Genomic DNA, 115,343 nt, shown 5'->3' on the forward strand with positions numbered 1-115,343 from the left:
ATTCTATGCTGAAAACACGTTTGCCAATCACCGTTCATTATGCTGATTTAAGTTCAACCTTTCATAATCGAGGGTTGATCCATCCACGTTCAGTCCATGAACAAGCGTTGCCGTTTGTGTGAGGGATAAGTATTCATTGTTTTATACGGTTGGTTCATTTTATTTGAAATGGATATATTCTCACAAAAGTGAAGTTTGCTAAATACATGAAGAAAAATGAGTTAACTGCATGTATGTCTAAATTTAAATCAGTGAAGGATGAGAAGAACATGAGGATTGTACCGAAGCACTTAGTGGCTGTCTCTGGTTATATTGTAAATGACCATGGGGAAGTATTGCTTGTAAAAACACATTACCGTTCCGATACATGGGAACTTCCTGGTGGACAAGTAGAAGAAGGGGAATCTTTGCATCACGCATTGGTAAGGGAAGTATATGAAGAAACAGGATTAAAAATAGTACCACTAGGAGTAACGGGAGTATATTACAATGCTACGGACCATATATTAGTTGTTGTATTTCGTGCGAAGTATGAAGAAGGTGAATTGGACATTCAGCCTCAAGAAATAAAGGAGGCAAATTTTTTTCTGCTAAATAATAAAAACATTTCAAAATATATAACGAGACCTCATATCGCTTCACGAGTACAGGATGCAATGAAATGTAATTGTTTAGTACCATATGAAGCATGGGAAGTTTCACCATTTCGAATGTTAGGAAGGATTGGGGGATAACCGAACTTCTTTATCTAAAATATATCAACTTTAAGGTATTTCAAGAGGATGCTGGGTTGGGATTCACCCTTGACTAACACTCTCCAAAGATTTGTATCGGCGACGACGGTGCCAACGGCTCAAAATCAAAGAGAAACTCGCAATAAATATATCGAACTTTAAAGGCATGTGGCGCGTGTTGAAAATTTTCTTTTCCGGAAGTGTCATCCGTCGCAAGTTCTAGAATAAGTAGTTAGGCGGTGTACGCTCACACCGCCTACTTTTGCCTAACAATCGCTTTCGTAAACTCCGTGAAGTCTGTTAAATGGTTGTCGAGTATTTTTTGTAAAATGGTCAAGTTCAGTTCTTGACAGTCATGCACGGCGATATTGCGGAATCCGACCATTGCTTTCATTTTTTGCGATAGGGATGAAGAGATGATGCCGTGTTGTTCTAAAAGAGCGAAAGCGTCTCGGCTTGTTTGTGGAAGTCCGAGCTTTTTTTGCGCGACGACGTGCATCGCTAAGTCAATGCTCGCTTCACACGCTCGTTGAAGATTGAGGACAATGGAATCTTGCTTTGTGTAATTCTCCAAATGTTTTGGATTGTTTTCGTATTCTTCATGAATACGTTTCATACAACGTTCAATGACACTTACTTTATTTAGGATCACATCATTCATTATAAACCGACCCACTTTCAACAATGTTTCGTAAAATTTCCGCTCGTTCTTCGTTTAGTTTCGCATACATTTTCAATGCTCGCCATTCGAACTCCGTTTTTTTATGTTCGTCCGCACAATAGATGACTTTACCGCTACTGACGATTTGTGCTTGAAAAACGGTGCTCGCTTGCTTTAAATCGATGAGATCGACGTCTCGTTGTAACTGCTCTGCCAATTGTTGCGCAAGTATAAAGCGTTCATAGTGGTCTAATGATCGTTCATCGCTCAAAAAAGCAATGTCAATATCGCTATCGTGGCGAATATGTCCTGTTGCTGTTGATCCGAACAAATAAATGACAGAAGGGGAGACCGCATTCTTTAATGTTTCAACAATGATTTGTTCCATCTGGTCACCGTCCTATTTTACTATTTCCATGCTATTACAATTATATTATTTTCGATTGTATGTGTCACGTTCCGAGAGAAAACGGGTTTTTCATGGGTTGTTACTATAATGAACAAACGCTAAACTTTGCTGAAAGAAAACACTAGTTTTTCATTCCCAAAGAAGGATCACCACCATTTTTATCGAAAATACACAACAAAACTGAAAGCGAGGTGCATATATGGCCATTGATCATGATCGATTGTTTAAAGAGTTGATTACGACGTTTTTTGAAGAGTTTCTTCTTCTCTTTTTCCCGCATGTGCATGAGCATATCGACTTTCAGCACGTGTCGTTTTTGTCGGAAGAGCTGTTTACCGATGTGACAGCGGGGGAGAAGTATCGCGTGGATTTGCTTGTTCAGACGAAGTTGAAAGGGGAGGATAGCCTCATTATCGTCCATATCGAAAATCAAAGTTACGTGCAGCCATCGTTTCCAGAGCGAATATTTATTTACTTTAGCCGCTTGTTTGAGAAATACCGAAAGCGAATGTTGCCAATTGCCGTATTTAGCTATGATTCTCTCCGACATGAACCTTCATCGTTTACGCTCCAATTTCCGTTTTTTGATGTACTCCAATTCCGATTTCTTACTGTTGAGTTACGCAAACAAAATTGGCGTGATTACATTCGCCATGACAACCCAATCGCCGCTGCGTTGTTAAGCAAAATGGGGTATACTGAAAGTGAACGAGTAGAACTAAAAAAGCAGTTTTTACGAATGATTGTGCGCATGGAATTAGACGAAGCAAAGCAACGATTATTAATCGGCTTTTTTGAAACATATGTGAAACTATCGGAGGAAGAAGAACAACAATTGAGAAACGAGGTGAATGAGATGGAAACGAAAGAAAAGGAAAAAGTGCTTGAATTGTTAATCTCGTATGAACAAAAGGGAATACAAAAAGGAATACAAAAGGGAAAAAAGGAAGGATTTAAGCAAGGAATGAAACATCTTGTTTGCAATATGTCGAAAAAAGGAATGACACCAAAAGAAATTGCAGCCCTTGTGGATCTTACGGAAGAAGAAGTACATCATTTGCTTGAAAGTTGAGAAAAATTTGGTGTGATACCACACCTCGAAGCATGTAGAAACAACAATTGCGAAACGAGGTGAATGAAATGGAAACGAAAGAAAAAGAACAAGTGTTAGAGTTAATCATTTCGTACGAGAAAAAAGCGTTAGAAAAAGGCTTGAAAGAAGGCGTAGAACGAGGGTTACAACAAGGGCTGCAACAAGAAAAACGCAAGATTGCGAAAAAGATGCTAGCAAAAGGCTACGATGTACAGACGATTCACGAACTGACGGAGTTGTCTTTGGAGGAAATTGAGATGTTGAAATGATATTTTGTGTTGTACCTGTTGCCTGTAGAAGGACGGGCACAATTGTAGGGACGAAGAAATACCAGTGAACATAGTTGGAAAAGAGATATAGGAGAATTAGATAATCGAAACGAAAAAATGGAGAAACAATAATTTAAGAAAACGCTCAGGTGTGTCTTGAGCGTTTTTTATTTGAGCCGAAATGTTTTTTACTATAAGTATTTTAAATTTTTGAATTTAAAGATAATTTTATTGATTTTCCTTTTATATGAAATATAATTACTTTAAATACGAAAAATTCGGAATATTAATTCCGTTATTCGGAACAAAGGGAGGTGCTTTATGAACAAAACAGTGATCAAAACACTTGAACTATTGCGGTTGTTTATGACATATGAACGGTTGACACTACAAGAAATGGTGAAGTTGACGAAACTGCCAAAAACAACGGTTTTTCGAATGGTTCAGTCGTTGGAGATAAGCGGCTTTCTAAAAAAAGATGAGGAAGCGTATGAGCTTGGATTGTCCTTGTTACAATTGGGTTGTTTAGTTGCAGAGCGATTAGATGTTCGAAAAGTAGCACTGCCGATTATGAAGAAATTAAAAGAAGAAACGAATGAAGCGGTGAACTTAGTTGTTAAAGATGGTGATGAGGCGATTTATGTAGAAAAAGTAGAAACGTCAGAGCCGATTCGAGTGTATACACGGGTAGGGAGAAGGGCACCTCTTTATGCTGGAGCTTGTCCGCGCGTGTTACTTGCCTTCATGCCAAGCGAAGAGCAAAAGAAATATATTGATCGCGTCAAGTTAATTCCAATTGCCTCAAAAACAATTGTTGAGCGAGAACAATTAAAAACGGTGATCAACGAAGCAAAGGGAAAAGGGTATACAGTCAGTTACTCCGAATTAGCCGACTATTCTTCTGCTGTGGCTGTTCCGATTTTTAATCACGAAGGTAAAGTTGTGGCGGGGCTAAGTGTCGTTGGACCAGAAAATCGCTTTCAGCCTTCTTACATTAAACAATTAGTTCCAAAATTAAGGTATGCTGCAGAACAAATTTCAAAAGCACTTGGTTTTATTGGGGGAAAAAATGTTGAATTATGAGTTTATACCGCTTAGTGAGCATGCCCTAATTGTTAAGTTTGGCGAACAAATTAATCATGACATTCATCGACGAGTTCGTCAATTTACAAATTATTTTACAGATCATCATATAGAAGGAATTATTGAAGTTGTTCCTGCTTATACAACTGTTACCGTCTACTATCATCCGATACAGTTTGTAAAGAATCTAAACCGAAAATCCCATATCGAGGTTCTCCCTTTTGAAAGAATTTGTACTGTATTAAAAAATATTCTTTCATCGTTAGAGTCTGTCAACATTTCTCACGGAAATGAAGTCGTGATTCCTGTTTGTTATGGAGGGGAGTTTGGGCCGGATTTAGAAGAAGTGGCTAAAAAAAATGAATTGACAATTGAAGAAGTAGTGAATATTCATACGAACGGCCATTACGTTGTGTATATGATTGGATTTGCGCCTGGATTTGCTTATTTAGGTGGCATGTCAGAAAGAATTGCTACGCCGCGAAAACACTCGCCACGATTACACATTCCAGCAGGTTCTGTTGGCATTGGCGGTATGCAAACAGGAATATATCCGATTGAAAGCCCAGGGGGATGGCAACTCATCGGGAGAACACCGATCCAATTATTCCGTCCCCACCATCCTCAACCGAGTTTACTACAAGTTGGAGACTGTGTTCGCTTTCAAGCGATAACGAGGGAAGAATATAAGCAGCTTCAGGAGGAGAACAATGAGTATTCGTGTGATTCGTAGTGGTTTACTAACGACGATTCAAGATTTAGGTCGATTCGGTTTTCAAAAGGATGGCGTCATTGTGGGCGGGGCAATGGATCAATTTGCACATCGCATCGCCAACATTCTTGTCGGAAATGAACAATCGGAAGGTACGCTGGAGATGACGTTCATTGGTCCAACGCTTGCTTTTGAGGAAGATGCATTAGTTGCGATATGTGGCGGGGAGTTTGAAGCAATGATCGACGGGAAAAAAGTGCCGTTGTGGCGCCCTGTTTTCGCTAAGCAAGGAAGTGTACTTACGATCGGGCATTGTCGTGTAGGATGTCGGGCTTATTTAGCTGTGTCAGGGGGATTTCATATTCCTAAGGTAATGAACAGCCAATCAACGTATTTACTTGCACGTATCGGAGGTTTTCAAGGAAGAGCTTTGCAAAAAGGAGATGTGCTTTTCCTTCGAGAATCAAGAAAAAAATCGGCGTTGTTTCAATTCTATAACAAGAAAACATCTCTTCCTTTTATAGCTATGAGCTGGGGGATTTCATTTGAGCTTCGTGCATATTTTTACGAATCGCCGAAAACGATTCGCGTCATGCGCGGCGCACAATTTGCTGATTTTACAATGCAAAGTCAACAATATTTTTTTGAATGAACGATATGAAGTCACTTCTCAATCGAATCGAATGGGCTATCGTTTAGACGGACCTTTGCTTCAAAGAAAACATTCAGTAGAAATGGTTTCGGAAACGGTTACGTTCGGCACAATTCAAGTGCCGAACGAAGGAAAGCCAATTATATTAATGGCAGATCGTCAAACGACAGGAGGGTATCCGAAAATCGCGCAAGTCATTGCCGTTGATTTACCCATTTTAGCACAAACCAAACCAGGAGAGCAGATTGTATTTCACGACATTTCATTTGAGGAAGCGCAACGATTATATATTCAACATGAGCTTAGCATGAAGCAATGCGAAAAAGTAATGATGTCGAAAATGGGAGGATAAAGATGTACCGCATCGATCTGAATTGTGATATGGGAGAAAGTTTTGGAATATATCAATTAGGGAACGATGAGGAGATTTTGAATTACGTGACATCAGCAAATATTGCTTGCGGGTTTCATGCGGGTGACCCATCTACGATGCGAAAGACGGTTCAGTTGGCGCTTGAAAAGGGGGTGAGTATTGGTGCACACCCGGGGTTGCCTGATTTAATTGGATTTGGAAGAAGAAATATGGCAATTACTCCGGAAGAAGTGTATGATCTCGTCGTTTATCAAGTGGGGGCGTTATATGGTTTTGTAAAGGCTGCTGGTGGAAAGATGCAACATGTGAAACCGCACGGAGCTTTGTACAACATGGCTGCAAAAGACTGTGCACTTTCAGAAGCGATTGCAAAAGCAGTGTATGACATTGATCCATCATTAGTATTGTTTGGATTAGCAGGAAGTGAACTAATTAAGGCGGGAGATCGTATAGGCTTAAAAACAGCAAATGAAGTGTTTGCTGATCGGACATATGAGCAGGATGGTTCGTTAACACCACGACATAAACCTAACGCCTTAATTCATGACGAACAAGAAGCTATACAGCAAGTGATTCGAATGGTAAAAGAGGGAAAAGTGCGGTCACAACAAGGAACTGATGTGGAAATCAAGGCAGATACGATTTGTATTCACGGTGATGGGGTACACGCGTTAACATTTGCTAAAAAAATTTTTGAAGCGTTAAAAAAAGAAGGCATTGTCATTAAATCTTTATTTTAAATCGAGGTAACGCGTTTTCCACTCCTTCCTTTGTTTCAAATCATTGTGTACACTGTTACGTCGATTATCTTGTCAACAGTGAAGATGGTAAGTTTTTTATGGTCATGTGCATGAAAAGAGGAAAGGTATATATTTATAATATCGTCGAATGTTAGGAGGAGAAAACGTGACGTTATTTCAAGTGTTCGTGTACGGGACATTGCTTCAAGGAGAGCAAAATCATCATGTTGTTGCTCCGTACGTCACACATATAGAAACAGGTGCTGTATGCGGTTGGCTTCATAGCGTTGCCGACTTGTATCCAGCTTTAGTGCTCGATTCATCTGCCCCTCCAGTAGAAGGCGAATGGTTGACGGTAAACGAAAAAGGACTACAGGCGATGGATCGGCTTGAAGGATATTATGGGGAGGGAAAACGTAATGATTATGAGCGAGTATTTGTGACAGATGTAGACGGAAAAAAGGCAGGATTTGTGTACGTATACTCAAGCGAACGGGCAAAACATTTACCACAAATAGGCACTTCGTGGAGAGCATACAAGCAGTCATATGAGCGTGGCTTCAAGTGATCATGTTTTAAGTCCAGTGTTTTTTATCGCGACGCAGCTCGATTGCGTTAACGGCGCGTGCAGTTTTTGTTCTAGAAGCTTATATGTTTCTTGTTCTCTAATTCGATTGTTCACTTGCGCAATTTGTTGTAAATGTTTTTTCAATGCTTTTACAAAATCATGAGCGAATTTCGTTTTATCATAAAAAAGAAAGAACTCTACACGATCATTTGTAACATTTACAGCTTCAATTTTGATTTCGCGTCCTTTCACAATGAAAAAGTAATCATAGGCAGAACCAAAGCCGGAGATACGGAATGTTTTATTCTCTTTATTAGCGATCATATCTATCACACTAGCAGCTATACTTAACAAAGCTGTGCCGTAAAGCGTTGCAATATTGATCGTCATTTGCTCAATACCGTTATGAACAATCATATACATTTCGCAACTAAAAAAGCTATTGAGGTTCTCACTTTTGAGCGTCTCTTTCCAGTCATCTTCCCAGTCTTCTAATAAAATTTTGATAGACATGTGTACCCTCCGTAACTCTTTTTACTTTTTCGCTACTACCCTATCTGTAGAGTTTAACTACCACTATATTTTCTATTATTGGAACAATTTTTTTACTTATGCGCTGATTATTCAGAGTTAAATCAGTAAAATAGAAAGAAGTTTTGTACACCTAAAGGTTATCGAATTTTCACCAAAACAGAGAGCCACGCCTCTCTGTTTTTTTCATTCCTAAAGCAGGAATCTCCTCGTTTTTATCGAAAATACACAACAAAACAGAAAGCGAGGTGTATATATGGCGGTTGATCATGATCGGTTGTTTAAAGAGCTGATTACGACATTTTTTGAAGAGTTTCTTCTTCTCTTTTTCCCGCATGTGCATGAGCATATCGACTTTCAGCACGTGTCGTTTTTGTCCGAGGAACTGTTCACCGATGTGACGGCGGGGGGGGAGTATCGCGTCGGTTTGCTGGTTGAGACGAAGTTGAAAGGGGAGGATAGCCTCATTATCGTCCATATCGAAAATCAAAGCTACGTGCAGCCATCGTTTCCCGAACGAATGTTTATTTACTTTAGCCGCTTGTTTGAAAAATACCGAAAGCGCATGTTGCCGATTGCGGTATTTAGCTATGATTACCTTCGAAATGAACCTTCATCGTTTACTCTCCAATTTCCTTTTTTCGATGTGCTTCAATTCCGCTTTCTTACTGTTGAATTACGCAAACAAAACTGGCGCGATTACATTCGCCACGACAACCCAATCGCCGCTGCGTTGTTAAGCAAAATGGGGTATACTGAAAGTGAACGAATAGAGTTAAAGAAGCAGTTTTTACGAATGATTGTGCGCATGGAATTAGACGAAGCAAAGCAACGATTATTAATCGGCTTTTTTGAAACATATGTGAAGCTGTCGGATGAGGAAGAACAACAATTGCGAAACGAGGTGAATGAAATGGAAACGAAAGAAAAGGAGAAAGTGCTGGAGTTAATTATTTCATATGAGAAAAAAGCGTTAGAAAAAGGCTTGAAAGAAGGCGTAGAACGAGGGTTGCAACAAGAAAAACGCCAGATTGCAAAAAAGATGCTAGCGAAAGGCTACGATGTACAGACGATTCATGAACTGACGGAGTTGTCTTTGGAGGAGATTGAGAAGCTGAAGTGATATGCTGTTTTAAATTTTTACCATTTCTCATCCACAGCGCATTTCTGTTTTTTTAGACGAGTGGAAAGAAGATTAGGAGAGATGAAAAAGCTTGAGGAATAGCTTAGGCGGTGCATGTTCGCACCGCCTATTTGTCAATTGTTGCGCGAGCATAAATTATAGTCTAATAATCGTTCATCCCTCGAGAAAGCAATGTCAATGTCGAGATCGTGGGGAGTGTGTTTTGTTGTTGGTGGTTCGAACAAATAAATCAAAGAGCGTTTGCCGACGGAGAGTTAGAGGCGTTTAAAGTTTTACATCCAGAAGATCGTTCAACATTTCAGAAAATGAAGTATTGCCGCCAATGTCGAAAAGCATATCGGCGTATACATTAATTATGGATTTACTGCGTAACAAAAATAAAAAGGAGAAACATGATGCGAATACGCAAATACGCTAGAGCAGTAATTGTTAATGAATGTCATGAAATTCTTCTTCAAAAATTTGAATTTTCGGATGTCGTAGGAAACGTCGTGTTATGGGTAACGCCTGGCGGTGGCGTCAAGGAAAATGAAGCTCCAATCGAAGCTTTAAAAAGAGAATTGCGTGAAGAACTTAACATTGCTGTTGACATTCATGGTGAGCCATTATTTGGAATTGATATACTCATTGAAGGAAAAAACGGTTCTTTTATAAGCCGTGAGATTTACTATAAGATAACGATTCAATCTAATACTGTATTTTCTATGGAGAAAATGACTGAAAAAGAGAAAAATACGTTTATGGATTTAAAGTGGTGGAGTAAAGAACAGTTGAAGAAACTCGAAAACTTTGCGCCACGTGAAATATTGAACTATTTTTAAGTTTATTATTAGTAGCTACCTCTTGTAAAAAAGTAACGAACTTTACCTTTCAATAATGTGGAGGAAAAATTGCATGTATCAGAATTATCGAATTTCTGTTGAAGTCATTGTATGGCACGATGAAAAAGTCCTTTTAACGAAACGCGCAGAGCATTGTAAGGTAGCTCCGAATGTATGGAACGTTCCGGCAGGAAAAATTAAATATGAAGAAATTCCTTTGCAAGGTTTGTTTCGAGAAGCGAAAGAGGAAATTAATTTAGATGTAGAATTGTTAGAAGAGCTGTCTGTTCGGAACTTAAAAAGCAAAAGTGGGGATGAAGATATATATCGCGTTGTTTTTACGTATCTCGTCAAACCAAAAAATGATGATATTTCTTCTCTCGCATTAAACGATGAACATTCCGAGTTCGCTTGGGTCGCGAAAGAAGATTTGAACGATCCAAAGTATGAAACGCTTCATGATGACATACGATACATTCTTTTAGAAAAAGTGTTCAACGAAAACAAGCGCTAGCGTAGAAAGCATATCGTAATCATTGTTATTGCGATCGTTCGTGGAAGGCACATGTATTTTTGAACATGTATCGGCAAGGGGGATGGGGATGATTCGTAAATTGGGCGAAGCAGATCATGATGTTGTGTTTTCTTTTTTAAAGCAGGAGCCTTCATTGAATCTTTTTATTATTGGTGATATTGAAGCGTTCGGTTACGAGCAGGAATTTCAAGAGCTGTGGGGCGATTTTGATGAGAATGGTAGACTGAGAGCCGTATTGTTGCGATTTTATGATTCGTATATTCCTTATGCTCCGGGGGATTTTGATATTGACGGATTTGCGGAAGTGATGCGAAACGCTTCTCATCCTGTTCGTCTTTCGGGGAAAACGGAGCTTGTCGCAAAATTTGAACCTCTCTTACTGCTTAGAAAAAAGCGAGTCACGTATTTTTGTGAATGTAACGAAATCACATTTCCAGAAGAGCAAAGTCGCTATGAAATTAAGCAAGCAACGATCGATGATGTCGATCGCATACTTGAACTGCGTAGTCGCATCACGGAGTTTTCGGTACTGCCGTCATCGCGAGATATGCTTGTCAAATCGTTAGAAACGAATACAGGGCGTGTGTACTATATCGAGGAAGATGGTCGCATGGTGTCGTCTGTTGCAACAACTGCGGAAGATACGCTATCTGCGATGGTTGTCGGCGTGTGTACAGATCCGAATCGTCGCCACAAAGGATATGCAAGCGAAATCTTGAAGCGTGTCATTCAAGATTACGTTCGCGCTGGAAAAACGTTATGCTTGTTTTATGACAATCCGAATGCGGGCCGTATTTATAAAAAACTTGGTTTTTATGATATCGGGATGTGGACGATGTACGGATAATTTCTGGATAGATGTAGAAAACGTGAAGTTGACGGGCTTCACGTTTTTCTTTTGTTGCATAGGTGACCTATAATGAAGAGGTCAGATGAACCGAAGGAGAAGGATTGGTCGGTCATGCACATCATGATTAGAATCGCATTCCTCCCCCCGAATGTATTCGTGGGGAGGAATGCGATGTTTCTTTATTTTTCACTAAAAATAAGATAAAATAAAATTAGTGAAAGGTGGTGAATGTATGAAACTGACTTTGACAGCGAAAATAAAAATTATGCCAACAACAGAACAAGGGCAATTACTTCGAAAAACGATGCAAACGTACCGTGATGCGTGTAACGCTGTGTCGGAAGTAATATTCAAAGAAAACACCCTTGTGCAAGCCAAACTTCACAAGATGATGTATCGAGAACTCCGCTCTACATTTGGCTTAAAATCCCAAATGGCACAATCTGTTTTAAAAACCGTCATTGCAAAATATAAAACGAACCAAACAAATGGACATGAGCGGTGTCAGATTGCGTTTAAAAAACCGCAAATCGACCTCGTGTTTAACCGAGATTACAGCATCACCAAAGGCTTATTTTCTATCAACACATTAGAAGGTCGAATCAAAGTTCCTTTTCAAACGAAAGGACTTGAAACGTATTTCGACGGAACATGGACGTTTGGAACAGCCAAGTTAGTGAACAAGCACAATAAGTGGTTTCTCCATATTCCTGTATCCAGAGAAATGGAAGAAGCTAGCCTTCATCAGATTCGCCAAGTGGTTGGCGTAGATATGGGTGTGAATTTCATTGCGACCGTTTATGATTCAAACGGACAGACGCTATTTTTCAAAGGTAGACAAATCAAACACAAACGGGCAAAGTATAAACAACTCCGCAGACAACTACAAAAAAAGCAAACCCCCTCTGCCCGCAGAAGATTAAAGAAAATCGGTCAACGAGAAAACCGTTGGATGCAAGATGTCAACCATTGCATCAGTAAGGCACTCGTTGAGCGTTATGGCAAGAACACGCTGTTTGTGTTAGAGGATTTAACAGGCATTCGCCAAGCAACAGAAAAAGTGTCCGTCAACCATCGGTATGAAATGGTGTCTTGGGCGTTTTATGATTTAAGGCAAAAAATCGAGTACAAAGCACGAAAACACCAAGCCAAAGTGATTGCGGTAGACCCAACATATACTTCCCAAACTTGCCCAAAATGCGGGCATACAGAGAAAGCAAACCGCAACAAGAAAACGCACACATTCTGTTGCCAAACATGCCAATACACATCAAATGATGACCGAGTAGGCGCAATGAATCTTCAACGAAAAGGAATCGAGTACATCGTTGAAGTAACCACGAACGCATGACGTTGGTGGTTGGGTAGCTGTCAACCTGCCCTGATGCAACCTCAAATGAAGGAAGGAGGACATCGTCCGCTTGCACTTCTGGAGAGTTGCAAGCCCACGACTTTAGTCGTTGGGTCGTTGACATCAGGTGAAAGGGTATGTTTTAATGTATTGATCATATTTGTTTGTGTATGTTTTGGTTGGTTTCCGTACTCTAGAATGAAATTGAGGACGATGCCGATGAGTTTTGTATCGCTATATTCTTTTGAACTCGATTGAAATCTTTCGTTTAATTCATCTACTTTATTTTTAATTGCTGAAATGCCATATGAAGAGAGACGATCAGGAATCGCGGGAATTAAATAGTAATTGCTTGCGTACAAGGCATTTTGCGTAATGTAATTTAAATTTGGTGGGCAATCGATAAAAATAAAATCGTACTCATCATTAGAAGTGACAGCGCAGGAATCTCGTGGCTTCAGCCATAGGAGGCTCAATTGTATGAGAAAGAGGGAAAGGTTATGACGGATTTTTTCTATAGCAATGTCATGATGATTGATAGGTTGGGATGGAAGTGCGTGCTGTTGATGGAAAATTTGTATATTGTCCAACTCGTTTGAACGATTGTTTTATGTTATAATTGTTATAACAATTATAACGAAGAGGTGAGCCATATGCTACATGCCGATCGGAAAGTGTTGAAAATAGGAAACTCACTAGGAGTTACTTTTCCTGTGGAATTCCTTCAAAAGCTTGATATCCATCAAGGTGACGAAGTACAGATGGAGTTTAAAGATAACCAAATTGTGATAAAGAAAAGTAACAAGGTGAACTTGCCAGAAGGCATTTCGAAAGACTTTTTTGACGTGTTAAATGAAACGCTCGAGGAGTATGACGAAACGATTAAGGGGCTTGTTGATCGGTGAGGTATTTAACAGTGGAGGAAATCATTGCGATGAACTTCTTCATTATTGAGAAATACTCGCCTCGTGAAATGAAAGGTGTAAAAGAACAATCATTATTGGAATCTGCCGTGTATCGTCCACAACAAAGTGTGTTTGGTGAAGATGCTTACCCCACTATTTTTGAAAAAGCAGCCGCATTGTTCGAGTCTTTGGCAAAAAACCATTGTTTCCATAACGCAAACAAACGAACAGCTTTTGTTGCTCTTATTCAATTTTTGAAATACAACGACTATCGACTTGTGATGCCACAAGATGAGGCAATTGAATTTGTTGTCGATGTAGTGAACCATCGATATTCCTTTAACGAAATTGTTGCTACAATTAAAGAATACACATTGAAGTGCTAGTTTTGGTATTCTGCGAAGTGAAATGAATGAGTTTTTATCTTCACAACATATAAGATTTTTAAAGTATTATTACCGCTAGCAGAAAATCATCACACATTTTAAAGCATTTAGGAGACACATAGGGCTATTTCGGAAGTTTTTTTGCTCGATTGAATAACGGAATCTTCTAACGACTAAAGTCGTGTCTTGCATACAAAAGGATTTCTCGTGCACCTTCGCGCCAAAGTAATGGAAATAAGCATTTCTCAAAAAGAGGAATGCTTTTTATGTTTTAAAACAAAAAAATAAACTAAAACAATAATTATTTATTGCAAAACGATAAACAATGTATTAAAATGGAATGGAAATGATCGAAGTGAGGTGCTTGTTGTGAAACGAGAGACACTTTTTTTAAAAAGCGCTATTTTTATTATCGGTGCTCCTGTTGTTATGTTATGTGTATTTGTTTTACCAAAGTTTCCTAACTTTTATGCCGAGTGGTTGCCGGAATTAGCGTATTTGCGCTATCCGATCACGATCTTTTTTTATGTTACCGCGATTCCGTTTTTCTTTGCGTTGTATCAAGCGTTCAACATTTTAACTTATATTGACAAAAACGAAGCGTTTTCCGATTTATCAGTAAGAGCGTTAAAGTATATAAAAAATTGTGCAACTGCCATTAGTTTGTTGTATATCGCAGGTATGCCGTTTTTTTATCTTACTGCTGATTTAGATGACGCCCCAGGGATGATCATCATCGGATTGATGGTTGTGTTTGGGGCGATGGTCGTCGCAGTGTTTGCCGCAGTGCTGCAGAAGCTTTTACAGAAGGCAATCGAGATCAAGTCGGAAAATGACTTAACCGTTTGAGGTGAATTACATGGCGATTATTGTGAATCTAGATGTCATGTTGGCGAAAAGGAAAATGAGCGTGACCGAGCTGTCAGAAAAAGTAGGAATAACAATGGCGAATTTATCAATCTTAAAAAACGGCAAAGCAAAAGCGATTCGGTTGTCGACGTTAGATGCCATTTGTAAAGCATTAGAATGCCAACCGGGAGATATTTTAGAATATCGAAGCGATGACGAAGCATAATGGGAGGCAAAAGAGATGAGAGCGTTCATTCAACTCGTTCATTTTGGTTGGGAACAAGCGTTATCTTGCTTGTTTCCCGTTGTCATTTTTGCCGCGTTAGCCGTAACGAAAATGGTGTCGCTTCCTTTCTTACCGCGATATGATTGGCTGCTCATTATTTGCCTTTTGATGCAATGGTGGATGGTGCGTACGGGGCTAGAAACGCGAGATGAACTAAAAGTGATTACGATGTTTCACCTTATTGGGCTTGCGCTTGAATTGTTTAAAGTGCACATGGGGTCTTGGGCTTACCCAGAAGAAGGGTATTCTAAAATTTTTGGTGTGCCTTTATATAGCGGTTTTATGTATGCAAGTGTCGCCAGCTATCTTTGTCAAGCGTGGCGGCGGTTAAAGGTGGAACTCGTGAAATGGCCGCCATTTTCAGTCGTTGTTCCATTGGCTGCGGCGATTTATTTCAATTTTTTTACCCATCATTATTGGTTTGATGTTCGTTGGTGGTTAATCGGGCTTGTCACGATCGTCTTTTGGTCGTCATCCGTCACATACGAGGTGAATGGAACGCGTTATCGCATGCCGCTTGTGCTTTCATTTTTTCTCATCGGGTTTTTTATTTGGATTGCGGAAAATATTGCTACGTTCTTTGGGGCTTGGCAATACCCGAACCAAGCCAAGGCTTGGAGTATCGTTCACTTAGGAAAAGTAAGTTCATGATTAGAATCGCAGGAAACCCCCGAATGTATTCGTGGGGAGGAATGCGATGTTTCTTTATTTTTCACTAAAAATAAGATAAAATAAAATTAGTGAAAGGTGGTGAATGTATGAAACTGACTTTGACAGCGAAAATAAAAATTATGCCAACAACAGAACAAGAGCAATTACTTCGAAAAACGATGCAAACGTACCGTGATGCGTGTAACGCTGTGTCGGAAGTAATATTCAAAGAAAAGGGCAAAGTATAAACAACTCCGCAGACAATTGCAGAAAAAACAAACTCCATCTGCCCGCAGAAGATTAAAGAAAATCGGTCAACGAGAAAACCGTTGGATGCAAGATGTCAACCATTGCATCAGTAAGGCACTCGTTGAGCGTTATGGCAAGAACACGCTGTTTGTGTTAGAGGATTTAACAGGCGTTCGCCAAGCAACAGAAAAAGTGTCCGTCAACCATCGGTATGAAATGGTGTCTTGGGCGTTTTATGATTTAAGGCAAAAAATCGAGTACAAAGCACGTAAACACCAAGCCAAAGTGATTGCGGTAGACCCAACATATACTTCCCAAACTTGCCCAAAATGCGGACATACAGAGAAGGCAAACCGCAACAAGAAAACGCACACATTCTGTTGCAAAACGTGCCAATACACAACAAACGATGACCGAGTAGGTGCGATGAATCTTCAACAAAAAGGAATCGAGTACATCGTTGAAGTAACCACGAACGCATGACGTTGGTGGTTGGGTAGCTGTCAACCTGCCCTGATGCAACCTCAAATGAAGGAAGGAGGACACCGTCCGCTTGCACTTCTGGGGAGTTGCAAGCCCACGACTTTAGTCGTTGGGTCGTTGACGGTTTTTATTAGTCATTGTCAGCTTTCTCATCGTTGCGACGTTAAAGCAGATGAAACAAAAAAACCCAAAGATGACGATTTCATCGGTTAGGGCGCAATAGAATATATGATTTTAGCGAACAGCAATCGTCACTGTTCGCTCACCTTTTTTATCCGATATTCTTCAATCACTGAACGGACGATATGAGAAGAGCTCCATTCACCGAAGGAAAGATAGGTGATTGGATATTTCTTTGGGAAAAGAATGGACTGGATTTGTTTTTGTTGTGCACCTTGTTCATACAAATCAATAATTTTTCCTTGAAGTTCTTGTAAATAGTTAAGCTTTCGTTGCAAAGCAGTGCGTCCGTCTTTTATATAGCCAGCGTGGGCACAAAACATTTCGTTAAAATCGTACGTTAACACTTTTCTTAATGATTCAATCAATGTAGGAACGCTTTCTTCGCGCAAAACGACTTTTGTTTTTTCTAGACAGTATAAATCCCCTGTAAAAAGTTGTCCTGTTTCGCGATTAAGAAATGCGAGATGATCAACCGCATGACCTGGTGTATGAATGACATCCCATGTCGCGTGATGAGAAGAAAATGTTTTTCCAATCGGTTTGGCTTCGAAAGGAGGGCGTTTTCCCCAAAAAAACTTGCGATATATCGGATAATCTGCTTGTTTCCGACAATAATCAATCATGAGCTCATTCATATAAATGGGTAGTTGTCGTTTGTTTTGTAAACATGCTGCACAACCTGTATGGTCTTCATGAAAATGAGTAATGACAACTTGGTCAATTTGTAATTGGTTGAAAAACTGTGTAAATTCTCGTGCTAACGATTGTGCTCCGGTGTCAATCAATACACCATCAATCGAGAAACAATGAACGGTTAAGCGAACTCCTTGAAATGTGAGAGTACCTTTGGCAACGTGGACATCGCCAACCGTTTCTTGTTCAAATTTTTTCTTTAGTAACATCCCCACTCCCCCTTAATCCCATTATACTATATCAAAATGAATAGTCATTCATTATTTTTGGTTTTATGAAAATCATCGTTTTTTTGTTTCATTCATAAAAAATGAGCTGCCCTAAAGCAACTCATCATATCATTTCAAAAAGGCAGCGCTTTCGAGACGCTGCCTTGACGATTAAAAAAATCCAAGTTTTTTCGGTGAGTAGCTAACAAGTAAGTTTTTCGTTTGTTGATAATGTTCGAGCATCATTTTGTGCGTTTCACGTCCGATTCCTGACATTTTATATCCACCAAATGCCGCATGCGCAGGATATGCGTGATAACAATTTGTCCATACACGTCCAGCTTGAATGCCACGTCCAAAGCGATACGCTGTATTGATATCGCGCGTCCATACTCCAGCACCTAGTCCGTATAATGCACCTTATTTGTATATAATGCTTTTCCTTGTTCGACAAACTGTTTTGCCTTCTCCTTCATTCCTTCGTGTTGTAAAGTTTTTTGCAATTGATGTGAGATGTTCATTGAGCAAAATTTTGGCCCGCACATTGAACAAAAGTGGGCAAGTTTTGCTCCTTCAGCTGGTAACGTCTCATCATGATACTCACGCGCACGTTCAGGATCCAAAGACAAGTTGAATTGATCATGCCATCGGAATTCGAACCGTGCTTTTGACAAGGCGTCGTCTCTTTTTTGTGCACTAGGATGCCCTTTTGCTAAATCGGCAGCATGAGCAGCGATTTTATAAGCGATAACACCTTGACGGACATCGTCTCTATTTGGCAATCCGAGATGTTCTTTCGGAGTAACATAACAAAGCATCGCCGTGCCGTACCACCCAATGATTGCTGCACCGATAGCTGAGGTGATATGGTCATAACCTGGTGCAATGTCAGTAGTTATTGGACCTAATGTATAAAAAGGTGCCCCGTGACAAATTTCTATTTGTTTGTCGACATTTTCTTTAATTTTATGCATTGGAATATGTCCCGGACCTTCAATCATGACTTGAACATCATGCTCCCAAGCAATTTTTGTCAATTCTCCAAGTGTTTGCAGCTCGGCAAATTGAGCTTCGTCGTTTGCATCCGCAATCGAACCAGGGCGCAATCCGTCCCCAAGTGAAATAGCGATATCGTAAGTTTTTAAAATCTCACAAATCTCCTCAAAATGAGTGTATAAAAAGTTTTCTTCGTGATGTGCTAAGCACCATTGCGCCATAATGGAACCACCGCGAGAAACGATCCCCGTCGTGCGATTGACTGTTAAAGGAATGTAACGAAGTAATACGCCAGCATGAATAGTAAAATAGTCGACCCCTTGTTCTGCTTGTTCGATTAATGTTTCACGATAAACGTCCCATGATAAATGTTCGACAACTCCATTGACTTTTTCTAATGCTTGATAAATAGGGACAGTACCAATTGGAACAGGAGAATTGCGAATAATATATTCTCGAGTCTCGTGTATATGTTTTCCTGTTGATAAATCCATGACAGTATCAGCGCCCCAGCGGATCGCCCAAAGCATTTTTTCAACTTCTTCTTCTAAGGAAGAGGTGACAGCTGAATTTCCGATATTTGCGTTAATTTTCACGTGGAATTTACTTCCTATAATCATCGGTTCACTTTCAGGGTGGTTAATATTAGCTGGGATAATTGCTCTTCCTGCCGCCACCTCTTGACGAACAAATTCGGGATCCATTTGTTCGCGAATTGCGACAAACTCCATTTCAGGTGTAATGATCCCTCGTTTTGCATAGTGCATTTGTGTAACCGTTTTTCCTTTTTTCGCGCGCATCGGTTTGCGTTGAAAAGGTAAGTTCGCATTAGGAAACCTTCCTTCATACTTTTCGACATCGCCGCGTTCGACTATCCATTCTTCTCTTAACGTTGGCAATCCTTTATGAATATTCGGTTCAAAAAGTGGATCGGTGTACGGTCCGCTTGTATCATAAACGCGAATCGCCCCATTTTCTAATATTGTTGTTTCTGTTTTTGTTGGCGACAGTTGAATTTCACGCATCGGAACACAAACATCTTTTCGACTTCCTTGCACGTACACTTTTTTACTTGAGGGAAATAACATGTTGGAAAATAAATTGTTCATTCTTATTCGCTCCTTTTCATTTTTTAATAGGAGCAATGCCAACACGTAAAAAAATCAGGTTCCATAAAAAGAACCTGATTTTGTCCGCAAATAGTACAAGCGAATGACACTCGCACCATCTACTTCCCTACGCTGGCATCACCCAGATCAGGTTCAAAGGGTCAAAGAACTTTTGCGCGTCCTTCTCTCAGTCCAAGCTATTGGACACCCCTAGTAGATGCAAAATTATGAACTTTAAAAATAATCTAGCATATGATAAAAATATTGTAAAGTATATATATTCGAAAATATACTTGATGGTGTTTGTATTTTAGAAGTAGCGGTAATGGAGGCATTGAAGGAGAGGGGATAAGAAACATGGAAAACGTACTTTCTGAACGGGCCGTGTTGATGTGGCGAATGTATGAAGTTATTCGTTTATTTATTTTTCTTCTCTTATACGTGATTGTTCATTTTTTCGTTCCTATGTGGGTTGTTTTGGGACTCGTTTGCTTATGGATTGCTGATGCGATTTTGTTTGTTTTTTTCGTTCCGCGCTGGAAATGGGAACGCTGGCGATATATCATTCGTGATCGAGAAATTGAACTCGAGCACGGGGTATGGATTCGAAAGCGTACGCTTATTCCCATCCATCGCGTTCAACATGTTGATGTAAAGCAAGGTCCGTTAGCACGAAGGCAAAAACTGGCTTCACTTTACATTTATACAGCGGCAACTGCGCACGAAATTCCATTTCTTGATGAACAAGAAGCAGAGAAGTTGCGTTACTACATTTCCTCTTTAGTGAAGGAAGATGAAAATGATGCATGAAAAGAAACGGTTGCATCCGATTGCGATTGTTATTTATATAGTTAAGCGGTTAAAGCAAGGACCGTTTTTGGCGCTTGCGTTACTTCTAGCAATAAAAAAGAAAACAGGTGATCCTTTCGTTGATTGGATGCCTTTGTTTTTATTTCTTTTTTATGCTATGCTCGCTGGGTATATGTCGTGGCGGCGATTTACATATCGTTTACAAGAAAATGACATGTATATTGAACAAGGGATATTTGTAAAAAAGAAACGGTATATTCCATTTGATCGTATTCAAGGTATTTCACATTCGTCAGGGGTGTTACAGCGGCTTGTAGGTGTTGTGCAAGTACATATTGAAACAGCTGGCAGGCAAATGGATGAACCAGAAGTAATACTTTCAGCGGTTTCCATAGAAGAAGCAAAGCAAATAGAGCGAGCGGTGCATCACAAAAAACGAGAAAACATATTTATAGAAATAGAAGATAAGACGGATGCCATATTTACACTTCGTTTTCGCGACGTATTGTTTTTATCTATCACAAGTGGTGGTGCTTTTGGAGTCATTGCAGCGATTGGTGCATTTTTTTCTGAGTTTGATGATTTCATTCCGTTTGAACGGCTAAACATATTTTTTCGCGCTGACGATACAGCTTCTACACTTGTCTTTTTGCTTGTCGTTTTTATGATCGCTTACGTGTTGTCTGTGATCGGTCATCTTTTTCGCTATATGAATTTTACGGTTGTCAAACAAAACAAAACGATAACGATAACAACAGGATTGCTGCAAAAAAAGAGCATTTCTACATCGATTGAGCGCGTTCAAGCCATTGCAGTGAAGGAAAGTCCGATTCGGTACTTGTTCGGTTATGTTTCTGTTCACCTTATTCATGCCGGAGGGGCACTTGATGATGGAAAACATGGCAGTCTCGTGTTGTTTCCGCTTGTTCGTCAAAATGAAGTCGTGTCTCTCGTTGCGACGTGCTTTCCTAAATATCGTTTGCACAATTCGTTCCGGTCGCTATGTACACGTGCCCGTTGGCGCTATATGTTGAGGTCGCTCTATATGGTTATGCTCATTCCGATCATCACAATCGTATTTTTTCAGCGATTTGAAACGCTCCTTCTCCTTTTGCCCGCAGTATATGTCGGCTATCGAAGTTATAAGCGAGCGGGAGTAACGATTAAGAGTGAGCAGCTAGCATTGAGAAGTGGATGGCTGACGATAAAAACGGTATATATGTTAAAACATCGTATTCAGTCATTAACGATCTCGCAAAGTCGTATGCAACAACGACTCGGATTATGTACAGTACGTGCGACTGTCATGCCAGGCATACGCACAAAAGTCGTTGATGTGGACGAACATAAGGCACAAGCAATATACGAATGGTTTTTGGGAAATAAGGCATGAAAAAGAAATATTTCAAGTGTCCCAAAAGAGCACGCTTTTGGGACACACTTATTTTTTAAAGTAATTCGTCAATTTCCTGTAACACTTCTCCAATTTTACGACCATGTATAAGCAAATCCGCCCAATCATCTAATGGCGTCGGTTCCATGTTCACAATCACTAATTTGCCCCCGCTTCGTTTTGCGATGACAGGAAGTTCGTTAGCTGGTGACACTTGTAAAGAAGAGCCGAGCACAATCCATAAGTCTGCTCGTTCGGCTGCTGTCCATGCTTGTTCAAACGCATTATACGGCAATGATTCGCCAAATAAAACGACGGAAGGACGTAAAAAGCCGCCGCATGTGCACGTAAACTGTTCGTCTACATACCGTTTTGCGTCGTATGTTCGCCTGCAACGCGAGCAATGCACTGTTCGCAACGTTCCGTGTAATTCAATGACATTTGTACTGCCTGCTTGTTGGTGAAAGCCGTCGACATTTTGCGTGATGATTTGATGAATAAGCCCCCGCTTTTGCCAATCGGCCAAAATCATATGCCCGACATGTGGCTTACATTTAAGCAACGTACGAATACGATATTGATAAAATGCAATAAACTCGTCTCGGTTATGTTGCATCGCATACGTACTTGCTAATTGTTGTGGATTTTTCGTGCGCCAAAGCCCTGATTTTGCCGAACGAAAATCGGGAAGCCCGCTTTCTGTAGACATTCCTGCTCCAGTAAATACAATTGTATACGAAGACTCTTTCAACCATTTTTCTAACATTCCGTACCCCTCCTTTTTATCTACCAATAACTACTTCTTTCTTCGCCCTTTTCTTCCTTTATTTTCACATATGTTTATAAGGAAAATAAGGACTTTTGATTCATGCCCATGAAAATAGGCAAAGTATAATAAGAAGTAAAGGCACAGCTAAGGAAACTTAGCGTCGCAAAGCTATAGGGGCTAACGGGATACCTATGCCAGCCAGCTGCCATTACCAAAAAAATATACATATGAAATGGAGGAAAGGGTAATGTTTAAAAAAGGATTACCAATTTTACTAGCATCGATGCTCGTTGCTTCCCCAGCTTTTGCAGCGAAGCATGATGGAGCAAAATATGTACAGAAAAGTCAGCTTGTCGTGAAAAAGGAAGAAGCGAAGAAAAAACAAGAGTTAGCTAAGCAGAAAAAAGAAGAGGCAAAAAAGAAAAAAGAACAACAAATGTTAAAAAACAAATTGGCAGAACTAAATAAAAAGTTAAGCAAGATTGAAGTGCGTGTAAACGAGGTGACAATAGCGCTTGAAGCGTTTAGCACGCCGAAAGAACAACCAACTGAACAACCAACACAACCACAAAGTGAACAAACAACAGAGGAAACGACACAAGTAGTCAATGAACAAGATAGCGCTACTGTGACTACGACTGAACAATCACCTGTCGTGCAATCGGATGAAGACGACGAAGCGGAAAAACAAGAAGAGTTAGATCAATGGTTTGGGAAGCTTATTGCTGCTTCTAATCAATTAAAAGCAGTAAAAAATGAAATTCGTGCGTTAGAAAAGAAAGTATCTAAGAATGATGTCAACGTACAAGCGTTGAAAGAAAAAGTAAAGGCGTTAGAAGAAAACGTACAACAAAATAAAAAGAAGTTGCTTGAACTGTTATAAGAGTGCCTGTTGGCGCTCTTTTTTTGCATATTTTCGCGTGAAACACAAATGATAATAATCGTTCGAAAGGAGGGAAGCGAATGAACATCACACGTGCGCAACAAATTGCTCAGTCACCCGATATGAAAAATATAACGTATAACGGAAAAGCCGTGTATATTGAACATGTCGATGTACAAACGGAAATGGCAACGATTCATTTTTTAAGCAACCGAGAAAAACAACAGCGCGTTCCGATTTCACAGTTAGAGGAGCATTAAGTGATGGGGATGTGACAAAGCAACTTGTTTGTCACATCCTTTTTTGTTGGAGTAAATCAATCAGTAAGTGTACAAGTTTGTTGTTTTTCATTGTCGGCGAATAAAGATAAGAAAATGTTCGATAAAAAGGAGAATGTTTAACGTAAACAATCGATAAGTTTTTATGATTCAACTCCTGTTCAATGACATGACGTGAAAGGAGGGCTAAACCGTTTCCGTGCATTAACGTTTCTTTTATTCCTTGATTGCTGCTAATAATTATCAGTGATTTTACTTTTAGCCCATTTGAACGAATAAAATGGTTAAAATATTCACGTGTGCCAGACCCTAATTCGCGTGTAATCCATAGTTGGTTTTGTAAATCGTTTATCGATACTTCCTGTTTGTGAGCGAGAGGATGATCGTTAGACGCAACGATGACTAGCTCATCTTGCATAAATGGGTACACCACAAGCTCTTTTTCATTTGTTTGACCTTCAATTAAACCGATATGTGTTTGATACGTACGAACGAGCTCTACAATTTCTTTTGTATTGCCGATGATCACTTCCAATTGTAATTCTGGATAATCGTTTTGTAAGGCGCATAAAAAGGTAGGTAGCACGTATTCCCCGATCGTAAAACTAGCCCCAATTTTTAATGTTCCTTTCACACAGTCGTGATGTTCCAAAATATCTTGTTTCGTTTGTTCGTATAACGTGATCATTTTTTTTGCTCGATCATAAAGCAATTCTCCCGTTGGCGTCATTTGTAGCTCTTTTGGTGAACGAATAAATAGTTTTGTTTGAAACTCTTTTTCTAAATTTTTAATGTGCAAGCTTACACTTGGTTGAGATAAATGAAGAATTTCTGCTGTTTTTGTGAAATTTTTCACCTCAGCTAATGTAATAAATGTTTTTAATTGTTCGTACATATCGCTCGCTCCTTAGTTATTAAAAAAATAAATAGTTCTGATAATTTATATTTATTTTACTAATTTTATTTTTTACGGTAAAGTCAAATAAAACATACTTGATTTATAGGAATAGTAGAAAAATGAGAGGTGAAACATGTTGCCATTTCAAGTGACAAACAGTCCATTTAATGAAGAACAAGTCGAGCTCCTCAATCGGCTTTGGCCAACGTTAAATTCCGCACAAAAACTTTGGCTAAGTGGGTATTTAGCTGCAACCGAGTCGGTCGGAGCGCTTCAACAAGAAGCATCTGCAACGAAGGAAGTGACCGTTCTTTACGGGTCGCAAACAGGAAACGCGCAAAAACTAGCGGAAAAAGTAGGAGAAACGCTTAAACATCGCGGGTTTCATGTCACCGTTTCCTCGATGCTTGATTTTAAGCCAAACGAGTTGAAAAAAATAAATACGTTGCTCCTTGTTGTTAGCACATACGGAGAAGGGGAACCACCAGATAACGCCTTGTCATTTTACGAATTTCTTCATAGCAAGCGCGCACCAAAACTCGATCATCTTCGTTTCTCTGTATTGGCGCTTGGCGATACGTCGTATGAACATTTTTGTAAAACGGGAAAAGATTTTGATAAACGGCTAGAAGAGCTAGGCGGAAAGCGGTTATACGAACGCGTCGATTGTGACGTCGATTATGAAGAAAAAGCAGCGAAATGGCTAGAGGGAGTGCTTGGCGAGTTAGATAAGCAAGGAGCCATTTCCGTAGCAACAACTTCATCTGCACAAGCGAAGCCAACGACCATTTATTCACGAAAACATCCGTTTCAAGCGGAAGTATTAGAAAATATCAATTTAAATGGACGCGGCTCAAACAAAGAAACACGTCATATTGAATTATCTCTCGAGGGTTCTGGGCTTGTGTTTGAACCAGGCGATGCGCTCGGTGTTTTTCCAAAAAACGATCCAGAACTTGTCGACGCCATGATTGAAAAAATGAAATGGAATCCAGACATACTCGTTTCTATTGAAGAAAAGGAAGAGCCGTTACGAGAAGCGTTGTTGTCGCGGTTAGAAATTACCGTATTAACCGAGCAATTATTGCAAGCATTCGCTACGTTTTCGGGTGACCCAGACTTCCATGCGCTCCTTTCTTCTGAGCAAGAAGCGAAAAGAAAAGAATATATGAAAGGACGCGATGTGCTCGATGTTCTCTGTGACTTCGGTTCGTGGGAGATGACACCACAGCAGTTCGTCTCTTCATTACGAAAGTTGCAACCGCGCTTTTATTCAATCGCAAGTAGCTTGCTAGCTTATCCAGATGAAGTGCATATCACCGTTGGCGCGGTTCGTTATGAAGCACATGGGCGCTTACGGAAAGGAGTGTGCTCAACGTTTTGTGCCGAACGTTTACACATTGGCGATAAACTTCCTGTGTTCGTTCATCAAAATCCGAATTTTAAACTCCCGAAAGACACACATACGCCAATTATTATGATTGGACCAGGTACGGGGGTTGCGCCGTTCCGAGCTTTTATGCAAGAGCGTGAGGCGATTGGCGCGAAAGGGAAATCGTGGCTGTTCTTTGGCGATCAACATTTCGTGACCGATTTCCTTTATCAAACGGAATGGCAAACGTGGCTAAAAAACGGTGTGTTGACGAAGATGGATGTTGCCTTTTCACGCGATACGAAAGAAAAAGTATACGTGCAACACCGAATGATTGAACAGAGCAAAGAACTGTTCCGATGGTTAGAAGAAGGAGCAGCTGTTTATGTTTGTGGCGACAAACAACGCATGGCACGCGACGTTCATGAAACGCTTATCCATATTATTGCGAAAGAAGGAAAGATGACGAGTGAACGAGCGGAAGCGTATGTTGCCGACATGCAAAAACAAAAACGTTACCAACGTGACGTATATTAGGGGGGATGATTGTGGAAAAGTTTGTATTAACACCGCCAGATGGACCACCAAGCGATGTTGAACGCATTAAACGAGAAAGCAACTATTTGCGCGGCACGTTGAAAGAAACGATGGAAGATCGCATCACTGCCGGCATTCCAGAAGATGATAACCGATTGATGAAATTTCATGGCAGCTATTTGCAAGATGATCGCGACTTGCGAGCCGAGCGACAAAAACAAAAATTAGAGCCAGCGTATCAATTTATGATTCGCGTTCGTACCCCAGGTGGCGTAGCAACACCAGAGCAGTGGCTGGCGATGGACGAATTGGCGAGGACGTATGCGAACGGGACGTTGAAACTTACGACACGACAAGCGTTTCAGTTTCACGGCGTATTGAAATGGAACATGAAAAAAACGCTCCAAGCCATTAACGAGGCACTGCTTACGACGTTAGCGGCATGCGGTGACGTCAACCGAAACGTCATGTGCAATCCGAATCCTTACCAATCGGAAGTGCATGCAGAAGTGTATGAATGGGCGAAAAAATTAAGCGATTATTTATTGCCACAAACAAGGGCGTATTACGAAATTTGGTTAGATGAAGAAAAAGTCGCTGGAACACCAGAAGTAGAACAGGAACCGATTTATGGGCCGCTTTACTTGCCACGAAAATTTAAAATTGGTATCGCTGTTCCACCGTCAAACGATGTCGATGTATTTTCGCAAGACCTTGGATTTATTGCGATTGTTGAACATGGAAAGCTTACGGGATTTAATGTAGCGATCGGTGGCGGCATGGGAATGACGCACGGCGATCGCACGACATATCCGCAGCTCGCAAAAGTGATCGGTTTTTGTAAACCAGAACAAGTGATTGATGTGGCAGAAAAAATCGTTACCATTCAGCGTGATTACGGCAATCGCTCGGTACGGAAACACGCCCGCTTTAAATATACAATTGATCGGCTTGGTTTGGATGCAGTAAAAACAGAACTAGAACGTCGGCTTGGATGGAATTTAGAAGAAGCGCGCCCTTACTATTTCGAGCATAATGGCGACCGCTACGGTTGGGTTGAAGGTGTGAACGGAACGTGGCATTTTACGTTATTTGTCGAGGGCGGACGGGTGAAAGATACCGATGATTATCCACTTATGACAGGCTTGCGAGAAATTGCAAAAGTGCATACGGGCGATTTCCGTCTCACCGCTAACCAAAACTTAGTCATCGCCAATGTGCCAAGTGAGAAAAAAGAAGAAATTGATACGCTTATTAAGCAATACAAATTAACAGATGGGAAACATTATAGTGCCCTTCGCCGCAATTCGTTAGCCTGTGTGGCTTTGCCAACGTGCGGATTAGCGATGGCAGAAGCGGAGAGATATTTGCCGACACTCATTGATAAAATTGAAGAAATTGTCGAGGAAAACGGGCTTCGTGACGAGGAAATAACGATTCGCATGACCGGCTGTCCGAACGGATGTGCTCGTCATGTGCTTGGAGAAATTGCATTTATCGGTAAATCCGTCGGCAAATATAATATGTATCTCGGGGCTGCATTTGATGGCAGCCGTCTCGGTAAATTGTATCGGGAAAATATCGGAGAAAAAGAAATTTTATCTGAACTTCGTACGCTCCTTTCTCGGTATGCGAAAGAACGACTTCGTGGCGAACGTTTTGGTGACTTCGTTATTCGTGCGGGCGTTGTGAAAGAGACGACAGATGGAATGAACTTTCATGACTAAACAAATCGGCTTCCTGTTTGGGAGCCGATTTGTTTTTATAATTTACAAAATATTTACACAGAAATGACGATTAATTAAAAAAAATAGATTAGAATAAAGATCAGAAAAATGAATAAAAGAGGTGGAGAAAAGGAGAAACCGTAACGACAGTGTAGATGTACAACATTCTACGTTGTTTTCGGTTTCTTTTTGTTTGGAGGGAGACAATGTTTTTACAAGAAAAGTTTATTGCAACGATTAAACATCCGAAGCATATCGAACAGTTTTTAAAAACAAACTGGAAAACAGTACTGTTACAAACCGGTACGATTAGTGTGATAAAAAGATATGTTGAACTGTTAAAAGCACACGATCGTTATGTATTTGTGCATGTTGAGAAAATTCCAGGCATTAGTTATGACAAAGAAGGGCTTCAATTTTTATCGAAATTTGTTCAACCACATGGTATTGTCTCGACAAAAAGTACGCTAATTCAGTTGGCAAAAAAGGAAAAGTTATGGACGATTCAACGTTTATTTTTAGTAGATACAGACGCAGTAGAAACTGGATTACAGGTCGTTCAACAAGTTACACCTGACGCGCTTGAGGTGATGCCTGGAATTGTGCCTGATATGATTGAGCGATTAGCTCAACAGGTCAATATTCCAATTATTACAGGAGGATTAATTCAAAATCGAGATCAAATGGTTCAAGCTTTAAAGAAGGGGGCACAAGCGGTATCTACAGGAAACCCATTATTATGGAAAATTGCTGAAAGGGAGGGGCTACAATGATAGAATTTGTTCATATTAGTAAGACGTATGATGGGAAAACATTTGTTATCAATGACATAAGCGTCCAAGTGAAAGAAGGGGAGTTTTTTGTGCTAGTAGGTCCTTCTGGTTGTGGAAAAAGTACGTTACTTCGAATGATCGCAGGACTAGAGTCGATTACGAGTGGACAGTTGAAAATAGCAGGGAGAGAAATGAATAATGTGCAACCAAGCGAGCGTCATTTATCTATGGTATTTCAAAACTATGCGTTATATCCCCATTTGACAGTTCAAGATAACATATTGCTAGGGTTATACAAGGCTAAAATATCGAAAGCGGAAAAAAGAAAACGTTGTAGCGAAGTCGCAGAGCTACTTAATCTAACCCCTTGTCTTCACAAAAAGCCTAGACAGCTGTCTGGGGGGCAAAGGCAACGTGTGGCATTGGCACGAGCTATCGTTTCTCAAAAACCTATTTGTTTAATGGACGAGCCGCTGTCGAACTTAGATGCAAAATTGCGTACGCATATGCGTTCATATATCCGTCAGCTACAACGTCAACTTGGTATGACAATCATCTACGTAACACACGACCAAGTAGAAGCGATGACGATGGCAGACCGAATGATGGTATTACATGAAGGAAAAATTCAACAAATTGGCGATCCTCTATATGTATATAACAATCCGAACAATACATTTGTTGCTTCGTTTATTGGTTCTCCGCCAATAAATATGGCTAAAGTACATAAGTTAAACGACTTATTTTTGCTACAAAAAGAATGGATTGTAAAAGTAGCTCATCATGTACAAGCGGACAATAAGTATGGAACAATTGCAGTTCGACCAGAACACATTCGATTAGCAAATGAAAATGAACCACATATATGGTTAGCAGTAACACATGTTGAGCGGCTAGGTACAGAAACGCTTGTCACATTAAAACTGACAGAACAAGATGAGTGGGTTGCACGTTGGCATGGACAACATCCGATAGAAATAGGGCAACAAGTACGCATTTCAATTAATGATGAACATGTTTTATTTTTTGATGAAGAAGGAAAAAGAATAGCGAAAGAGGGAGAGGAGCATGCTGCATACGGTAAAACGAACGATTGAAGGTATTTTATATATATTCCCTTCGTTTCTCTTATTTTCTGTTTTCGTTTTTTATCCAATGGTTCGTACAGGATATTTAAGCTTTTACATGACTGATTTTCAAGGAAATCCAACGACATATGTAGGATTAGAAAATTTCCTTTATTTACTAGAAGATCGGAATTTTAAGGAGAGCATGAGAGCGACATTTTTGTTTGTTTTATACACCGTTCCGACGACGGTAATTATCTCTTTAGTCTTAGCTCTTTTAGCGAATGAAAAACTGCGAGGGATACAGCTGTTTCGCACCATCTTTTCTTCAACGCTAGGAATGAGTGTTGCTGCTTCTTCTGTTATCTGGATGTTTATGTACAATCCTTCAGTAGGAATAATTAACAAACTTATTTTGGCGCTTGGTGGGGAAGATCGCCAATGGTTATTAAATCCTGATACAGCTTTAGTTGCTGTTGCTATTGCAACAGTTTGGATGAACATTGGATTTTCTTTTTTAATTTTACTTGGGGGTTTACAAAACATCGATATCACATTATATGAAAGTGCAAAAGTTCTAGGATTGAGTCGCATGTATCAGCTGTGGCGCATTACGATTCCGTTATTGTCACCGACTTTATTTTTTATTGTCACCGTTTCGCTTATCCACGCTTTTCAAACGTTTGGTCAAATCGACATTTTGACAAAGGGTGGACCTATGAATGCAACAACCGTACTTGTTTACTCTATTTACCGTGAAGCGTTTATTAACTATAATTTTGGATTCGCAAGTGCTCAAGCGGTTGTATTGTTTTTGATCGTATTAGTAGTGACGTTTTTACAATTTGTACTTGTTGAGAGGAAGGTGCATTACCAATGAGCCTTCTGAAAAAAATGATCTTGTATGCGGTGTTAGTTATTAGTTCCATTATTTTGATGTTTCCGATTGTGTATGCGTTTCTGATTAGCTTTTTAAGTGGTGCTGAACTTTTACAAGGAAAGTGGTGGCCAAGCGATTGGTCTCTTCGGAATTATATAGTTGCATTTGAAAAAGTTCCACTGGCGAGATATTTATGGAATAGCTTTTTTGTTTCATTCATTGTGATGATCGGACAGCTAGTTGTATCTAGTTTAGCAGCATATGCTTTCGTTTTTCTGCGCTTTCCATTTAGAAATATATTATTTTTTTTAACAATTACTACAATGCTTATCCCTTGGGAGGCAACGGTTATTCCAAACTATTTGACCGTGCAAGCTCTAGGATGGACAAATAATTACTTTGGTTTAACGATTCCGTTTTTCGCTTTAGCTTTTGGCATATTTTTGTTGCGCCAACATTTTAAAACGATTCCATTTGAGTTGTATGAAGCTGCGCAAGTATCAGGAATAAAACATTTTCGTTTTTTCTGGTATGTCGTTTTGCCTCTTTCGAAAACAAGTTTATCTACCTTAGGTATTTATAGCTTTTTGACAACATGGAACATGTATTTATGGCCGCTTCTTGTGACGAATGACGAACGTGTACGAACTGTCCAAATTGGCTTGAAACAAATGCAAACGCAAGAAATGGCAACCGAATGGGGGGTGGTAATGGCTGCAGTAATCATTGTTATTTTACCAACTTTACTTTTATTGTTTGTCGGGCAAAAGCAATTACAACAGGGTTTGATGCAAGGATCAATTAAATAGTGAGGGGGAAAACATTGTGAAAAAATGGATATATGCATTTGTGTTAGCATCGACTCTAGTAGGATGCAATGATAGCAATGAAGAAACTGCATCGAAAGTGAAAGAGGAAAAATCATCACCAAAAACAGAAGTGATTTTTTGGCATGCGATGAGCGGAGATTTAGAAAAAGCGTTAAATGAGATTGTGAATGATTTCAATGCCTCACAAAAAGAGATTGAGGTTAAACCAGTATTTCAAGGAACTTATGAGGAAGCATTGACAAAATTTAATGCCGTAGCTGGCACAAAGGACTCGCCGACGATTATGCAAACTTTCGAAGTTGGAACAAAATATATGATTGAGAGCGGAAAAGTCGAACCTGTCCAAACGTTTATTGATCAAGAAGGATACGATGTATCGCAGTGGGAAAAAAATATCGTAAACTATTATACAGTAAATGGAACGATATATTCCATGCCATTTAATTCGTCCACCCCAGTGCTTATTTATAATAAAGATGCTTTTAAAGAAGTGGGGCTAGATCCTGAAAAGCCACCTATGACATATAGTGAGCTGAAAAAAGTAGCTAAATTATTAACAAAAGAAGGGAAATATGGTTTTTCAATACTGAATTACGGTTGGTTTTTTGAACAAATGCTTGCTGTACAGGGTGGTCTTTATGTGAATGAAGAGAATGGGAGAAAGGGGGAAGCTACATCAGTTAAATTCAATGGTGAAGAAGGGTTAAGTGTATTCCAACTCATTTATGATATGTATAAAGAGGGGACATTTTATAATGTTGGTCAAAACTGGGATGAAATGAGGGCGGCTTTTCAATCTGGAAAAATAGCTATGTATTTAGACTCCTCAGCAGGAGTGAGAACGATTGTTGACAATGCACCGTTCGAAGTAGGGGTATCTTATTTGCCAGTTCCAGATGGTGTTGAAAGGCAAGGAGTCGTTATTGGAGGAGCATCTTTATGGTTAATGAAAGATGTAGATGATGAGAAGAAAAAAGCAGCGTGGGAGTTTATGAAATACGTCACAACCCCAGAAGTACAGGCAAAATGGCATGTAAATACAGGATATTTTGCAATAAATCCAACAGCTTATGAGTTGTCTCTTGTAAAAGAACAATGGGAAAAATATCCTCAGCTTCAGGTTACAGTGAATCAATTGAAAGAAACGAAGCCGACATCAGCAACTCAAGGAGCATTAATCTCTGTCTTTCCACAAGCACGTCAGCGAATTGTTAATGCCATGGAAAGTTTATATCAAGGTGTTGATCCGAAGAAAGCGCTTGAACAAGCTGCAAATGAAGTGAATCGAGAACTGAAAATAGCAAATAAAAGATAGGGTGTCCGTTTGGACATCCTTTCATCATAGGAGGAGTAAGAGAGACATGTATATTTATGCTCATCGAGGATTTAGTGGGGAGTATCCTGAAAATACAATGACTGCTTTTCAACGTGCATATGAACTAGGAGTAGATGGTATAGAATTAGACGTCCAAATGACAAAAGACGGAGAATTAGTTGTTATTCATGATGAGCGTATTGACCGAACAACAGATGGTGTTGGGTATGTAAAGGATTTTTCTTACCGTCAACTTCGACTTTTTGATGCAGGTGGGTGGTTTCACACACGGTTTGTGGGAGAAAGAATCCCCACTTTAGTAGAAGTCTTTGATTGGTTGTCCGATCAAAAAAGACCCATCATTTTGAATATTGAGTTGAAAAATGGTATAATTCGGTATGATAACATGGAAGAGAAATTATTAACTTTGTTGTATTCGTATCACTCTTGGTCGCATCGAGTTGTATGTTCTTCCTTTTCGGTTCAGAGTTTATGTTTGTTACATCAACTTGATCCAAATGTCGACAAGGCGATGTTAGTGGAAGGTTCCCAACGTCATGTATTAAATGCCATTCGTGCATTCCGTGCGCAAGAAGTTCATTGTGATTGGAATTTTTTAATTTCACAGGAAGGAGAGAAAGTCGGTAAAGAGGTAGATATTTGTGTGTATACAGTGAATGATCCATTTTTGCTTACTGAATTGGTGAAACGAGATGTAAAGGCAGTTATGACTGATTTTCCTAATCGCATGTTTAGGAGATGAAGAAAAAGATGTATTGGTTATATTTGTCCGTAGCAATTATTTTTGAAGTAATCGGAACGACTGCGATGAAATGGTCAAACGGACTGACAAACACATGGGCGACAATTGTTATGTTTATTTGTTACGCAGTAAGCTTTACATCGCTCGCCATGGCTTTAAAAGGAATTGATGTTTCTATTGCATATGCTATTTGGTCAGGACTAGGTATAGTGTGCATTACATTCATTGGTCTATTTTTGTTTCATGAAATGATGAGTTTTAAAAAGATCATAGGAATTGCATTTGTTATTATAGGTGTTGTTTTATTGAAATTGAATTAAATTTAAAATATGGGAGGCATCTATACATGATCGTCACAACAACAAACAGCGTCGAAGGAAAACAAATTGAACAATATCTCGGGTTAGTGTCTGGTGAAGTTATTTTAGGGGCGAATGTCGTTCGTGATTTTTTAGCGAGCATTACCGATATTATCGGTGGCCGAAGTGGAACATACGAAAGCAAGTTAGCTGAAGGTCGAGACATGGCTGTAGAAGAAATGGTGAAAAAAGCACGCAATATGGGGGCAAACGCAGTAATTGGCGTCGATCTCGATTTTGAAACGTTGCGCGATGGAATGATGATGTGCATCGCGACAGGTACAGCAGTGAAGTTGAAGGAATAGGGAATATGAGAAGAAGCTGAATCGGCTTCTTCTTTTTGTTTTACACGAAAGATATTCAAACTTTTGCCGAAAAAACCGACATGTAATGTTCAACGATGATGAATAAAGGGATGTAACACATTTTTACAATAGAGGTTGTGATTCATGTAATAGAACAGAAGGGGGAATCAAGGTTTCTTTTGTTTTATTGACTTACGTATAAAAATGGGATATGATGTAATTAGAAATTTATCTAAATGTCTATTTTTTTGATTAATATTTAGAAATTTGTCTAAATATCTAAAAGAAAGCGGGTGAAAAAGATGTCGTTTAACGAGGCATTTAAAGCGATTGCTGATCCAAACCGCCGAAAAATTCTTTCTTTGTTAAAAAAAGGAGATTTAACAGCGGGGGAAATTGCTGAACATTTTGATATGCAAAAGCCGAGTGTGTCTCATCATTTAAAAATATTAAAACAAGCCGATTTAGTGGAAGATCGGCGCGTTGGACAACATATTTATTACTCATTAAACACAACGGTGTTCCAAGATTTAATGAGCTGGTTTTATGACATATTACAAAAAGAAGGTGATGAATCATGAAAAAGCACTTATTTATTATCATTCTCATTGCAAGTAGCTATGTATTGAGTTTATTAGCCATCCCTTTTTTGCCGGATGAAGTGGCGATTCATTGGAATGTGGCTGGGGAAGCTGACGGCTTTACGAGCAAATGGTGGGGCGCATTACTTTTTCCGATCTTTTTAACAGGAATTGTCTCCCTTATTCTTTTCTTGCCGAAGGTGGATCCACGCAAAGAAAACTACGAGAAATTTGAAAAAGTATATCGCATTTTTTTACATGTATTTGTTTTATTTTTATTTAGCATACATGTGGTGACGCTTGCGTATAATATCGGAATTCCTGTGCAAGTCGATGTCGTTGTGCCGATTGGAGTTGGAGTGTTGTTCATTGCCCTTGGAAATTATATGCCGAAAATTAAACCGAATTATTTTTTCGGTATTCGTACCCCTTGGACGCTAGAAAATGAAGAAGTTTGGCAAAAAACGCATCGTGTCGGAGGAAAAGTGTTTGTTATGATGGGTGTATTCATTATGCTTACGGTATTTGCAACAAGTGTATGGCGCTTTATTTTTCTGATGATCATTGTATTTGGTGGCACGATGTATTTGTTTATCCAGTCGTATTTATTTTCGCGTAAATGAAAGGAGAGATCGATTTGGTTGGGATGTTTGTTCAATTGTTTCTTTCTTTGATTGTTCCTTTCGCACTTATCATATATGGGCGAAAAAAAGGATGGCTCTCATGGAAAGCGTTCGGTGTTGGCTTGCTTGTTTTTGTTTTATTTTCACAAGTGTTAGAGAAAGTTATGCATATGCTTGTAATAGATCCGAGTGGCACATCGTTAAAAGGAATAAGTAGCGTTTGGGCGTTTGTCGCTTACGGCGCTTTAGCAGCTGGAGTGTTTGAAGAGATAGGAAGATATGTCGGGTTTCGTTTCATGTTAAAAAACAATCGGGCATACGGGGATGGATTATCATTCGGTTTAGGACATGGAGGAATGGAAGCTGTGCTTATTGGTGCTTTTAGCGCCGTGAATATGATGGTCATTTCTCATCTCGTGCAAACAGGTCAGTTTGAGCAAATTGCTTCCTCTCTCCCTGCTACACAAGTGGAGATGCTCAAAACCATGTTAAATCAGCCTGATTGGATGTATGTATTAGGTGGTATCGAGCGAACATTTGCGATAGCGATCCATGTTGCGCTTTCTCTTCTTGTTTTATATGGGGTTCGGAAAGGACAATTTCGTTACGTGGTGTATGCCATTTTGATTCATGCGTTAATTGATGTGGTCCCTGCGCTATATCAAGTGAAAGTCATTTCAAATGTTTGGATTGTAGAAACGATTCTTGCTTTCATTGCAATCGCTTCGCTCGTCTTCATTCGACGTATAGCAGAAAAGTTTTAAAAAACATATTGCATCGAAACGCGTTTCATACCTTATGCTCGTGTCAAAGGCATGAGGGAGGGAGAAACGATGGGAATCTTTTTTATTTTCATGTTGTGCGCTGTTGAGTTAATCGGGGCGCAGTTCGCCATAGAAGCAGCTTCAAAACGAAAGTATAATAGAGAGTAAAGAAGGGGTGATGTCGTGAGAGTTGTTAACCAACGTTGGATGTCATTAGAGGAGTATGATGAATTAAGAGAAACAACGGATAAGCCATTGGAATATATGAATGGGGTTGTATGTATGGTTCCTTCACCGTCTACAAAGCATCAGCGAATATCTGGACGCATGTATGTTGAACTTTTTCACTTTTTTGAGAAAACGGATTGTGAAGTGTTCCATGCCCCTTTTGATGTGGAGTTATATAGCAATGAGATTGATGAAAAATATATCGTCGTTCCTGATTTATGCGTCATTTGTGACAAAGAAGGGTTACAGGATCAAAAATACGTTGGTGTACCTACGTGGATTATAGAAATTTTAAGCCCATCGAACCAAGCGCATGATTTAGTTTTTAAATTGAACATTTATATGCGCTATCAAGTAAAAGAATATTGGATTGTCAATCCGATGCTAAATAGCATACAAGTGTATGCGCTGAACGAACGGAAGCAATACGACCAGGTGGAAGTGATTAAGGAAAAGGGAAGTGTACGTTCATCTATTTTTCCAGCGTTTTCGCTTGATGTAGCAAAGATTTTTAGTTAATTGAAACATACAAGGGCTTTGTCGAAAAGCCCTTGTATGTTTGATTTCTCTATTTAGAATAAAAGTGAGGGAAAATAGCTGTGTTTTTTGAATATTTTGGGCACATTCATCGGTTGCTTACTATAGTAGAACAAAAAGAAAAAGAAAAGGTTTTACTCGCAGCGGAAAAAGTTGCGGAATGTATGCGACAAAACGGACTCGTCCATATTTTCGGCTGTGGGCATTCCCATCTACTAGCGGAGGAAGTTTTTTATCGTGCCGGTGGGCTTGTGCCCGTGAAACCGATACTGATAGAACCGTTAATGCTTCATGAAGGGGCGATCCGATCCTCGCAATTAGAAAAGAAAGAGGGATACGTGCAAATGTTTTTAGCAAAAGAAACGTTTGCGCCAAACGATGTTGCTTTTGTTGTTTCCACTTCAGGATGCAATCCAGTGCCAATTGATGTTGCGCTATGGGCGAAAGAGAAAGGGGCTTACGTGATTGGCGTAACGTCATTGGCATATTCGCAGTCTCTTCCAGCGCTACACTCAAGCGGAAAGCGGCTAGCGGAATGTGTTGATCTTGTGATTGATAACCATTCGGTAGAAGGGGATGCGATTTTAACTCACCCCGCGATTCCTGTTTCGTTTGCCCCGACGTCCACGGTTATTGGTGCAGCTATTTTACACACTATTTTCGCAGAAGCAACGATCCGATTGGCTGAGGAAGGAGTTACCCCGCCTATTTTTCTTAGCAACCATCTCCCTGGTGGAAAAGAGCATAACGAAAAATGGATTCGACAATATCGGGACCGAATTTCATTTTAAAAATAAAATAAGTGGTATAGACAACTAGATAATATAATATTAATATATATAAAGAGAAGGATGGTGTAAAAGGTGAACCGATTTCTTTTAAAAAATGCAGCCGTTTATGCAGAAGAAGGATGGATAGAAAATGGGTGCGTATTGGTAGAAGAGGAGAAAATTGCTTATGTTGGTTCAAATACATTTTTTCCAGATGTGCCAACGATCGAATTGGCTCCTCGCGACTCCCTTGTTCCAGGGTTCATTGATCTTCATATTCACGGTGCTTTCGGTGCGGATGTGATGGATGCATCGATGGAGGCACTGCAAACGATTGTCTCCCGTTTGCCGGAGGAAGGGACGACTAGTTTTCTAGCAACAACGATGACGGCGCCCGCCGAACAGATTGAACAAGCAGTAGAAAACGTTGCACGTTACATGCGATATAACGTTCCCGGTCAGTCGGAAGTGCTAGGCATTCATTTAGAAGGACCGTTCCTTTCGCCTAAACGGGCAGGAGCGCAGCATCCGCGCGATATTATCGAACCAAACGTTGCGTTGTTTCAGCATTGGCAACAAAAAGCAAACGGAAACATTCGGCTCGTTACGCTTGCACCAGAAGAGAACAATGGCATAGCGCTTGTTTCGTATTTAAAAGAAAACGGTGTTATTGCATCCATTGGCCATTCTGATGCGGGGTATGAACAAGTAAAAAAAGCAATTCAGGCAGGGGTCACGCATGTCACACACTTGTTTAATGGCATGAGCGGTATTCATCATCGAACACCAGGGGTTGCTTTAGCTGCACTTATGCATGAGGAAGTAATGTGCGAGTTAATTGCGGATGGGATTCATGTTGCACCAGAAATGGTTTGGTTTGCTTATAAGAACAAAGGAAAAGAAGGATTGGTCATCATTACTGATTCAATGCGAGCGAAATGCCTTGGAGAAGGAGAGTATGAACTAGGAGGACAACGGGTCGTTGTTCGTAACGGAAAAGCAATGTTAGTAGACGGAACGTTAGCAGGGAGCGTGCTGACGTTGAAACAAGCGGTGCAAAATGTGATCGCATTTGCAAAGTGTTCGCTCGAAGATGCCATTCATATGGCGAGTTGGAACCCAGCAAAACAACTCGGTGTACTTGATCGCAAAGGGAGCATTCGTACAGGAAAAGATGCCGATCTTGTTGTACTAAACGAAACCTATGAGGTTGTCATGACATTTTGCCGTGGAAAATTGGCATATGACAGGAGGGGAAATAGATGCGAGTGATACAAGTGAACGATTATGCCGAAATGAGCCAAAAGGCGGCGGAGATGATTAGCGAACAAGTCAGAAAAAAGCCCGATTCTGTACTAGGATTGGCAACAGGAGAAACGATGCTTGGAACGTATGCTGCGCTTGTAAATGAGCATCAACAACACAACACGTCTTATCGAGATGTTCGGACGTTTAATTTAGACGAATATATTGGATTAGACGCTACTCATCCAAATAGTTATCGCTATTATATGAATGAGAGACTGTTTCGTTTTCTCGATATCCCTTTAGCACAAACCTATATTCCGAATGGATGTGCTCCCCTTCTAGAAGAGGAATGCGCCCGCTACGAGCGATTGATTGAGCAATGTGGAGGAATTGATCTGCAGCTGTTAGGAATCGGACAAAATGGGCACATCGGGTTTAACGAACCAAACACGTCTTTTGCTTCCACGACACATGTTGTTCAACTTTCAGAGTCGACAAGAAAAGCAAACGCCCGTTTTTTTCCTTCTGCAGATGCAGTACCAACGCATGCGATTACAATGGGAATTGCGACGATTATGAAAAGCAAGCAAATCATTTTATTAGTGTCAGGAAAAAGAAAAGCATGGGCGGTTTCTCACCTTCTTGAAGGGGAAGTCACGCCAGCTGTTCCTGCTTCTATTTTAAAAGCGCATCCAAACGTCATTGTGATTGCCGATACGGAAGCATTGTCGCATGTAAGCCAAGAGAAAAGAAAGGTGCATCGTCCATGATTAATAAACATTCACCGCTACCAATTTACTATCAACTGGAACAAGGAATTAAAGAAATGATTGAGAAAGGACAGCTTCAACCTGGGGAAATGATTCCGTCGGAAAGGGAATGGGCGGAAATGTATGAAATTAGCCGGATGACCGTTCGCCAAGCGATTAACAACTTAGTCAATGACGGCTATTTAGTAAGAAAACGAGGAAAAGGAACGTTTGTCGCAACGAAAAAAATTGAACAACCGTTAAAAGGGCTAACAAGTTTTTCAGAAGATATGCGAGCGCGAGGAATGGTACCGGGAACAACCCTATTAGCTTTTCACACCATTCCTGCCTCTCCATCTTTCGCTAGCCAACTTGGAATTGGTGAAGGAGAGGACGTTTATGAAATCCGCCGTATCCGCCTCGCTGACGGATTGCCGATGGCGCTTGAAACAGCGTATGTCCCTTGTTCGCTTGTTCCTGGGCTCACGGAGCAAAATGTAAGCGGTTCTATTTATGAATTTATTGAAAATAAACTAGGATTAACCATTCGCTCCGCAACACAAGTACTAGAAGCATCCGTCGCACGGAAGCTGGAGGCAGAGTTGCTGCAAATTAAAGAAGGAGCCCCAGTGCTGCTTATTCAACGCAACAGCTATTTACAAACTGGCCAGCCGCTTGAAATCGTTAAATCCGTGTATCGCGCGGATCGCTACAAATTTATGATTGAAATGGAACGTTAATGCGGGAGAAAGGCAACTCATTTGCTTTTCTATACATGAAAAAGGGGGAATTTGTATGTTAGGATTTTTACAACGAATTGGGAAAGCGCTCATGCTTCCGATTGCTGTATTGCCAGCAGCGGCGCTATTGCTCCGGTTAGGCCAACCAGATTTACTGAACATCCCGTTTATCGCTGCTGCAGGAGATGCTGTTTTCTCTAACTTAGCACTTTTATTTGCTATTGGTGTAGCGGTAGGATTAGCGAAAGACGGCAACGGTGCAGCAGCATTAGCAGGGGCAGTTGGGTATTTCGTGTTGACGAAAGGAACTGCTGCAATCAATGAAGAAGTGAATATGGCTGTATTAGGTGGAATTATTTCTGGTGCCGTCGCAGGGGTGCTGTATAATCGCTATCACGATAAAAAGCTCCCAGATTGGCTCGGATTTTTTGGCGGCAAGCGGTTTGTACCGATTGTTACGTCGTTTGCAATGCTTGTGCTCGCGCTAATATTTGGGTATATATGGCCACCAATTCAGCACGGTATTAATGCAGTAGGGGAGTGGATTGTTGGAGCAGGGGCGATTGGAGTCGGCATCTTTGGTTTCTTGAATCGCTTGTTAATTCCTGCTGGTCTGCATCATGTTCTTAATAGTTTAGTTTGGTTTGTCTTTGGTGAGTTCCATGGAAAAACAGGTGATTTAAACCGTTTCTTCGCAGGAGATCCTGATGCAGGGATTTTTATGGCGGGCTTTTTCCCAGTGATGATGTTTGGTCTTCCAGCCGCTGCGTTTGCGATGATTGCCGCAGCGAAAAAAGAACGGCGAAAAGCAGTAGCTGGCGCACTTCTCGGGGTTGCTTTTACATCGTTTTTAACAGGGATTACAGAACCGATTGAGTTTTTATTTATGTTTTTATCACCATTACTTTATTTCGTTCACGCTGCACTAACGGGGCTATCGCTATCAATTGCTACGCTATTAGGCATTCATCACGGGTTTGGGTTTTCCGCTGGTGCAATCGATTATTTCTTAAACTACGGAATCGCTCAAAAACCGCTACTATTATTTGTGCAAGGGATTGTTTATGGCGCCATTTATTTTGTCGTATTTTATTTCCTAATCAAAAAGCTAGATTTAAAGACACCGGGCCGAGAAGACGAAGTGGAGGGAGAATTTGCGGAAAGTGGGATTCCGTCGGGTACGAAGTACGAAGAATTGGCGCAACAATATATGAAGGCGTTAGGCGGAAAAGAGAACATTGCCCATCTTGATAATTGCGTCACACGTTTGCGGTTAAAAATAAATGATATGTCAAAAGTAAACGAGGCAGAGTTAAAGCGTTTAGGGGCAAAAGGCGTCGTTCGTCTCAACCAGTCAGATTTGCAAGTAGTCGTTGGAACAGACGTTGAATTTTTAGCAAATGAAATGCGAAAAATATGATTCTTATATTTTAAGGATATAGGAAACAGTTTATGATACCTTGGCATTTTAATATGGAGGATGGACAAATGAAACGAATAAACATTGGTAACTCTGGCCTAATCGCCTCAGAAATTGTGTTAGGATGCATGCGAATTTCGGAAATGTCTGTTTCCGAGCTATCAAGGTATATAGACGAAGCGCTTGGAGCAGGAATTACGATGTTTGACCATGCAGATATTTATGGGAAAGGGCGTTGTGAAGAGCTGTTTGGAGAAGTGCTTGCTTCTCGTCCGCATTTGCGCGAACGCATTCACATTCAAAGCAAATGTTCGATTCGTGATGGCTATTATGACTTATCAAAAGAGCATATTTTAACATCCGTCGACGGCATATTGAAGCGACTTCAAACTGATTATTTAGATATGTTGCTTTTACACCGACCGGATACGCTTATGGAACTAGAAGAAGTAGCAGAGGCGTTTGATTGTCTACATGCAAGCGGAAAAGTCCGTCATTTCGGGGTGAGCAACTTCAATAGTATGCAAATCGAGCTATTGCAAGCATACGTTAAACAGCCGATCATCGCGAATCAAATGCAGTTCAGTATTATGCATGCGAATTTAGTGACGAGCGGCATTCAAGCGAATACGCTATTTGACGGGGCGCCGAATCGCGACGGACATATTTTAGAATATTGCCGTCTTAAACATATTACGATACAGGCGTGGTCTCCGTTCCAATACGGCTTTTTTGAAGGAGTGTTCATTGACAACGAGCAATTTCCGGAAGTTAATGAAGTACTCGGACGGCTAGCGGAGGAAAAAGGAGTAAGCAAGTCAGCGATTGCTGTCGCTTGGATTTTGCGTCATCCAGCGAACATGCAAGTGATTGTTGGCACAACAAACTCTGCTCGTTTAAAAGACATTTGCCAAGCAAGCCATGTGCAACTCTCCCGGCAAGAATGGTACGAAATCTACCGTGCGGCAGGTCATCGGTTGCCGTAATTGACGAAAACACTTTTTTGGCGATTGCTGAAAAAGTGTTTTTTCATTGCTCAAGCTCTGTCGTATTTTCATGATTAATCACGCAGGAAACCCCTGCTTTCAAGCATGGGAGGAATGCGTTTTTTTGTTTACTTTTCACTAAAAAAATATAAAATAAAATTAGTGAAAGGTGGTGAGAACATGAAATTGACTTTAACAGCAAAAATTAAAATTTTACCGACATCTGAACAAGAACAACTTCTTCAAAAAACGATGCAAGCATATCGTGATGCGTGCAATGCGGTGTCGGAAGTGATATACAAAGAAAACACCCTTGTGCAAGCCAAACTTCACAAGATGACGTACCGCAAACTTCGCTCTACATTTGGCTTAAAATCTCAAATGGCACAGTCTGTGTTAAAAACGGTGATTGCAAAATATAAAACGAACCAAACCAATGGACACAAGTGGTGTCAGATTGCGTTTAAAAAACCGCAAATAGACCTCGTTTTTAATCGAGATTACAGCCTAACCAAAGGGTTGTTTTCCATCAACACATTAGAAGGTCGAATCAAAGTTCCTTTTCAAACGAAAGGACTTGAAACGTATTTCGACGGAACATGGACGTTTGGAACAGCCAAGTTAGTGAACAAACATCAAAAGTGGTTTCTCCATATTCCTGTATCCAAAGAAATGGAAGAAGCAAACCTTCATCATATTCGCCAAGTGGTTGGCGTAGATATGGGCGTAAATTTTCTTGCGACTGTTTATGATTCAAACGGACAGACGCTATTTTTCAAAGGTAGACACATCAAACACAAACGAGCAAAGTATAAACAACTCCGCAGACAACTACAAAAAAAGCAAACTCCGTCTGCTCGCAGAAGATTAAAGAAAATCGGTCAACGAGAAAACCGTTGGATGCAAGATGTCAACCATTGCATCAGTAAGGCACTCGTTGAGCGTTATGGCAAGAACACGCTGTTTGTGTTAGAGGATTTAACAGGCGTTCGCCAAAGAGCAGAAAAAGTATCCGTCAACCATCGGTATGAACTTGTGTCTTGGGCGTTTTGTGATTTAAGACAAAAAATCGAGTACAAAGCACGCAAACACCAAGCCAAAGTGATTGCGGTAGACCCAACATACACATCCCAAACATGTCCAAAATGCGGACATACAGCAAAGGCGAATCGAAATAAGAAAACGCACACGTTCTGTTGCCAAACATGCCAATATACATCAAACGACGACCGAGTTGGTGCGATGAATCTTCAACGAAAAGGAATCGAGTACATCGTTGAAGAAACAACAAAAGCATGACTTTTGTTGTTGGGTAGTTGTCAACCTGCCCTGATGCAACCCCAAGTGAAGGAAGGAGGATAACATCCGCTTGCACTTCTGGGGAGTTGCAAGCCCACGACTTTAGTCGTTGGGTAGTTGACGTCATCGTGCTAAAATAAGGGGGGATTATTTTTATACTGGGGGACTGAACAATGACAACGACGACGAAGATCAAAACGGACATTGAAATTGCCCAAGAAACAAAATTAAAGCGCATTCAAGACACTGCAAGTGAACTGGATTTGTTAGAAGAAGAGCTTGAACCGTATGGGCATTATAAAGCGAAAATTTCTCTTCATGCACTGAAGCGGTTAGCGACGAAACAAGACGGCCATGTCATTTTAGTGACGTCAATTAATCCAACGCCAGCGGGAGAAGGAAAATCGACAGTTACTGTTGGGCTTGGCCAGGCGTTACATAAACTCGGTAAAAAAGTGATGATTGCGATGCGGGAACCTTCCCTTGGCCCGACGATGGGCATAAAAGGCGGGGCGACAGGTGGAGGGTATTCACAAGTGTTGCCGATGGAAGACATTAATTTGCACTTTACTGGCAATTTGCATGCGATTACGACCGCGAATAACGCCTTAGCTGCGCTCATTGACAACCATATTCATCAAGGAAATGAATTACGAATCGATACGCGTCGCATCGTTTGGAAGCGAGCAGTGGACTTAAATGACCGTGCGCTACGTAAAGTCGTGGTCGGATTAGGTGGGCCGACGCAAGGCGTGCCACGCGAGGACGGATTCGATATTACCGTTGCCTCTGAAATCATGGCGGTGTTTTGCTTAGCAACCGATCTGCAAGATTTAAAGCGACGTTTAGCAAACATGGTGGTAGCATATAATGTGGATCGTCAACCTGTTACAGTAGCTGATCTTGGCGTCGAAGGAGCGCTCACGCTTTTACTAAAAGATGCGCTAAAGCCGAATTTAGTCCAAACGGTAGAACATGTACCTGCACTTGTGCACGGTGGCCCGTTTGCCAATATTGCTCACGGATGCAATAGCGTCATTGCCACAAAAATGGCACAAAAGCTCGGAGACTATGTTGTGACAGAGGCGGGATTTGGTGCGGATTTAGGTGCGGAGAAATTTTTACATATCAAAGCACGTATGGGAGGAATTGAACCGAAAGCTGTTGTCATCGTCGCAACGATTCGAGCGTTAAAAATGCACGGCGGGGTAGGGAAACAACAGTTAGCGAGCGAAAATGTCGAAGCATTAAAAAAAGGACTAGCCAATTTAGAGAAACATATTGAAACGATTCAAGCGTTTGGCTTGCCGTTTGTCGTTGCCATTAACCGTTTTATCACGGACACAGATAAAGAAATTCACGCATTAACGGCATTTTGTGAAGAAAAAGGATATCCTGTATCGTTAACGGAAGTGTGGGAAAAAGGCGGAGATGGCGGAATTGATTTAGCTCGTAAAGTATTGGAAGCAATCGAAAATACAAAAAGCACGTACACTCCGTTATACGAATTAGACGAACCGATTACGGATAAAATTCAAAAAATCGCGCGCATTGTTTATGGCGCAAGCGACGTTTCTTTTTCTGACAAGGCGAAAAAGCAAATCGAACAATTTACATCGTTTGGGTGGGACAAGTTCCCCATTTGCATGGCAAAGACGCAATATTCGCTTTCCGACGACCCAACAAAACTTGGCCGCCCGACCGATTTCACTATTACAGTGCGCGAATTAAAACCGTCGATTGGTGCTGGTTTTCTCGTTGCCTTAACAGGAGATGTAATGACGATGCCAGGGCTGCCGAAACAACCAGCAGCGCTTCAGATGGATGTCGACGAACATGGAAACGCGCGTGGACTTTTCTAAATGATTAATCAGGAGAACAGGCGCCTTATCAGTAAGATAGGGCGCTTTTTTTATAAACAGGCAAAAAAATTGAAAGATTGAAAAAAGGTATTATAATGTAAATATTCAATTTGTTTTCTAGGGAGAGAGGAAAATGCAAGCAAGTGTTGAACAACGTACAAATATGCAAACAGTCGTTTATCCGATTTTAATTGCCATTAGTATTGGTCATTTATTGAATGACGCGATGCAAGCTGTTGTACCGGCGTTGTTTCCGATTTTAGAATCATCAATGCACTTATCTTATACACAAATCGGTTGGATTGCGTTTACGCTTAATATGACTTCGTCTATCCTACAGCCGGTTGTCGGATTGTTTTCCGATCGGTATCCATCACCGAGCTTTTTGCCGTTGGGTATGGGAGCGAGCTTGTTAGGGATGGTTGGATTAGCGTTTGCACCTAATTTTTTCTTTGTGTTATTGTCCGTTTTATTCATTGGACTTGGTTCAGCTATCTTTCATCCAGAAGGTTCGCGTGTCGTTTATTTTGCTGCGCAGGCGAGAAGGGGATTCGCTCAATCCATTTACCAACTTGGTGGCAATACAGGTAACGCCCTTGCCCCATTGTTTACAGCGCTCATTTTTGTTCCGTTTGGTCAAAAGGGAGCAGGTTGGTTTGTCATTGTTGCGGCGTTAGGAATGGCTGTTTTATTTTGGGTGTCAAAATGGTACGCTCTTCAGTTACATCAACTGAAAAATCGTTCGAACAGAACAATAGAAGGAAAGACACATACAAGCAAACGAATTATATTTGCCCTCGTTTTTCTCGTGTTGCTAGTATTTGCACGTTCGTGGTATTATGCAGGGATTGCAAATTATTATCAATTTTATTTAATGGAATATTACGACATTTCTATTCGTAAGGCGCAGCTGTATTTGTTTGTTTTTATGATTGCAGGAGCGATCGGTACCGTTTTTGGCGGTCCGCTTGCTGATCGATTTGGGAGACGAAATTTAATTTTTGCATCCACGCTTGGTACGGCACCGTTTGCACTCATTTTGCCATATGTGTCACTTCATTTTGTTTTGCCAATTGTTTTTGTCACAGGCTTTATTTTATCGTCTAGTTTCGCTACTTTTGTTGTTTATGCACAAGAATTGCTTCCAGGAAATGTAGGGATGGCTTCTGGATTAATTGTTGGTCTCGCATTTGGAATGGGGGCGCTTGGAGCGGTTGCACTTGGCAAAATCGCAGACGTGTATACGCTAAAAACACTTATGGTTATGTGTAGCTTTCTTCCTTTGTTTGGCGTGTTGACATTTTGGCTGCCAAAAGAAGCATAGTGGCAAGCTCGTCGTTTGCCACTATACAGATGCCCGTTCGATCAAGCGGACGGGTAGTTTTTCTTTTGTTGGTTGAGTCTTATCATTCGTAAAATAATCGTATATCATCTGGAAAGCTTTTTTTCCGATAAGCGAAAGAGGTAGCTCAATTGTCGTGATATGCAACGCTTCTGAAATAGGATGATTATCAAAACTAACGATGGCTAAATCGTTTGGAACATGTAATCCATATGTTTTTCCCCACAAAACGATCCCTGCAGCAACTTGATCGCTAGCAACGAGCAAGGCGGTCGGTTTTTCTTTGAGAGAGAGAATGGTAGATGCAATTCGTTTTCCGTCGCTCATATGTAAACAATGATGGAACATCCAATCAGGACGAATCGGAGCATGTATGCTTTGAAGAGCATCTTTATAAGCTGCTTTCCGTTTTTGGCTATTGATGCTCGTTGGTCGACTGAGACAATATCCGATTTTGCAATGTCCCTTTTTTATTAAGTAATCCATTCCAAGCGCAAAGGCGTGGTAATGGTCGATATACACGGAAAACAGATGCGGCTCTGATGTATCTTCACATAAAACGATTGGACCGTCGTTTGTATAGGATGCAATTGTTTCGAGACGAATGGTATGCGAACAAATAATGAGGCCATCTATTTGCTTGACACGCAACATTTCAAGTGCTTCTTGTTCTTTATGTATATCATAGTTTGTTTGAAAAAAGAGAAGATGGTATCCGTATCGCAATGCTTCTTCGGAAATTCCCTCTACAATCATGCTGAAATATGGATGGTTGATAGTCGGTAACATCACTCCAATAATATTTGTTCTTCCTTTCGACAAGTGAACGGCGTTAATGTTTTTTTTATAGTTTAATTGATGGATCACATCCCATACGGCTCTTCGTTTTTCTTCTTTGACATATGGATACCCATTGAGCACACGTGAGACAGTTGAAACAGAAACGCCTGCACGTTTTGCGATTTCACGAATATTTGCCATATTTTCACCTGCTTTTGACAACGTATAGTTATATTTTACTTCTTTTTTGATGGAGGTGTAAAAGGTTTCATATTTCAGGAGGATTTTAGTCAGAACGATATTGGATTGACAGAAATCGAGCGGCATAATGATGAAAAAAGTCTTTTCCAAAAGAAGATCAGCTTGCCCGTTTTCATGGGCAAGCTGGCAATTACGGTAAGTCAATGAGCATAAAACGGCTGTCTATGTTCGCTGTTATGTGCAATTGTGTGACATCTGTGATACGAGCGGCATCACGACGTTGTAAAATTGTATCATCATTCAACACAAGTTCTCCCTCAATAACAAACACATACATTCGACGTCCTTCTTGTTGGTGGAATGTAAGTTGTTGGTTATTTTCTAAATCGGATAAATACATGGTTAGATCTTGGTGAATGTAGGCAACTTGCTCACCGGCTTGTTTTTTTGAAACAATGGGCAATAAGCGATTTTTCATGTTTTCAACATCGTATGAAATTTGTTCATATGACGGAGCAAGACCGTACGTTTCAGGTAAAAACCAAAGCTGTAGAAGATTGACTTCTTCCGTAGTAGACGGATTCATTTCTGAATGTACAATACCTGTTCCAGCTGTCATTCGTTGTACTTCACCAAATGAGATGATGCGATGATTGCCAAGATTATCGCGATGTTCAAGTTTTCCTTTTAAGACGACTGTAACGATTTCCATTTCTTGATGAGGATGTGCGCCAAATCCGCGTTGTGGAGCAATGATATCGTCATTAAATACGCGCAATGGGCCAAAGTGCATATTTTTTCGATCAAAATATTCAGCAAATGAAAAACTAAAATAACTTTGCAACCAACCGTGGTTTGATTCAAATCGTTCATGTGCGGGATATACGTGAATCATGGTGTGCCTCCTTATTTGATAAGTGCATCAAGTGAATAGTCGCCTGCGCCAATAAGTGCAACGCCAATGACAACAACAATTAAAATGAGATTGTATTCAAATCCATTTTGTGTGATCCAAAATCCATTTGGTGCGTGTACTTTTACAATGGCGACGAACATCGTTGCAGCAATTAACAAAGCTGCAAATGGGGTGAACAGCCCAAGCGCAAACAATAACCCTCCAACGAACTCAGCCAGGCCAGCAATGAGAGCCATTGTCATCCCCGGCTTTAGTCCAATAGATTCAAGCCATCCTCCCGTTCCTTTTAAGCCATATCCTCCAAACCATCCGAATAATTTTTGAGCACCGTGACCCATGAAAGTTAAACCGACAGCTAGACGAATAAGTAAAATACCGATGTGCATCATAATCATTTCTCCTTTCATATATCTTGATTTCAAGATAAAAGTTGTGCGATAGGCCTTTAAAAAGGCGCTAATGAAAGACCTATCTTTTTGAGCAAGTGAATCGCCATTTCTTTTTCATCTGTGGATAAAGATTGGAAAATTTCCGACATTTTTTGTGCATGCTGTGGGAAAATGTGATCCATTAGTGTCCTTCCTTCTTCTGTAATGACAGCGTACGTAATTCGGCGGTCCTTTTCACAACGTTGCCGGACGATATATCCTTTTTCTTCGAGTTTGTCGATAACGTATGTCATGCTTCCACTTGTAAGCAAAATTTTATCACCGATTTGCTGAATCGGCTGTGCTCCTTTATGATACAACAAATCGAGAACACCAAACTCCGTTGGATTTAGTCCGTAACGCTGAATGTCATGTTTTACATGTTCCGACACCGCCTTATGTGCTCTAGAAAGGACAATGAATAGTTTTAATGATAATGTTTCATCGTTTTGGCTCATATGCATCAACCTTTATCTTGATTTCAAGATAATTATAAACTTACGAAAAGTAAGTTGTCAATATATATAATTTTTATTTGTTTGTTGTGATGATCGTCACATGATCATTGTGATTTTGAAAAAGCTGTGACAAACAGTAAGAGGATATTGAGTGTGAATGAATCATTTTCCATATATCTTTTGGAATGTTGAGCGTCATATCGTTTGAGAGATTTTCCAACAATTAGATAATGATAGATTAATAAATCTCTGCTAGTCTTGTAAGCGAGCAACAGACTAGGAGGGATAACATGGGGAAATTACTAGCACTTGCTTCTCTGTTTGTAGCTACCATCTTTGTCTCAACAACTGAAACTTTTGCGCAAACGACAGTTCATTATGTCAAGCAAGGGGAGACGTTTTGGACGATCGCAAAACATTACAATGTTCCATTGCTAGAGTTACAACGAATCAATCAAAAACAAACAGATGTTTTATTTGTTGGGGAAACGTTGCGCATCCCACAACCTATTTCTCAGGCTGATAAAGATTTATTAGCTCGTCTCGTTCATGCAGAAGCAAAAGGAGAGCCGTTTGCAGGAAAAGTAGCGGTAGCAACCGTGGCATTGAATCGTGTTGATCATCCGAATTTTCCAAACACTATTCGCCAAGTCATTTATGATCGTTCCGGAGGATATTACGCATTTACTCCTGTACAAAATGGTGAAATTAATAAGCCGGCAGATCGTGAAGCATATCGAGCGGTCGAAGAAGCCATTGCTTTTCGCGGTTTAGGAAGCGGGTCGCTGTATTTTTATAATCCAAAAACGGCGAAAAGCGAATGGATCCGCTCACGACAAGTAACTGTGATCATTGGAAACCATGTGTTTGCGAAATAAAAATGTGTTTTTGTATATATTTGCATATATGATTGTATGATAATAGAAAAAGGTGTCCAGAACAGTTAATGGGACACCTTTTTATTTTTATTCTCTTTCAAACGTCCTTCGCGTTTAGCCGCTTCACGCAGTAAAAACTCGATATGGGCATTTACGCTTCGAAATTCATCTTGCGCCCATCGTTCGATGATTTCGTACAATTTTGGATCAATTCGAAGTGGGAAATTTTTCTTCTTTGTCATTTTATGTTCACCGTTAGTATAGCGTTCCAGCATTGATGACAGGTTGTGCTCCGCGGTCAGAAATGATTGCTACCATCAAATTATTAACCATATTTGCCTTTCTTTCTTCATCTAATTGTAAATGAGCCTCTTTGTCAAGTTGTTCAATAGCCATTTTTGCCATTGAAACAGCACCTTCGACAATTTTTTTCCTTGCCGCTAAAATGGCGGTAGCTTGTTGGCGTTGTAACATAGCGCTTGCAATTTCAGTCGAGTACGCTAAATGTGTTAAACGCGCTTCAATGACTTCAACACCTGCAACATTCAATCGTTCTTGTAGCTCTTTTGCTAATACTTTTGAGACAATATCAGCGTTTCCGCGTAGTGAAATGTCTTCGTTTTCAAATGTGTCATATGGATATTTTGTTGCAACGTGACGAATGGCTGTTTCACTCTGAATTTCAACAAATTGCTCGTAGTTATCTACATCAAATATTGCTTTGGCTGAATCAATTACTTTGAAAACAACGACAGCTGCAATTTCGATTGGATTTCCTTCGACGTCATTCACCTTTAGTTTTGCGCTATTAAAGTTGCGAACACGTAATGAAACCGTTTTGCGAACGCTGAGGGGAACAGTTAGAAATAAACCGCTATCGCGAATAGTCCCGATATATTTCCCGAAAAAGACGACGACTTTTGCTTGATTAGGTTGAACCATTGTCATCCCTGTTGATAATAGGAAAGCGAGAAAAACAAACGAAATCGGAAGGACAAGTTCCATCTCCATAAAAAATCGCCAAACAGCTCCTGCAAGTAACGCGATAATGAAAAATAAAGCGAGAAAACCATTTACATACCATGCTTTTGTTTCTTTCACGTTTTTCCCTCCTAACATCATAAAGATATTTTTATGATATCATATTTTCTATTATATGTAAATTAATTTTAATTGACTAACCAGTCAAAATTCTATATAATGGAATTGACTTGTTAGTCAATAAATGAATGATGCCGGGGAGGCGGAATAATGGGCATTGTTGATGTTAAACAGTTAACGAAAATGTATAAAAACAATCGAGGAATTGAACATGTTACATTTTCGATTGAGGAAGGAGAAATTTTTGGGTTTATCGGGCCGAATGGGGCGGGAAAAAGCACAACGATTCGTACATTGCTGAATTTCATTTATCCAACGGGCGGTAGTGCTACAATTTTCGGAAAAGATATTGTGAAAGATGCAAAAGAAATTCGGAGGCATGTAGGCTACTTACCTTCTGAAGTGCATTACTATGATGATATGAAAGTAATTGACTTATTGACGTATTCGGCATCATTTTACAAAGTGTCGGATCGACGATTGAAACAGTTAGCTGAACGACTTGATTTAGATATCTATAAAAAAATTGAAGATTTATCATTTGGAAATCGAAAAAAAGTCGGTATCGTTCAGGCGCTTTTACATGAGCCGAAATTGTTAATTTTAGATGAACCAACCGGTGGATTAGATCCGCTCATGCAGCATACATTTTTTGAACTGATTTTGGAAGAACGGAAAAAAGGAGTGACGATTTTCTTCTCCTCGCACATTCTTTATGAGGTACAAAAACTTTGCGATCGTGTAGCGATTATTAAAGAAGGAAAATTAATTCAAGTGGAAACGATTGAACATTTAACGAAAAACCATTTAAAACATGTGACGGTCGTGTTCGAAGAAGGTCAATATACTTCATTTGATTTAGCAGGTGTTGTAAAAAAAGAAATGAACGGCAATGAAATGACGATGCTATATAAAGGAGATATGAATGAACTGATAGCCCTATTGCACAGCTTGCGCATAAAAGATGTGTCGATTAGCGAGCCATCTTTAGAAGATGTGTTTATGCACTATTACGAAAAGTGAACATTTCTAGAGGGAGGGATGGACGATGTTTAAACGTGAATGGAAGAGAAATGCAAAATCTTTAATGATTTGGAGTATCGTACTTGGTGGTCTTGTGTTTTTGACATTAAGCATTTTCCCACAGTTTGCGGAGCAGCAAAAAGAAGTAACAAAACTTCTTCAATCATTGCCGCCAGCGATGATTAAGGCGTTTGGGATGGATCAACTAAGCATTGGCGATTTAACAGGGTATTACGGTGTTCGTATATATATGATGACAACTTTACTTGGCAGCGTTTATGCAGCGATGTTAGCTGCAAACATCGTCGCAAAAGAGGAAAACGATAAAACGATTGAATTTTTACTTGCTAAACCAGTAACGAGGGGAGAAATTTTAACGAATAAATGGCTTGTTGTGGTGGTGAATATCCTTATTTTAAATGCGGTTTCTTTGCTTGTTAGTTTTATTGGTTTTCAAATGGCTAAAGAATACGATGTTTCATTTAAAGCCATTTATTTATTGACGTTGGCAACTGTATTCCTTCACTTTACGTTTGCGTCCATAGCATTTTTCTTATCAACGATGATGCGCAAAACGAGAAACGCATCATCATTTGCCCTTGGACTTGTCTTTGTTACTTATTTTATGAATATGATGTCAAGTATTTCTGAAGATTTATCGTTTTTAAAATATGTGAGTCCGTTTAAATATGTCGATGCGGCACCGATTATTTATGATTTACAAATAGATCCATTGTATACAAGTTTAATGATTGTGATCATTATTTCAAGTATTGTTGCAGCATACGTCGTTTATCAAAAGAAAGACATTGTCACATGAGGGTGGTTTGATTGTACGAAACGTTTGAAAGGCAACCAGAAGAAAAAAAGAAACTCATTATTCAAACCGTGATCGAAGAGTTTGTACAAAACGGATACGAAAACGCATCGACGGATGTGATGACGAGTCGCGCTGGCATTTCAAAGGGATTGTTGTTTCACTATTTTAAAAGCAAAAAAAATTTATATTTGTATGTCGTTCATTATGCAAAACGGTTATTGACTGAAAAAACGATGGAAGCAGTAAATGAACTGAGATGTAGTGACTTTTTTGAACGAATAAAACAAATTGTGCTTATCAAGCAACGAGTATTTATGAAATATCCGAATGAAACACAACTAGTCATCGATGCAGTCGCTAATCCACCAAAAGCGGTGAAAAAAGAAATAGAACAACTGCTTGCGAAACATTACGAAACATATGCTGAAGATTTTCAATTGCAACATATTTTTTTAAAAGATCTTCTCCAGAAAGAAACATTGCGTGATGATGTATGTGCTGAAACTGTCGTGCGCATGACGATGTTGATCGTTGAACAATTATCGAATAAGTACATGCAACTGTATAGAAATCAAAAATATAATCCGATTCAACAAGGGGATTTGCTTGTACAAGAGTTAGATGAATATGTGAATATTATAAAATATGGGATTTACAAGTAAGGCGGGACTTTTCCCGTCTTTATTCATTATAAGAAAATTGTTGAAATTTTCTGTTTTTATGTGGTATGATATTTTCGAGAAATTTGAAACGATGTTTCATAATACGCAACAAAAAGGGGAAGGGGAATGATGATGGGAGAATATGTACAAGTTGGACGTTTGCAAGTAGCCAGCATTTTTTATGATTTTATAACAAATGAAGTATTACCAAATAGCGGGGTAGATGCAAGCAAGTTTTGGAGCGATTTTGAGCAGCTGATTGAAGAACTCACACCGAAAAATAAAGCGTTGCTTGCGAAGCGTGATGAACTGCAAGAAAAGATTAATGAGTGGCATAAGCAACATCGTGGGCAGTTCGATTTTGAAAAATACCGATCGTTTTTGCAAGAAATTGGATATTTAGAGCCAGAAGTTGATGACTTTGAAATTACAACAGAAAATGTGGATGATGAAATTGCTAAGCAAGCAGGTCCGCAGCTCGTTGTTCCAATTACAAACGCACGTTATGCCCTTAATGCAGCCAATGCTCGTTGGGGAAGTTTGTACGATGCGCTATATGGGACAGATGTGATTAGTGAAGAAGATGGTGCACAGCGAGGAAAAGGATACAATCCGGTGCGCGGTGAGAAAGTCATTGCTTACGTCCGTGCCTTTTTAGATGAAGCGGTACCGCTTCGTGAATATTCGCATAAAGACGCTGTTCAATATGCTGTTGTAGACGGTACATTAACTGTCACAGTAAAAAATGGACAAACGACAACATTACAAGATGAAGAGAAGTTTGTCGGGTATCAAGGCTCACCAGAGCAACCGTCTGCTATTTTGTTAAAAAATAACGGCTTGCATATTGAAATACAAATTGATCGAACTCATCCGATCGGGCAGACAGATGCAGCTGGGATTAAAGATGTTTATTTAGAGTCAGCTTTAACAACGATTATGGATTGTGAAGATTCCGTTGCAGCGGTGGATGCGGAAGATAAAGTGCTTGTTTATCGTAATTTGCTCGGCTTAGTTCGGGGGGATTTAACAGCGAACTTTACAAAAGGGAATAAAATAGTGACTCGTGCCCTTCAACCGGATCGCGTGTATACGACACCAAATGGCGAAACGCTCACATTGCCAGGCCGTTCACTTATGTTTGTGCGAAACGTTGGGCATTTAATGACAAACAATACGATTTTGCTTGAAAATGGGGAAGAAGTGTATGAGGGCATTTTAGATGCTGTTGTGACAACTTTAATTATGAAACATTCGCTTCTCGGTAATGGAAAATATGTGAACTCAAGAAAAGGTTCCATTTACATCGTAAAGCCGAAAATGCACGGTTCAGAAGAAGTGGCATTTGCGAACGAATTGTTTGATCGGGTTGAAGACATGCTCGGTCTTGAGCGAAATACAATTAAAATTGGCGTGATGGATGAAGAGCGTCGGACAACGTTGAATTTAAAAAATTGCATTTATGAAGTAAGAGATCGAATTATTTTCATTAACACAGGCTTTTTAGATCGTACAGGCGATGAAATTCATACGTCAATGGAAGCCGGTCCGATGATTCGGAAAAACGAAATGAAGTCATCCACATGGTTACAAAGCTATGAAAAGTCGAACGTGGCGATTGGGTTAGCAACAGGTTTTCAAGGACGGGCTCAAATTGGCAAAGGGATGTGGGCGATGCCTGATATGATGGCGGAGATGATCAAGCAAAAAATTGCTCATCCGCAAGCAGGGGCAAACACAGCATGGGTGCCATCACCGACTGCAGCAACTTTACATGCGCTCCATTATCATAAAGTTGACGTATTTGCGGTGCAAGATGAGTTGAAGAAAAATGTGAAAAACTATCGTGATGACATATTACAAATTCCTGTCGCGATCCATCCAACATGGACGCCTGAGGAAATTCAACAAGAACTAGATAACAATGCCCAAGGTATTCTTGGCTACGTTGTTCGTTGGATTGACCAAGGTGTTGGTTGTTCAAAAGTTCCTGATATTCATAATGTTGGTTTGATGGAAGATCGAGCAACGTTGCGTATTTCAAGTCAACATATTGCGAACTGGTTGCATCATGGGATTTGTACGAAAGAACAAGTGCTTGAAACATTGAAGCGAATGGCCAAAGTGGTAGATGAACAAAATGCTGATGATCCGTTATATCGACCAATGTCAGCGGATTATGACAACTCAGTTGCTTTCCAAGCTGCGTGCGATCTCGTTTTCAAAGGATATGAACAGCCGAACGGCTACACAGAACCGATTTTGCATCGCCGCCGTTTAGAAGCAAAAGCAAAATTTGCGCATGTAAAACAATAATGTGATGAGGGCATTCCATGTGAATGCCCTCGTTATGTGCTAAAGGTGGGAAACAGCATGGAAAAAGATTCGTTTGTGAAATCAGTAGGTAGAGCATTGCAAATTATGGATATTTTAAGCGCTGAACGTCATGGAATGGGTGTAACTGAAATCGCAAAACAAATAGGTATTCATAAAAGCTCGGTGTACCGGTTATTGTCGACACTTGTTGAGTATGGGTATGTCGAACAAGACGAAGAAACAGAGCGCTATAAACTTGGCTACAAGCTACTAGAAATGAGCTCAAAGTTGTTAGAATCGATCGATTTGCGAAAAGAAGCGAAACCGTATTTGCGTGAGCTGGAAAAATTGACAAATGAAGTCGTGCATCTTGTCGTGTACGATCAAGGAGAAGTCATTTATATTGAAAAGTTAGATGGCAATGAAACGTTGCGCATGCATTCGAAAGTTGGAAAGCGAGCACCAATGCATTGTACAGCTGTTGGAAAAGCGATTTTAGCACATTTGCCTAAGCATGTTGTTGCAGATATTTTAGATCGAAAAGGATTGCCGCCACATACTGATTATACGATTACAGATCGTCAAATGTTGTTTCAAGAGCTAGAACGTGTTCGGCAACGCGGTTATGCGCTCGACTTAGAAGAAAATGAATACGGTATACGATGTGTCGCTGTTCCAATTTTTGATCATACGAAACAAGTTATTGCCGCAGTAAGTGTTTCCGGACCGACCATTCGTATGACAAATGAGCGGATTGAACAACTTCACGCACAAATGAAAAAGATAGGTGAACAAATTTCGGAGCGGCTTGGATATCGATGAATGATGTATACGTTTGGCCTCTAGTCATAGTATAATGATAAAAAGGATGTTTAAGGAGGCCACTTTATGGCACAACGTGTTGTGAAAACAACATATTTGTTAGGGCTTTTGTTTTTGGTCGCAGCGCTCGTTTATTTTTTTGCTTCTAATTGGCCTGAACTTGGGCGCTTGATGAAAGTCGGGATTAGTGCTGGGTTTATGATTTTGTTTTATGGCATGAGCGCCACTGTTTTTCGCCATCATTTTTTAAGTAAATGGTTGCTTATTTTTGGAGCGATAACATTTGGAATTTGTGTCGCATTAATTGGTCAAGTATATAACTCGCATGCGGATAGCTTTTTATTGTTTTTCATTTGGTTTATCCCTACGGCTATGTTTGCCATGTTTACTCGCATTCGATTTCTCGCTATATTCAGTTTCGGACTGCTACAGCTTACATTTTGGTTTTACTACTTTCCGTCTTCGTATCAAATTGAACGAGGGGAATGGCCATCGTTTTTTATTTTATTGCTTTTTGCCTTGATCAACGGGATCATTTCATTTCTTGGACGTCCATCAATTGTTTCTGTTCTGGCTTATATGGCGATGCACAGTTGGCTATTCGTCATATTTATACAAGGGATTTCCATAGACCAGTTTCATTTTTGGCCATACGTATATGCTTTTATCTTTGTGTTGTTTTTAATATATGTAAGAAAACAACCGTATTTTATATGTACGGTGTTGTTTACAGGTATGTTTTGGGTTGTGCAATATTTTCGTTTTGTTGAACGGCATTTTAGTGGTAATTGGTATATATTTGGGCTTGTATTGGCTGCCGTTATCGTTTATATAGGGATTTATGCGCTTCGTTGGATGAAAAAGCGAAGCAACGGAAAAGTAGAGAAAATATTTTTTGTTGCTTTTCAAGTGATTGTCACAGGGGTTGCTTCCATTATTGTAGTTGGAAGTATATTGCAATTATTATCGTTTTGGTTTGATGTGTTTTCTCCTTATTGGTTGTTTAGTATATCTGTTTTTTTATTTGTTGTTCCGGGATTGTTATGGAAAAGATGGAACGATGTTGTTCGTTACACATTGCTTGCGATTGGATATATCCTCGGTGCATTTAGCGTAACAGAGGTTTCCTTTATCATAATCAGTGTATATATCGCTGTATTATTTATTGTTTCATGGCGAATGTCGGCGGGTGTACGAACGATGACGAATATGGCTGTTTCTCTTTATTTCGTCATGATGATGCTCGATGAGTGGAGCGACATTCGTTTCACGTTATTTACCGTATTTGTTTTTTACGGCATCATTTATTGGATGACAAAACATACGTATGAGCGACTCGTTTTCCTCGTTTTTTCATTCGCTACGCTTCTTTTATTGACGAGTGCTGATTTAGTTGTGGTGGATTGGGCGTATGTTGTATGGAATATACTGTTTCTTAGCTTTGTTGCTTTTGTTCTCTTTTTCCGTACGAATGAAAAAGAACAAGCAATTGCTTGGTTATATATCTTTTTGTTTTTAGCGTTAAAGTATTATGAATGGGTATGGAATTTATTGCATAAATCCATGACATTAGCTATTGTTGGAGTATGTTTATTGATCGTTGCTTCGGTCGTACAAAAAAGAAAGTCGATTTCATTATCTTTCCATGAGAAAAAATGGTTACCGCTTTTCGTCATCATCATGCTGCAAGTTGCTTTTATCACCTATGTGACGTTTGATAAAGAACAACATCTTCAATATGGTCAACAAATGAAATTGCAACTTGAACCAGTCGATCCACGTTCGCTCATTCAAGGAGATTATGTCCGTCTTCAATACGAAATTTCAACAATTGAGGGAATGAATGAGTGGGGAAAAGCCCAAGTCATTTTACGGAAAGATGAAACAGGCGTTCATCGGTTCGTTGGTGTGTATTCGTTAAATGGAAAACAACGCGATTCGGATATGTATCGAGAAGGCGATGTATTAGTAAACGGAAATATATACGGAAATACAATCATTTATGGAATTGAAACGTATTTTGTTCCAGAAAAAACAGGAGGAGATATCCAACGCCATGCTCGTTTTGCGTATGTACGTGTAAGTAAGACAGGAGATGCGTTATTAGAAAAAGTGTCTGAACGGTAAGATAGGGAACCGCCGCCTCGTATGGAGACGGCGGCTTTTTATGATGTTGCTTAGCTTCAACTGCCATTTCCTTTGACAGTGGTGAAGGAGACTTTACTTTCCAATAAACATTTGTGTCCAATAGTTTCCGTTTCCGTCAAATCCAACACCAATATGCGTAAAGTTCCGATTTAAAATGTTGGCTCGGTGTCCGGCGCTATTCATCCACGCATTCACTACTTCTTGAGGTGTTCGCTGCCCTTTCGCGATGTTTTCCCCAGCTGTTCGATAAGAAACGCCGAAATCGCGCATCATATCAAAAGGAGAGCCGTATGTTGGGCTTGTATGCGAGAAATAATTATTTTTTCGCATATCTTCCGATTTTTTCTGAGCGACCGAGCTGAGCTGCGCATCAGCACGTAAAGCTGGAAGCCCTGCTCGAGCACGTTCTCTGTTTGTCAAATCGATGACTTGTTGTGCATATTGACTAATACTTGTCGTCGGTGTTGTTTGTCTTGGTTGCTGCTGAGTCGGTTGTTGTGTTTGTCTGTTCGGTTGTGTCGGCGTCACCTGATTTGGACGTTGATACGCATTTGGTGAAGGTGTGTAAGGTCTTGGTTGCACATACATTCTTTGTTGTTCCGTTAACGATCGTTCGATTTGTGTGCGTACATTTGCAGCGTCTTTCGGATCGATCGGAACAAATTTATAGCGCGCTTCTTGAATCAATATCGCTTTTGTATGAGGATATTGATCGCTTGATAGCGTCGTATGCAAAGCAGAAATGTTTGAACGGTTGTTCATATCCATTGCGTTGTTACAGCCAACAATGGCAAGTAAACTTAAGGCGACAATGGATTTCGTTAGTTTTGTTATCATTTGTGCATCCCTCCTTGGCAGTTTAATCGTTATGCATCATTAGTTTTTGCCGTTACGAAGCAAACTAATGATGGGAATGGTTGAGAAATGTTTTTTCCTCTTTTTGTTTTTAAAAAATGACAAGATTGTGACAGACAAAATGATATTTACTTTACATTGAATGTGACCTGTAAGCGCTTTAATATGAAGCTATAGCAAGACCAAATAAAAAAGAGGAGGAAAAAACATGGAAAATCAAACAGGTTTTCGTGTAAAAGTGCAACGATTTGGCAGTTATTTAAGCGGAATGATTATGCCAAACATCGGAGCATTTATTGCGTGGGGAATTATTACTGCATTATTTATCCCGACAGGTTGGTTGCCAAACGAAACATTCGCTAAATTAGTTGGCCCAATGATTACGTATTTATTGCCATTATTAATTGGTTATACAGGGGGAAAAATGATTTATGACGTTCGTGGTGGTGTCGTCGGTGCAACCGCAACCATGGGGGTTATTGTCGGTTCAGACATTCCGATGTTTTTAGGTGCCATGATCATGGGTCCGCTTGGCGGATATGCCATTAAACAGTTTGACAAACTTGTTCATGGAAAAGTCAAACAAGGTTTTGAAATGTTAGTAAACAACTTTTCGGCAGGTATTATTGGTGGGTTACTCACATTAGTCGCTTTCAAAGGAATTGGTCCAGTTGTTTTAGGATTGAACAAAACATTAGCAGCAGGCGTAGAAGCAATCGTTAACGCGAAATTGTTACCTTTAGCAAACATCTTTATTGAACCAGCAAAAGTATTATTTTTAAACAATGCCATTAACCATGGTATTTTAAGCCCGCTTGGTATTGAGCAAGCAGCAAAAACAGGAAAATCTATTTTATTCTTGCTTGAAACAAACCCAGGTCCAGGTCTTGGTATTTTACTTGCTTATTGGTTATTCGGAAAAGGGATGGCAAAACAATCAGCGCCAGGTGCGGTGATCATCCATTTCCTCGGAGGAATTCACGAAATTTACTTCCCTTACATTTTAATGCGCCCAGTACTCATCTTAGCTGCAATTGCCGGTGGTGTGAGCGGGGTGTTTACATTCACATTATTTAATGCAGGTCTTGTTGCAGTTCCATCGCCAGGAAGTATTTTTGCGCTACTTGCTATGACGCCGCGCGGTCATTACTTAGGAGTTCTTGCTGGTGTAATCGTTGCTGCTACCGTTTCTTTCTTAGTGGCATCATTCTTCTTAAAAACATCAAAACAAGAAGAAGGCAATTTAGAACAAGCGACAGAACAAATGCAGCAATTAAAAGGAAAGAAAAGCAGCGTGGCTTCAGCTTTAAGCACTGCGGCGCCAAAACAAGTGAGAAAAATTGTTTTTGCTTGTGATGCAGGAATGGGATCAAGTGCGATGGGTGCTTCCATTATGAGAAACAAAGTGCAAAAAGCTGGACTTGATATTGAAGTAACAAATACAGCGATTAATCAATTGCCAGCGGATGCAGATGTGGTTATTACTCATCAAAATTTAACAGATCGTGCGAAAGAAAAATTACCAAATGCATACCACATATCTGTGGAAAATTTCTTAAATAGTCCAAAATATGATGAATTAATCGAGATGTTAAAAAAAGGTGAATAACGAATAAACAAACAAAAAGGTAAGTGAACAGCTTACCTTTTTGCTTCTTCATTTAAAAAATGTCAACATGTAAAGTGACGAAAAAGCGCTTTCTATTTGTTGTTATTCGAGAAAAGTGACGGTAAAATTTTTCTTGAAAAGCAAACATGTTTTAAAAAAATGTCAACAATCGTTGCTAGATGGGAGGTGAGTGTGTGTATATATCAGCGAGAGAAAGAAAAATATTAGATCTTTTATTAGCGAACCCAAAAGGAATTACAGTAGGAGATGTCGCGAAGCAATTAGATGTAAGCGAACGAACGGTTCACCGTGATTTAAAAGGTGTTGAACAAGTTGTTGAATCGTATGATTTACAACTCATAAAAAAAGCAGGTGTTGGTATTCAAATCGTCGGAGAAGAAGAAAAAAAGCGACAGCTACAAATGCATGTATTTCGTTTATCACATACGGAATATACACCTGAAGAGCGGCAAACGATGATTTTAATTGCTTTATTAGAATCAGGGGAACCGGTGAAGTTAGTCTCTCTTGCGAATGATTTAAACGTAACAGTCGCCACGATCAGCAACGATTTAGACAAGATGGAAGAAAAGGTAGAAAAACATGGCCTTTCCCTCATTCGAAAAAGGGGATATGGGGTCGAAATATGTGGCTCCGAAGCAGCAAAACGTAAAATGATGAGCGAACTGTTATTTGATCATTTTGATGAATCACAATTTCTCTCTTTAATGAAAGAGTCTATTCAAAAAAAGTCAACAGATTTAGTAAATACGGTAACAGAGAAGTTGCTTGGGCTTGTTGATAAAGAAAAATTGTTTATGATCGAACAACAAATTGAAGCGATGAAAGAAAATCTTCCGTTTACGATTGCCGATAGTTCGTATATCGCTCTCGTTATTCATCTGGCGTTAGCCATTGAGCGCATTGTGCAAGGAGAGGCTATCCATTTTGATGCCCAACATTTACAAGCGATTCGTGCAACGAAAGAATATGAAACAGCAGAAAAAATCGCAAAAAAATTAGAAGAAGTTTTTCATGTTGTGATTCCCGAAGAAGAAATTGGTTACATCACGATGCATTTAATGGGTGCAAAGTTAAGAACTCGGCGTGGCTATATGTTAGAAGAGGCGAGTTTAGCAATCGCGATGAAAGCGCAAGAGCTCATTCGTTTTGTGAGCGATAAAATAGGGATTGATTTAACGGACGACTATCCGTTGTACGAAGATTTAATCGTCCATTTAAAACCGGCTTTATATCGTATACAACATCATATGGGCATTACTAATCCGTTGCTTCATAAAATTATGCAGGACTATAGCGAATTGTTTCATATTGTGCAACAAGGTGTACAGCATGTATTTTCAGATATAACGGTGCCGAAAGAAGAAGTTGGCTACTTAGTTCTTCATTTTGCTTCAGCGTTATTGCGCGAAAAGAAAGGGTTACGTGCACTCGTTATTTGTTCAAGCGGAATTGGGACGGCAAAAATATTAGCTACACGTCTCAAACAAGAAATTCCAGATATTTCCTATATTGAACAAAAGTCGTTTTTTGACGTTCGACATATGGATGTGCACGAATACGATTTGATCGTATCAACGATTCCACTTCATACGTCGCAACCATATTTTCTTGTGAATCCGATGTTGCCGGAAGAGGAAGTTGTTGCAATTCGACAATTTTTAAAAACGAAAACGTTTTCTATGCGTTTTCGAAAAACGAATCCATCGAAAAAAGGGATTGAAAAAATTCGTTCGATTCACTTGGTAAGTGAGACAATCGTTCAACTGTTAAACAGTTTTTCGTTGCTCGAATTATCGTCTCATTCCATGAATGATGCATTAATGTATGCTTGCACACATCTTGAACGACATGGAGCCATTCGAACGAAAGAAATCGTCGTGAAGGAGTTGTTGCGACGGGAGCAAATCGGTGGATTAGGAATCCCGAATACTACTTTAGCGTTGTACCACGCGCGAAGCGAGGCTGTTTTGCGACCATCTTTTACGATGTATACACTAACACAACCAAAAACGATCGTCGGTATGGATCAGCAACCGATGCAAGTGAATCGTCTTTTGTTGTTGCTTGCACCTCAAGATGCGCAAGACGATATGTTGCAAGTGCTTAGTCATGTCAGTTCGCTCATTATTAAAGATGAAGAAAGTATAGAGTTATTTTCAAAAGGTAATAAAGAACAAATTTATGCGTTTTTAAGCACACAATTAGAAAAGTTTTTTTACGAACAACTTCAACATCATAAGGAGTGAATCACAGTGGCAGTGTTAGCAAAAGAAAATATTGTACTAGATGCAGATGTAAAAACGAAAGAACAAGCGATTCAATTAGCAGGACGTATTTTAGTTGAACGAGGGTACGTAGAGGAGTCTTATATCGACAAAATGTTTGAGAGAGAAGCATTAACTTCAACATATATGGGGAATTTTGTAGCAATTCCGCACGGCACGGAAGAAGCAAAAAAACTTGTGAAACAAGCAGGTTTATCCATTGTTCAAGTGCCGAATGGCGTTGATTTTGGAGGAGGAAATATCGTCAAAGTTTTAATCGGTATTGCAGGTAAAGATAATGAGCATTTAGAAATTCTTTCAAAAGTTGCGATTGTATGTTCAGAAGAAGAAAACATTCAAAAAATGATTAAAGCAACGACTGAAGATGAGATTTTAGCACTATTAAATGAGGTGGAATAATATGTTAGCTGTCCATTTTGGAGCAGGAAATATAGGAAGAGGATTTATCGGAAGTTTATTATCTCAGTCAGGGTACGATGTTGTGTTTGTTGATGTAAACGATAAAGTTGTACAAGCGCTTCAACAAAGAGGGCAATATGAAGTGATCATCGCGGGAGAGACGACAGAAGCACAAGTTGTTCGCAATGTATCAGCATTGCATAGTCAACATCAAAGACATGAAATTATCGATCAAATTGCGCGTGCTGACTTAGTGACAACAGCTGTTGGACCAAATGTGTTATCGCTTATTTCACAGACAATTGCAGAAGGATTGCAAAAAAGAATAACGGTATGTTCTCAGCCTATACATGTTATTGCTTGCGAAAACATGATTGGTGGTAGTGAGCATTTAAAGAAATATGTATGGGAACATTTATCAGAACAAGAACAAACATCTTTAAAAGATAAATGTGCATTTTTAAACTGTGCAGTCGATCGTATCGTCCCAAATCAAAGTCACGACGATCCGTTAACCGTTGTCGTTGAGCCGTTTTTTGAATGGGTCATTGAAACGAAAGAAGTGATTGGAGATATTCCACACATAATTGGAGCCCATTTTGTTGATGATTTACAACCATACATCGAAAGAAAATTGTTTACTGTGAATACAGGTCATGCGATCGTTGCTTATTTAGGATATCGTAAAAAATATGAGACGATCCATCAAGCGATGGCAGACGGTGATATTTTATCGAATGTGACAAACGCTTTACGTGAATCAGGGCGAGTACTTGTTCATCAATACGGTTGGGATGAAGCTGAACATCAAGCGTATATTGAAAAAATTGTTCAACGATTTGTCAATCCTTCTATGACAGATGAAGTGACACGGGTAGCTCGTTCGCCAATTCGCAAACTCGGACCAAACGATCGGCTCATTCGTCCAGCGATGAAATATTATGAATGCTTTGGAGAAGTTCCTACATCTTTAGCCAAAGGAATCGCAGCATTGTTGTTATTTGATTATGAAGGGGATGCAGAAGCAGTACAACTTCAAAAAACGATAAAAGAAAGCGGAGTAGAAGGAGCACTTGAAACGTATGCGAAGCTCCCGTCTGATCATCCGCTTGCGGGCGAAATCAAAAAACAAATGCTTTATATGTAGGGGGCCATCTTTATAGATGGCTCTTTTTACTTGGGTTTCTTTTTCAAAAAAGTGCGAATGATTTCGGCAATAACTCCGATAACAACGCCAAACAATGAAATAGTGAGAAAAGAAATGATGCTTGTTATATCGCTCCAGCCATCGTGCAAATCGGTAACAGAAATAAACAACATATAAATCATTCCAATGATGAAAAAAGCAAAAGATATGATAACAAACGTCGTTTTACCAAAAAAACCACCTATTCCGATGATGCATGATAAAATGAGGGATATGATCGCAAAACCAACGAGTTGCTTAAAGTCCATATCCATGTTAAGCAATAAACGAGATGCGAGCAGCGCACAAAGAAAGAGAAAAAACAAAAAAATGCTAACCACATACCATTGTTTCGATCGACTTTTAGGAAGTTTGATCATCGCTGTCACCCCTTGATTATTTTCTTATATTATATCGCACCGTGAATTGGGCTGAACAGAACAATGAAGAAAATTGTCTTGTTGCTTATTTTTTTGTTTTAAAATAGAATGATAGAGTCAATTTTACATCATGGGTGAATGTAATGAAACGATTATTTGCGATATATGTGACGCTCATCTCGTTGCTTGGATGTGCATTATTTTTATATACATGGCCGTTTTCAGACGTGAACGTACAAAACGAATGGTTTTTGTTATTGTTGTTTGCTGGGGCTGTGGCATTGCTAGATCGGTATTTAATATGTTTGCCACCTAGCGGTAATTCATTTACATTAGAATCATCCATTTATTTGTCTTTACTTTTTGTTTTTGGATTGAACTATACACTAACCGTCTTAATACTAGGGGGCTTTATTGTATATTTTACTCATTTTCGCAAAATGGTTTGGTGGAAACATGTATTTAATTTTTCCGTCTATACGATTATGATATGTAGCGCTTATTATGTTTACATTGTATTTGGAGGGATAGTTGGAGATATATCTTCCAGTTATTTGTTTGCTTATGTATTTTGTTTCCTTACCTACTTTATTTTAAATGCCATACTTATGTCTATATATTTTTCCCTTCATTCATCTGCGAATTTTATTGTTGTATTAATTAATACGGTAAAAGAGGTTGTATATATTTATGCTGTTACAATGATAGTATCTCTCATATTATCTATTTTATTTTATTTTGATCCATTATTTGGTCTATTTTTATATACATTTATTATGTTGCTGCTTTCTTCAACTTTTCATCAGTATTCTCGACTATATGAGAAATTAGAAGACGATAAAGTATACATTGAACAATTACTCAATTCATTGCCTGTTGGTCTGATCACAATCGATAATTCAAAGTCGAACAGTTTTATTAATAACTCTGCAACTACATTACTTGGTTTAGATAAGAAAGAAATTAAACAATTAGTTGAACAAGAAAGGAAAAGTGAGAAAAATCCTTATTTTTGGGGTATTATGACTCGTTGTGATCCGTTTCAACAAGTCAAAGTATCATATGAAAGAGATGGAGAGGAAAAAATATTTCTAGTGTCGCAATCGAATTTGCATAATTTATATGGTGAAATAATAGGTAGAACGATTTTCTTCCTCGACATCACCGAAATGGAACAACTAACGAAGCGAATACATCAATCGGAAAAGTTGGCGTTAATGGGGGAAATGGCGGCGAAGGCAGCGCATGAAATTCGCAATCCGCTTGCGGTTATTCACGGTTTTTTAGCGTTTATGAACGAAAATTTACATGAACGCGATCGCGAACAATATCATATTCCACTTTTATTAAAAGAAATTGATCGCATCAACGCAATTGTCGAAGATATGCTTCTGATCGCAAAACCGAGCGCCCCAGTGATGAAAGAAACGTATATCGAAACGATCGTTCAAGACGTTCTTTCTCTTTTTCAACAAACATTAGAAGCAAAACGTATACGCGTGCACGTGCGCCTTGAGCGCGTGCCGTTACAGCTTGATTCGAAACAAATGATGCAAGTGTTATACAATTTGCTTCACAACAGCATCGAAGCGATGGAAGAAGGCGGAACGATTTGCATATATTCCGATGTCGATGAGACGTACAACATGTACATGTACGACTCTGGAAGCGGCATTCCGACACATATGCAGGAGACGATTTTTGAACCATTTATCACAACGAAGTCGTCAGGTACAGGATTAGGATTAACGATCGTCAAACGAATTATTGAAAACCATGGCGGAACGATTGCGCTTCACGACAGCTCGGAACAAGGAACGACGTTTGTCATTAAGCTACCCATTCGACGGTAAAAAGAGTAAAGAAAAAGAGGTGTCCGTTACGGGCACCTTTGCTATATATTTTTTATTTCCATATAGAAGGCAGTTAAAAATTTTTTTACGTTAATTCGGCATTTTGTTGCTTTTTCCCCAGCTTCTAACTCTTGCATGCGCAGGCGAATTTCTTCAAAATCAAACAAGCGTGGGGCAAAATGCTCAAATGTCGGATTTGTGTAATCGGCTAACCCGAGTGACGATAAGTGTGTAAACGCTTGTAGCACCATGCGGCGGATGCGTTGTTCCATCGCACGTATTTCTTTTTGCACAAGTTGCTCTTCTTTATACACACGTTGCACCATTTGGGCGTATAGCTCTTTCAATGGCGGCAAGTCGTGAATCGATCGCCCTTGTTGTTCTTGTTCCGAAAGCCAACGCATAATAGCTAATAAATCGGCTGCCCCCGCTTCGCCAGCGATGCCTAAGATGAGAAGAAGCTGTCGTGCCTTTTGTTCAGTCGTCGCTTCATGGGTGGCGAGTGGTTGTTTCGTTTTTTCTAGCGTTTGCAATAGGCGGCGGATGGAGTCAAGCGATGAAGCGACAGAAAGGTAGTCGGCGACTCGTTTTAAAACCGAGACGACTTCGTAACGGTTAATCGGTTTATGGATATATGTATCGATGCCGTGAAGATACGCTTGCCCAATCATTTCTTTATTTTCTACTTGGGAAATCATGATAAATGGGCCGGTAAACCCTTGCGCGCGCAGCTTTTTCATCGTTTGAATGCCATCAAGCCCCGGCATAAGCAAATCGATAAGCACGACATCGACAGCATATAGCTGGTCGATTGATACATCTAGCCCGTCCTCCGCTTGCCCCACGACTTCCCCAAGTCCGCTTTCATGAATCACTTTCTCTAACATTTTTCTTACAACCGCGTCATCTTCAATTAGAAAAAAGCGCATGGCATCCTCCCCTTATAGTTGTTTGCTAGGAATGTTTATTTGAAATTGCGTTTGCCCATTTTCGTCGGTTGTTAATCGTATATTTCCATTGAAACTATGAACAATTTCTTTCGCGTGCGTTAGCCCGATGCCAGTGGATGGGTTGCCGTGTTCATCATATTTGGTTGTAAACCCAAGCTCAAACACCCAATCGCGCTCGTCTTCTGGAATTCCAGGACCGGAATCAGTGACGGTAAAGACGAGGTCGCTGTCATCAAGTTCAGCGCGAAGCTGAATCCATCCGGATAAGGGGATTGCCTCTACCGCATTGGCGACTAAATTATTCAAGACAGAAAGAAGGGCGTAGACGTGCCTAGTCGATAAGTCGAGATCGCACGTGAATTGAAAAGCAATTTCTTTTTTTAACAATTCCGCATATTTTTGATTCGCACGAATGACCATGCCGCAAAGCTCAGCAATCGACAGGCGCAAATCGCGCTGTTCTTGGTTCATTAATTCTGACAGGCCAGCTAAAATGCGCTGCGAATCTTTTTTTACTTCGTGGACATGTTCTGCGATATAAAGCGCGGTGCGCGGTTCAATCCTTTTCCCATCCATTAACATTGTGTATAGCTCGTAGCTTTTGCGTGTAATGTCCTCCATATGGCTCATTGATTTGCGCAAATAAAACGCTTCTTCATAGAGGCTGGCGTTCATCATCACGAGCCGTTCGAGCTCTTGTCGTCTGGCTTCTCCTAACGTTTGCATTTGTTGAATCATCAAAATGTTATATAGTCCAACAACACAAAAACTTCGCAAAATTCCGAACAAAAGCAGCATAAAAATCGTTTCATGCGTGACAGCAATCGTTTCGCCCATTAGATGACGGACAAACAGTTCGATAATATTAGAGGCGAAATCAATGCTTGCCCCGAGCAACGCAACATGAATAGGAAGCTCCATATAATTACGAAGTCGAAGCACGTGAACAAATAGGGCAAAAGCGAGATAATAGCACGCAGCCGGAAGATGAGAAAGAAAATGATCGCTAAAAGATTTGTCGTTCATCAGTAGGTCGATGCTTGTCCGAAATAGAGAAATAAAAAGCCCTGTGAACAAACCAGTCCATACAACCGGCACGGTGCGAAACCAAATAAGCCCAAAAAAGAAAACGGCGCTTCCGAGCGAAAAGCGAAACGAACTTCCAAATGGATTCACTTTCATTTCTCCGAAAAAAGCGGTTGCTATGATGAGAAGCAAGATTGGTAGCATCCGTTCGCGCATACATATCTCCTTTATCTTGGAAATAATAATCTCCATTTCCTATTATACAGGAAACGGAGATTCATTGTTACGTATGTTTATGCTCAAGTCTTCGCGAAACGAGCGAAAGGGAGTAGTTGACGACAAAGTACATGACGGCAACTAATAGGAAAATAGGAATGACATAGTTGACGTTTTGGCCGTTAATAATTTGCGCATGGTTCATTAATTCTGGCAAGGCGATGACGACAGCAAGCGACGTATCTTTCAAAAGCGAAATAAACTGCCCGACAATTGGGGGAACCATGCGGCGCAATGCCTGCGGCAAAACGATATGCCATAACGTTTGCGTATAGGTGAGACCTGATGAGCGTGCCGCTTCTATTTGCCCTTTTTCAATTGAATTCAGCCCGCTCCGCACAATTTCTGATAGCATCGCCGATTCGAAAATGACAAGCGCTAAAATCGCAGCATAAAACTTATCAAGTTTGAATCCGACTTCAGGGAGCGCAAAATACGTAAAGAAAATAATTAATAACAGCGGCAAGTTCCGAATCGTCTCCACCCCGACGGCAAGCACTGGAGAAAGAAAAGGAATACGGCTATACCGTAGCACGCCAATAATAATCCCAATGAGAAAACTAAAAAAAATGGAGAGAAAGGCAACTTCAAGAGTAACAACAAATCCTTCCAATAAAAACTTCAAATGCGCAGGAGCATAGGCACCGACAAAATCCATCTCTCACTCCACCTTTACCGACTTTTTGCTAGGCGGCGTTCTAATGCGCCAACCCCTAAACTTAATGGAATTGTTAAAAGTAAATAAAATAATGCAACGAAAATATACACATCAAATGTTACAAACGTCTCTGACGAAATTAAGTCACCGAAATACATCAAATCAAGCCCGGCGATGACCCCGAGAACCGATGAGTTTTTTACAAGGTTAATAAATTGGTTGCCCATTGGCGGGATGACGATTTTTACTGCTTGTGGTAAAATCACATGCCACATCGCCTGCAAATACGTTAGTCCCGATGAGCGAGCAGCTTCCATTTGTCCTTTCGGAACGGCAAGAATGCCGGCGCGGATGACTTCGGCAATAAACGCTGCCGTGTAAACAGTTAAGCCTAACGTGCCGGCAGTGAATGAATCAAAGCGAATGCCGATGGCAGGCAACCCGACAAAAAAGACGAAAACGATTAAAATGAGCGGGATGTTGCGAATAAATTCGACATAGGCAGCGCCAATCCAGTTTAATGGACGAATGGGCGCGATGCGAAAAACGGCCATTACCGTTCCGATCGCTAAACTGCCAATTAACGCGAGGACACTTGCCTTTAATGTATTGGAAAACCCTTGCATATACATATCCCAATGTTCGATCAGAATCGAGTAGTCAAGCACCTTGTAGCCTCCTTTCCAAATGAACAAGAGATGAGCGGATATATTTCCGCTCATCGTCATGTCATTATTGTTTTGGCTTTTCGCCAATCCATTTTTCGTAAATTTTATCGTATTCGCCGTTTGCCTTGATTTCTTTTAAGTATTCGTTAATGACGTCTAATAATTCTTTATCGCCTTTGCGAACCGCAATTCCATACGGCTCTTCCGAGAACGTTTCATCGACGACGCGGAAGTTTGGATCTTGTTTTGCCATTCCAAACAACAACGCATTGTCTGTCGTGAGCGCATCGCCTTGTCCTGCTTTTAGTGCTGTAAATGCTTCGGCGTAGTTTTCAAATTCTAGCACAGTTGCTTCTGGTGCTTTTGCCCGAATGTTTTGCGCGGAAGTCGAGCCTTTTGCCGTTAATACCGTCACGCCTTTTTTGTTTACATCAGCAATCCCGTTAATGTTGCTGTCTTTTTTGACGAGCAACGATTGGCCTGCCATAAAATAAACGTCGGAGAAGTCAACTTCTTTTTTCCGCTCTTCGGTGATCGTCATTGTCGCGATAATTGCATCAATTTCGCCGTTGTTTAGCATCGGAATGCGCGTTTTGGATGTTACTTCTTTTAGCTCAATTTTGTTTTCATCGCCAAGAATTTTTTTCGCTAATCCTTTCGCGATGTCGATATCAAAGCCTTCTACTTCACCCGTTTGCGGATTTTTTAAGCCGAAAAGGTTCAGATCATATTTCACGCCGACGACCAATTTGCCGCGTTCTTTAATTTTGTCTAACGTCGTTTCTGCTGCTTGTTCTTTTTTGTTGTCCGTTTTGTTTTCTGTCGTTGTTTCGCTGCTGCAGCCGACTAAGGCAGTGGCGCTGAGCATGGCGACAAGCCCAAGCCCAATCATTTTTTTCCAAACCGTTTTGAACATGAAAAATTTCCCCCTTTAAAATTAATGATTTAAAATCCGGCTAAGAAACAGGCGCGCCCGTTCTTCACGCGGATTGGCAAAAAACTGTTCTGGTGGTGCTTCTTCTAAAATTCTCCCTTGATCCATAAAGACGATGCGGTCAGCGACTTCCCGCGCAAATCCCATTTCGTGGGTGACGACAACCATCGTCATCCCTTCTCTTGCAAGTGTTTTCATGACATCAAGCACCTCGCCAATCGTTTCTGGGTCAAGGGCGGAAGTCGGTTCGTCAAACAACATAATTTTCGGTTTCATCGCTAGTCCTCTAGCGATGGCGACGCGCTGCTGCTGGCCTCCGGAAAGTGCTGTCGGGTAGGCGTTCGCCTTATCGGGAATACCGACTTTTTCTAAATAATACATCGCTGTTTCTTTCGCTTCTTGTTCTGGCACGCCGAGCACTTTCATCGGTGCTAATGTAATATTTTGTAAGACGGTTTTATGTGGATATAAGTTAAAATGTTGAAAAACCATGCCGATATTGCGGCGCAGTTTGTTAATATCGGTGTTTTTATCGTTTACTTTCACGCCATCGACAATCAGTTCGCCGCTTGTAATTGTTTCTAGGCGGTTAATGCAGCGGACTAACGTACTTTTTCCAGAACCGGACGGCCCGATAATCACGACGACTTCACCTTGTTGGATAGTGAGATTAATATCTTTTAAGACGTGAAAGTCTCCGTAATGTTTATTCACTTGATGAAAATAGATCAATACGCCCCCTCCTTTCTATTTTTCTACTATTTTTTCTTTTCTGAATTAAATGTAAAATAAACCTACGGAAATCTACAAAAAACAACAAGAAAACAGCGAAAAAATTTTTCCGTGGGGGTAATTTTTTACGATAATATGAAAATGATAATTTTTATCATCACGAAGAGAGGTTTGCACCATAACAAAAGGAACGCAAAAAAATATTCAGCTCACTTTATGATGTGGGTGAATAGTTACATATACATTTTTGCAGCGGACGTATAAAAATAGTGAAACGAAAAGGTTGTTTAGGGAAATGCAAACCGTGTAAAAAAGGATCGTTTGTACTCATCGATGGAGAAATGGTGAAAGGCAATACAGTCGATGAGCTGTTTTGTGAAGCAACCCATCGCCTAATGAAAGACTGGTGGGAATTTCGTGGGAAGTAGGGGGCTTTGGTTCGATGATGGCAGTGGTGTTATTCATTTTAGCAGGGCTTGCGGAAATTGGCGGCGGCTATTTAATCTGGCTTTCGTTGCGTGAATCCAAGCCTGTTTGGTACGGATTAGTTGGGGGAGTGATTTTTTATCGTTTTATCATTATTGTGGGGATGGCGGGTAGATAAAAAACGCCAGATATAGATGATTGGCTCGAAGGAATGATTTGCTTAACAGGTGCCGGTGTCATGTTATTGAGATCGCGAAGTTAAACTTTAGTTTAGTAATAAGGCACTATATTAATTTGTTAAAAAGTGGTAAAAAATAATTGACAGTTCGTGAAAGGACCTTTACAATGATGATAGATCATTAGTTTTTTAGAAAATTTAAAAAATAGGTGTTGATATACGTTGCTAAAAAAGACAGGCGGAAGAATTGGCCGCAATGCGATATTGCTTGCTTTGATGGAAGAAGAAGAGGAGCAAGCGCTGCTTGAGCACTTAGCTACATTGCGGTGGCGTTGTTGCAAAGGAAAAGTTGGAGCCATGGAACTGCAAAAAATTGTAGCCGCCATCGAAACAGCAGCCAAACGAAACGGTGTCGTGAATGGAGAGTTGTACCGTGAAATGCATGCTTTATATCACGCCGTTGTCGAAGCGATGCAAGGGGTTACAAGAGGCCAAGTAGAATTAGGTGATTTCATGCGAACGGTCGGTCTTCGCTTTGCGGTTGTACGCGGAATGCCATATGAAAACGAAGCAGAAGGCGAATGGATTGCCGTGGCGTTATACGGAACAATCGGGGCGCCGATTCGTGGGTTAGAGCACGAAACAATCGGATTAGGAATTAATCATATGTAGCCTATAGATCTTTAGTTTAGAAGGAGGCTATTCCACCAAATGGTGGTGTAGCCTCCTTCTTTATTTCATTAAAGGAATGGGGTGTGAACGTGGTCATTTTAACTGGACACACGTTAACGTTAGAGCAGGTTAAACGGGTATTGTATCAAAATGAAGCAGTTATTGCATCGAAGGACAGTATAGATGCAGTCAAAAAAAGCCGGCAGGCGGTCGAAGAAATCGTTGCCAACAAACGAATTGTATACGGGATTACGACGGGGTTTGGAAAGTTTAGTGACGTTTTTATTGAAGCAGACGATGTAGAAGAGTTGCAGTGGAATTTAATTCATTCACACGCTTGTGGGGTAGGTGAGCCGTTTCCAGAAATCGTTTCGCGTGCGATGCTTTTATTGCGGACCAACGCGCTCTTAAAAGGTTATTCCGGCGTTCGCCCGGTCGTCATTCAACGGTTGCTTGATTTATTAAATGCGCATATTCATCCAGTCGTTCCGCAGCAAGGTTCTCTCGGAGCGAGCGGTGACTTAGCGCCGCTATCGCATTTAGCGCTTGCATTGCTTGGTGAAGGAGAAGTGTTTTACCGCGGGCGCCGTATGCCTGCGCTCGCTGCGTTGACACAAGCGGGCATTGCTCCTCTTTCATTAAAAGCAAAAGAAGGATTAGCGCTTATTAACGGCACACAAGCGATGACAGCAATGGGGGTCGTCGGTTATTTGGAAGCAGAGCAGCTCGCTTATGAAAGTGAGTTAATCGCGGCGTTAACGATGGAAGGATTGCGCGGCATTATCGATGCATTTGATGAGCGCGTGCATCGTGTGCGCGGTTACCGACAACAAACGGAAGTGGCCAAACGCATCCGTTCGTATTTAGCTGGAAGTAAACTGACGACGACACAAGGCGAATTGCGTGTCCAAGACGCCTACTCGCTTCGTTGCATCCCGCAAGTGCATGGCGCTTCTTGGCAAGCGCTCGACTATGTAAAGGAAAAACTAGAAATTGAGATCAACGCCGCCACTGATAACCCGCTTATTTTCGATCACGGTGCAACCGTTATTTCTGGCGGGAACTTCCACGGACAGCCGATTGCTTTAGCGATGGACTTTATGAAAATTGCTGTGGCAGAACTGGCCAACATTTCGGAACGACGCATCGAACGGCTTGTTAATCCGCAACTAAACGATTTGCCACCGTTTTTAAGTCCAGCACCTGGGCTACAATCGGGGGCAATGATTATGCAGTATGCGGCCGCGTCACTTGTATCGGAAAATAAAACGTTAGCACACCCTGCAAGTGTCGATTCGATTCCGTCATCAGCCAATCAAGAAGACCATGTCAGCATGGGAACGATCGCTTCCCGTCATGCCTATGCGATTATTCAAAATGCGCGGCGCGTCTTGGCGATTGAACTCATTTGTGCGTTGCAGGCCGTCGAATATCGTGGAGTGGAACAAATGGCACCAAAGACGCGCGCGTTTTATGAAGCGGCGAGGAAAGTCGTTCCGTCCATTACAAAAGACCGCGTCTTCGCAAAAGATATCGAGGCAGCGGCAAAATGGCTGAAGGATGTGGAAGGGGATTTTTTTCTACAAACGATAGAAACAGTAACTAATAGATGAAAGGGGATATGAGGATGAGACGTATTCAAGCAAAAAAAGGATTAGAACTCGAATGTAAAGGCTGGGAACAAGAAGCGGCGTTACGCATGTTATACAACAACTTAAATCCAGAAGTAGCGGAAAAACCAGAAGAGTTAATTGTCTATGGTGGCATTGGGAAAGCGTCGCGAAATTGGGAAGCGTTTGACGCCATCGTTCGGACATTGCGCACGCTCGAAAACGATGAAACGTTATTGATTCAATCTGGAAAGCCGGTCGGCGTGTTTAAAACGCATGAACGGGCGCCGCGCGTACTTTTGTCAAACTCTGTCCTTGTACCGAAATGGGCGACGTGGGAGCACTTTCATGAGCTCGACCGAAAAGGATTAATCATGTACGGTCAAATGACAGCGGGAAGCTGGATTTATATCGGCACTCAAGGCATTTTACAAGGAACGTACGAAACATTTGCTGCGGTAGCCAAACAGCATTTTGGCGGGACGTTAAAAGGAACGATTACGCTTACTGCTGGATTAGGCGGTATGGGCGGGGCACAGCCGCTGGCGGTAACGATGAATGAAGGGATCGTCATTGCAGTAGAAATCGATCCAAACCGAATTCAAAAGCGGATGGATACGAAATATTGCGACCGGATGACGTATTCGCTCGACGAAGCGCTTCGTTGGGCGCAGGAAGCGAAAGAAAAAGGGGAGGCGTTATCGATCGGGCTTGTTGGCAACGCCGCCGAAGTGCACCATGAGTTGTTAACACGCGGTGTGCATATAGACATCGTGACCGACCAAACGTCTGCCCACGATCCATTAAACGGCTATGTACCAGAAGGGCTATCGTTAGAAGAAGCGGCTGAATTGAGAAAAAACAATCCAGAACAATACGTCCGCCGTTCAAAACAAAGCATGGCAAAACATGTAGAAGCTATGTTAGAGTTCCAAAAACGCGGTGCGATCGTTTTTGACTACGGCAACAATATTCGCCAAGTCGCTAAAGACGAAGGAGTCGAAAACGCCTTTGCGTTTCCAGGGTTTGTTCCTGCGTATATCCGTCCGCTATTTTGTGAAGGAAAAGGACCGTTCCGTTGGGCAGCGCTATCCGGCGATCCAGAAGATATTTATCGCACAGATGAACTAATTAAAGAACTGTTCCCAGAAAACGAGGCGCTCTTGCGCTGGATTGATATGGCACAAAAGAAAGTGGCGTTTCAAGGGCTTCCTGCGCGCATTTGCTGGCTCGGTTATGGCGAGCGGGTGAAAATGGGGCTAGCGATTAACGAATTAGTACGCAAAGGCGAAGTAAAAGCGCCGATTGTCATCGGGCGCGACCATTTAGATTGCGGTTCGGTTGCTTCTCCAAACCGCGAAACAGAAGCGATGAGAGACGGAAGCGATGCTGTCGGAGACTGGGCGGTGCTCAATGCCCTCATTAACACTGCTGCCGGAGGCTCTTGGATTTCGTTCCATCACGGTGGTGGCGTTGGCATGGGCTATTCGCTGCATGCGGGAATGGTTGTCGTTGCCGATGGAACTGACTTAGCGAAGGAACGGCTCGAGCGGGTGTTAACGACCGACCCTGGCATGGGCATTATCCGCCATGCAGATGCGGGCTATGAACGAGCAATTGAAGTAGCGAAAGAAATGAACGTTCATATCCCAATGCTAAGGGGGGAAATATGATGGATACGCTGATTGTAAATATTGGGCAGCTGTTAACGATGGAAGGGGACGGACCGGTAAAGGGGGAGCAGATGAAGATGCTCCCTTTGATCGAACAGGCAGCCGTGGGAATAAAAAATGGACGCGTGGCGTGGATTGGTAGCAATGAAGAAGCAAAAACCATTTCTGCTAGTCATCTCATTGACGCAGAAGGAAAACTCGTCACGCCCGGTCTTGTTGATCCGCATACCCATCTTGTCTTCGCTGGTTCGCGCGAACATGAACTTTCGCTAAAGCAGCAAGGTGTTCCGTATTTAGACATTTTAAAGCGAGGTGGCGGCATTTTATCGACTGTACGCGCGACGCGAGCAGCAAGTGAAGAAGAGTTGTACGAAAAAGCACACGTTCATTTGGACCGCATGCTTTCTTACGGGGTAACAACGGTCGAAGCGAAAAGCGGATACGGGTTAGACGTGGAAACAGAACGGAAACAATTACGCGTCGCGAAGCGCTTACACCAAACGCATCATGTAGATGTCGTGTCAACGTTTTTAGGCGCCCACGCGATTCCTACAGAACATCAAAACAATCCTGATGGGTTTTTACGACAAATGGTGGATTTGCTAGATGTCATTAAACAAGAACAGCTTGCCGATTTTGTCGACATTTTTTGTGAAACGGGCGTATTTACTGTCGAACAGTCGCGCACCTTTTTACAAAAAGCAAAAGAAAAAGGATTTGCCGTCAAAATTCATGCCGATGAAATTGACCCGCTTGGTGGGACGGAGTTAGCGGTGGAAGTTGGAGCGGTAAGCGCCGATCATCTTGTTGGAGCATCGAAAGCAGGAATTCAGCAGCTTGCTCATGCAAATACGATAGCAGTGCTGCTTCCTGGGACGTCGTTCTACTTAGGAAAAGGAAAGTATGCAAAAGCGCGGCAAATGATCGACGAAGGAGCAGCGGTGGCGCTTGCGACAGATTTTAACCCAGGTAGCTCGCCGACAGAAAATTTACAATTCATTATGACGCTCGCTGCGCTCTATTTACGGATGACCCCGGAAGAAATTTGGCATGCGGTAACGGTCAATGCGGCATATGCGATCAATCGCGGGCAAGACGCTGGACGAATTATGATTGGAAGAAGAGCAGATATCGCCATTTGGGACGCACCGAATTATATGTACGTGCCATACCATTACGGAATTAACCATGTTCGAATGGTGCTAAAAGACGGGAAAGTTGTGAGCGAAAGGAGAAAAGGCGATGTTTCCGCATCTTAAAGAAGCAGGCAAAGCGAATTTTCAAGATCGTTATGTGACAAAAGCAAATGAATTGCTCATTTCGTGGGACGGAAAGCATGGTAGCAGCATCGGCTTGATTGGTGCACCGCTCTCGAAATCATCGATTAGCCATTCGGGAGCAGCGTTCGCCCCACAGGCCATTCGGCAAGCGCTATCGTTTTATAGCACATACTCTATCGAATCGGGAATGGATTTAGTGGATATTGCGGTTACTGATTATGGCGATATAGTAATGCACCCGACTGATATTGCTGCGTCACAAAGACGCATTGCGGAAACAATCGAGCGAGTTGTTGCGTTACAGCCCGAGTCGATGTGGATTGTCCTTGGAGGCGATCACTCCATCACATATCCAGTCGTTAGCGGCTGGCAAAAACAAAAAGGGACAATTGGCATTATCCAGTTTGATGCCCATCATGATTTGCGCAATTTAGAAGACGGGGGACCAACAAACGGTACGCCATTTCGTCGGTTAATCGAAGCGGGCGTCATCGATGGCAGCCGGCTTGTGCAAATTGGCTTGCGCGACTTTGCGAATAGCCGCGCGTATACGGAGTATGGAAAACAATGCGGGGTTACGATGTATACGATCGAAGAGGTGTACCGCCTCGGTATACAAACGATGATCGAAAAAAGTATGCAGATGTTATCGGGCGTGGACGCGGTGTATGTATCGGTCGATATGGATGTGCTCGACCAAGCGTTTGCCCCTGGGTGTCCAGCGATTGGTCCAGGCGGCATGGATAGCCGCACGTTGTTGCACGCTATTTCGCTACTTGCGCGCTATGAGAAGGTGCAGGCAATGGATATTGTCGAAATCGACCCGACGATTGATTTTCGGCAAATGACAAGCCGGTTAGCGGCATGGATAATTTTACAGTTTTTAAAAGGGAAAAAAGAAAGGGTGTAGAGGAACCCTTTCTTTTCATTTGCACGCAAAGTGCTATTATTTTCTCTGAAAAGAAAAAGGACGATTTTTGTTTTGGGCAAAATAGATCGACAAATAAATGCTACGTTTGTATGATTGAACTGAAAGGAAGCTGAAAGGAGAACAAAGATGGCTTTAACATATGAGCAAATTGTTCGGATTTGTAAGCAAATTAACGACAAGCATATGCCCGACGGACAAGCGTTCGTTGATGCGGTTGATAAATGGTTGGAACGATATGATGGGGAAAACGGAAAAGAATTCATGTTTCAAGCGTTTAAAAAATTGCTTTCGCTTGTTGATGAACATATTCATACAATTGAGCGCAAAGTGAATATTCGCCCAACTTGTACAAAAGGGTGTACACACTGTTGCTATTTTCCCATTATTACGACGCGTGCAGAAGCAAGATGGATGATGGCTCATATCGCTAAACTGCCAAATGACGAGCAAGAACGCATATATAAGCATATACAATGGTATACTCAACACTACGCGGAACAAATAAAGCGAGTAGAAACGTTAGATTTTACAGAAGAGAGAAATTTTAAGAAAATATATATGAAAGAGCAATTACCTTGTATATTTTTAAATCCCCAAACAAATACATGTTTCATTTATGATGTACGACCTATTCCATGTCGTACGTATGTAAACTACTGTTCACCGAGTGTATGTGCGGAATCACATATGCCTAATGAACCGTTTAGTTATGAATTTTTATATGAGTTTTATATCGAGTCGCTTCATGATTTGATTCAAACGCTCATTTATGAAGGGGAAGATGTAGGAATCGACTATCCAGACGATTTGTTTACGATGGACTATTTGTTTTGTTATTTTATTAACGAAAAGAAATAACAGTGTCTAGCGCTCATATAAGCGCTAGACATGGTTTGCTTAAATGAGTTGTTCATATATTTCATTTAAATGATGAACTCGAACAGCATCTTGTTCTTCTTTTGCATACTTCATTTCTTGACGAAGCATGCGATCTAAAAATGTCGCTTCTTTTTGCGATAAATCCCGAACGAATTGTTCCTCGTTTTTGTATGACTTACTCATCAGTTTTTTATATAAATGAACGGCTATCGTGTGATGCCGATCAGCATAGTTTGCTAATGCCTCACGCAAATAAGCTAACGTTTGGTTCAACCGCCCCACCTCCTCAACAGTAGGGTAAGCGGTTTCGTGGTTAATTATGTGCGTTATACGAAAATCTCCTGTAAAATAGGGTCTTCGTCAAGAAGTTGAATGGCACGCTTCCGGTATTGTTCATCATGAATATACGTATAACGGTTTGGTTTGATCGTTGGTGCGATGTTGATTGCTTCTCGATATTCTTTTTTATTTAAACGTAATGTTTTAACGTAGTCAAAAAATCCGGTACGTGTAAACACTTTTGTAATGCGTTCCGCCCGATGTTGTTGTACGTGTGCCATGATATACGTAGCGATCCCAACTTGAATGCCATGCATATGCGGTGATTCGCTAATTTGATCAAGCGCATGGGAGATTAAATGTTCAGAGCCGCTAATGGGTGCGCTATTCCCGCTAATAACTGTTGAAATGCCGCCCATTGTTAAAGAACTAATTAATTCTTTTAAAAAAATGGGATGCTTAATGTTTTGCATCGGCGTACGAATGAAGCTGTTGACCGCTTTTTTACTAATCATCGCCGCAAAAGCGTTTACCCGACTGACTCCGTGGTTTTGTTCAAATTCCCAGTCATACAAAGCTGTAATATTCGACATTAAATCCCCGACGCCCGCTAAAATAAAACGATCCGGCGCCTGTTGAACGATACGTAAATCAGCTAAAATGCCAAATGGTACTTTAGCGGGAACGGTTGTTTTTTTACCGTTGACAAGTAACGAGCAGTTTGTGCTTGCAAACCCGTCATTTGACGCAGATGTCGGTATGCTAAGAAACGGCACTTGTCGTAAAAACGCCATATATTTACCGCAGTCAATGACTGCTCCGCCACCCATAGCCATCATGACATCACAGTGAGGAAGTTCAAACGCCTTTTTCATAATGTCAACGATATCAAGCTGGGGTGGTAAGCAAACAGTGTGAACAGCAGCGGATGAAATCGCTCGCTTCATTTCTTTCTCGTACGTTTGATAAGTGAAATCATCAAATAATATAACAGCTTTAGAAAAACGATACGTTTTCATCAGCTCGTCGATGCGACAAATGACACCTTCTCCAATTTCAAGAATGGATGGAATAGGGATGTTCATTTCAATACTCCTTTTTCTTGTAAATAACGTTCAACATCCGCAAACGTGTCCACAGGAACAAAAGGAATATGTTGTTCGCGCAACAACGATCGTAAAGCACCTTTTGCGAATGTCACATCTGCGACTTTCGCTGCGTGAACATCTGGTTCACTGTCGCCGATAAAATAAACCGTTTTGTACGTTTGTTTTAATGTACGAACGACACTTGATTTATCGATGCCGTATCGTTCTGAATAATGAATATGATTCGGATCGATGCGCATATGAATATTTTTATCATGGTAATATCCTTCGTTAGAAAAAATATCTACGCCACGTATGTCGTACTTTTTTAAAATATGGCGAATATAGTAATCCGTCCCCGCACTTAGCACGTAAAAATCGCCCCCGTTTTGCTGGATGCGTGTAATAAAGGGTAAAACCGTTTCGTCAATCGGAATGTTATAAATATCTTCAATAATTTTTTCTTCATCTTGATGAATGGATGTAAAGACGGTGCTTAAAAAGTCAATATCTTTTATTTTTCCGTCACGCCATTGTTGAAACAATTGTTTACCTTCAGGAAAATATTTTTCAATAACGATCCAATAAAAGTCTTGATGAGAGATTGTTCCATCAAAGTCAGAAACAAATGCCCATTTGTTCATAAGAAAACCTCCACTTTTGATAGGATATGCAATTAAACAGCACGTTCATCAAAGAAATCGAATCGCTTGAGCGACATCGTAGTCGCTTCGCTGTAATGAGGTAGACTGTCCGAGAATCATTTTGGATAGTTCGAAGCCGACGTATGGTCCGGCGGTCAAACCGGATGCCCCAAGGCCATTTGCAACGTAAAGCCCTTCGATCTGTGGGACGGCACCGAATACAGGTAAAAAGTTTGGTGCGTGAGGTCGGAAGCCGACACGTGTTTCTAAGTGAGTCCAATCAGCAAGATGGGGGGCGACGGTTAACGCTTTATGTAACACTTCGTACACTCCACCAGCAGTCACGCGACAATCGATGCCAGCACCATCTTCATGTGTAGCCCCAACGACAATTTTTCCTTTTGGGAAGGCGAGTATATATTGGTTGTTTGGTGGCATGACGACAGGCCAATGATCAGTATGTTGCTCAAGGTTTTGTAGATGGACGATTTGTGCTCGCTGGGGGGTAATGAGAGAATCAATACCTAGCGGTAAAAGTAACGATTTCGCCCAAACACCTGCCGCAACAATGACAGCATCTCCTTCGTAACGTTCATTTGCCACTGTAGCCCCAATGACTCGGTTATTTTTATGCAAAAGTGTCGCACTTCCTTTTATATATGTTGCCCCTAATTGAATAGCAGCATGAATAAGAGAACGTCGCAATGCGCGTCCGTCCACTCGAGCAGCTCCGCTTACATATAGCGCTTCGTATTCGTCACTTAATACAGGAAATCGTGTTTTTACGTCTTGTGAAGATAGACGAATAATCTCCCCAATTTCAGGCGCTTCTTCACGCCGGGTGTACAAACGTTCTTCCATGCTTTGTAACTTATTATCATCATGATGTAAACAAATGGCTCCGACACGTTTGTATCCTGTTTCGTGACCGTATGTTTGTAATTGTTCAATGAGATGGGGATAAAATGCCGCACCGCCTTTGGCAAGCGCATACCACTTTTTATTTCGCCGTTGTGACGTCCACGGGCAAATGATTCCTGCTGCTGCATCTGTTGCTTGCCCTCGGTCTTCACGATCGATTAAAATCACCTGCACTTTTTCTTTTGCTAGATGAAAGGCGATAGAAGCACCAACAATTCCAGCCCCGATGACGATATAACGATTCATTGTTCACACCTTTTCTTTCGTTGTTTCGTACCATTACAATAACATAAGACGTCAAAAAAGCAAGGGACACCCCTTGCTTTTTCAATAAAACCACTTAGCCATTTCATAATATAGTGGCATGCCGATCGTTAAGTTAAACGGAAATGTAAGCCCGAGTGCCATGCCAAGATAAATCGCAGGATTCGCTTCAGGGACAGATGCGCGCATCGCTGCTGGAGCAGCAATATATGAAGCACTTGCAGCAAGCACGCTAAGTAAAATTGTTCCTCCCAACGATAGCCCTGAATAATAACCGATCACTACTCCTAAAAACCCGTATACAGGGGGTAAAAGAATACCTAATGCGAGCAGTTTGATCCCATATTTACGTACGGCTGCAAGCTGATTTCCTGCTGTTAATCCCATCCCTAGTAAAAAGAGAACGAGAACACTTGGGTATAAATCAATAAACAACGGTTTAACAATCGTAAGGGCGCGTTCGCCGCCGATTAATCCGACGAGAAGGCTACCGACCATTAAAAAGACGCTTTTTCCAAATAATCCTTCTTTAATGATCGGTCCGTACACAGATGTAGCTGAGAAACGATATACTACTTCTTCCTTATATGAGCGATTTTCTAACAATTTCAATATGATGAGCGATACGATAATCGCAGGGCTTTCTAACAAGACGACAAAGGCATTCATGTAGCTTTCGTACGTAATATTTGCTTGTTCAACAAAAGCAAGTGCGGCACCGAACGTAACGATGCTAACGGATCCGTAAGTTGCTGCAATGCCGGTTGCATTTTTACGATCAATGCCAAGACGACGGCAAATCGCAAACGTAATAATTGGAATAATGATACCAAGCGACAACGTTCCAACTAACGGGCGAACGAGTTCATGAAAAGAATGTTCCGCAAGTTCAATGCCACCCTTCATTCCGATTGCGATTAACAAATAGATGCTTAACGATTCATTTAAGCCCGCTGGTAATTTTAAATCTGATTTGACGAGAGCAGCAATAATGCCAAGAATAAAAAATAAAATGGCTGGTGATGTTAAATTGTTAATAATCATTTCCTGCACAGCAATCCTCTCCTTCTATTTCTTTATTTTACATTCAACAAAAAAGCCGGAAACATTTTTCGATTTGGTCGAAAAATATTTCCGGCCTATCTTTTACTGACCACAATCGGCCTTTAAAAGATCAACCTTGTATATCGATTGGTTCTTGTAATAAAAAGACGATTATCCGTTCCCCTGTTTTTGTGCTAATATCTGTATGCATGCTTGTTACTTGTTTACCTGTTAATGTATAAATCATTTGTTTTAGTTGCTCGCTACCTGATTCAATTAAATCTGCGCGAATGCGTTTGATTGACAACATGCCTTCTTTTGTTTCGCACAATACTTTTTCAGCAGGAGTTAAAATGCCGCGCAACTGTACGATGACCATATTTCGTAAAATATCTGTTTTCACAGAGAGCGGACCGCGACCTAAATATTCTTTTTCCCATTGGGTGAGCGCGCGACTAATTTGATCTTCTAGTTCTCCTTTTGTTTTCACGTTGATCCCCCTTTAGAAACAAAAAGCGGCATGCCTCACATATAGATTGAAGTGAAACATACCGATGTATTTTTAGCTCAACTCGTTTCGGCGTCCGTCCTTTCGTTTTCGCCATGTCGCCATGTCAAAAACGCTAAGACAAAACAAGGAAACGAGTTTGCTATCAATCGTTCGGTGCAACAATTTGTTTTTAATTGTATAAGGCTTCAAAAATTATGTCAAGGGAAAAGATTGATGTCATACATGTATATGCCATGGTAAAATAAAAGGAAAGGGTTAGAGAATGGGGGAGAAGGTTTGGTACTATATTTTATTGTAAATCCTTCAGCGAAAAATGAGAAATGTAAAGAAATATGGAAAAAAATCGAACGAGCACTTCAACATCATCATATTCGTTATCATGTTGTATTTACAAAAAAACAAGGAGACGGAATGAAGCTAGCACAACAGATTGCTGAGCAAACATATGAACCGTTGATATTAATTGCCGTTGGTGGAGACGGAACGATGCATGAAGTCATGAACGGTGTTGCGATGTATGATCATGTCACTGTCGGATACATCCCCGCTGGAACAGGAAATGATTTTGCCCGAGGGATAAACATCCCGATAACGTGGAGAAAAGCGCTTAGTCAAATGTTATTACGTGTGAAGGATATGCATGTCGAACTGTATGATATCGGGACGTTTAAAGGTGTGAAACAAGGTGTTTTTGTGAACAGTGTCGGTTGTGGATTCGATGCACATATTTCACGAAAGGTGAATCATTCGAGATGGAAACATCTTTTGAATAGATTATATTTAGGAAAGTTTGTTTATGTGTTTTATTTATTGAAAGAGTTGTTTATATATAAACCAACTGTTGTGCAATTGACAGTTGATGAAAAACAATATACGTTTTCAAATGCATGGCTTGTCACCGTTGCGAATCATCCGTATTATGGCGGTGGAATGAAGATTGCTCCATTTGCGCTGTCAAATGATCAGTGTTTTGATATTGTCGTGGTCGATAATATATCACGGTTAAAACTGCTCGCTTTATTTGTGACAGTTTTCTGGGGCGGTCATATAAGGATGAAAGAAGTACATACGTTTCAAGGGAAATATATTCATATTTGCGGCAACACGTCTCTTCCTCTCCATGCAGATGGCGAGCAAATTGGCGAAGGCGACATTACGATTTCAGTAAACAAACAAATACGTGTGCTGAAGTAGCCCGAATGGATTTTTATATAAAGAATAAAGGCTCTTGCCATCGCCAAGAGCCTTTAATATTTGTTTTGCATATGCCGCAATATTTCATAGGCGCGATCGCCAAGAAGTGCAAGGAGCTGCTCGAATATCGCGTCTCGCTGCAAATCAAGCTCAATAATTTGTTTCGCTAAATCTATGGCTCGTTTTTCCATTTTCAATCTCCTTTCGAAGTTGTTCATATTTTTTTCGCAGTTCCGCTAATGTCCAGTGATGTATTTCTCCTCCTTCATGCAGTTTGTCGATATAAAATTGCTTTTGTTTCAGCGTTATTTGTAAAAGGGTTCCCATTTTCTTTCCTCCTTCCGTTATTTATTTGATAATCATTATATCTATCCTCTGTATTATAAACAGCATTTTTGTTACTTTTTATAACATGAATAATGAATTTTGTTAATTTTTATAACAAAAGTCGTTTCAATATTGATAAAATACAGTATATTAATGTTATGAAATATAACGCGGTATACACGAGAGGGGATAAGGATGGAATCGTATAAACATAAAAAAGTCATTTCGATTGGTATTGTTAGTGAATTAACCGGTTTGTCACCGAGACAAATTCGGTATTATGAGGAACGCCAACTTATTTTTCCTGATCGATCAAAAGGAACGAGAAAGTATTCCTTCGCTGATGTTGAATGGCTCGTTGAGATCGCAAACAAACGCGAGGAAGGAGTGCAAACACGAGAAATTCGTTATGAAATGATGAAAGAGATTCGTGAAACGATGAGAAAAGGACAAATCAACGCCCATTTTCGTTCTCGTATGTAATTTTCTCTTCTCCATGTTATAATTGATAGGGGAAGGAGAATGGTCATGTTTATGGAGTTTTCATTCGATATATTTACGTATGTATCGCTCTTCAGTATGTTCGTTGTGGCGATGACGTGCTATGTGACGCGACAAGTAAATTATCCGATCTCCATTCAACGATTCGTTTCATACGATGCGAATGTCTGTATAAAGACGAGCGATGCATATAGATATATGTCGTTACACGTGCGATTTGTTACATTTCAACAGCGGAAAATTCCGATCGATGAACGATCGTATGCGAGTGATGAAGAAGGAAGGACACTCCTTGTTTGCTTATGATAACAAACAAGGAGGAGTAAAATTGTGAAAAAATGGATTATTTTATTTTTCGTATTTTTATTAAGTGTATGTAATCGAAATGTACCGATTACAGAGCATAGTCAAGGTGTATGGGATCATTATTTTGTTTATCCGATGTCAAAGTTATTACTGATGCTTGGACACGCATTTCAAGAAAATTACGGGCTCGCTATTATCGCATTGACGATTGTTGTCCGCTTTGGGCTGCTCTCGCTTATCATCAAACAGTTTCGTGCCAATATTGCGATGCAGCGCATTCGCCCGGAAATACAAAAACTTCAACAAAAATATAAAGGCACAGATATGGAAACGCAAAGAAAGCTACAGCAAGAAATGATGCAACTATATCAAAAACACGGTGTCAACCCAATGAGCGGTTGCTTACCGATTTTTATTCAAATGCCTATTTTTATGGCGCTGTATTACGCAATTTCGCGAACGGAAGAAATTAAACTGCACTCGTTTTTATGGATGCAGCTCGGTCATCGCGATCCGTATTTCATTATGCCGATATTAGCAAGCTTAACGACATTTATTTCGATGCGGTTATCTCCGACTGCTACAACAGCGGAAGCGGCTACACAAATGAAAATGATGTCATATATTATGCCTGTTATGATTTTCATGGGAGCGAGTTCTGTCCCTTCGGCTTTGTCGCTATATTGGGTCGTTGGTGGATGTTTTTCAATTATTCAGTCGCTTATCATGCGTGCACAATGGAAAAGATACGATACAGAAGTTGCCAAATAACCTGCTCGCTAGCTGAGCAGGTTTCTTTTCGTGAAGGGGTGAAAAAATGAAAGTGATTATTGCTGAAAAACCGGATCAAGGAAAAACGCTTGCATCTATTTTTCAAACAAAAAAACGAGAAGGGTATATTGAAATTTTACCGAATGAGCTGTTTCCGACAGGCGCTTATATGACATGGGCAGTTGGACATTTATTTGAATTAGCTTCCCCAGAAACGTATGAAGCAAGCTGGAAGCGATGGACACTAGATACGTTACCGATCATTCCCGATCGTTTTCAATATGAAATGGATCGAAAAAAGGCGAAACAATTTTCCATCATTAAACAATTACTCCGTCAGCCAGAAGTGACAGAAATCATTCACGCAGGCGATGCAGGGAGAGAAGGGGAATTAATTATTCGCAATATCATTTATATGAGCGGCGTCAAAAAACCGATTAAACGGCTTTGGATTTCATCGTTAACACCGAAAGCAATCGAACAAGGCTTTCGCCAGTTGTTAGATGAAAACGAGACGCGTCCGCTATACGAAGAGGCGTATGCCCGAACGTGTGCCGATTGGCTTGTGGGTATGAACGCATCGAGAGTGTATACAATTTTATTAAAACAAAAAGGGATGAATGATGTTTTTTCCGTCGGGCGTGTACAAACGCCGACGCTTGCATTAATTGTGAGACGAGAAAAAGAAATTGAACAGTTTCGTCCCGAGCCGTTTTGGGAAGTTGTTGCTACGTTTGATGTGAATGGAAAACGATATGAAGGAAAGTGGTGGCATGAAAATGAAACAAGAACATATGATCAGCAACTCGCCGAAAAGGTGAGCGCATTTTGCAGAGGAAAACAAGTAGAGATAGAAGAAGTGACATGTGAGCGAAAAACGTTTTTACCACCGCTTTTGTTTAATTTATCAACATTACAAGCAACAGCCAACAAGCGATTTAGATATTCACCACAAAAAACGCTTGATATATTACAAAAGCTATATCAAAAAGGATATGTATCGTATCCGCGTTCGGATTCACAATATGTCACGAAAGGGGAAGCGGAAACGTTTCCGCATATTTTAAAGTTTCTTGCGCAAAAGAAAGAGTATGCTTCTTACTTTCCGCTTGCTCATTATTCAATTTTACATAATAAACGTTATGTAAATGAAAAGAAAGTAACGGATCACTACGCCATTATCCCGACTGAACAAGTTCCAGATTTGGAAAAACTGAGCCACGATGAGCGAAATATTTACGATCTTATCGTTCGACGCTTAATCGCTGCCCATTGTGAAGAGGCGGTATTTGACTATACGACGATGATTACTCTTGTCGATGGACGGGCACGTTTCATTTCAAAAGGAAAAAAACAAATACAAGCAGGATGGCGAGACGTCCTTATGTCACAAGATGATGATGTACAACTTTTACCGAATGTACAAAGGGGAGAAAAAGGAACGGTATATGATGTGCATGTGAAAGAGGGAAAAACACAGCCGCCAAAGCGATACACAGAAGGCGAACTGATCACGTTAATGAAGACAGCAGGGAAATTTTTAGACGATGAACAACTAGAAAAAGTATTAGCAAAAACAGAAGGACTCGGGACGGAAGCGACGCGCGCCTCCATTATTACAACATTAAAGGAGCGAAACTATATCGAAATAAAAAATAATCAAGTATATGCAACCAATAAAGGAAAAGTATTAATTGAAGCCATCGGTCCACATATTTTAGCGTCACCCGAGATGACAGCGAAATGGGAGCAACGATTAAGTGAAATTGGTGAACGGAAAGCGTCAGCGACACATTTTATGGAACAAGTCAAAAAATTAGCAGCGAAAATCGTAACAGATGCGGTGCAAATGGCAAGCAGCTGGTCGTTTGAAGGGCTTGATACGACTTCGATTCAGCGAAAGAAAAAAACAACGATCGGAAACCATGTTGGGACTTGTAAGCTTTGTGGGGGCTCGGTCATTGATAAAGGTTCGTTTTACGGCTGTGTCAACTATACAAAAACAAAGTGCTCATTTACGATTTCAAAAACGATGTTAGGAAAATCCATTTCACAAACGAATATTAAAAAATTGTTAACTGAAGGAAAAACGAATGTTATTAAAGGATTTAAAAAGGGAGAAAGGACGTTTAACGCTGCACTTATATGGGATGAAAAAGAAAAACGTATATCGTTTTCGTTTGAAAAATAGGAGGACTACCTCCTATTTTTCAACATCACCATTCCACTCGTTCATGCCGCCAGTCATATTATATACGTTTGTAAACCCTTCTTTTACTAGTAATTCGCTTGCTTGCGCTGAGCGATTACCTGAACGACAAACAACGATATATGTCTCGTCTTTTTTCAGTTCATTTATGCGCTCTTTCAGTTGTTGTACAGGAAGTAACATCGCGCCTGGAATATGACCAGAAGTGTATTCTTCTTCTGTTCGAACATCAAGAACAACAACGTCTCCTTTTTGGATCATTTGTGCTGCTTCATCAACAGAAATGTTTGTGTAGCCCCCTTGTGCACATCCGCTTATGATGAAAAGAAATACGAATAAAAGAGCTGCCCATTTTTTCATTTTGTCACCAACCTCCGTATATAATCGAATACCCACTCATGTATTCTAACTCATTTTTTTCATTTCTTCAAACGTTTCGACACCATTGTTATTTCGAGATATAGTACAATTAAAGGAAAGGTTTACATAGAAAGAAGGGAAAATGATGTATCAATCGATTATCGATCTGATCGGAAACACGCCGATTGTGAAGCTCAATCGGGTTGTTTTTCCTGAGGGAGCAAGTGTATATATAAAGCTTGAATCGTTTAATCCAGGGGGAAGTGTGAAAGATCGCGCGGCTAGACGAATGATTGAACGAGCAGAACAAGAAGGAAAAATCGTCCCTTATGAAAGCACAATTATTGAGCCGACATCAGGAAATACAGGAATTGGATTAGCAATGGTATGCGCTGCGAAGGGATATCGTTGCATCATTACGATGCCAGATAATGCAACGAAAGAACGGATCAATTTATTGAAAGCATATGGGGCGGAAGTGTACTTAACTCCCGCAGCTTTGCGCATGCAAGGGGCGATTGATGAAGCGTATCGGCTTGCGGAGAACATTCCAAACAGCTTTATTCCGATGCAATTTGAAAATGAAGCAAATCCAGATGCTCATCGGGCTAGCACAGCGCTTGAAATTATAGAAGCATTTCCAGATGGGATTGATGCGTTTGTACTTACGGCAGGAACTGGCGGGACAGTGACAGGGACGGGGGAAGAATTGAAGAAAAAATTTCCTCGTTTACGTATTTATGTGGTCGAACCATATGGGTCTCCCGTCCTTTCGGGTGGGCAACCGGGGCCGCATAAAATTCCTGGTACTGGGCCAGGTTTTATTCCCCGCATTTTAAATCGAACGGTGTATGATGATATTTTGCTCGTCAAAGATGAAGAAGCGCAAATGATGGCAAGAAGATTAGCGAAAGAAGAAGGAATTTTCGTTGGTGCCTCAGCTGGAGCGGCTGCTTATTGTGCTATGCAAGTGGCTCGCACTCTTCCTGAAGATGCACGTGTGCTTTGCATGGCACCAGATACAGGAGAGCGATACTTATCATCCGATTTATTTAGCGGATAAGAGCGATGAAAAATGTCGAGGCTATAAAATAAAAAGGAGTGATTGTATGTTTCAAGAAGAAGTAAAAACGATAGGCGGTTTTCGTCTTCATGTCATTCCGACAAAAAAATATAAAACAAATACGCTCGTATTAAAGATGAAAGCACCGTTATGTGAAAAAGATGTAACGATGCGAGCTCTTGTTCCATACGTACTACAAAACGCTACCGAGCGGCATCCGTCGATGAAAGCGTTACGTACATATTTAGACGAACTATATGGTGCCACATTACAAGTTGATTTAGCGAAAAAAGGAGAAAATCATATTATTACTATTCGAATGGATATTGCAAACGAAAAATTTTTAGGTGACACATCCCCATTATTACGTGAAGCGTTGACGTTATTTAGCGACATGCTATTTCGTCCGTTTACCGAGGGAGATGGATTTTCTGCTGCGATCGTTGAACAGGAGAAACGAGCATTGAAACAAAAAATTCAATCGTTGTTTGACGATAAAATGCGATATGCTCAACATCGACTCATGGAAGAAATGTATAAAGGTTCACCTTATGCGCTTGATGTTCACGGTAAACTAGAGGATGTCGATTCGATTGACGCTAAACGTTTATATGAACATTATGAGCACATGTTGAAACACGATGAAATAGATTTATACATCGTTGGGGATGTCATGTTAGCTGATGTAGAACATGATGTGGCTGAACGTTTTCCGTTAGAAGTGCGCCCGCCACGTTCAATAGCGACACCGACGATCACAATACGAACAGATGTGCAAGAAGTTGTAGAAAAACAAGATGTAAAACAAGGGAAGCTCCATCTCGGCTATCGAACGAACACGACATATAATGATCCAGATTATGATGCGTTACAAGTATGGAATGGGATATTTGGAGGATTTGCACATTCAAAATTGTTTATTAATGTGCGCGAAAAAGCGAGTTTAGCTTATTATGCAGCTTCACGTATTGAGAGTCACCAAGGAATGATGATGGTCATGGCAGGAATTGACCCAAGCAAATATGAACGTGCGCTCGAAATCATCCATGCCCAAGCAGAGGCGATGCGTAACGGACAATTTAGCGATGAAGAAATCGTTCAAACAAAAGCGGTCATTCGTAATCAACTATTAGAAACGATCGATACCGCAAGAGGAATGATCGAAATGTCTTATCATAATGTCATTGCAACAAATCAACGTCCGTTACAGCAATGGCTCGAAGGAATTGAAAAAGTGACGCGAGAAGATATCGTTCGTGTAGGCGAAAAAATTGAATTAGATACGATTTATTTTTTAACAGAGAAGGAAGGTGAGAAAAAATGAAAATCATTCACCACGATCAATTACAGGAACAATTATTTTATGAGCGTCTAAACAATGGATTAGATGTTTACATTTTGCCAAAAAAAGAATTTAACAAAACATATGCGACGTTTACAACGAAATACGGTTCGGTGGATAACTACTTTACCCCGTATGGAAAAACAACGATGAAAAAAGTACCGGATGGCATCGCTCATTTTTTAGAACATAAATTGTTTGAAAAAGAAGATGGCGATGTATTTCAAACGTTTAGCAAACAAGGGGCATCTGCGAATGCTTTTACGTCTTTCACACGCACCGCCTATTTATTTTCTAGTACAACAAATGTAGAAAAAAATTTAGAAACGTTACTTGATTTCGTGCAAGAGCCGTATTTTACAGAACAAACGGTTGAAAAGGAAAAAGGGATTATCGGTCAAGAAATTCGCATGTATGATGACAATCCAGATTGGCGTTTGTATTTTGGGACAATCGAAAGCATGTATCATCACCATCCCGTAAAAATTGATATTGCGGGAACGGTAGAGTCGATTTCACACATTACGAAAGACTTATTATATGAGTGTTATGAAACGTTTTATCATCCGAGCAACATGTTATTGTTTGTTACAGGTCCTATTGATCCATCGGCTATACTTGAACAAATTCGAACGAATCAAGCGAAAAAAACGTTCCGTCCGCCAGCAGAGATCGAGCGATTTCGTTATGAGGAGCCGACTCATGTTGCTCGTGAACGACATGTCATTGAAATGAACGTGCAAACACCAAAATGTTTCGTTGGTATAAAAGCAACCAACGTATATACAAAAGGAAAAGAAAAGTTAAAACATGAATGTGCCATCGGTTTATTGCTCGACTATTTATTTGGGAAAAGCTCCACACATTATGAGCGATTGTATCAACAAGGATTAATTGACGAAACATTTATGGTCGACTATACGGAAGAAAGTGATTTTGGGTTCGGCTTAGTTGGCGGTGACACATCACAGCCCGATCAATTAGCGGCAGAAATTCAGCGTATTCTTTTGGAGTTTGACGATATTGATGATGAGCAAGTCGAACGAATGAAAAGAAAAAAGATCGGCACATTTTTACGTTCGTTAAACTCTCTTGAATATATTGCAAATCAGTTTACTCGGTATGCGTTTGATCATATGAGTTTGTTCGATGTTGTAGAAACGTTACAATCATTAACATCTGACGATTTAAAAACGGTCGCTCGCGAATGTTTTGTTCGCGAACAGTTTACTGTGTGCCAAGTTGTCCCGAAAAGGTGAAATGAGATGAAATATGCTTTAATTACGGGAGCGAGCGGGGGAATTGGGCAAGAAATTGCTCGGCAGCTTGCTAAAGATGGGTATAGTTTATACTTACATTACTACAAAAATGAACAATCCGTTCGACATATAATGGAAGAACTATCCACAGACACATATGCGATTCAAGCTGATTTATCTCATCCTTCTGGGGTAGATGTGTTAATGTCTTCTATTTTCCATCCTATTGACGTGCTCATTCATAATAGTGGAATGAGTGCGTATGGATTGATGACGGACATGACTAATGAACAAGTAGAACAAATGGTGCAACTACATGTAACAAGTCCATTTTTACTGACAAAACGACTGTTGCCTTCTATGATTCAACAACGTCGTGGACAAATTGTAGTCATTTCATCCATTTGGGGACTAACAGGTGCATCTTGCGAAGTGTTATATTCGATGGTAAAAGGTGCGCAAAATACATTTGTTAAAGCGTTAGCAAAAGAAGTTGCTCCAAGTGGCATACGAGTCAATGCGATCGCTCCAGGGGCTATTGATACGCCGATGCTTCATGAGTTTACTGAGGAAGAAATTCAAGCGCTAATTGATGATATTCCACTCGGACGAGTAGGGAAGCCGGAAGATGTGGCAAAAGCTGTGTCATTTTTAATTTCTGATCATGCATCGTATATTACAGGACAAATTTTATCCGTAAATGGCGGTTGGTATTGTTAAGCAAGCATAATTTTTTATGTTGTGAGGCAAACTGTTCTTGAAACGAATTTCAAGGAGGTTTGCATATGTCTGTTCTTGATAATTTTGAACAATGGAAAAGCTTTTTAGCTGATCGTCTTCATCAAGCACAAGAGCAAGGGATGAACCAGCAAGTCATTTCGGATATTGCTTATCAAATTGGAGATTATTTGGCGAAACAAGTCGATCCGAAAAACCCAGAAGAGCGTGTACTTGCCGATTTGTGGCATGTCGCAAATGAGCAAGAGCAACATGCCATTGCAAACATGATGATTAAACTTGTCCAAAATAAATAAGTCATGTAGGCGCAAGCTGGTGATATCCACCAGCTTGTTTTACTATGTTTATCTGTTCACAAAAAACGGTCGTCCATTCTTTTCATTCTCGCATTCAAATGGTAAAATAAACATACATGCGTGTTTCGACAAAGCGTTGCTTAAATGATCGCATCGTGTAACGTAAAGGGGAGAAGGGGTATATGGAGAAAAAAGAATGGTATTTAGAGTATGAAATACATATGAATCGCCCGGGGTTGTTAGGAGATATCGCATCTCTCCTTGGCATGCTTTCCATTAATATCGTCACGATCAACGGAGTGGATGATTCGCGGCGAGGTATGCTTTTGCTATGTAAAAGTCATGAACAAATTGAGCGCTTACAATCCATTTTAGCGACGATGGAAGATATTACAGTAACGAAATTACGTGAACCGAAGCTTCGCGACCGTCTTGCTGTTCGGCATGGGCGCTATATTCAGCGTGATGCTGACGACAAAAAGACGTTTCGCTTTGTCAGAGACGAGTTAGGTTTGCTCGTTGATTTTATGGCAGAGCTATTTAAACAAGAGGGGCATAAGTTAATTGGAATTCGCGGCATGCCACGCGTGGGGAAAACGGAATCGATCGTAGCTGCGAGCGTGTGTGCAAACAAGCGTTGGTTGTTTGTTTCTTCTACATTAATTAAACAGACGATTCGTAGCCAATTAATCGAAGATGAATATAGCGAAAATAATGTTTTTATTATTGACGGGATTGTTTCGACGCGTCGGTCAAACGAGCGACATTGGCAACTCATTCGTGAGCTCATGCGTCTACCGGCGACGAAAGTGATTGAACATCCTGATATTTTTGTAAGGCATACAGAATATAAGCTCGACGACTTTGATTATATCATTGAATTGCGTCACGATGCAGATGAGGAAATTACGTATGATCTCGTTGATCAGTCCTCATTTTTTGGAAATGACGGATTTTCAAATATTGATTTTTAAAGATGGAAGGTGTTTCCGTTGACAGAGTTAGGGAAGCGTTTGAAAGAAGCGAGAGAACAACGTCATATGAGTTTAGATGATTTGCAAGAAATCACTAAAATTCAAAAACGATATTTAATCGCAATTGAACAAGGAAATTATGTCATTATGCCAGGGAAATTTTATGTTCGGGCATTTATTCGGCAATATGCCGAGGCAGTCGGCCTCGATGCTGACGAACTGTTTGAGCAATATGCAAACGAAATTCCAAATGCCCAACAAGAAGAGCTTCCTGGCGAACTATCGCGTGTAAAATCGCGACAATTATCAGAACAAGGCGCAAAAGTGCTCGATGTTCTTCCGAAAATTTTGATCGGTACATTAGTGATTGGAGTGGCTGTTGTTCTTTGGTTTTTTTTCCAAAATCGTACGGTAAACGAAAAACCACAAGAGCAAGTGATTAACGAAAAGACAGAATTTGAACAGTCCGAGCAAGCAAACGAGCAACAACCGGAAAAACAAAGTGAGCAACAGTCTGAAAACGAAGGAGAAAATGAACAGCAGGAACAACCATTAGAAGCGACGGTTAAAGTGATTGAAACGAACGGGAGAAGATCGACACTTGAAGTGACAGGAGAGCAATTGATCATTGACATTGCAACAAAAGGTGACGCTTGGATTGAAGTGAAAAACGGAAAAGGAAAGGCGTTTGCACGGAAAATGATGTATGCGAATCAATCTGAAACATTTGATTTAACAAATGAAACAGAGGTATTGTTAGTCATCGGACAAACATTGAATGCAGAAGTAAAAATAAACGGGCAGACGCTTGAATATCCTGTCAATCCAAACGATCACGTGCGCCAAGATATTACTATTCTGTATAAAAAACAATAATGTTGGATGAAGTGTTGGAGGTAAGTGTTGTGAATATACCGAACCAAATTACGATTGCGCGAATGCTTCTTATTCCTTTCTTCCTTATTTTTCTGTTGGCACCGATTGATTTCGGTGTGATTCAAATCGGAACAGAACAGCTGCCGGTAACACACGCCATAGCTGCGCTTATTTTTATTATCGCATCAACAACCGATTGGGTTGACGGATACTATGCACGAAAATATGGATTAGTAACGAATTTAGGGAAATTTCTTGACCCTCTCGCAGATAAATTACTTGTATCTGCTGCGCTCATTGCGCTTGTCCAATTAGGTTTAGCTCCTGCATGGATCGTGATTGTCATTATTAGCCGTGAATTTGCTGTAACCGGATTACGGCTTGTTTTAGCGGGAGAAGGTGAAGTGGTAGCAGCAAATATGCTTGGAAAAATTAAAACGTGGACGCAAATTGTAGCGATTGCAGCGCTTCTTTTGCATAATCTTCCTTTTTCACTTTTGTCGTTTCCGTTTGCGGACATTTCGTTGTGGGTTGCACTTGTTTTCACGATTTGGTCAGGATGGGATTACTTTGCGAAAAATAAACACGCATTTCGTCATTCAAAGTAAATAAAAAGGGATGGGAGAAAGATGAAAGCAGAACTCATTGCGGTCGGTTCAGAACTTTTACTTGGTCAAATTGCAAATACGAACGCTCAGTTTTTATCGCAACAATTAGCTGAAATAGGAATAGATGTGTATTACCATACGGTTGTTGGCGATAACCCTCAAAGGCTTACACATGCGATTGAAGTAGCGAAGCAACGCTCGAACTTAATCATTTTCACAGGGGGACTTGGTCCGACAAAAGACGATTTAACGAAAGAAACAATTGCAAACATGTTAAATAAATCGCTCGTTTTAGATGAAGAAGCATGGCGTTCTATTTGTGATTATTTTTCGAAAACGAAGCGCCCAATGTCTCCGAACAATCGAAAACAAGCGCTCGTATTGGAAGGAAGTTATGTATTAAAAAATGAACATGGGATGGCCCCGGGAATGGCAATAACTGTTGATCACATCACGTACATGCTCCTCCCGGGACCGCCAAAAGAAATGCAACCGATGTTCATCAAATATGGACGTCCTTTTTTATTGCAAAAACGTCATGTTCGCGAGAAAATTGTTTCACGTGTTCTTCGCTTTTTTCATATCGGTGAATCACAGTTAGAAGCAGAAATTGAGGATTTCATCGATGCTCAAACAAATCCGACGATTGCTCCACTTGCGTCCGATGGTGAAGTAACTCTTCGCTTAACAGCGAAACATGAGCGTGAAGAAGAAGCAAAGCGGCTCATTGATGAGTTGGAGCAAAACATTTTAGCCCGCGTTCGTCCTTACTTTTACGGTTATAATGATGACACGTTGTTTAGCAAATTGTTAGCTACATTGAAAGAAAACAATCAGACGCTCGCTGTTGCTGAAAGTTTAACGGGAGGTTTATTTTTAGAAGAAATGACAGCACTCCCAACAGCTTCTACAGTTATCGCGGGGGGAGTTGTTTGTTATACGAATGAAATAAAGGAAAATGTGCTCCATGTGCCGAAAGAAATATTACAAACGGAGGGGGCAGTTAGTGAACGATGTGCGCAGTTGATGGCAGAAAATGTTCGAAAACTTTGTGGAAGCGATATCGGTATTAGTTTTACAGGTGTTGCAGGACCGAACGAGTTGGAAGGAAAGCCAGTAGGAACGGTATGGATAGGGATTGCGATAGAACAAGGGACAAAGACATTTGGCCTCACATTATCAGGCGGACGCCGAGCCATTCGGATGCGTACAGCAAAATACGGTTGTTATTATTTGCTGCAATTGCTACATTAATTTACGAACACTCATTCGATTTTTCTTGGCAAATAAATAGAAAAGCTGTATAGTAATAAGTAGCAGTTACTGCTTTATTTTTCACAAGCAAAAGGAGGAGTTTCTTTGAACGATCGTCAAGCAGCATTAGAACAAGCGTTAAAGCAAATTGAGAAGCAGTTTGGAAAAGGTTCAATTATGAAGCTAGGGGAGCAAACAGATCGTCAAATTTCGACGGTATCGAGCGGCTCTCTTGCCCTTGATATTGCGCTAGGCGTAGGAGGATATCCGCGCGGACGGATTATTGAAATTTACGGTCCGGAGTCTTCGGGGAAAACAACGGTTGCCCTTCACGCGATTGCAGAAGTGCAAAAGCAAGGAGGTCAAGCTGCATTTATTGATGCGGAACATGCGTTAGACCCTATTTATGCTGAAAAATTAGGGGTTAATATCGATGAATTGTTGCTTTCACAGCCAGATACAGGAGAGCAAGCGTTAGAAATCGCCGAAGCACTTGTGCGAAGCGGGGCAGTTGACATTATCGTCATTGACTCAGTCGCAGCTCTTGTTCCGAAGGCAGAAATTGAAGGGGAAATGGGGGATGCTCACGTTGGATTGCAGGCGCGACTCATGTCCCAAGCGCTACGTAAACTATCAGGCGCCATCAACAAATCTAAAACGATTGCTATCTTCATTAACCAAATAAGGGAAAAAGTGGGAGTTATGTTTGGAAATCGATATATGGTTGCTTAATTTCGTTACATGTTCACAAATTGTAGTTCTTTCTATATCCTCTCTCTAGGAGGAGATATGATTTGGTTGTTAAAGTGGGAAATAGAACATTTAGAAATATAGAGCAGTGGCAAGTTGATTATATCGTTCAAAATTCGAACAAGAAATTAACCGAAATATCGCGTGAAACACGGTTAGATCCTCGAAGGATTGGGGAAATCATCAAACTTTTAGGAATACAGAGGCAGAGACATTGGAAGGTGTATTTACCCAAAACAGAAGAGGTTGAGAGGGAGTTAAGAAATCCTTATTTATCCCACGTAGAGATCGCTAAAAAGTATGGTGTAACTGATACTTGTGTGGCAAAGAGAAGAAAAGAACTTGGGGTGAAGGTTCGACGGAAAAACTTTGATACACAAATCGAGCAACAGGTTGAACAAATTCTTGAACAACTTGATCTAGCGTATATAAAACAAAAACGAATAGATAAATGGTCTATTGATTTTTATCTTGGAAGAAAACATTGTATCGATGTCCATGGTGAATGGGCTCACTCAACAAAAAAGGTACAAGATCGAGATGTTAGAAAGAGAGAATATTTATCAAAAAAAGGCTATCGTTATTTGGTTATATACGAAAAAGAACTACAAAATATTGAACATGTAACAGAAAAAATTAAGCAATTTACTCTGGGTTTCCCTTGCTAGTGATAGCAAGAAAAAAACCTTGTGAACCCGATTGCCTAGGGGTGTGCGAAGTTTGTATACTTCGTGCTAACGGTGGAGCCCTCCAAGATTTATGGGGTAATACCGTGCCAAGCCTTACTACTTTTATAGTAAGGAAGGTGTAGAGACTACCGAAAGGGGCATATGTTGCCACTGAGTAGGGTACAGCAGAGGATAGGCTACTGCTGGAAGCGCAAGGCTCTCCATGTTTGGAGATGAAGATATAGTCCACCCTATAGAGATGGTAAATCTATAGGATGTGCCAGAGACAACTCCTGGAGGCCGTGCATTAAAGTTTTATGCGTCTGTTCGTTTAGAAGTGCGTCGTGCAGAACAAATTAAACAAGGCAACGACATGGTTGGAAATAAGACGAAAATTAAAGTTGTGAAAAACAAAGTGGCGCCGCCGTTTAAAACAGCGGATGTAGATATTATGTATGGCGAAGGAATTTCAAAAGAAGGCGAAATTATTGATATGGGTGCTGAACTCGACATTATTCAAAAAAGTGGCGCTTGGTATTCATATAAAGATGAGCGACTAGGACAAGGGCGAGAAAATGCAAAACAATTTTTAAAGGAAAATCCACACATTATGGAAGAAATTGCGCGTGAAATTCGCCAACATTATGGCATTACAGCAGGGGCATCGACGACATCTGTGCGCGAAGATGATCTAGACTTTTTAGAATAATAAAAAGGTCGCCTTGCTTCAATAAAAAAGTGATTATGTGCATATATAGTTATGGAAAGGGTGCTCCGTTATTTCTGGAACACCCTCTTTTTTTGGAAAATAAAGCGATATGAAACGCTTTCCCACAATGACAAGCCTTGACAATATGGAAGGTCACCTTTAAAATGTACATGTATATTTGACAATTTTGAAGTGTATGTTGAATGGTTGCAATGTACATGCCGACATTGATGAAGTAACGAATTTATAGCAAGAGGAGGTGAGGACAATGGGTGAAACGATCATCTCCGCTTTGCTTGCCCTAGTCGTCGGTGCAGTTGTTGGCTTTTTTGTTCGTAAATCCATTGCCGAGGCAAAAATTGGTGGTGCACAAGCAGCTGCCAAACAAATGATCGAAGAAGCGAAACGAGAAGCAGACGCATTGAAAAAAGAGGCGCTTCTTGAAGCAAAGGATGAGATTCACAAACTTCGCGTTGAAGCAGAACGAGAAATTCGCGAACGAAGAAGTGAGTTACAAAAACAGGAAAACCGTTTGTTGCAAAAGGAAGAGAATCTCGATCGAAAGGATGAAGCGTTAAACAAGCGAGAAGCATTGCTTGAAAAGAAAGAGAATTCTCTGAATGAAAGACAACAGCATATTGAAGAGATGGAAAGCAAAGTGGAAGAACTCGTTCGAAAAGAACAAGCTGAACTAGAGCGCATTTCTAGTTTGACGCGTGATGATGCACGCCAAATCATTTTAGAACGTGTAGAAAAAGAACTTTCGCATGAAATTGCGCTCATGGTTAAAGAAGCAGAAACGAAAGCGAAAGAAGAAGCGGATAAAAAAGCAAAAGAAATTTTATCGCTTGCCATTCAACGTTGTGCTGCTGATCATGTAGCAGAAACAACTGTATCTGTTGTGAACTTGCCGAATGACGAAATGAAAGGCCGAATCATCGGACGTGAAGGACGTAACATTCGTACATTAGAAACGTTAACAGGTATTGACCTTATCATTGATGATACGCCGGAAGCGGTCATTTTATCTGGTTTTGATCCGATCCGTCGTGAAACAGCGCGTATCGCGCTAGATAAACTCGTTCAAGACGGGCGTATCCATCCAGCACGAATTGAAGAGATGGTCGAGAAGGCGAGAAGAGAAGTGGATGAGCATATTCGTGAAGTGGGAGAACAAACGACGTTTGAAGTTGGTGTCCACGGATTGCATCCAGATTTAATTAAAATTTTAGGGCGTTTGAAGTTCCGTACAAGCTATGGACAAAATGTGCTTAAACATTCGATGGAAGTTGCATATTTAGCTGGTTTAATGGCAGCTGAGTTAGGGGAAGATGAAATGCTTGCACGTCGTGCGGGTCTTCTCCATGACATTGGAAAAGCGGTTGACCATGAGGTTGAAGGAAGCCATGTTGAAATTGGCGTAGAACTAGCAACGAAATATAAAGAACATCCTGTTGTTATTAACAGCATCGCCTCGCATCATGGTGATGCGGAACCGACATCTATTATTGCTGTTCTCGTTGCTGCTGCGGATGCTTTATCTGCAGCTCGGCCGGGTGCTCGTAGCGAAACATTGGAAAACTACATTCGTCGACTTGAGAAGCTTGAAGAAATTGCTGAGTCGTATGAAGGTGTTGAAAAATCATATGCTATCCAAGCTGGACGTGAAATTCGTATCATGGTGAAGCCGGATCTAATTGATGACTTGGAAGCACACCGTTTAGCGCGTGATATTCGCAAGCGTATCGAAGAAGAGCTTGATTACCCAGGACATATTAAAGTCACAGTGATTCGCGAAACACGAGCTGTTGAATACGCAAAGTAAAAGCTACTCCTTATTCGGGGTAGCTTTTTCGTATTGATAAATGCTTTATTTTGTGCGAAACTGAAAAATAGAGATCATGAGCATAGAAAGGGTAGTACGATGAAAATATTATTTATCGGTGATGTCGTAGGACAACCGGGACGAAAAATGATTGATGAATATGTGCCGAAACTGAAAGCAAAATATAAGCCTCATGTCATTGCTGTGAACGGTGAAAATGCAGCGGGCGGAAAAGGGATTACCGAAAAAATATATCGTCGTTTTGTAGAAATAGGAGTGCATGTAGTAACGCTTGGTAATCACGCGTGGGATAATCGTGAAGTTTTCGAATTTATTGACCAAGCGAAAGTGCTCGTTCGTCCAGCCAATTTTCCAATAGGTACACCTGGAAAAGGGATCGTATTCGTTCATGTGGAAGGATATGAGGTAGCGATCATTAGCTTACAAGGAAGAACATTTTTACCAGCGATCGATTGCCCGTTTAAAAAGGCGGATGAATTAGTCGAGATGGCACTTGCGCGAACTCCTTTTATTCTCGTCGATTTTCATGCAGAAGCAACGAGTGAGAAACAAGCGATGGGATGGTACTTAGATGGCCGAGTAAGCGCAGTAGTTGGCACGCATACACACGTTCAAACAGCTGACTCGCGCATTTTGCCAAATGGAACAGGATACATTACTGATGTCGGGATGACGGGTCCTTATGACGGTATTTTAGGAGTTGATCGCGAAGCTGTATTGCGTAAATTTTTAACAGGACTTCCCGTTCGATTTGAAGTGACGACTGGTCGGGCACAATTGAATGCTGTGCTCATTGAAATAGACGAAAAAAGTGGAAAAACAAGGTCTATCCAACGAATTATGATCAATGACGATCATCCGTATTTCGACTAGTTTCTCTTTTAAGATTTTTCTGAAAAAATACATATCGTAGCAGGAATACGAGCAAACAGGGACGAATATATAATGAACAGTACAACTTTTTATAAGCAATTGTTAGAAACGAGGAGGAGCTAGAAATGGAAATATTAAAAGTTTCAGCAAAATCTAATCCTAATTCCGTAGCTGGTGCACTTGCAGGCGTGTTAAGAGAACGCGGTGCAGCTGAAATTCAAGCCATTGGCGCAGGTGCATTAAATCAGGCCGTTAAGGCAGTAGCGATCGCGCGAGGATTCGTAGCACCGAGCGGAGTTGATCTCATTTGTATTCCTGCGTTTACGGACATTCAAATTGACGGGGAAGAGCGGACAGCAATTAAGCTTATTGTTGAGCCGCGTTAATAAACATAAACCTGTTTGCTTACATAGCAAACAGGTTATTTTTATCATATGCGAAAGAGCGAATTTTCGTATGGAGGGGTCGTTGTGCGTATATTTGACGCTCATTGTGACGTTTTATATCAACTATTTTGTGACCAAGATGTATCGTTTGAGCGGAGTTCATCGCTACATGTCACATACGATGGATTGAAGCAGGCGGGTGTAACTGTACAAGGATTTGCGATTTATATTCCGAAACATGTCAGACCAGAGTCACGCTTTTTTGTTGCGTTAGAGATGATTGATTATTTTTACGAGAAAATTGTGTCGCAACCGAATATGAAAGTTGTTCGCTCAAAAAGAGAAATCGATCAACTACAACCGAATGAAATTGGAGCGATGCTCACATTAGAAGGATGTGAAGCCATAGGAGAAAGTTTAACGCAATTGCGCACACTTCTTCGCCTCGGTGTTCGCTCTGTTGGTTTAACGTGGAATGATGCGAATATGGTAGCAGACGGTGCCTTAGAGCAACGTGGGGGAGGGTTGACGAGATTCGGAAAAGAAGTCGTTCAATTATTAAATGAACAACAATGTTGGACGGATGTATCTCATTTAAGTGAACGAGCGTTTTGGGATGTTATGGAATTAGCTCACTATCCGATCGCTTCACATTCGAATGCATATACGCTTTGTCCGCATCCTCGCAATTTGCGTGATGATCAAATTCAAGCACTCATTAAGAAAAATGGAGTGATCGGTGTGACGTTTGTTCCTCAATTTTTGCGTCACGATGCCCATATGACAACGGTGACAGATGTATTACGGCATGTCGATCATATTTGTTCGTTAGGTGGAGAAAATCACATCGGTTTTGGATCTGATTTTGACGGTATGTTTGAAACGGTTGATCAATTAGAAAATGTTTCCTATTATCCGCATTTCATTGATGAATTGTTAAAGCATTTTAAAGAGGAGCAGGTAAAAAAGTTTTTGTTTTGCAATTTTTATGAGCGCATCCCACAATAAAATCGAAAGAAAAATTCACATTTTTGTAACAAATATGTTGCAATTTTTTTTCAATAGGGCTAGAATGAAAGCGTTTAGTATATGAAATTTTTCAAAAAATTTATTAAGCGAAATGGTAGAGCTTTTTTTGGAAAAGTGCTACACTTATAATCGTAAAACGTTACGTTACAATTGATGGAACTTTAAAGGGGTGTAAGACATGATTAGTCAACTTTCGTGGAAAGTTGGAGGACAACAAGGGGAAGGTATTGAAAGTACGGGAGAGATATTCTCCATTGCGCTCAACCGACTAGGCTACTACTTATACGGTTATCGTCACTTTTCATCTCGCATTAAAGGTGGCCACACGAACAATAAAATTCGCGTTAGCACGACACAAGTTCGTTCGATTGCCGATGATCTTGATATATTAGTAGCTTTTGACCAAGAGACAATTGACTTCAACTTTCATGAGTTGCGTCAAGGTGGGATCGTCATCGCAGACGCGAAGTTTAATCCGACGATTCCGGACGAGTCAAGAGCTACGTTGTATGCGGTTCCATTTACAGATATTGCAACAGAATTAGGAACAGCATTAATGAAAAACATGGTTGCAGTCGGAGCTTCTAGCGCAGTACTCGGTCTCGATATTAGCGTATATGAAGGGGTCGTTCAGGAGATTTTCGGTCGCAAAGGTGAACAAGTTGTTGCGAAAAATATGGAAGCGATCAGAGCGGGCGCTCAGTTTATGCGTGAACAGCTTGGCGACAATATTCAATTAATGCAGCTTGAAAAAGCGGACGGCAAAAAGAGAATGTTTATGATTGGAAACGACGCGATTGCGCTTGGTGCGCTTGCTGGCGGTGCACGTTTCATGGCGGCTTATCCAATTACACCTGCATCTGAGATTATGGAATATTTAATTAAAAAGCTTCCGCAGTTTGGTGGTACGGTCATTCAAACAGAAGATGAAATCGCTGCTTGTACAATGGCTATCGGTGCAAACTATGCGGGTGTGCGTACGTTGACAGCTTCGGCTGGACCGGGTCTTTCGCTTATGATGGAAGCGATCGGATTAGCTGGAATTACAGAAACGCCGATTGTCATTGTTGATACGCAACGCGGTGGTCCAAGTACAGGTCTTCCGACGAAACAAGAGCAGTCAGATTTAATGGCAATGATTTACGGCACACATGGTGAGATTCCGAAAGTAGTCATCGCTCCGAGCACTGTACAAGAAGCGTTTTACGATATGGTCGAAGCGTTTAATATTGCGGAAGAGTATCAATGCCCAGTCATCGTTTTAACAGACTTACAGCTTTCGTTAGGAAAGCAAACCGTTGAGCCGCTAGAGTACGACAAAATTGAAATTCGTCGAGGTAAGCTTGTCACAGGAGAACTGCCTGAAATTCCAGACAAAGGTTGCTTCAAACGATATGAAGTGACGGAAGACGGTGTGTCACCACGCGTATTGCCGGGAATGAAAAACGGCATTCATCATGTGACAGGTGTTGAGCACGATGAAACAGGTCGTCCTTCTGAAGTAGCAGCGAACCGTATTGCACAAATGGATAAGCGTTTACGTAAGTTAAAACATATCCAATTCCCGACACCAGTTCATACACATGTGAAACATGAAGAAGCAGATGTGTTAATCGTTGGGTTTAACTCAACGCGCGGGGCAATTGAAGAGGCGATGGAACGTTTAGAGCGCGATGGTATAAAAGTGAATCACGCCCACATTCGTCTTATTCATCCGTTCCCGACGGAAGAAATGTTGCCGCTTGTGCAATCAGCGAAAAAAGTTGTTGTTGTTGAAAATAACGCAACAGGACAACTTGCCAACATTCTAAAAATGAACGTTGGACATGCTGAGAAAGTATTTAACGTGTTGAAGTATGATGGCAACCCGTTCTTACCGCACGAAGTTTATACAAAATGCAAGGAGTTGTTTTAAACATGGCGACATTTAAAGATTTCCGTAATAATATTAAACCGAACTGGTGTCCAGGTTGTGGCGACTTTTCTGTGCAAGCGGCTATCCAACGCGCAGCTGCCAATGTCGGACTTGAACCACACGAACTAGTTGTTGTATCTGGTATCGGTTGTTCCGGTCGTATTTCTGGTTACATTAACTCATATGGCTTCCATGGTGTTCACGGCCGGGCGCTTCCAATTGCTCAGGGGGTAAAAATGGCAAATCGCGATTTGACTGTTATTGCTGCTGGTGGCGACGGTGACGGATTTGCGATCGGAATGGGGCATACAATTCATGCTATTCGACGTAACATCGACATTACGTACATCGTCATGGATAACCAAATTTACGGTTTAACAAAAGGTCAAACATCACCGCGAAGTGAGGTTGGCTTTAAAACGAAGAGTACGCCACAAGGGTCAGTTGAGCCAGCATTGTCGATTATGGAAATGGCACTAACAGCAGGGGCAACATTCGTCGCTCAAAGCTTTTCTAGCGATTTAAAAGAGTTGACGCAATTAATTGAAGAGGGCATGAAGCATAAAGGATTCTCACTCATTAACGTATTTAGCCCTTGCGTCACATACAATAAGGTGAACACATATGATTGGTTTAAAGACAATTTAACGAGCTTAAGTTCAATTGAAGGATACGATCCGTCCGATCGCGAAATGGCGATGCAAACGTTAATGAAACATAAAGGGCTTGTGACAGGGCTTATTTATCAAAATAAAGAGCGCAAATCATATCAAGATCTTGTGCCGGGTTATAGCGAAAAACCACTAACTGAAGCGGATTTAACAATTAGTAAAGAAAAATTTGATCAACTCGTTGCAGAGTTTATGTAAGATAGGAAAGAGGGTGGTAGAGGCCATCCTCTTTTTCATGGAAAAAACATTGTTTAAAAGTCCGGAAAATAATATACTATGTTAGTGTGCATGTATGAACAAAAGAAAGGAGAATAACGATGAACGAAAAGCAACGTTTACAGTACACAGCACAAATTGAAACAGATCATCCAACGGACAAAAAATCCGCTTTGGATGACAATTTACAGCGTCTAAAGCAAAAAACGAGCCAAGACTATGAAAAATATTTTTCAACTGTATTTGTTCCCCCATCTTTGAAAGAAGCAAAAAAACGCGGAAAAGAGGAAGTAAAATATCATAAAGATTTTTCTATTCCTGAAGAATTTCGTGGTATGGGGAACGGTCGCAAATTTTACATTCGTACGTACGGCTGTCAAATGAACGAGCATGACACAGAAGTGATGGCCGGTATTTTTATGGCACTTGGTTATGAGCCGACGGATCGTCCAGAAGATGCAAACGTCATTTTGTTAAATACATGTGCGATTCGTGAAAACGCGGAAAACAAAGTATTCGGAGAAATTGGCCACTTAAAGCCATTGAAACAAAACAACCCTGATTTATTGCTTGGGGTATGTGGCTGTATGTCGCAAGAAGAGTCAGTTGTTAATAAAATTTTAAAACAATTCCAATACGTTGATATGATTTTTGGTACGCACAATATTCATCGTCTTCCGTATATTTTGAAAGAAGCGTACATGTCAAAAGAAATGGTTGTTGAAGTATGGTCAAAAGAAGGCGATGTCATTGAGAATTTACCGAAAGTGCGAAAAGGAAATATTAAAGCATGGGTTAATATTATGTACGGTTGCGATAAGTTTTGTACGTACTGTATTGTTCCATATACACGTGGCAAAGAGCGCAGCCGCCGTCCAGAAGATATTATCCAAGAAGTGCGTCACTTAGCTGCACAAGGATATAAAGAAATTACTCTTTTAGGACAAAACGTGAATGCGTATGGAAAAGACTTTACCGATATGAAATATGGCCTCGGGGATTTAATGGATGAATTACGCAAAATTGATATTCCACGCATTCGTTTCACTACAAGTCATCCGCGTGATTTTGATGACCGTTTAATCGAAGTGTTGGCGAAAGGCGGAAATTTAGTTGAGCACATTCACTTGCCTGTACAGTCTGGAAGTAGTGAAGTGTTAAAAATGATGGCGCGTAAATATACGCGTGAACAATATTTGGAGCTTGTTCGTAAAATTAAAGAAGCCATTCCAGGTGTCGCGCTTACAACGGATATCATTGTCGGATTCCCGAATGAAACGGATGAGCAATTTGAAGAAACGTTATCGCTCTATCGCGAAGTCGAATTTGATTCAGCATTTACGTTCATTTACTCGCCACGTGAAGGAACGCCAGCAGCGAAAATGGTTGACAACGTGCCGATGGAAGTGAAAAAAGAACGTTTACAACGATTAAATGCATTAGTAAACGAAATTTCCGCGAAGAAAATGAAGGAATATGAGGGACAAGTTGTCGAAGTATTAGTAGAAGGGGAAAGCAAAAACAATCCGGATGTCCTCGCGGGATATACGCGCAAAAACAAGCTTGTTAACTTCGTTGGACCAAAGTCCGCGATCGGTCAACTTGTGAACGTGCGAATTACAGAAGCGAAAACGTGGACGTTAAACGGAGAAATGGTAGAAGAAGCGATTGAGGTGAAATAAGGTGGCGAAATATACGAAGGATGACATCGTACAAAAAGCAAAAGAATTAGCTAAAATGATTGCTGAAACAGAAGAAGTGGAGATTTTTAAACAAGCAGAAGCAAAAATTCATGAAAATGAAAAAGTGCGCACGATGATTGCTAAAATTAAATCGTTACAAAAACAAGCTGTCAACTTACAACATTATGGAAAAATCGAAGCGCTAAAAAAAGTGGAAGCAGAAATTGACGACATTTACGAACAGCTATCAGACATTCCAATTGTAGAACAATTTAAACAATCGCAAGTAGAAATTAATGATTTATTGCAACTTGTTGCATCCACCATTTCAAAAACTGTGACAGACGAAATTATTACATCGACAGGTGGCGATGTGTTGCGTGGCGAAACAGGTGCTCAAGTGAAACATAGCCATTGCGGTCATTGTCATGAATGAGTCCATTTCATATGGGCTCTTTTTTTATTTTTCGCACATATTTCGAAGGAGTTGCATACAATGAACTATACGGAATGATTGTTTTTTTTATGTACACTTTTATGCTTCCTGTGCATAGGATAAAATGAACAATGCATTTTTGAGGAGGGTTTGTTTCATGTCCCAATACAGAGAAATTATTACAAAGGCAGTCGTGGGAAAAGGACGAAAGTTTACGCAATCGACACATACCGTTTCCGCGCAACATCGTCCGACGAGCGTGCTCGGTTGCTGGATTATTAATCATCGATACGAAGCGAAAAAAGTGGATCGTAGTGTTGAAATTCACGGGAAGTATGATGTGAACGTTTGGTATTCGTACAACGATAATACGAAAACGGAAGTGTTGACAGAAACGGTATCGTACACAGATGTCATTCCGTTAAAGTATCGTAATGAAGAGCTGATTAGTGAAGAACAAGAAGTGATTGCGCGCGTTGTTCAACAGCCAAATTGCTTAGAATGCACGATCGCCCCGAACGGAAATAAAGTCACTGTGGAAGTAGAGCGCGAGTTTGTTGCGGAAGTCATCGGGGAAACGAAAGTCCGCATCGCCGTCGTGGATACATCATCAGACGAGGTAGATGAAGATATTGATGCAGAATTAGAACAGCTAGATGAAGAGCTTCTTCAAGAAGAAAGCAATAAAAACTAGGAAGTTTATTCTTCCTAGTTTTTATTTTTTGTTATAATAATTGAAGTCAATATTTTGGGCGTTGGAGGAAAAATCATGGCTTATACACCAATGATTCAGCAATATTTAACAATTAAGTCACAATATAAAGATGCCTTTTTGTTTTTTCGTCTCGGTGATTTTTATGAAATGTTTTTTGAAGATGCCATTAAAGCGTCACAAGAGTTAGAAATTACTTTGACAAGCCGCGATGGCGGCGGGGAAGAACGAGTGCCGATGTGCGGTGTCCCTTATCATTCGGCTGCCATGTACATCGAGCGTTTAATTGAGAAAGGCTATAAAGTTGCGATTTGTGAACAAGTCGAAGATCCAAAAACGGCCAAAGGGGTTGTGCGTCGAGAAGTTGTGCAACTCATTACCCCTGGAACAGTGATGGAAGGAAAGCAACTAGAAGAGAAAGCAAACAACTATTTAGCTTCATTAACGTCATTTGAAGATGGGACGTACGGATTTGCATATACGGATTTAACAACCGGTGAAAGTCGTATGACGATGCTTCATTCATTTGAAGATGTATTCAATGAAATTTACTCGATTGGCACAAAAGAAATCGTTGTCGCGACCGAGTACAAAGAACAATGTCAACCTCTGAAGGAGCGATATGCTCTTACCATTTCATGTGAAGATGAAACAATGATTCCACCTTCTTGTGAATCGATTGTTTCTCATTTGAAACAAGAAAAATTACTTGTGACGTTTGGAAGGTTATTAAATTATTTAATTAAAACGCAAAGACGAAATTTAGCCCATTTACAGCCTGTAGAGTTGTATGAAGTTGATGCACATATGAAAATTGATGTGTATTCCAAACGAAATTTAGAGTTAACAGAAACGATTCGAACGAAAGGGAAAGCGGGCTCTCTTTTTTGGCTTCTTGATGAGACGATGACAGCCATGGGTGGTCGTTTGCTTAAACAATGGATTGACCGTCCATTATTAGATCGTGAAAAAATTGAGCAGCGATTACACATCGTTGAACAACTGCTCATGCATTATTTCGAGCGACAAGAATTACGCGAATATTTGCGCGGTGTATATGATTTAGAGAGACTCGCTGGGCGTGTGGCGTTTGGAAATGTGAATGCCCGCGATCTCATTCAATTGAAAAAATCGTTAAAGCAAGTACCGTTCATTTCTACCCTTCTGATGAACATGCGTGACGAGCATATTCAATCATTTGCCCAACATTTAGATGCATGCGAGGACCTTGTTCAATTGTTAGAAGAGGCGATTGAAGAAAATCCGCCGCTTTCTGTGAAAGAAGGTGGAATTATTAAAGATGGTTATAACGAAACGTTAGATCGATTTCGGGATGCTAGTCGAAACGGAAAAACATGGATTGCGCAGTTAGAAGCGAAAGAGCGGGAGTTAACAGGAATTAAGTCGTTAAAGATTGGTTACAACCGAGTGTTTGGATATTATATCGAAGTAACAAAAGCAAATTTGCATTTGTTGCCAGAAGGACGATATGAACGCAAACAAACGTTAGCTAATGCCGAACGATTTGTGACGAAAGAGTTGAAAGAAAAAGAAGCGCTCATTTTAGAAGCAGAAGAAAAAAGTATGGAACTAGAATACGAACTGTTTGTTTCTATCCGTGAACAAGTGAAGAAATATATTGTTCGTTTACAAAAATTATCCAAATATATAAGCCAACTAGACGTTTTACAATGTTTTGCTACTGTCAGTGAAAAATATAACTACTGTAAGCCGCAGTTTTCTTATGATCGCCGTCTTGTCATTCAACAAGGGCGACATCCTGTTGTGGAGAAAGTGCTAGGATCGAACGTCTACGTTCCAAACGACTGTTATATGGATGCCGAACGAGAAATGCTCCTCATTACAGGTCCAAATATGTCTGGGAAAAGCACATATATGCGTCAAATTGCCTTAACAGCTATTATGGCGCAAATTGGGTGCTTTGTTCCAGCACAAGAAGCGATATTACCGATTTTTGATCAAGTGTTTACGCGGATTGGTGCGGCTGACGATTTAGTGGCAGGTCAAAGCACATTTATGGTGGAAATGTTAGAAGCGCGTCATGCGATCGTCCATGCGACACAAAACAGCCTTATTTTATTTGATGAAATTGGTCGAGGAACATCCACATATGATGGGATGGCGCTTGCTCAAGCGATGATCGAATACATTCACGATCGCATTGGTGCCAAAACGTTATTTAGTACCCACTATCATGAATTAACAGCGCTTGAACGACGATTGCCGCGTTTAAAAAATGTTCATGTTAGCGCAATTGAAGAAAATGGCACCGTCATCTTTTTGCATAAAATTAAAGAAGGTCCAGCGGATAAAAGTTACGGTATTCATGTAGCCCAATTAGCGAAGTTACCGTTAGATTTAATTCAAAGAGCGGAACAAATTTTACGTGAATTTGAAATAAATTCAACAGGTGTGGTGAAAGAAAATAGAGAAACATTTGAGCAGTTAAGTATGTTTGAGGAGCAACACCAAGAAGAGCGTTTGAGCGTATCGAAAAAAGAGAAAGAAGTGATCAAGCGCATCCAGTCTCTTCAGTTGCTTGATATGACACCGCTTGAAGCGATGAATAAACTATATGAAATTCAAAAGCTATTAAAATGAAAGGAGGGAAATTGTGGGGAAAATTCGTAAGCTGGATGATGCGTTAGCAAATAAAATTGCGGCAGGAGAGGTCGTTGAGCGTCCAGCTTCTGTCGTGAAAGAACTTGTTGAAAATGCGATCGATGCCCATAGTACGATCATTGAAGTACAGTTAGAAGAAGCGGGATTAGCGAAAATTCGCGTTGTTGACAATGGTGATGGATTAGAAGAGGAAGACTGTTTTTTAGCGTTCGAACGGCACGCAACGAGCAAAATTAAAGATGAGGCGGATTTATTTCGTATTCGTACGCTCGGTTTTAGAGGGGAAGCGTTACCTAGTATTGCCTCTG

123 protein-coding genes, 4 pseudogenes and 2 riboswitches (1 of these 129 running past the window's edge) are annotated in these 115,343 nt (G+C 40.6%); of the genes and pseudogenes, 96 read left to right on the forward strand and 31 right to left on the reverse strand.

Annotated elements, in window-relative coordinates:
* Positions 1 to 269: 269 nt before the first annotated feature.
* A complete protein-coding gene (locus ES017_RS08880; protein ID WP_033383479.1) occupies positions 270 to 734 on the forward strand; it encodes an NUDIX hydrolase in 465 nt (154 codons plus the stop codon).
* A gap of 256 nt (positions 735 to 990) precedes the next feature.
* On the opposite strand, the gene hepT is transcribed toward ES017_RS08880, so the two are convergent.
* Positions 991 to 1,398: a type VII toxin-antitoxin system HepT family RNase toxin gene (gene hepT, locus ES017_RS08885; protein ID WP_026011738.1), complete on the reverse strand. Its 408-nt coding sequence runs from the start codon at positions 1,396 to 1,398 to the stop codon at positions 991 to 993.
* Positions 1,388 to 1,783, reverse strand: a complete 396-nt coding sequence (gene mntA, locus ES017_RS08890; protein WP_019417965.1) for a type VII toxin-antitoxin system MntA family adenylyltransferase antitoxin — start codon at positions 1,781 to 1,783, stop codon at positions 1,388 to 1,390. The genes hepT and mntA overlap by 11 nt, the downstream gene beginning before the upstream one ends.
* Before the next feature lie 220 nt (positions 1,784 to 2,003).
* On the opposite strand from mntA, the gene ES017_RS08895 reads away from it, so the two are divergent.
* From ES017_RS08895 to ES017_RS08925, 8 genes are all read left to right on the forward strand, one after another.
* Positions 2,004 to 2,876, forward strand: a complete 873-nt coding sequence (locus ES017_RS08895) for an Rpn family recombination-promoting nuclease/putative transposase (RefSeq protein ID WP_116052100.1) — start codon at positions 2,004 to 2,006, stop codon at positions 2,874 to 2,876.
* A 68-nt stretch (positions 2,877 to 2,944) separates the two neighbouring features.
* Positions 2,945 to 3,166 carry an RpnC/YadD family protein gene (locus tag ES017_RS08900; protein WP_019417955.1) on the forward strand — a complete coding sequence of 74 codons (222 nt, stop codon included), beginning with the start codon at positions 2,945 to 2,947 and terminating at the stop codon, positions 3,164 to 3,166.
* A gap of 321 nt (positions 3,167 to 3,487) precedes the next feature.
* Complete coding sequence (locus ES017_RS08905) at positions 3,488 to 4,249, forward strand: IclR family transcriptional regulator (protein ID WP_019417954.1); 762 nt, start codon at positions 3,488 to 3,490, stop codon at positions 4,247 to 4,249.
* A complete protein-coding gene (pxpB, locus tag ES017_RS08910; RefSeq protein ID WP_019417953.1) occupies positions 4,236 to 4,982 on the forward strand; it encodes a 5-oxoprolinase subunit PxpB in 747 nt (248 codons plus the stop codon). The genes ES017_RS08905 and pxpB overlap by 14 nt, the downstream gene beginning before the upstream one ends.
* Complete coding sequence (locus ES017_RS08915) at positions 4,960 to 5,613, forward strand: 5-oxoprolinase subunit C family protein (protein WP_306464367.1); 654 nt, start codon at positions 4,960 to 4,962, stop codon at positions 5,611 to 5,613. Before pxpB ends, ES017_RS08915 begins: the two co-directional genes overlap by 23 nt.
* Positions 5,606 to 5,965 (forward strand): 5-oxoprolinase subunit C family protein, encoded by a 360-nt coding sequence (locus ES017_RS16170; protein ID WP_306464368.1) that lies wholly within the window; start codon positions 5,606 to 5,608, stop codon positions 5,963 to 5,965. The genes ES017_RS08915 and ES017_RS16170 overlap by 8 nt, the downstream gene beginning before the upstream one ends.
* A gap of 2 nt (positions 5,966 to 5,967) precedes the next feature.
* A complete protein-coding gene (gene pxpA / locus ES017_RS08920; RefSeq protein WP_021096106.1) occupies positions 5,968 to 6,726 on the forward strand; it encodes a 5-oxoprolinase subunit PxpA in 759 nt (252 codons plus the stop codon).
* A gap of 166 nt (positions 6,727 to 6,892) precedes the next feature.
* Positions 6,893 to 7,294 (forward strand): gamma-glutamylcyclotransferase family protein, encoded by a 402-nt coding sequence (locus ES017_RS08925; protein ID WP_084220255.1) that lies wholly within the window; start codon positions 6,893 to 6,895, stop codon positions 7,292 to 7,294.
* Here the strand turns inward: ES017_RS08925 and ES017_RS08930 are convergent, their stop codons facing one another.
* Positions 7,295 to 7,807 carry a hypothetical protein gene (locus ES017_RS08930; RefSeq protein WP_021096104.1) on the reverse strand — a complete coding sequence of 171 codons (513 nt, stop codon included), beginning with the start codon at positions 7,805 to 7,807 and terminating at the stop codon, positions 7,295 to 7,297. It abuts the gene before it with no gap.
* 274 nt (positions 7,808 to 8,081) lie between these two features.
* Between ES017_RS08930 and ES017_RS08935 the strand changes: the two genes are divergently transcribed.
* The 5 genes from ES017_RS08935 to ES017_RS08955 all read left to right on the forward strand — a co-directional run bounded on the left by ES017_RS08935 (position 8,082) and on the right by ES017_RS08955 (position 12,526).
* Complete coding sequence (locus ES017_RS08935) at positions 8,082 to 8,948, forward strand: Rpn family recombination-promoting nuclease/putative transposase (RefSeq protein ID WP_171335011.1); 867 nt, start codon at positions 8,082 to 8,084, stop codon at positions 8,946 to 8,948.
* Positions 8,949 to 9,364: 416 nt separating this feature from the next.
* Positions 9,365 to 9,790: an NUDIX domain-containing protein gene (locus tag ES017_RS08940; protein WP_042533938.1), complete on the forward strand. Its 426-nt coding sequence runs from the start codon at positions 9,365 to 9,367 to the stop codon at positions 9,788 to 9,790.
* Between the two features lie 73 nt (positions 9,791 to 9,863).
* The gene (locus tag ES017_RS08945) at positions 9,864 to 10,304 is read left to right on the forward strand and encodes an NUDIX domain-containing protein (protein WP_021095372.1); all 441 of its coding nucleotides are present in this window, start codon (positions 9,864 to 9,866) and stop codon (positions 10,302 to 10,304) included.
* An 88-nt stretch (positions 10,305 to 10,392) separates the two neighbouring features.
* On the forward strand, positions 10,393 to 11,172 hold the full coding sequence (locus ES017_RS08950) for a GNAT family N-acetyltransferase (protein WP_021095373.1): 780 nt from the start codon (positions 10,393 to 10,395) through the stop codon (positions 11,170 to 11,172).
* A gap of 235 nt (positions 11,173 to 11,407) precedes the next feature.
* The gene (locus tag ES017_RS08955; RefSeq protein ID WP_021095374.1) at positions 11,408 to 12,526 is read left to right on the forward strand and encodes an RNA-guided endonuclease InsQ/TnpB family protein; all 1,119 of its coding nucleotides are present in this window, start codon (positions 11,408 to 11,410) and stop codon (positions 12,524 to 12,526) included.
* A gap of 41 nt (positions 12,527 to 12,567) precedes the next feature.
* Here the strand turns inward: ES017_RS08955 and ES017_RS15980 are convergent, their stop codons facing one another.
* Positions 12,568 to 13,116, reverse strand: a complete 549-nt coding sequence (locus tag ES017_RS15980; protein ID WP_052135763.1) for a ParA family protein — start codon at positions 13,114 to 13,116, stop codon at positions 12,568 to 12,570.
* A 63-nt stretch (positions 13,117 to 13,179) separates the two neighbouring features.
* On the opposite strand from ES017_RS15980, the gene ES017_RS08965 reads away from it, so the two are divergent.
* The 7 genes and pseudogenes from ES017_RS08965 to ES017_RS08990 form a co-directional block, all read left to right on the forward strand.
* The gene (locus ES017_RS08965) at positions 13,180 to 13,431 is read left to right on the forward strand and encodes an AbrB/MazE/SpoVT family DNA-binding domain-containing protein (RefSeq protein WP_021095375.1); all 252 of its coding nucleotides are present in this window, start codon (positions 13,180 to 13,182) and stop codon (positions 13,429 to 13,431) included.
* The gene (locus tag ES017_RS08970; RefSeq protein WP_085789120.1) at positions 13,428 to 13,817 is read left to right on the forward strand and encodes a type II toxin-antitoxin system death-on-curing family toxin; all 390 of its coding nucleotides are present in this window, start codon (positions 13,428 to 13,430) and stop codon (positions 13,815 to 13,817) included. The genes ES017_RS08965 and ES017_RS08970 overlap by 4 nt, the downstream gene beginning before the upstream one ends.
* Positions 13,818 to 14,246: 429 nt before the next feature.
* Positions 14,247 to 14,666 (forward strand): DUF2975 domain-containing protein, encoded by a 420-nt coding sequence (locus ES017_RS08975; protein ID WP_216367512.1) that lies wholly within the window; start codon positions 14,247 to 14,249, stop codon positions 14,664 to 14,666.
* A 10-nt stretch (positions 14,667 to 14,676) separates the two neighbouring features.
* Positions 14,677 to 14,892 (forward strand): helix-turn-helix domain-containing protein, encoded by a 216-nt coding sequence (locus tag ES017_RS08980; protein WP_021095378.1) that lies wholly within the window; start codon positions 14,677 to 14,679, stop codon positions 14,890 to 14,892.
* A gap of 15 nt (positions 14,893 to 14,907) precedes the next feature.
* Positions 14,908 to 15,603, forward strand: coding sequence for a DUF817 domain-containing protein (locus ES017_RS08985; RefSeq protein WP_021095379.1), 696 nt, complete (start codon positions 14,908 to 14,910; stop codon positions 15,601 to 15,603).
* A 107-nt stretch (positions 15,604 to 15,710) separates the two neighbouring features.
* Positions 15,711 to 15,851 (forward strand): helix-turn-helix domain-containing protein, encoded by a 141-nt coding sequence (locus ES017_RS15985; RefSeq protein WP_021095380.1) that lies wholly within the window; start codon positions 15,711 to 15,713, stop codon positions 15,849 to 15,851.
* Positions 15,838 to 16,335, forward strand: a pseudogene (locus ES017_RS08990) (RNA-guided endonuclease TnpB family protein); the annotation flags it as partial. The gene ES017_RS15985 and the pseudogene ES017_RS08990, both read left to right, overlap by 14 nt.
* Positions 16,336 to 16,586: 251 nt before the next feature.
* Here the strand turns inward: ES017_RS08990 and ES017_RS08995 are convergent.
* The 3 genes and pseudogenes from ES017_RS08995 to thiC all read right to left on the reverse strand — a co-directional run bounded on the left by ES017_RS08995 (position 16,587) and on the right by thiC (position 19,525).
* Positions 16,587 to 17,420 (reverse strand): MBL fold metallo-hydrolase, encoded by an 834-nt coding sequence (locus ES017_RS08995; protein ID WP_042533944.1) that lies wholly within the window; start codon positions 17,418 to 17,420, stop codon positions 16,587 to 16,589.
* A gap of 171 nt (positions 17,421 to 17,591) precedes the next feature.
* Positions 17,592 to 17,834: pseudogene (locus tag ES017_RS09000) on the reverse strand (aldehyde dehydrogenase family protein); the annotation flags it as partial.
* A complete protein-coding gene (gene thiC / locus ES017_RS09005) occupies positions 17,822 to 19,525 on the reverse strand; it encodes a phosphomethylpyrimidine synthase ThiC (protein WP_021096096.1) in 1,704 nt (567 codons plus the stop codon). The pseudogene ES017_RS09000 and the gene thiC, both read right to left, overlap by 13 nt.
* A gap of 107 nt (positions 19,526 to 19,632) precedes the next feature.
* Positions 19,633 to 19,747, reverse strand: a riboswitch (TPP riboswitch).
* A 135-nt stretch (positions 19,748 to 19,882) separates the two neighbouring features.
* Here thiC and ES017_RS09010 point away from each other — a divergent pair.
* Positions 19,883 to 20,335 carry a PH domain-containing protein gene (locus ES017_RS09010; protein WP_085789126.1) on the forward strand — a complete coding sequence of 151 codons (453 nt, stop codon included), beginning with the start codon at positions 19,883 to 19,885 and terminating at the stop codon, positions 20,333 to 20,335.
* Positions 20,325 to 21,728: a PH domain-containing protein gene (locus tag ES017_RS09015; RefSeq protein ID WP_171335012.1), complete on the forward strand. Its 1,404-nt coding sequence runs from the start codon at positions 20,325 to 20,327 to the stop codon at positions 21,726 to 21,728. The genes ES017_RS09010 and ES017_RS09015 overlap by 11 nt, the downstream gene beginning before the upstream one ends.
* Before the next feature lie 55 nt (positions 21,729 to 21,783).
* Here the strand turns inward: ES017_RS09015 and ES017_RS09020 are convergent, their stop codons facing one another.
* Complete coding sequence (locus tag ES017_RS09020) at positions 21,784 to 22,494, reverse strand: NAD-dependent deacylase (RefSeq protein WP_171335013.1); 711 nt, start codon at positions 22,492 to 22,494, stop codon at positions 21,784 to 21,786.
* A 130-nt stretch (positions 22,495 to 22,624) separates the two neighbouring features.
* A riboswitch (cyclic di-GMP riboswitch) is annotated at positions 22,625 to 22,707 on the forward strand.
* 37 nt (positions 22,708 to 22,744) lie between these two features.
* Here ES017_RS09020 and ES017_RS09025 point away from each other — a divergent pair.
* Together ES017_RS09025 and ES017_RS09030 are read left to right on the forward strand one after the other, a co-directional pair.
* Positions 22,745 to 23,380, forward strand: coding sequence for a hypothetical protein (locus ES017_RS09025; RefSeq protein ID WP_171335014.1), 636 nt, complete (start codon positions 22,745 to 22,747; stop codon positions 23,378 to 23,380).
* 80 nt (positions 23,381 to 23,460) lie between these two features.
* Positions 23,461 to 23,640: an H-type small acid-soluble spore protein gene (locus ES017_RS09030; RefSeq protein ID WP_042895270.1), complete on the forward strand. Its 180-nt coding sequence runs from the start codon at positions 23,461 to 23,463 to the stop codon at positions 23,638 to 23,640.
* Between the two features lie 31 nt (positions 23,641 to 23,671).
* On the opposite strand, the gene ES017_RS09035 is transcribed toward ES017_RS09030, so the two are convergent.
* Entirely contained in the window at positions 23,672 to 24,553 is an 882-nt protein-coding gene (locus tag ES017_RS09035; RefSeq protein WP_009360919.1) for a LysR family transcriptional regulator, read from the reverse strand.
* 136 nt (positions 24,554 to 24,689) lie between these two features.
* Here ES017_RS09035 and ES017_RS09040 point away from each other — a divergent pair, with 136 nt between their 5' ends.
* From ES017_RS09040 to ES017_RS09150, 23 genes are all read left to right on the forward strand, one after another.
* On the forward strand, positions 24,690 to 26,465 hold the full coding sequence (locus ES017_RS09040; RefSeq protein WP_042533959.1) for an assimilatory sulfite reductase (NADPH) flavoprotein subunit: 1,776 nt from the start codon (positions 24,690 to 24,692) through the stop codon (positions 26,463 to 26,465).
* A gap of 5 nt (positions 26,466 to 26,470) precedes the next feature.
* A complete protein-coding gene (cysI, locus tag ES017_RS09045) occupies positions 26,471 to 28,192 on the forward strand; it encodes an assimilatory sulfite reductase (NADPH) hemoprotein subunit (RefSeq protein WP_042533961.1) in 1,722 nt (573 codons plus the stop codon).
* A gap of 206 nt (positions 28,193 to 28,398) precedes the next feature.
* Positions 28,399 to 28,965, forward strand: a complete 567-nt coding sequence (locus ES017_RS09050; RefSeq protein WP_042895266.1) for a glycerol-3-phosphate responsive antiterminator — start codon at positions 28,399 to 28,401, stop codon at positions 28,963 to 28,965.
* A complete protein-coding gene (locus ES017_RS09055; protein ID WP_075039758.1) occupies positions 28,962 to 30,062 on the forward strand; it encodes an ABC transporter ATP-binding protein in 1,101 nt (366 codons plus the stop codon). The genes ES017_RS09050 and ES017_RS09055 overlap by 4 nt, the downstream gene beginning before the upstream one ends.
* Entirely contained in the window at positions 30,034 to 30,912 is an 879-nt protein-coding gene (locus ES017_RS09060) for a carbohydrate ABC transporter permease (protein WP_075039757.1), read from the forward strand. The genes ES017_RS09055 and ES017_RS09060 overlap by 29 nt, the downstream gene beginning before the upstream one ends.
* Positions 30,909 to 31,721 carry a carbohydrate ABC transporter permease gene (locus tag ES017_RS09065; RefSeq protein ID WP_075039756.1) on the forward strand — a complete coding sequence of 271 codons (813 nt, stop codon included), beginning with the start codon at positions 30,909 to 30,911 and terminating at the stop codon, positions 31,719 to 31,721. Before ES017_RS09060 ends, ES017_RS09065 begins: the two co-directional genes overlap by 4 nt.
* Before the next feature lie 97 nt (positions 31,722 to 31,818).
* Complete coding sequence (locus ES017_RS09070) at positions 31,819 to 33,057, forward strand: ABC transporter substrate-binding protein (RefSeq protein ID WP_256689429.1); 1,239 nt, start codon at positions 31,819 to 31,821, stop codon at positions 33,055 to 33,057.
* Between the two features lie 46 nt (positions 33,058 to 33,103).
* Positions 33,104 to 33,820, forward strand: coding sequence for a glycerophosphodiester phosphodiesterase (locus ES017_RS09075; protein ID WP_042895264.1), 717 nt, complete (start codon positions 33,104 to 33,106; stop codon positions 33,818 to 33,820).
* Positions 33,821 to 33,828: 8 nt separating this feature from the next.
* Positions 33,829 to 34,140, forward strand: coding sequence for a DMT family transporter (locus tag ES017_RS09080; RefSeq protein WP_042895272.1), 312 nt, complete (start codon positions 33,829 to 33,831; stop codon positions 34,138 to 34,140).
* A 26-nt stretch (positions 34,141 to 34,166) separates the two neighbouring features.
* Positions 34,167 to 34,484: a YbjQ family protein gene (locus ES017_RS09085; protein ID WP_042533963.1), complete on the forward strand. Its 318-nt coding sequence runs from the start codon at positions 34,167 to 34,169 to the stop codon at positions 34,482 to 34,484.
* Between the two features lie 302 nt (positions 34,485 to 34,786).
* Positions 34,787 to 35,065 (forward strand): autorepressor SdpR family transcription factor, encoded by a 279-nt coding sequence (locus ES017_RS09090; protein ID WP_003397448.1) that lies wholly within the window; start codon positions 34,787 to 34,789, stop codon positions 35,063 to 35,065.
* Positions 35,062 to 35,688: an SdpI family protein gene (locus tag ES017_RS09095; RefSeq protein WP_042533965.1), complete on the forward strand. Its 627-nt coding sequence runs from the start codon at positions 35,062 to 35,064 to the stop codon at positions 35,686 to 35,688. Before ES017_RS09090 ends, ES017_RS09095 begins: the two co-directional genes overlap by 4 nt.
* Complete coding sequence (locus ES017_RS09100; RefSeq protein ID WP_042533968.1) at positions 35,685 to 36,452, forward strand: YhfC family intramembrane metalloprotease; 768 nt, start codon at positions 35,685 to 35,687, stop codon at positions 36,450 to 36,452. The genes ES017_RS09095 and ES017_RS09100 overlap by 4 nt, the downstream gene beginning before the upstream one ends.
* Before the next feature lie 183 nt (positions 36,453 to 36,635).
* On the forward strand, positions 36,636 to 37,199 hold the full coding sequence (locus tag ES017_RS09105) for a Uma2 family endonuclease (protein ID WP_021094826.1): 564 nt from the start codon (positions 36,636 to 36,638) through the stop codon (positions 37,197 to 37,199).
* Positions 37,200 to 37,279: 80 nt separating this feature from the next.
* Positions 37,280 to 38,008 (forward strand): SIS domain-containing protein, encoded by a 729-nt coding sequence (locus ES017_RS09110; RefSeq protein ID WP_021094827.1) that lies wholly within the window; start codon positions 37,280 to 37,282, stop codon positions 38,006 to 38,008.
* Between the two features lie 72 nt (positions 38,009 to 38,080).
* Positions 38,081 to 39,259: an N-acetylglucosamine-6-phosphate deacetylase gene (gene nagA, locus ES017_RS09115; RefSeq protein WP_042533970.1), complete on the forward strand. Its 1,179-nt coding sequence runs from the start codon at positions 38,081 to 38,083 to the stop codon at positions 39,257 to 39,259.
* Positions 39,250 to 40,005: a glucosamine-6-phosphate deaminase gene (nagB, locus tag ES017_RS09120; protein WP_019417210.1), complete on the forward strand. Its 756-nt coding sequence runs from the start codon at positions 39,250 to 39,252 to the stop codon at positions 40,003 to 40,005. The genes nagA and nagB overlap by 10 nt, the downstream gene beginning before the upstream one ends.
* On the forward strand, positions 40,002 to 40,724 hold the full coding sequence (locus tag ES017_RS09125) for a GntR family transcriptional regulator (protein ID WP_019417211.1): 723 nt from the start codon (positions 40,002 to 40,004) through the stop codon (positions 40,722 to 40,724). The genes nagB and ES017_RS09125 overlap by 4 nt, the downstream gene beginning before the upstream one ends.
* Before the next feature lie 55 nt (positions 40,725 to 40,779).
* Complete coding sequence (gene nagE / locus ES017_RS09130) at positions 40,780 to 42,144, forward strand: N-acetylglucosamine-specific PTS transporter subunit IIBC (protein WP_021094831.1); 1,365 nt, start codon at positions 40,780 to 40,782, stop codon at positions 42,142 to 42,144.
* 68 nt (positions 42,145 to 42,212) lie between these two features.
* Positions 42,213 to 43,130 (forward strand): aldo/keto reductase, encoded by a 918-nt coding sequence (locus ES017_RS09135; RefSeq protein ID WP_035063185.1) that lies wholly within the window; start codon positions 42,213 to 42,215, stop codon positions 43,128 to 43,130.
* 180 nt (positions 43,131 to 43,310) lie between these two features.
* Complete coding sequence (locus tag ES017_RS09140) at positions 43,311 to 44,429, forward strand: RNA-guided endonuclease InsQ/TnpB family protein (protein ID WP_042534039.1); 1,119 nt, start codon at positions 43,311 to 43,313, stop codon at positions 44,427 to 44,429.
* A 173-nt stretch (positions 44,430 to 44,602) separates the two neighbouring features.
* Positions 44,603 to 46,291: a formate--tetrahydrofolate ligase gene (locus tag ES017_RS09145; protein ID WP_021094833.1), complete on the forward strand. Its 1,689-nt coding sequence runs from the start codon at positions 44,603 to 44,605 to the stop codon at positions 46,289 to 46,291.
* Between the two features lie 133 nt (positions 46,292 to 46,424).
* Complete coding sequence (locus ES017_RS09150) at positions 46,425 to 47,615, forward strand: MFS transporter (RefSeq protein ID WP_171335015.1); 1,191 nt, start codon at positions 46,425 to 46,427, stop codon at positions 47,613 to 47,615.
* Positions 47,616 to 47,636: 21 nt separating this feature from the next.
* Here ES017_RS09150 and ES017_RS09155 read toward each other — a convergent pair whose 3' ends face one another.
* The 4 genes from ES017_RS09155 to ES017_RS09170 form a co-directional block, all read right to left on the reverse strand.
* Positions 47,637 to 48,614 carry a LacI family DNA-binding transcriptional regulator gene (locus ES017_RS09155; RefSeq protein WP_020424526.1) on the reverse strand — a complete coding sequence of 326 codons (978 nt, stop codon included), beginning with the start codon at positions 48,612 to 48,614 and terminating at the stop codon, positions 47,637 to 47,639.
* A gap of 190 nt (positions 48,615 to 48,804) precedes the next feature.
* A complete protein-coding gene (locus ES017_RS09160; RefSeq protein ID WP_021094835.1) occupies positions 48,805 to 49,509 on the reverse strand; it encodes a pirin family protein in 705 nt (234 codons plus the stop codon).
* 11 nt (positions 49,510 to 49,520) lie between these two features.
* Entirely contained in the window at positions 49,521 to 49,919 is a 399-nt protein-coding gene (locus ES017_RS09165) for a DoxX family protein (protein WP_021094836.1), read from the reverse strand.
* Between the two features lie 56 nt (positions 49,920 to 49,975).
* A complete protein-coding gene (locus tag ES017_RS09170) occupies positions 49,976 to 50,416 on the reverse strand; it encodes a MarR family winged helix-turn-helix transcriptional regulator (protein ID WP_021094837.1) in 441 nt (146 codons plus the stop codon).
* A 290-nt stretch (positions 50,417 to 50,706) separates the two neighbouring features.
* On the opposite strand from ES017_RS09170, the gene ES017_RS09175 reads away from it, so the two are divergent.
* Entirely contained in the window at positions 50,707 to 51,294 is a 588-nt protein-coding gene (locus ES017_RS09175; protein WP_171335016.1) for a cell wall hydrolase, read from the forward strand.
* 65 nt (positions 51,295 to 51,359) lie between these two features.
* Here the strand turns inward: ES017_RS09175 and ES017_RS09180 are convergent, their stop codons facing one another.
* Together ES017_RS09180 and ES017_RS09185 are read right to left on the reverse strand one after the other, a co-directional pair.
* Positions 51,360 to 51,536: a type II toxin-antitoxin system antitoxin gene (locus ES017_RS09180; RefSeq protein ID WP_042533980.1), complete on the reverse strand. Its 177-nt coding sequence runs from the start codon at positions 51,534 to 51,536 to the stop codon at positions 51,360 to 51,362.
* 13 nt (positions 51,537 to 51,549) lie between these two features.
* Positions 51,550 to 52,395, reverse strand: coding sequence for an SPFH domain-containing protein (locus ES017_RS09185; protein ID WP_021094839.1), 846 nt, complete (start codon positions 52,393 to 52,395; stop codon positions 51,550 to 51,552).
* Between the two features lie 150 nt (positions 52,396 to 52,545).
* Here ES017_RS09185 and ES017_RS09190 point away from each other — a divergent pair, with 150 nt between their 5' ends.
* The 6 genes from ES017_RS09190 (at position 52,546) to ES017_RS09215 (ending at position 60,165) form a co-directional block, all read left to right on the forward strand.
* On the forward strand, positions 52,546 to 53,418 hold the full coding sequence (locus ES017_RS09190) for an ABC transporter ATP-binding protein (protein WP_075039717.1): 873 nt from the start codon (positions 52,546 to 52,548) through the stop codon (positions 53,416 to 53,418).
* A 25-nt stretch (positions 53,419 to 53,443) separates the two neighbouring features.
* Complete coding sequence (locus tag ES017_RS09195) at positions 53,444 to 54,238, forward strand: ABC transporter permease (RefSeq protein ID WP_021094841.1); 795 nt, start codon at positions 53,444 to 53,446, stop codon at positions 54,236 to 54,238.
* A gap of 11 nt (positions 54,239 to 54,249) precedes the next feature.
* Positions 54,250 to 54,900 carry a TetR/AcrR family transcriptional regulator gene (locus ES017_RS09200; protein WP_021094842.1) on the forward strand — a complete coding sequence of 217 codons (651 nt, stop codon included), beginning with the start codon at positions 54,250 to 54,252 and terminating at the stop codon, positions 54,898 to 54,900.
* A gap of 132 nt (positions 54,901 to 55,032) precedes the next feature.
* Positions 55,033 to 57,216 carry a malate synthase G gene (locus ES017_RS09205; protein WP_035063201.1) on the forward strand — a complete coding sequence of 728 codons (2,184 nt, stop codon included), beginning with the start codon at positions 55,033 to 55,035 and terminating at the stop codon, positions 57,214 to 57,216.
* Between the two features lie 57 nt (positions 57,217 to 57,273).
* Entirely contained in the window at positions 57,274 to 58,038 is a 765-nt protein-coding gene (locus tag ES017_RS09210; protein WP_021094844.1) for an IclR family transcriptional regulator, read from the forward strand.
* Between the two features lie 66 nt (positions 58,039 to 58,104).
* Positions 58,105 to 60,165 carry a GDYXXLXY domain-containing protein gene (locus ES017_RS09215; RefSeq protein ID WP_042533982.1) on the forward strand — a complete coding sequence of 687 codons (2,061 nt, stop codon included), beginning with the start codon at positions 58,105 to 58,107 and terminating at the stop codon, positions 60,163 to 60,165.
* A 93-nt stretch (positions 60,166 to 60,258) separates the two neighbouring features.
* Here the strand turns inward: ES017_RS09215 and ES017_RS09220 are convergent, their stop codons facing one another.
* Positions 60,259 to 61,023, reverse strand: a complete 765-nt coding sequence (locus tag ES017_RS09220) for a CAP domain-containing protein (RefSeq protein WP_021094846.1) — start codon at positions 61,021 to 61,023, stop codon at positions 60,259 to 60,261.
* Positions 61,024 to 61,249: 226 nt separating this feature from the next.
* Here ES017_RS09220 and ES017_RS09225 point away from each other — a divergent pair, with 226 nt between their 5' ends.
* The 4 genes from ES017_RS09225 (at position 61,250) to ES017_RS09240 (ending at position 66,505) form a co-directional block, all read left to right on the forward strand.
* Positions 61,250 to 62,650: a PTS mannitol transporter subunit IIBC gene (locus tag ES017_RS09225; protein WP_021094847.1), complete on the forward strand. Its 1,401-nt coding sequence runs from the start codon at positions 61,250 to 61,252 to the stop codon at positions 62,648 to 62,650.
* Between the two features lie 194 nt (positions 62,651 to 62,844).
* A complete protein-coding gene (locus tag ES017_RS09230) occupies positions 62,845 to 64,920 on the forward strand; it encodes a BglG family transcription antiterminator (RefSeq protein WP_042533984.1) in 2,076 nt (691 codons plus the stop codon).
* Positions 64,921 to 65,358 (forward strand): PTS mannitol transporter subunit IIA, encoded by a 438-nt coding sequence (locus ES017_RS09235; protein ID WP_035063189.1) that lies wholly within the window; start codon positions 64,921 to 64,923, stop codon positions 65,356 to 65,358. It begins immediately after the preceding gene.
* A gap of 1 nt (position 65,359) precedes the next feature.
* Positions 65,360 to 66,505, forward strand: coding sequence for a mannitol-1-phosphate 5-dehydrogenase (locus ES017_RS09240; RefSeq protein ID WP_021094850.1), 1,146 nt, complete (start codon positions 65,360 to 65,362; stop codon positions 66,503 to 66,505).
* 26 nt (positions 66,506 to 66,531) lie between these two features.
* On the opposite strand, the gene ES017_RS09245 is transcribed toward ES017_RS09240, so the two are convergent.
* Positions 66,532 to 66,924, reverse strand: a complete 393-nt coding sequence (locus ES017_RS09245) for a hypothetical protein (protein WP_021094851.1) — start codon at positions 66,922 to 66,924, stop codon at positions 66,532 to 66,534.
* A 143-nt stretch (positions 66,925 to 67,067) separates the two neighbouring features.
* Between ES017_RS09245 and ES017_RS09250 the strand changes: the two genes are divergently transcribed.
* Positions 67,068 to 68,777, forward strand: a complete 1,710-nt coding sequence (locus tag ES017_RS09250) for a two-component system sensor histidine kinase NtrB (protein WP_042533986.1) — start codon at positions 67,068 to 67,070, stop codon at positions 68,775 to 68,777.
* Positions 68,778 to 68,818: 41 nt separating this feature from the next.
* Here ES017_RS09250 and ES017_RS09255 read toward each other — a convergent pair whose 3' ends face one another.
* The 6 genes from ES017_RS09255 to ES017_RS09280 form a co-directional block, all read right to left on the reverse strand.
* Positions 68,819 to 69,706: a response regulator gene (locus ES017_RS09255; protein ID WP_021095747.1), complete on the reverse strand. Its 888-nt coding sequence runs from the start codon at positions 69,704 to 69,706 to the stop codon at positions 68,819 to 68,821.
* A 12-nt stretch (positions 69,707 to 69,718) separates the two neighbouring features.
* Positions 69,719 to 70,969 carry a sensor histidine kinase gene (locus ES017_RS09260; protein ID WP_075039074.1) on the reverse strand — a complete coding sequence of 417 codons (1,251 nt, stop codon included), beginning with the start codon at positions 70,967 to 70,969 and terminating at the stop codon, positions 69,719 to 69,721.
* A 67-nt stretch (positions 70,970 to 71,036) separates the two neighbouring features.
* Positions 71,037 to 71,687, reverse strand: a complete 651-nt coding sequence (locus tag ES017_RS09265) for an amino acid ABC transporter permease (RefSeq protein ID WP_021095745.1) — start codon at positions 71,685 to 71,687, stop codon at positions 71,037 to 71,039.
* 14 nt (positions 71,688 to 71,701) lie between these two features.
* Positions 71,702 to 72,355, reverse strand: coding sequence for an amino acid ABC transporter permease (locus ES017_RS09270; RefSeq protein ID WP_021095744.1), 654 nt, complete (start codon positions 72,353 to 72,355; stop codon positions 71,702 to 71,704).
* Positions 72,356 to 72,419: 64 nt separating this feature from the next.
* The gene (locus ES017_RS09275; RefSeq protein WP_021095743.1) at positions 72,420 to 73,271 is read right to left on the reverse strand and encodes a glutamate ABC transporter substrate-binding protein; all 852 of its coding nucleotides are present in this window, start codon (positions 73,269 to 73,271) and stop codon (positions 72,420 to 72,422) included.
* A 21-nt stretch (positions 73,272 to 73,292) separates the two neighbouring features.
* Complete coding sequence (locus ES017_RS09280; RefSeq protein WP_009362713.1) at positions 73,293 to 74,021, reverse strand: amino acid ABC transporter ATP-binding protein; 729 nt, start codon at positions 74,019 to 74,021, stop codon at positions 73,293 to 73,295.
* Between the two features lie 269 nt (positions 74,022 to 74,290).
* On the opposite strand from ES017_RS09280, the gene ES017_RS15990 reads away from it, so the two are divergent.
* From ES017_RS15990 to ES017_RS09320, 8 genes are all read left to right on the forward strand, one after another.
* Positions 74,291 to 74,449 carry a DUF1450 domain-containing protein gene (locus ES017_RS15990; protein ID WP_235045456.1) on the forward strand — a complete coding sequence of 53 codons (159 nt, stop codon included), beginning with the start codon at positions 74,291 to 74,293 and terminating at the stop codon, positions 74,447 to 74,449.
* 14 nt (positions 74,450 to 74,463) lie between these two features.
* Positions 74,464 to 74,625, forward strand: coding sequence for a YnfA family protein (locus ES017_RS09290; RefSeq protein ID WP_021095742.1), 162 nt, complete (start codon positions 74,464 to 74,466; stop codon positions 74,623 to 74,625).
* A gap of 222 nt (positions 74,626 to 74,847) precedes the next feature.
* On the forward strand, positions 74,848 to 75,297 hold the full coding sequence (gene hutP / locus ES017_RS09295) for a histidine utilization transcription antiterminator HutP (RefSeq protein ID WP_021095741.1): 450 nt from the start codon (positions 74,848 to 74,850) through the stop codon (positions 75,295 to 75,297).
* A gap of 89 nt (positions 75,298 to 75,386) precedes the next feature.
* Entirely contained in the window at positions 75,387 to 76,910 is a 1,524-nt protein-coding gene (hutH, locus tag ES017_RS09300) for a histidine ammonia-lyase (RefSeq protein WP_035063551.1), read from the forward strand.
* A 14-nt stretch (positions 76,911 to 76,924) separates the two neighbouring features.
* Entirely contained in the window at positions 76,925 to 78,580 is a 1,656-nt protein-coding gene (gene hutU / locus ES017_RS09305) for a urocanate hydratase (RefSeq protein WP_235045455.1), read from the forward strand.
* On the forward strand, positions 78,577 to 79,839 hold the full coding sequence (hutI, locus tag ES017_RS09310; RefSeq protein WP_021095738.1) for an imidazolonepropionase: 1,263 nt from the start codon (positions 78,577 to 78,579) through the stop codon (positions 79,837 to 79,839). The genes hutU and hutI overlap by 4 nt, the downstream gene beginning before the upstream one ends.
* The gene (hutG, locus tag ES017_RS09315) at positions 79,823 to 80,770 is read left to right on the forward strand and encodes a formimidoylglutamase (protein WP_021095737.1); all 948 of its coding nucleotides are present in this window, start codon (positions 79,823 to 79,825) and stop codon (positions 80,768 to 80,770) included. Before hutI ends, hutG begins: the two co-directional genes overlap by 17 nt.
* A 147-nt stretch (positions 80,771 to 80,917) precedes the next feature.
* On the forward strand, positions 80,918 to 81,649 hold the full coding sequence (locus tag ES017_RS09320; RefSeq protein ID WP_021095736.1) for a YkgJ family cysteine cluster protein: 732 nt from the start codon (positions 80,918 to 80,920) through the stop codon (positions 81,647 to 81,649).
* A 39-nt stretch (positions 81,650 to 81,688) separates the two neighbouring features.
* Here the strand turns inward: ES017_RS09320 and ES017_RS09325 are convergent, their stop codons facing one another.
* The 6 genes from ES017_RS09325 to ES017_RS09350 all read right to left on the reverse strand — a co-directional run bounded on the left by ES017_RS09325 (position 81,689) and on the right by ES017_RS09350 (position 86,400).
* Entirely contained in the window at positions 81,689 to 81,952 is a 264-nt protein-coding gene (locus ES017_RS09325; RefSeq protein WP_412093551.1) for a sigma-G-dependent sporulation-specific acid-soluble spore protein CsgA, read from the reverse strand.
* A 44-nt stretch (positions 81,953 to 81,996) separates the two neighbouring features.
* Positions 81,997 to 83,034 (reverse strand): iron-containing alcohol dehydrogenase family protein, encoded by a 1,038-nt coding sequence (locus tag ES017_RS09330; RefSeq protein WP_042533991.1) that lies wholly within the window; start codon positions 83,032 to 83,034, stop codon positions 81,997 to 81,999.
* Complete coding sequence (locus tag ES017_RS09335; RefSeq protein ID WP_021094585.1) at positions 83,031 to 83,681, reverse strand: MtnX-like HAD-IB family phosphatase; 651 nt, start codon at positions 83,679 to 83,681, stop codon at positions 83,031 to 83,033. The genes ES017_RS09330 and ES017_RS09335 overlap by 4 nt, the downstream gene beginning before the upstream one ends.
* A 48-nt stretch (positions 83,682 to 83,729) precedes the next feature.
* Positions 83,730 to 84,848 carry an NAD(P)/FAD-dependent oxidoreductase gene (locus ES017_RS09340; RefSeq protein WP_021094586.1) on the reverse strand — a complete coding sequence of 373 codons (1,119 nt, stop codon included), beginning with the start codon at positions 84,846 to 84,848 and terminating at the stop codon, positions 83,730 to 83,732.
* Positions 84,849 to 84,929: 81 nt separating this feature from the next.
* Positions 84,930 to 85,919, reverse strand: a complete 990-nt coding sequence (locus ES017_RS09345; RefSeq protein WP_021094587.1) for a sodium-dependent bicarbonate transport family permease — start codon at positions 85,917 to 85,919, stop codon at positions 84,930 to 84,932.
* A 121-nt stretch (positions 85,920 to 86,040) separates the two neighbouring features.
* Positions 86,041 to 86,400 (reverse strand): Na-translocating system protein MpsC family protein, encoded by a 360-nt coding sequence (locus ES017_RS09350; protein WP_021094588.1) that lies wholly within the window; start codon positions 86,398 to 86,400, stop codon positions 86,041 to 86,043.
* Positions 86,401 to 86,697: 297 nt separating this feature from the next.
* Here ES017_RS09350 and ES017_RS09355 point away from each other — a divergent pair, with 297 nt between their 5' ends.
* Entirely contained in the window at positions 86,698 to 87,615 is a 918-nt protein-coding gene (locus ES017_RS09355) for a diacylglycerol/lipid kinase family protein (protein WP_021094589.1), read from the forward strand.
* Between the two features lie 53 nt (positions 87,616 to 87,668).
* Here the strand turns inward: ES017_RS09355 and ES017_RS09360 are convergent, their stop codons facing one another.
* The gene (locus tag ES017_RS09360) at positions 87,669 to 87,806 is read right to left on the reverse strand and encodes a hypothetical protein (RefSeq protein ID WP_021094590.1); all 138 of its coding nucleotides are present in this window, start codon (positions 87,804 to 87,806) and stop codon (positions 87,669 to 87,671) included.
* A 331-nt stretch (positions 87,807 to 88,137) separates the two neighbouring features.
* Between ES017_RS09360 and ES017_RS09365 the strand changes: the two genes are divergently transcribed.
* The 4 genes from ES017_RS09365 to ES017_RS09380 are packed head-to-tail and all read left to right on the forward strand — an operon-like array spanning position 88,138 to position 91,711.
* Entirely contained in the window at positions 88,138 to 88,425 is a 288-nt protein-coding gene (locus tag ES017_RS09365) for a MerR family transcriptional regulator (RefSeq protein WP_006323413.1), read from the forward strand.
* 45 nt (positions 88,426 to 88,470) lie between these two features.
* Complete coding sequence (locus ES017_RS09370; protein WP_021094592.1) at positions 88,471 to 88,749, forward strand: hypothetical protein; 279 nt, start codon at positions 88,471 to 88,473, stop codon at positions 88,747 to 88,749.
* A gap of 21 nt (positions 88,750 to 88,770) precedes the next feature.
* Positions 88,771 to 89,520: a membrane protein insertase YidC gene (gene yidC / locus ES017_RS09375; RefSeq protein ID WP_483296345.1), complete on the forward strand. Its 750-nt coding sequence runs from the start codon at positions 88,771 to 88,773 to the stop codon at positions 89,518 to 89,520.
* Between the two features lie 46 nt (positions 89,521 to 89,566).
* Positions 89,567 to 91,711 (forward strand): DNA topoisomerase III, encoded by a 2,145-nt coding sequence (locus ES017_RS09380; protein ID WP_171335018.1) that lies wholly within the window; start codon positions 89,567 to 89,569, stop codon positions 91,709 to 91,711.
* A gap of 12 nt (positions 91,712 to 91,723) precedes the next feature.
* Here ES017_RS09380 and ES017_RS09385 read toward each other — a convergent pair whose 3' ends face one another.
* Complete coding sequence (locus tag ES017_RS09385) at positions 91,724 to 92,089, reverse strand: rhodanese-like domain-containing protein (protein ID WP_021094595.1); 366 nt, start codon at positions 92,087 to 92,089, stop codon at positions 91,724 to 91,726.
* Between the two features lie 142 nt (positions 92,090 to 92,231).
* On the opposite strand from ES017_RS09385, the gene cysK reads away from it, so the two are divergent.
* The 23 genes and pseudogenes from cysK to mutL form a co-directional block, all read left to right on the forward strand.
* Positions 92,232 to 93,152 (forward strand): cysteine synthase A, encoded by a 921-nt coding sequence (gene cysK / locus ES017_RS09390; protein WP_035063108.1) that lies wholly within the window; start codon positions 92,232 to 92,234, stop codon positions 93,150 to 93,152.
* 46 nt (positions 93,153 to 93,198) lie between these two features.
* The gene (gene yfmF, locus ES017_RS09395) at positions 93,199 to 94,476 is read left to right on the forward strand and encodes an EF-P 5-aminopentanol modification-associated protein YfmF (protein WP_021094597.1); all 1,278 of its coding nucleotides are present in this window, start codon (positions 93,199 to 93,201) and stop codon (positions 94,474 to 94,476) included.
* Positions 94,473 to 95,753, forward strand: coding sequence for an EF-P 5-aminopentanol modification-associated protein YfmH (gene yfmH / locus ES017_RS09400; RefSeq protein WP_021094598.1), 1,281 nt, complete (start codon positions 94,473 to 94,475; stop codon positions 95,751 to 95,753). The genes yfmF and yfmH overlap by 4 nt, the downstream gene beginning before the upstream one ends.
* Positions 95,754 to 95,759: 6 nt before the next feature.
* On the forward strand, positions 95,760 to 96,473 hold the full coding sequence (gene ymfI / locus ES017_RS09405; RefSeq protein WP_021094599.1) for an elongation factor P 5-aminopentanone reductase: 714 nt from the start codon (positions 95,760 to 95,762) through the stop codon (positions 96,471 to 96,473).
* Between the two features lie 65 nt (positions 96,474 to 96,538).
* Positions 96,539 to 96,787 carry a DUF3243 domain-containing protein gene (locus ES017_RS09410; RefSeq protein WP_009362683.1) on the forward strand — a complete coding sequence of 83 codons (249 nt, stop codon included), beginning with the start codon at positions 96,539 to 96,541 and terminating at the stop codon, positions 96,785 to 96,787.
* A gap of 182 nt (positions 96,788 to 96,969) precedes the next feature.
* Positions 96,970 to 97,761, forward strand: coding sequence for a DUF3388 domain-containing protein (locus tag ES017_RS09415; protein ID WP_009362682.1), 792 nt, complete (start codon positions 96,970 to 96,972; stop codon positions 97,759 to 97,761).
* Positions 97,762 to 97,770: 9 nt separating this feature from the next.
* Positions 97,771 to 98,637, forward strand: coding sequence for a helix-turn-helix domain-containing protein (locus ES017_RS09420; RefSeq protein WP_084220253.1), 867 nt, complete (start codon positions 97,771 to 97,773; stop codon positions 98,635 to 98,637).
* A gap of 29 nt (positions 98,638 to 98,666) precedes the next feature.
* Positions 98,667 to 99,245 carry a CDP-diacylglycerol--glycerol-3-phosphate 3-phosphatidyltransferase gene (pgsA, locus tag ES017_RS09425; RefSeq protein WP_026011787.1) on the forward strand — a complete coding sequence of 193 codons (579 nt, stop codon included), beginning with the start codon at positions 98,667 to 98,669 and terminating at the stop codon, positions 99,243 to 99,245.
* Between the two features lie 21 nt (positions 99,246 to 99,266).
* The gene (locus tag ES017_RS09430) at positions 99,267 to 100,499 is read left to right on the forward strand and encodes a competence/damage-inducible protein A (protein ID WP_042533997.1); all 1,233 of its coding nucleotides are present in this window, start codon (positions 99,267 to 99,269) and stop codon (positions 100,497 to 100,499) included.
* 105 nt (positions 100,500 to 100,604) lie between these two features.
* Positions 100,605 to 101,213, forward strand: a pseudogene (gene recA / locus ES017_RS09435) (recombinase RecA); the annotation flags it as partial.
* 80 nt (positions 101,214 to 101,293) lie between these two features.
* Positions 101,294 to 101,917, forward strand: coding sequence for a DUF559 domain-containing protein (locus ES017_RS09440; RefSeq protein WP_009362677.1), 624 nt, complete (start codon positions 101,294 to 101,296; stop codon positions 101,915 to 101,917).
* Between the two features lie 280 nt (positions 101,918 to 102,197).
* A pseudogene (locus ES017_RS09445) lies at positions 102,198 to 102,626 on the forward strand (recombinase RecA family protein); the annotation flags it as partial.
* 268 nt (positions 102,627 to 102,894) lie between these two features.
* On the forward strand, positions 102,895 to 104,451 hold the full coding sequence (gene rny / locus ES017_RS09450) for a ribonuclease Y (RefSeq protein WP_171335019.1): 1,557 nt from the start codon (positions 102,895 to 102,897) through the stop codon (positions 104,449 to 104,451).
* A 99-nt stretch (positions 104,452 to 104,550) separates the two neighbouring features.
* On the forward strand, positions 104,551 to 105,345 hold the full coding sequence (locus tag ES017_RS09455; protein WP_043968214.1) for a TIGR00282 family metallophosphoesterase: 795 nt from the start codon (positions 104,551 to 104,553) through the stop codon (positions 105,343 to 105,345).
* A 125-nt stretch (positions 105,346 to 105,470) separates the two neighbouring features.
* On the forward strand, positions 105,471 to 105,731 hold the full coding sequence (gene spoVS / locus ES017_RS09460; RefSeq protein ID WP_003181955.1) for a stage V sporulation protein SpoVS: 261 nt from the start codon (positions 105,471 to 105,473) through the stop codon (positions 105,729 to 105,731).
* A gap of 48 nt (positions 105,732 to 105,779) precedes the next feature.
* Positions 105,780 to 106,739: a dipeptidase gene (locus tag ES017_RS09465; protein WP_171335020.1), complete on the forward strand. Its 960-nt coding sequence runs from the start codon at positions 105,780 to 105,782 to the stop codon at positions 106,737 to 106,739.
* 199 nt (positions 106,740 to 106,938) lie between these two features.
* The gene (locus ES017_RS09470; protein WP_043968216.1) at positions 106,939 to 108,675 is read left to right on the forward strand and encodes a 2-oxoacid:acceptor oxidoreductase subunit alpha; all 1,737 of its coding nucleotides are present in this window, start codon (positions 106,939 to 106,941) and stop codon (positions 108,673 to 108,675) included.
* A gap of 2 nt (positions 108,676 to 108,677) precedes the next feature.
* On the forward strand, positions 108,678 to 109,544 hold the full coding sequence (locus tag ES017_RS09475) for a 2-oxoacid:ferredoxin oxidoreductase subunit beta (protein WP_043968222.1): 867 nt from the start codon (positions 108,678 to 108,680) through the stop codon (positions 109,542 to 109,544).
* Between the two features lie 119 nt (positions 109,545 to 109,663).
* A complete protein-coding gene (gene miaB / locus ES017_RS09480) occupies positions 109,664 to 111,244 on the forward strand; it encodes a tRNA (N6-isopentenyl adenosine(37)-C2)-methylthiotransferase MiaB (RefSeq protein WP_021094608.1) in 1,581 nt (526 codons plus the stop codon).
* Position 111,245: 1 nt separating this feature from the next.
* Positions 111,246 to 111,680 carry a YlbF/YmcA family competence regulator gene (locus ES017_RS09485; RefSeq protein ID WP_021094609.1) on the forward strand — a complete coding sequence of 145 codons (435 nt, stop codon included), beginning with the start codon at positions 111,246 to 111,248 and terminating at the stop codon, positions 111,678 to 111,680.
* A 157-nt stretch (positions 111,681 to 111,837) separates the two neighbouring features.
* Positions 111,838 to 112,374 carry an outer spore coat protein CotE gene (locus ES017_RS09490; protein ID WP_021094610.1) on the forward strand — a complete coding sequence of 179 codons (537 nt, stop codon included), beginning with the start codon at positions 111,838 to 111,840 and terminating at the stop codon, positions 112,372 to 112,374.
* Positions 112,375 to 112,449: 75 nt separating this feature from the next.
* Positions 112,450 to 115,014 (forward strand): DNA mismatch repair protein MutS, encoded by a 2,565-nt coding sequence (gene mutS / locus ES017_RS09495; RefSeq protein WP_021094611.1) that lies wholly within the window; start codon positions 112,450 to 112,452, stop codon positions 115,012 to 115,014.
* Positions 115,015 to 115,027: 13 nt separating this feature from the next.
* Positions 115,028 to 115,343 carry the start of a DNA mismatch repair endonuclease MutL gene (gene mutL, locus ES017_RS09500; protein WP_021094612.1) on the forward strand. The gene runs 1,511 nt beyond the window's last position, so only the first 316 of its 1,827 coding nucleotides appear in the window; the start codon lies at positions 115,028 to 115,030; the stop codon falls past the right edge of the window.

The sequence above is a fragment of the Anoxybacillus sp. EFIL genome (genome assembly GCF_013096955.1).
In the GTDB taxonomy this organism is placed as follows: Bacteria; Bacillota; Bacilli; order Bacillales; family Anoxybacillaceae; genus Anoxybacillus; species Anoxybacillus ayderensis.

Excerpts from the sequence above, each read along its gene's own strand:
- ES017_RS08880 (WP_033383479.1), top strand. The coding sequence starts at position 270 with ATGAGGATTGTACCGAAGCACTTAGTGGCTGTCTCTGGTTATATTGTA.
- mntA (WP_019417965.1), bottom strand. The coding sequence starts at position 1,783 with ATGGAACAAATCATTGTTGAAACATTAAAGAATGCGGTCTCCCCTTCT.
- ES017_RS08895 (WP_116052100.1), top strand. The coding sequence starts at position 2,004 with ATGGCCATTGATCATGATCGATTGTTTAAAGAGTTGATTACGACGTTT.
- ES017_RS08900 (WP_019417955.1), top strand. The coding sequence starts at position 2,945 with ATGGAAACGAAAGAAAAAGAACAAGTGTTAGAGTTAATCATTTCGTAC.
- ES017_RS08905 (WP_019417954.1), top strand. The coding sequence starts at position 3,488 with ATGAACAAAACAGTGATCAAAACACTTGAACTATTGCGGTTGTTTATG.
- pxpB (WP_019417953.1), top strand. The coding sequence starts at position 4,236 with ATGTTGAATTATGAGTTTATACCGCTTAGTGAGCATGCCCTAATTGTT.
- ES017_RS08915 (WP_306464367.1), top strand. The coding sequence starts at position 4,960 with ATGAGTATTCGTGTGATTCGTAGTGGTTTACTAACGACGATTCAAGAT.
- pxpA (WP_021096106.1), top strand. The coding sequence starts at position 5,968 with ATGTACCGCATCGATCTGAATTGTGATATGGGAGAAAGTTTTGGAATA.
- ES017_RS08930 (WP_021096104.1), bottom strand. The coding sequence starts at position 7,807 with ATGTCTATCAAAATTTTATTAGAAGACTGGGAAGATGACTGGAAAGAG.
- ES017_RS08935 (WP_171335011.1), top strand. The coding sequence starts at position 8,082 with ATGGCGGTTGATCATGATCGGTTGTTTAAAGAGCTGATTACGACATTT.
- ES017_RS08940 (WP_042533938.1), top strand. The coding sequence starts at position 9,365 with ATGCGAATACGCAAATACGCTAGAGCAGTAATTGTTAATGAATGTCAT.
- ES017_RS08945 (WP_021095372.1), top strand. The coding sequence starts at position 9,864 with ATGTATCAGAATTATCGAATTTCTGTTGAAGTCATTGTATGGCACGAT.
- ES017_RS08950 (WP_021095373.1), top strand. The coding sequence starts at position 10,393 with ATGATTCGTAAATTGGGCGAAGCAGATCATGATGTTGTGTTTTCTTTT.
- ES017_RS08955 (WP_021095374.1), top strand. The coding sequence starts at position 11,408 with ATGAAACTGACTTTGACAGCGAAAATAAAAATTATGCCAACAACAGAA.
- ES017_RS08965 (WP_021095375.1), top strand. The coding sequence starts at position 13,180 with ATGCTACATGCCGATCGGAAAGTGTTGAAAATAGGAAACTCACTAGGA.
- ES017_RS08975 (WP_216367512.1), top strand. The coding sequence starts at position 14,247 with ATGTTATGTGTATTTGTTTTACCAAAGTTTCCTAACTTTTATGCCGAG.
- ES017_RS08980 (WP_021095378.1), top strand. The coding sequence starts at position 14,677 with ATGGCGATTATTGTGAATCTAGATGTCATGTTGGCGAAAAGGAAAATG.
- ES017_RS08985 (WP_021095379.1), top strand. The coding sequence starts at position 14,908 with ATGAGAGCGTTCATTCAACTCGTTCATTTTGGTTGGGAACAAGCGTTA.
- ES017_RS15985 (WP_021095380.1), top strand. The coding sequence starts at position 15,711 with ATGAAACTGACTTTGACAGCGAAAATAAAAATTATGCCAACAACAGAA.
- ES017_RS08995 (WP_042533944.1), bottom strand. The coding sequence starts at position 17,420 with ATGTTACTAAAGAAAAAATTTGAACAAGAAACGGTTGGCGATGTCCAC.
- thiC (WP_021096096.1), bottom strand. The coding sequence starts at position 19,525 with ATGAACAATTTATTTTCCAACATGTTATTTCCCTCAAGTAAAAAAGTG.
- ES017_RS09010 (WP_085789126.1), top strand. The coding sequence starts at position 19,883 with ATGGAAAACGTACTTTCTGAACGGGCCGTGTTGATGTGGCGAATGTAT.
- ES017_RS09015 (WP_171335012.1), top strand. The coding sequence starts at position 20,325 with ATGATGCATGAAAAGAAACGGTTGCATCCGATTGCGATTGTTATTTAT.
- ES017_RS09020 (WP_171335013.1), bottom strand. The coding sequence starts at position 22,494 with ATGTTAGAAAAATGGTTGAAAGAGTCTTCGTATACAATTGTATTTACT.
- ES017_RS09025 (WP_171335014.1), top strand. The coding sequence starts at position 22,745 with ATGTTTAAAAAAGGATTACCAATTTTACTAGCATCGATGCTCGTTGCT.
- ES017_RS09030 (WP_042895270.1), top strand. The coding sequence starts at position 23,461 with ATGAACATCACACGTGCGCAACAAATTGCTCAGTCACCCGATATGAAA.
- ES017_RS09035 (WP_009360919.1), bottom strand. The coding sequence starts at position 24,553 with ATGTACGAACAATTAAAAACATTTATTACATTAGCTGAGGTGAAAAAT.
- ES017_RS09040 (WP_042533959.1), top strand. The coding sequence starts at position 24,690 with ATGTTGCCATTTCAAGTGACAAACAGTCCATTTAATGAAGAACAAGTC.
- cysI (WP_042533961.1), top strand. The coding sequence starts at position 26,471 with ATGATTGTGGAAAAGTTTGTATTAACACCGCCAGATGGACCACCAAGC.
- ES017_RS09050 (WP_042895266.1), top strand. The coding sequence starts at position 28,399 with ATGTTTTTACAAGAAAAGTTTATTGCAACGATTAAACATCCGAAGCAT.
- ES017_RS09055 (WP_075039758.1), top strand. The coding sequence starts at position 28,962 with ATGATAGAATTTGTTCATATTAGTAAGACGTATGATGGGAAAACATTT.
- ES017_RS09060 (WP_075039757.1), top strand. The coding sequence starts at position 30,034 with ATGCTGCATACGGTAAAACGAACGATTGAAGGTATTTTATATATATTC.
- ES017_RS09065 (WP_075039756.1), top strand. The coding sequence starts at position 30,909 with ATGAGCCTTCTGAAAAAAATGATCTTGTATGCGGTGTTAGTTATTAGT.
- ES017_RS09075 (WP_042895264.1), top strand. The coding sequence starts at position 33,104 with ATGTATATTTATGCTCATCGAGGATTTAGTGGGGAGTATCCTGAAAAT.
- ES017_RS09080 (WP_042895272.1), top strand. The coding sequence starts at position 33,829 with ATGTATTGGTTATATTTGTCCGTAGCAATTATTTTTGAAGTAATCGGA.
- ES017_RS09085 (WP_042533963.1), top strand. The coding sequence starts at position 34,167 with ATGATCGTCACAACAACAAACAGCGTCGAAGGAAAACAAATTGAACAA.
- ES017_RS09090 (WP_003397448.1), top strand. The coding sequence starts at position 34,787 with ATGTCGTTTAACGAGGCATTTAAAGCGATTGCTGATCCAAACCGCCGA.
- ES017_RS09095 (WP_042533965.1), top strand. The coding sequence starts at position 35,062 with ATGAAAAAGCACTTATTTATTATCATTCTCATTGCAAGTAGCTATGTA.
- ES017_RS09100 (WP_042533968.1), top strand. The coding sequence starts at position 35,685 with ATGAAAGGAGAGATCGATTTGGTTGGGATGTTTGTTCAATTGTTTCTT.
- nagB (WP_019417210.1), top strand. The coding sequence starts at position 39,250 with ATGCGAGTGATACAAGTGAACGATTATGCCGAAATGAGCCAAAAGGCG.
- ES017_RS09125 (WP_019417211.1), top strand. The coding sequence starts at position 40,002 with ATGATTAATAAACATTCACCGCTACCAATTTACTATCAACTGGAACAA.
- nagE (WP_021094831.1), top strand. The coding sequence starts at position 40,780 with ATGTTAGGATTTTTACAACGAATTGGGAAAGCGCTCATGCTTCCGATT.
- ES017_RS09135 (WP_035063185.1), top strand. The coding sequence starts at position 42,213 with ATGAAACGAATAAACATTGGTAACTCTGGCCTAATCGCCTCAGAAATT.
- ES017_RS09140 (WP_042534039.1), top strand. The coding sequence starts at position 43,311 with ATGAAATTGACTTTAACAGCAAAAATTAAAATTTTACCGACATCTGAA.
- ES017_RS09145 (WP_021094833.1), top strand. The coding sequence starts at position 44,603 with ATGACAACGACGACGAAGATCAAAACGGACATTGAAATTGCCCAAGAA.
- ES017_RS09150 (WP_171335015.1), top strand. The coding sequence starts at position 46,425 with ATGCAAGCAAGTGTTGAACAACGTACAAATATGCAAACAGTCGTTTAT.
- ES017_RS09155 (WP_020424526.1), bottom strand. The coding sequence starts at position 48,614 with ATGGCAAATATTCGTGAAATCGCAAAACGTGCAGGCGTTTCTGTTTCA.
- ES017_RS09160 (WP_021094835.1), bottom strand. The coding sequence starts at position 49,509 with ATGATTCACGTATATCCCGCACATGAACGATTTGAATCAAACCACGGT.
- ES017_RS09165 (WP_021094836.1), bottom strand. The coding sequence starts at position 49,919 with ATGATGCACATCGGTATTTTACTTATTCGTCTAGCTGTCGGTTTAACT.
- ES017_RS09170 (WP_021094837.1), bottom strand. The coding sequence starts at position 50,416 with ATGAGCCAAAACGATGAAACATTATCATTAAAACTATTCATTGTCCTT.
- ES017_RS09175 (WP_171335016.1), top strand. The coding sequence starts at position 50,707 with ATGGGGAAATTACTAGCACTTGCTTCTCTGTTTGTAGCTACCATCTTT.
- ES017_RS09180 (WP_042533980.1), bottom strand. The coding sequence starts at position 51,536 with ATGACAAAGAAGAAAAATTTCCCACTTCGAATTGATCCAAAATTGTAC.
- ES017_RS09190 (WP_075039717.1), top strand. The coding sequence starts at position 52,546 with ATGGGCATTGTTGATGTTAAACAGTTAACGAAAATGTATAAAAACAAT.
- ES017_RS09195 (WP_021094841.1), top strand. The coding sequence starts at position 53,444 with ATGTTTAAACGTGAATGGAAGAGAAATGCAAAATCTTTAATGATTTGG.
- ES017_RS09205 (WP_035063201.1), top strand. The coding sequence starts at position 55,033 with ATGGGAGAATATGTACAAGTTGGACGTTTGCAAGTAGCCAGCATTTTT.
- ES017_RS09210 (WP_021094844.1), top strand. The coding sequence starts at position 57,274 with ATGGAAAAAGATTCGTTTGTGAAATCAGTAGGTAGAGCATTGCAAATT.
- ES017_RS09215 (WP_042533982.1), top strand. The coding sequence starts at position 58,105 with ATGGCACAACGTGTTGTGAAAACAACATATTTGTTAGGGCTTTTGTTT.
- ES017_RS09220 (WP_021094846.1), bottom strand. The coding sequence starts at position 61,023 with ATGATAACAAAACTAACGAAATCCATTGTCGCCTTAAGTTTACTTGCC.
- ES017_RS09225 (WP_021094847.1), top strand. The coding sequence starts at position 61,250 with ATGGAAAATCAAACAGGTTTTCGTGTAAAAGTGCAACGATTTGGCAGT.
- ES017_RS09240 (WP_021094850.1), top strand. The coding sequence starts at position 65,360 with ATGTTAGCTGTCCATTTTGGAGCAGGAAATATAGGAAGAGGATTTATC.
- ES017_RS09245 (WP_021094851.1), bottom strand. The coding sequence starts at position 66,924 with ATGATCAAACTTCCTAAAAGTCGATCGAAACAATGGTATGTGGTTAGC.
- ES017_RS09250 (WP_042533986.1), top strand. The coding sequence starts at position 67,068 with ATGAAACGATTATTTGCGATATATGTGACGCTCATCTCGTTGCTTGGA.
- ES017_RS09255 (WP_021095747.1), bottom strand. The coding sequence starts at position 69,706 with ATGCGCTTTTTTCTAATTGAAGATGACGCGGTTGTAAGAAAAATGTTA.
- ES017_RS09260 (WP_075039074.1), bottom strand. The coding sequence starts at position 70,969 with ATGCGCGAACGGATGCTACCAATCTTGCTTCTCATCATAGCAACCGCT.
- ES017_RS09265 (WP_021095745.1), bottom strand. The coding sequence starts at position 71,687 with ATGGATTTTGTCGGTGCCTATGCTCCTGCGCATTTGAAGTTTTTATTG.
- ES017_RS09275 (WP_021095743.1), bottom strand. The coding sequence starts at position 73,271 with ATGTTCAAAACGGTTTGGAAAAAAATGATTGGGCTTGGGCTTGTCGCC.
- ES017_RS09290 (WP_021095742.1), top strand. The coding sequence starts at position 74,464 with ATGATGGCAGTGGTGTTATTCATTTTAGCAGGGCTTGCGGAAATTGGC.
- hutU (WP_235045455.1), top strand. The coding sequence starts at position 76,925 with ATGAGACGTATTCAAGCAAAAAAAGGATTAGAACTCGAATGTAAAGGC.
- hutI (WP_021095738.1), top strand. The coding sequence starts at position 78,577 with ATGATGGATACGCTGATTGTAAATATTGGGCAGCTGTTAACGATGGAA.
- hutG (WP_021095737.1), top strand. The coding sequence starts at position 79,823 with ATGTTTCCGCATCTTAAAGAAGCAGGCAAAGCGAATTTTCAAGATCGT.
- ES017_RS09320 (WP_021095736.1), top strand. The coding sequence starts at position 80,918 with ATGGCTTTAACATATGAGCAAATTGTTCGGATTTGTAAGCAAATTAAC.
- ES017_RS09330 (WP_042533991.1), bottom strand. The coding sequence starts at position 83,034 with ATGAACATCCCTATTCCATCCATTCTTGAAATTGGAGAAGGTGTCATT.
- ES017_RS09335 (WP_021094585.1), bottom strand. The coding sequence starts at position 83,681 with ATGAACAAATGGGCATTTGTTTCTGACTTTGATGGAACAATCTCTCAT.
- ES017_RS09340 (WP_021094586.1), bottom strand. The coding sequence starts at position 84,848 with ATGAATCGTTATATCGTCATCGGGGCTGGAATTGTTGGTGCTTCTATC.
- ES017_RS09360 (WP_021094590.1), bottom strand. The coding sequence starts at position 87,806 with ATGGAAAAACGAGCCATAGATTTAGCGAAACAAATTATTGAGCTTGAT.
- ES017_RS09365 (WP_006323413.1), top strand. The coding sequence starts at position 88,138 with ATGGAATCGTATAAACATAAAAAAGTCATTTCGATTGGTATTGTTAGT.
- ES017_RS09370 (WP_021094592.1), top strand. The coding sequence starts at position 88,471 with ATGTTTATGGAGTTTTCATTCGATATATTTACGTATGTATCGCTCTTC.
- ES017_RS09380 (WP_171335018.1), top strand. The coding sequence starts at position 89,567 with ATGAAAGTGATTATTGCTGAAAAACCGGATCAAGGAAAAACGCTTGCA.
- ES017_RS09385 (WP_021094595.1), bottom strand. The coding sequence starts at position 92,089 with ATGAAAAAATGGGCAGCTCTTTTATTCGTATTTCTTTTCATCATAAGC.
- cysK (WP_035063108.1), top strand. The coding sequence starts at position 92,232 with ATGATGTATCAATCGATTATCGATCTGATCGGAAACACGCCGATTGTG.
- yfmF (WP_021094597.1), top strand. The coding sequence starts at position 93,199 with ATGTTTCAAGAAGAAGTAAAAACGATAGGCGGTTTTCGTCTTCATGTC.
- yfmH (WP_021094598.1), top strand. The coding sequence starts at position 94,473 with ATGAAAATCATTCACCACGATCAATTACAGGAACAATTATTTTATGAG.
- ymfI (WP_021094599.1), top strand. The coding sequence starts at position 95,760 with ATGAAATATGCTTTAATTACGGGAGCGAGCGGGGGAATTGGGCAAGAA.
- ES017_RS09410 (WP_009362683.1), top strand. The coding sequence starts at position 96,539 with ATGTCTGTTCTTGATAATTTTGAACAATGGAAAAGCTTTTTAGCTGAT.
- ES017_RS09415 (WP_009362682.1), top strand. The coding sequence starts at position 96,970 with ATGGAGAAAAAAGAATGGTATTTAGAGTATGAAATACATATGAATCGC.
- ES017_RS09430 (WP_042533997.1), top strand. The coding sequence starts at position 99,267 with ATGAAAGCAGAACTCATTGCGGTCGGTTCAGAACTTTTACTTGGTCAA.
- rny (WP_171335019.1), top strand. The coding sequence starts at position 102,895 with ATGGGTGAAACGATCATCTCCGCTTTGCTTGCCCTAGTCGTCGGTGCA.
- ES017_RS09455 (WP_043968214.1), top strand. The coding sequence starts at position 104,551 with ATGAAAATATTATTTATCGGTGATGTCGTAGGACAACCGGGACGAAAA.
- spoVS (WP_003181955.1), top strand. The coding sequence starts at position 105,471 with ATGGAAATATTAAAAGTTTCAGCAAAATCTAATCCTAATTCCGTAGCT.
- ES017_RS09465 (WP_171335020.1), top strand. The coding sequence starts at position 105,780 with ATGCGAAAGAGCGAATTTTCGTATGGAGGGGTCGTTGTGCGTATATTT.
- ES017_RS09470 (WP_043968216.1), top strand. The coding sequence starts at position 106,939 with ATGATTAGTCAACTTTCGTGGAAAGTTGGAGGACAACAAGGGGAAGGT.
- ES017_RS09475 (WP_043968222.1), top strand. The coding sequence starts at position 108,678 with ATGGCGACATTTAAAGATTTCCGTAATAATATTAAACCGAACTGGTGT.
- miaB (WP_021094608.1), top strand. The coding sequence starts at position 109,664 with ATGAACGAAAAGCAACGTTTACAGTACACAGCACAAATTGAAACAGAT.
- ES017_RS09490 (WP_021094610.1), top strand. The coding sequence starts at position 111,838 with ATGTCCCAATACAGAGAAATTATTACAAAGGCAGTCGTGGGAAAAGGA.
- mutS (WP_021094611.1), top strand. The coding sequence starts at position 112,450 with ATGGCTTATACACCAATGATTCAGCAATATTTAACAATTAAGTCACAA.